We start from the raw sequence: 110545 nt of genomic DNA on the forward strand, positions 1-110545 counted from the left end.
GTGGTCTGGGGATCGAAGTCACCATGGAAGAGGGCATCGTCAAGGTGGTGTCGCCCATCGACGATACACCCGCCGCCAAGGCTGGCATCATGGCCAACGACCTCATTATCGAGATCGACGGCGTGCAGGTGCAGGGCCTGACCCTGGACGAAGCCGTGGCCAAGATGCGGGGACCGATCGGCAGCTCGATCAAGATCACCGTGTTCCGCGAAGGCGTAACCGACCCGCTCGAATTCGAGCTGACCCGCGCCGTCATCGCCATGCGCGCCGTGCGCTGGAGCATGGAAGGCGGCGAGACCGAAGGTGAGGGCGACGTGGCCGTGCTGCGGCTCAGCCGCTTCTCCGAGCAGGCCTTTGTCGGCATCGAAAAGGCCATCAAGGACATCTATGCCGAGCGTGACGGCGTGGCGCCCAAGGGCATCATCCTCGACCTGCGCAACAATCCGGGCGGACTGGTCGACCAGTCGGTCTATGTCGCCGACGCCTTCCTCAAGCAGGGTGCGGTGGTGCTGACGCGCGGCCGTATTCCCGAGGAAAGCGCCCGCTATGACGCCCAGCCCGATGCGCTCGACGCCATGATAGCCGACGTGCCGCTGGTGGTGCTGATCAACGGCGGCTCGGCTTCCGCTGCCGAGATCGTCGCCGGCGCCTTGCAGGACCACAAGCGCGCCACGCTGGTCGGCACGCGCAGCTTCGGCAAGGGCAGCGTGCAGTCGATCATCTCGCTGGGGCCGGATGGCGCCATGCGGCTGACCACGGCCCGCTACTACACGCCCAACAATCGCTCGATCCAGGCTCTGGGCATCACCCCCGACATCGAGATCAAGCAGGTCGTGCCCGAGGAATTCCAGGGCCGCGACGAGATCATCGGCGAAGCGGGGCTGGCCGGCCACATCACCATCGAAGGCCAGGAAGAAACCAGCGTCGGCTCTTCGGTCTACGTTCCGGCCGAAAAGGCCGAGGACACCCAGCTGCAATATGCCATCCGCCTGATCGATGGCGGCGAGACCGATCCGGCTTTCCCGGCGGTGGCCGAATAACGGCGGGCGGACCGCTGTGCTATGAACCCTGTGGGGGCGAGGCGGCTGATTCGCTGCCTCGCCCCCACTGCTTTTGCATCGTGGAACCCATGATCGATGGCCAATGACCTGACGACGCCGCTGACCGGGCGCAAGCGCAAGTCCGGGTCCCAACGTCCGCATCTGCCGGTCGCGCGCACGCTGTTCGCCGTGCTGGCGCTCATTGCCGTTGCCTTCGTGCTGCGCCTGGTGCTGACCGACGATCCCAATGGCGGCCGCCCCAGCCAGGAAGTGGCCATCGCCTCGACACGCAACAGCAATGAAGTGGCCAACCAGGTCAGCACAGGCCCGGTCACCATCACCGCCGACCCCCAGCAATTTCCCGCCGGCAGCTCGATCACCAGCGTGCCATCGGGCACGTCCGATGCCGGCTCCATTGCCAGCCTGCCCGACATTTTCGGCGCCCTGCCCGAGCTCAGCGAGGAAACCGGCGCCGGCCCCATTCCGCGCATATCGACGACGGGGCAGACCCCGTTTGCCGCCTATGCCCGCCCGGTCGATCCGGCAACGACCAGCGGCATGGCCATGATCGCTGTTGTGGTCACGGGCCTGGGCATCAATGAGCAGGGCTCGCTCGACGCCATCGACCAACTGCCCGACGCGGTGACTTTGGCCTTTGCCCCCTATGGCAAGACGCTGACCACGACCGTGGCGGCGGCCCGCTCGGCCGGCCATGAAGTGCTGCTCGAAATCCCGCTCGAGCCGTTCGATTTTCCCCAGAACGACCCCGGTCCGCAGACGCTGCTGACCGGCGAGCCGCTGCGGGCCAATCTCGAAAAGCTGTTCTGGCTGATGGCGCGCTTCGGCGGCTATGTCGGTGTCATCAACAATATGGGCGCCCGCTTCACCGCCTCGGCCGCCGATTTCTCGCCCGTCATGGAAGAACTGGGAGCCCGCGGGCTCGGCTATCTCGATGACGGCTCGTCCAACCGCTCGCTGGCCAATCAGCTGGCCGGTGGCAACAAGGTGCCCTTCTCGCGCGCCGACCTGGTGATCGACAGCAATCCGTCGCGCCAGGCCATTCTCGCAGCGCTTGCCAGCCTTGAGACCAGGGCGTTGGAGAACGGCCAGGCAGTCGGTATTGTCAGCGCGCTGCCCATATCGGTCGCGGCCGTCACCGAATGGTCGCGCGAACTTGAAAGCAAGGGCATCGTGCTGGTACCGGCCAGCGCCCTGATGAAATAGAGTTTTGCCATGCCTGCCCGCCCCGACCGTCAATCCCTGCCCTATCGCGACTGCGTGGGCATTGCCGTCTTCAACCAGCAGGGCGATGTGTTCATCGGCCGGCGCAAGGCCGAAGGCGACCCCGAGCAGAGCGCCGAACTGGGCGCCCCCTGGCAGATGCCGCAAGGCGGCATCGACAAGGGCGAGGATCCGCTGAAAGCCGCCTTGCGCGAACTGCACGAGGAAACCAGCATCAGCGCCGTGAGCCTGCTGGCCGAGGCGCCGGAATGGATCTACTACGACCTGCCCGATGATGCGCTCGGCATCGCGCTCAAGGGCAAGTATCGCGGCCAGCGCCAGCGCTGGTTCGCCTTCGCCTTTACCGGCAAGGACGACGATATCGATGTCCTCAATCCCGGCGGCGGCAAGCATCCCGCCGAATTCGACGCCTGGCGCTGGGAGAAGCTGGGCCGCCTGCCCAGCCTGATCGTCCCGTTCAAGCGCGACGCCTATGACAAGGTGGTCGAGGCTTTCGCCGACATTCCCCGGCGCTTCAACCTCGGATAGGCGGCATGAAAACCATCGGCCTGATCGGCGGCATGAGCTGGGAATCCACTGCCCATTACTACCGCGCCATCAACCAGGATGTCGCTGCGCGGCTGGGCGGGCTGCATTCGGCGCCGCTCATCATCCACTCGGTGGACTTCGCACCCATTGCCGACATGCAGGCGGCGGGCGACTGGGATGGCGCGGGGCAGCAACTGGCGGAGATTGCCCGCAGCCTCGAGGCTGGTGGCGCCGAAGTCATTGGCCTCGCCACCAACACCATGCATATCGTGGCCGACCAGATCACCGACGCCATTACCGTTCCCTTCGTGCATATCGCCGATCCTACCAGCGATGCGCTGCTCGGGGATAAGTTCGAGACCGTTGGCCTGCTGGGAACGCGCTTCACCATGGAAATGGGCTTTTACCGCGACCGGCTGGCCCAGCGCGGGCTGACCGCGCTGATTCCCGAGGTCGACCGCACCAACCTCAACGGCATCATTTACGAGGAATTGTGCCGGGGCATCGTGCGCGAGGAATCGCGGCGCATCTACGTCAACGCCATCGAACGGCTGGCGGCGCGCGGGGCCGAGGCGGTGATCCTGGGCTGCACTGAGATCACCATGCTGATCGACGATTCGGTGAGCCCGCTGCCGGTCTATGACACGACCGAGCTGCATGCCAGGGCGCTGGTCAGCGCCGCCCTGAGCTGAGTCACGCGACCCGGCGTTGCGTCGCCGATGGCGTCTCCCCTTCCGCGATCACGAAGACATCCACGATGCCGTCCAGCGCCTGGGCCTGCGCCTCGGTCTGTTCGATAGCGGCATTGGTTTCTTCCACCAGAGCCGCATTGTGCTGGGTCATCTCGTCCAGCGTGCGCACGGCCATCGAGACCTCGTCGATCGCCACGGCCTGATCGCCGCTGGCCTTGGCGATGGCCTCCACCAGCGCGTTGTTCTGTTGCACGACCTCGGCCATTTCGGCCAAGCGTGTCGCGGCGTCGGAAACCAGTTGCGAACCGCCCCTGACCTCATTGGCCGACTGTTCGACCAATGCCTTGACCTCGGCCGAAGCGCTGGCGGCCGACTGCGCCAGCCGGCGCACTTCGACGGCAACCACGGCAAAGCCCTTGCCGGCATCGCCCGCCCGCGCCGCTTCGACCGAGGCATTCAGCGCCAAGAGGTTGGTCTGGAAGGCAATGTCGTCGATCATGCCGATAATGTTGGAAATCTTGCCCGAGCTCGTCGTGATGCGCTCCATGGCTTCATTGGCCTGGTCCATCACGGCGCCGCTTTCGGCGGCCGAGCGCGACACCGCGCCCGCCTTGCCGGCAGCATCCTGCGCCATTTTCGCATTGACCGCGACCGTACCGGCCAAGGTCTCCATGGCGGCGGCGGTCTCTTCGATCGTGGCCGCCTGACGGGTGGTGCGCTCGGACAGGTCATTGGCACCGGACAAGATTTCCCCGGTCGCGGCCTTGATCGAGCGCGAGGCGCCGCGCAACTGGCCGACCACTTCGGCGAAGCGGGTCACCGTGCCGTTGAGGGCATGACGCAGATCCTCGAATTCCGCCTGGAACCTCGTATCGATCAGGCCGGTCAGATTGCCATCGGCAAGCTGCTTGAGCCCGGCCTCCACGGCGGCTACCGCCTGCTCGCGCGCCGTGACGTCGGTGGCGAACTGCACAACCTTGTAGGCGACGCCATCGAGCCCCAGGATCGGGCTGAACGTGCTCTGAATCCAGACTTCGCGGCCGTCGCGCGTGCGACGGCGATATTCACCCGCCTTGAACTGGCCCGCGGCCAGGTCGAGCCAGAACTGGCGATAGTCGGGCGCAGCCGGATCGGCATCGAACAGGAAGAGCGCATTGGGCTGGCCCTGCATTTCGGCAAGTTCATAGCCGAACAGCTTGCGGAAATTCTCGTTGGCGGTCAGCACCTCGCCGGTGACGCTGAACTCGGCCACCATCTGCGACATGGAAATGGCATTGAGCTGGCCGGTATGGTCCGCCGCGGCTACCAGATGCCGGTTGGTTTCCTCGCCCAGCTCGGCGACGCGCTCGGCATTGGCGCGGAACACCTCCACCGCGCGCGCCATGGCACCGATCTCGTTGCGCCGCTCGGTATAGGGCACTTCGATATCCAGGCCGCCTTCGGCCACCGCGCTCATCACGCCGGAAAGCCGGGGAATGGGCCGGGTCAGGAGCCGCGACAGCAACAGCGCCAGCAGGCCGATAATCAGCAGCGCCCCGCCGCCCACAGCGACCAGCATGGTGAGATTCTGCCCCACCACCGCCTCGATCGGCGCACGCGCCACCGCCACCAGCAGCGCGCCGATGACGGTACCGTCGGCCATAGCAATGGGCTGGTAGAGCGTGAAATAACCAACGCCCTCGACGATCTCTTCGTCGCGCACCGCTTCATTGGCCATCATGGCTTCGAACAGCGGCGTGCCGGCGATGATGGGCGTATCGAGCCGGCGTTCCCCATCGGCTTTGACGAGGCTCGACGTTCCCACGACGAAGTCCGGACCGACCTCGGCATCATAGACATAGATGGCGGCATTCTGGCCGGCGACCCGGGCGATGGTGTCGATGACGTCATGGCTGCGGAAGCGCGGCATGGAGCGCATGGTCAGCGCTGCGACATTGCCGGCCTCGTCGGAAGCGATTTCGAGACTGGGCAGGTTGACCTGGAGAATCTCCGCCGTGATGCGCGTGGCGCTGGCCACTTCCTGTTCCGCATCGTGGCTGGCCGTATTGGTCAGGCTGATGAAGAGGCCCAGCAGGACCGCGCCGATGGCAATGGTGATGGAACAGACCGCCATGGCCGCAATGGCGAAGGTGAGGCGGATATTGCCGAGCAACGAACCCATTCTGTGTCTCCAATAGCCCTTCTGGGCCGACCGAGAAGCTCTTTCCCCGGAACAGAGAATGCGGCTGTTTCCTTAAGCGAGTATTGATGACGTGCATTTCTGATAGCCAGATCAAAGGCTTGCTCAAAGTTTGTGCAATCGATTGCAGTGGACGCGCCAAAGCGCCGCCTGTGATGCGGTTGTCGATAGACGGCGCATGCCAGGACTGGCAGCGAGCGGATCCCGAGACGGCTTTCGCCTCTGAGGAATTAAAATATGAGACGGAAGCCGTCTCGGGATGCCGGGACTTGCTCGGACGGCGCGATCGCAGACCCTAGCAGTTAGCCGTAGCACCCCGCCCAAACGCCTCGTCCGCTCGACCCGGAGCGGAGCGCGACCCCCACTCCCCCGGCTGGCTTCCGGACGCCCGTCGCTGCAGCGCCGCCCGTATCCCGGAAGATGGGGAGGATGATATGCGCGGTTTTGGCGAGGGGGATAAGATGGGTAAGTGGACACCTTGTCCTTTCCACCCACGGTCGCTTCCCCCGGACTTGATCCGGGGGTCTCTCGCCGCCTGTGCAGTGTGGAGAGTGACCCGCGGATCAAGTCCGCGGGAGGCGCCGGTGGGTTGGCTAGATGCTGCCAACCGTGGCTTTCTTTCCATCCCCGAGGTGATGCGGTGGGAGCGCGATACACCTTGCGGCTGTGGCGCGATCTCGAGATGGGTCCCGGCTCAAGGCCGGGATGACATCGGGGTGGGGTGGAATGGTGCCCCAGCCTGAAAAATCAAAGACCCGGCCATGACAGCAGTCATGACCGGGCCTGAAATCTTGCCTTGGCGAAATGTCCTAGTGGACGTGGCCCTGGTTGAGCTGGCCGGCTTCGATGGCCAGGTTCAGCAGCGCGCTGACCACTTCCTGGGCGTAGGACTTGTCTTCCGGCGTCGCGGCGGCGGCCAGTTCGGCCTCGGCCGCCTTGATCTGCGCAGCGAGGTCGGCATGGTCGAATTCAGCAACCGGCACCGAACGCTCGGCCAGGATGGTCAGGCCATCAGGCGAGACATCGGCAAAGCCGCCCTTGACGAAGAAGATCGAGTCCTGCCCGTTCTGGTTGACCGTGATGAAGCCGGGGCGCAGCGTCGTCATGAACGGCGCATGGTCGTCCATCACGGTGAAATAGCCCTCGGTGCCCGGAACGGTGACCGAGGTCACGACTTCCGACAGCACCAGCCGCTCGGGCGACACGATCTCGATCTTGAGGCCTTCAGCCATACTTTTGGTCCTTTGGCACTGGAGCCCGGAACGATATCCAGGCTCCACTACGAGATAGCACCCGGGCCGTGGCCCGGGCTATTGCATTAAGCAGCCTGGGCGGCCAGCTTCTGGGCCTTCTTGACGGCGTCTTCGATGGTGCCGACCATGTAGAAGGCAGCTTCGGGCAGGTGATCGTATTCGCCGGCCACCAGGCCCTTGAAGCCCTTGATCGTGTCTTCGAGCTGCACGAACACGCCCGGCGAGCCGGTGAACACTTCGGCCACGTCGAAGGGCTGGCTCATGAAGCGCTCGACCTTGCGGGCGCGGGCCACGGTCAGCTTGTCCTCTTCGGAAAGCTCGTCCATGCCCAGGATGGCGATGATGTCCTGCAGCGCCTTGTACTTCTGCAGCACTTCCTGCACGCGGCGGGCGACTTCGTAATGCTCCTGACCAACGGTCAGCGGGTCGAGAATGCGCGAGTTGGACGCCAGCGGATCCACGGCCGGGTAGATGCCCTTTTCCGAGATGGCGCGGTTCAGCACGGTCACGGCGTCGAAGTGGGCGAACGAGGTCGCCGGCGCCGGGTCGGTCAAATCGTCGGCCGGCACATACACGGCCTGCACCGAGGTGATCGAGCCCTTGTTGGTCGTGGTGATGCGTTCCTGCATCGCGCCCATGTCGGTCGCCAGCGTCGGCTGGTAACCCACGGCGGAGGGGATGCGGCCCAGCAGAGCCGACATTTCGGCGCCGGCCTGGGTGAAGCGGAAAATGTTGTCCACGAAGAACAGCACGTCCTGGCCCTGGTCGCGGAAGTTCTCGGCAACGGTCAGGCCGGTCAGCGCCACGCGGGCACGGGCACCGGGGGGCTCGTTCATCTGGCCGAACACCAGGGCGCATTTCGAGCCGGCGGCCGAGCCACCGTTTTCATGCGGGTCCTTGTTCACGCCCGATTCGATCATTTCGTGGTAGAGGTCGTTGCCTTCGCGGGTGCGTTCACCCACGCCGGCAAACACCGAATAACCACCATGCGCCTTGGCGACGTTGTTGATCAGTTCCTGGATCAGCACGGTCTTGCCCACGCCGGCGCCGCCCATCAGGCCGATTTTGCCGCCGCGTGCATAGGGAGCGATCAGATCCACCACCTTGATGCCGGTGACCAGAACCTGGCTTTCCGGGTTCTGCTCGGCAAAGGCCGGTGCATCCTGGTGGATTTCGCGCTTGGCTTCGCCCGAGATCGGACCGGCTTCGTCGATCGGCTCGCCGATGACGTTCATGATGCGGCCCAAAGTGGCTTCGCCGACCGGCACCGAGATGGCGCCGCCCAGGTCGATCACTTCGGCGCCGCGCACCAGACCTTCGGTCGTGTCCATGGCAATGGTGCGCACGGCGTTTTCGCCGAGATGCTGCGCCACTTCCAGCACCAGGCGCTGGCCATTATTGGTGGTTTCGAGAGCGTTCAGGATCGCGGGCAGGTGGCCGTCGAACGTGACGTCCACGACAGCACCGATGACCTGCGATACGCGACCGGCCTTTTTCTCTGCCATTTGTTTGTCCTTCGCTTAGAGCGCTTCCGCGCCCGAAATGATTTCGATGAGTTCTTTGGTGATCTGGGCCTGGCGCTGGCGGTTGTAGCTCAACTGCAGCTGGCCGATCATTTCGCCGGCATTCCGGGTCGCATTGTCCATGGCGGACATCTGCGCGCCATAGAACGAGGCGGAGTTTTCCAGCAGCGCCTTGAGGATCTGCACCGCGATATTGCGCGGCAGCAGGTCTTCGACAATGGCTTCTTCGCTCGGCTCGTATTCGTAGGGCACCGCCGCAACATCCGCCGCCGCTTCGCCCTCGGCCTTTTCCAGCTTGGCCGGAATCAGCTGCTGGGCCGTCGGCACCTGGCTGATCACGCTGCCGAACTTGGCGAAATAGAGCGTCGCCACGTCGAATTCGCCGGCATTGAACATCTCCAGCACCTTGTCCGCGACCTGCTGGGCCTGGGTGAACCCGACCTGCTTGATCTCGCGGAAATTGAAGGTGTCGACGATATTGCTCGGATACTGGCGGCGCAGGATATCGTGGCCCTTGCGGCCCACGGTGAGAATCTTGACCGTCTTGCCCTGGCTCAGCAGCTTGGCGGCATGTTCGCGCGCCAGCCGGGCGATCGAGGAGTTGAAACCGCCGGCCAGGCCGCGCTCGCCGGTGGCAACCACCAGCAGATGCACCTGGTCCTTGCCCGTACCGCCGAGCAGCACGGGGGCATTTTCCTGACCGTCATAGACCGCGCCGAGCGCGGCCAGCACCTTGCCCATGCGTTCGGCATAGGGGCGCGCCGCTTCGGCCGCTTCCTGGGCGCGACGGAGCTTGGCCGCCGCGACCATCTGCATGGCCTTGGTGATCTTCTGGGTCGATTTGACCGAGTCGATCCGGTTCTTGAGGTCCTTTAGCGAAGCCATGGGCTTGTCGCCTCCATGATGGCCTTAAGCCGCGTAGGTCTTCTTGATGTCGTCGAGGGCGGCCTTGAGCTTGGCCCGCGAGTCGTCGCTGAGCGCCTTTTCGGTGGCGATGGTCTTGAGCAGGTCGGCATGCTTGCCGCGCATGGCCGAGAGCACCGTCTTCTCGAAATCGGCAACCTTGTTGACCGGCAGCGAGTCGAGATAGCCGTTGGCACCGGCAAAGATCACCGCAACCTGTTCTTCCGTCTTGAGCGGGGAGAACTGGGGCTGCTTCAGCAGCTCGGTGAGACGGGCACCACGGTTCAGCAGGCGCTGGGTGGCGGCGTCGAGGTCCGAACCGAACTGGGCGAAGGCGGCCATTTCACGATACTGGCTCAGCTCACCCTTGAGCGAGCCGGCAACCTGCTTCATCGCCTTGACCTGGGCCGAGGAGCCCACGCGCGACACGGACAGACCGACGTTCACGGCGGGGCGGATGCCCTGGAAGAAGAGGTTGGTCTCGAGGAAGATCTGGCCGTCGGTGATCGAGATCACGTTGGTCGGAATATAGGCCGACACGTCGTTGGCCTGGGTCTCGATGACGGGGAGAGCCGTGAGCGAACCGAGACCGTGGTCTTCGTTGAGCTTGGCGGCACGCTCGAGCAGACGGGAATGGAGGTAGAACACGTCGCCCGGATAGGCTTCACGCCCGGGCGGACGACGCAGCAGCAGCGACATCTGGCGGTAGGCAACGGCCTGCTTGGTCAGATCGTCATAGGCGATCACGGCATGCATGCCATTGTCGCGGAAGAATTCGCCGATGGCGCAGCCGGTGAAGGGCGCGATGTACTGCAGCGGCGCCGGATCGGATGCGGTGGCAGCGATCACGACCGAATACTGCAGCGCGCCGGCTTCTTCGAGCTGGCGCACGAACTGGGCCACGGTCGAGCGCTTCTGGCCGATGGCGACGTAGATGCAGTAGAGCTTGTCGGTTTCCGACGCATTGGCGTCATGGGCCGGCTTCTGGTTGAGGAACGTGTCGAGAATGATCGCCGACTTGCCGGTCTGGCGGTCACCGATGATCAGCTCGCGCTGGCCACGGCCAATCGGGATCAGCGCGTCGATCGACTTGAGGCCGGTCGACATCGGCTCATGCACCGACTTGCGCGGCAGGATGCCCGGCGCCTTGACGTCGACGCGGCGGCGTTCGGTATGCTCGATCGGGCCCTTGCCATCGATCGGGTTGCCCAGGCCATCGACCACGCGGCCCAGCAGGCCCTTGCCGACGGGGGTGTCCACGATGGAACCGGTGCGCTTGACGACATCGCCTTCCTTGATGGCGCGGTCATTGCCGAAGATCACGACACCGACATTGTCGGTTTCGAGATTGAGGGCCATGCCCTTGACGCCGCCCGGGAACTCGACGAGCTCGCCGGCCTGCACATTGTCGAGGCCGTAGACGCGGGCGATACCGTCACCGACGGACAGCACCTGGCCGACTTCGGAAACCTGGGCTTCCTGGCCGAAATTCTTGATCTGGTCCTTGAGGATCGCAGAGATTTCCGCGGCTTTGATGTCCATTTATCCGACCTCTTTCATGGCGATCTTCATCGCGGTCAATTTCGTCTTGAGGGAAGAGTCGATCATCTGCGATCCGACCTTCACCTGAAGGCCGCCGATCAACGACGGGTCGACAAACTGGTTGAGCGTCACGGTCTTGCCGATCTTGCTCTTGAGGGTGGCAGCCAGCGACTTGACCTGCGCAGCGCTGAGCGGGCTGGCCGAGGTCACATCGGCGGTCATTTCGCCACGCGCCTGGGCGGCCAGCTCGCGGAAGCCCACGATGATGGCATCGAGCGCGAACAGGCGGCCGTTGCGGGCGATGAGCTTGAGGAAATTGGCGACCAGCGGATTGGTCTTGGACTTGCCGAGCAACGCATCGAGCGCCTTGGCCTTGTCGTCGGCAGCAATCACCGGCGAACGCAGGAAGCGCGCGAAATCGGCGCTTTCCCCGATCAGGCGGGACACGTCCGAAAGCGACGTTTCCACCGATGCCAACTGGTTCTCGCTCTCAGCGAGATCGAACAGCGCCGACGCATATGGCCGGGCGATCTGGGTAAGCACTGAATTCTGCGCTGCCAATGCCGCTACACCCTCTTGGTTGCCTGCCCGCTCCTCCGCCCTGTTTTCTCTGGGAAACCCGGGCGGTTGCCGACGTATAGTCTTGTCTGGGAAAGAGGCCGTCCGGAGACCCCTTCAAAGTCGCGCTCGCTCTAGCACAAGCCCCGCGCGGCTTGCAAGACATGCGGGCGCGATTCAAATGCGGCGAAAGTGTCGCAGGGGAGAGGCGTGTCGAGGACGACGCCCGGTGGAGCGATTTGAGGCGAGAAGGCCAGGGGCTGCGCCCGAATGGCGTCTAGGCCGACTTCTTGCGCTTGAGGCTTTCGGCCAGCACGGCGTTGATGCGGGTCTGCCAGCCGGGGCCGTCCGCCTTAAAGCCGGCGACGACATCGGGATCGAGCCGCAGGCTGACCGAAATCTTCGGCGCCTCTGATTTGGGGCGGCCGGGCAGTGGCAAGCCACGCTCGGCAAAGAACTGCTTAGCCGGAATGGACCGGCGAATGGCCTCTTCGGTCAGCTCGGGATTTTCGTCGTCGGGTACGCCGTAGCGGCGTTTCTCAGGCTTGGGGTGGTCCATAGCGCCTTTCCTCCTTTCGGTTGAACTCGCGGACGCTGATTATGCGAATGATGGGGCCTCGGAAGGTGAACACAATCGAGTATCCCACACCGTCTTCGGCGTAGCCACGAGCCAGAAAGCGATCTTCGCCATAGTCGTGCCGGTTGTCCGGTTCGATTATGGCGCCGGCCCAGTTGAACATGTACGCTAGGTCAAACCCGACCCGGTGCTTGACCAGATTTGTCCGATTCTTGGTCTCGTCCCATTCGAATTCCATCGAGCCCCCTCAATGTAGTCCGTCATGCCGTCAGTGTCAATTTTTGTATATACAGAAATTACATGAAGCTCATCGGGTCGATATCCACCTGGACCTTGAGATTGCCGGTGACCTTTTCGGCCGAGCCGAGCCAGAAGCGGACATAGCCGGAGAGGTCGAAATCCTTGCCGGACTGCGCCAGCAGTCGCACGCGGTGGCGGCCGCGGACCATGGCGACCGGGGCGTCGGCGGGGCCGAACAGGCGCACGCTATCGGCCATGGGAGCGGCCGAGAGCAGCTTTTTGGCGAAACCCATCGCCACTTCATGCTCGTTGGCCGAGACGATGAGCGCCGCCAGCCGGCCGAAGGGCGGCAATCCGCCGGCTTCGCGGGCCAGCAGTTCATGGGCGTAGAAGGCCTCGCGGTCGCCGGTGACCATGGCGCGCATCACAGGGTGGTCAGGGTGATAGGTCTGCAGGAACGCCTTGCCGGTCTTGGACGCACGGCCGGCGCGGCCCGCCACCTGGGTCAGGATCTGGAAGGTCTTTTCGGCGGCGCGCGGATCACCATGCGCCAGGCCCAGATCGGCATCGAGCACGCCGACGACAGAGAGCTTTTCGAAATGGTGGCCCTTGGAGACCAACTGGGTGCCGATGATGAGGTCGAACTCGCCCCGCTCGATCTCGGCGAAGCGCTCGCGCAGCTGGGCATTGCTGCCCATGTCGGAGGAGAGGATGACCCGCCGCGCATCGGGGAAGCGGGCGGCCGCTTCCTCAGCAACACGCTCGATGCCGGGACCGACGGCGGTGAGGCTCTCGGTATCGCCGCACTGGCCGCAGACTTTGGGCGTGCGCACTTCGTGACCGCAATGGTGGCACATGAGCACGCCGCGGAAGCGGTGCTCCACCATCCAGGCGGAGCAGTCAGGGCATTGATATTGATGGCCGCAGGAGCGGCACAGCGTCAGCGGGGCATAGCCGCGCCGGTTGAGGAACAGCAAAGCCTGCTCGCCCCGGTCCAGCGCGGCGAAGACTTCGCGCGCCAGTTGCGGGGCGATCCACTGGCCTTTTTCCGGGCCATTCACCCGCATGTCAATGGCCGTGACATTGGGCATGGCGGCTTCGGCGAAGCGCGAGGTCAGCAGCACATGGGCGTAGCGCCCGGCATTGGCATTGTTGCGCGTTTCGACCGACGGCGTGGCCGAGGAGAGAATGACGCGGGCATTGCTGAGATGGGCGCGCACCACGGCCATGTCGCGGGCGTGGTAATTGACCCCGTCGGACTGCTTGTAGGCGCCGTCATGCTCTTCATCGAGCACCAGCATGCCCAGTTCGCGGAAGGGCAGGAACAGTGCCGAGCGGGCGCCGACCACCGCGCGCACCGAACCATCGAGCACACCGCGCCAGACCTTGGCCCGTTGCGCCGGGGTCATGTCGGAATGCCATTCGGCGGGCCTGGTGCCGAAGCGGCGGGTAAAGCGGGCGATGAACGTGTTGGTGAGGGCAATTTCGGGCAGCAGGATCAGCGCCTGTCGCCCGGCCCGCAATGTCTCGGCCACTGCCTCGAAGAACACTTCGGTCTTGCCGCCGCCGGTGACGCCATCGAGCAAAGCGACGCCGAATTGATGCGGATCGAGCGCGGTGATCTCGTCCAGCGCCTGTTGCTGGGCCGGCGACAGCGTGGCGATGGCCGCATCGGGATCGGGCGGCAGCACGACGGGTGGCGGCGGCATTTCGAGCCGTTGCACCGCCCCTGCCCGCTCCAGCCCGTCGATGACGGACGGCGAAACGCCGGTGGCGCCGATCAGCGCGGCCTTGGGCCAGGCCATGTCGTCCAGCAGCGTATCGAGCACGCGCAGCCGGGCCGGGGTGAGCTTTTCCGGCTCATGGCCGGTGCGGCGATAGGCGATGACCGGCCGGGGCGCATCGAGCGCTTCGGTCGAGCGCAGGACAGCGCGCAGCACCATGCCAGGGGTGGCGAGCGTGTAGCGGGACACCCAATCCACCAGCTTGAGCAATTCCTCGCTGAGCGGGGGAATGTCGTAGACCTGGGCGATATCGCGCAGCCGGTTATGCGCCACCATGTCCTTGGGCGCACCCCAGACCACGCCCAAAGTCAGCCGCGGGCCCAGCGGCACGGCCACGATCGAGCCGCGCGTCACCACCATGCCCGGTGGAACGCGATAGCTATAGGGGGTCTCTACCGCGACCCCCACCATGACGGCGACGATATCTGGACGCTCTTTCATTTGTGCCCGTTCTGTTCGCATCCGAACATAGGGAGCGCAAGTGATTCTGCCAGCCCCGCCTGTCGAAACGCGTTAGGCGACGACGAGCGTCGAGCCGGTCTTTACCGCGTCATGCAGGTGGATGATGTCCTGCTGCAGCAGGCGCACGCAGCCGCTCGACACCGCCTGCCCGATGGTGCGCTCGTCGGGATTGCCGTGAATGCGGTAGATCGTGTCGACATTGCCCTGGTGGATATAGAGCGTGCGCGCGCCCAGGGGGTTGTCGATACCCGGCGCCATGCCGTGACGATAGGGTTCCAGCTCGGGCTGGCGGTCGATCATCTCGGAGGGCGGCGTCCATTTCGGCCAGGCGCGCTTGTAGGCGATATGGGCACGCCCCGACCAGGCAAAGCCGTCGCGGCCGATGCCCACGCCATAGCGCGTCGCCATGCCATCACTGCCCACATGGTAGAGGAAGCGGCTGGCCGTATCGACGACGACAGTGCCGGGCTTCTCGCCGGTTGGGTCGATGACCTGCTGGCGCCAGTAGATCGGATCGACCAGCGACATATCGGCAGCGCGCAGCGGGAAAGGCTCGTCATAGACCGGGCCATACATCAGCTGCACATCGGCAGGAACCGCGTGGCGGACCGGGGCGGCTGGCACGGTGGCACGCGGGCTCGTGGTAGCGCAGCCCGCAAGGGCGAGGGCGGAAAGGCTGGCGGCGCCGGCCATGAACTGGCGGCGGCCAAGGGAAAGACTGGTCATGACAATACTCGGATAGGCGACCGTGTGGTCGCGGACAGGGAAAGTGGTGAAGGCCGAAAAGCTCAGGCCGCTCTTGGCGGCGGCAATTCGGTCTCTGGCTGCGGCGCCGCGAGTGGCAGGACCACGTCGCGCCAGGACCGCTGCCGGATCGAGGGGAAGACCAGCGACGCCTGGCTGACCATGACACCGAGATCGGGATGGCAGGGCAGCACGCGCTTGCCGCCCAGCGACTTGCAGGGCTTGATCGCCAAGAGGTTCCCCGATGACGCATGGACCTGGGTCGATGTCGGCGGATGCGCGCTCACGCCCACTGACAGGCTGGGCGCCGCAAGGGCGACCAGGGCCAGGATGAGGACAGCAATGCCGAGCAGACGCGTCATGGTCCGGCCTTAGCGCGCCCGCCCCATGCTTGAAAGCCAGCTCACGCCAGCGTGTAGCCCCGCCGCGCATTCGCGCCCCGGCATGGTGCAATTGCGCCACAGGGCAGGCGTCGGCGACTGCTGACAGGCCCTGTCAGGGACCGGGCGCATCATGCCTATCCAAGCACAGGAGAGTGTCATGACGCAGATGATCGATCGCCTGAACCACAGCGACGAACTGGTCGCCATTGCCGAAAAAGCCAGTCTCTATGCCCTGCTGCAGCAAGCTTTGCGCCGCCAGCGCATCCCGCAGCAAGTGCCGGCGCGGCTCTATGACGATCTGGGCATTCCGCCCAGCCAACGCCCCGATTTCACCCTGCATGTCCGCTAGGGCCCTTGTTTTGTCGCGTTTCCGAACCGCAAAACCGTGGCCACTTTTGCTGAAAACGCTCTAGAAGGAGCCCTTGATTCCCGCGGTGATCTCGGCGCTGCGCAGGCCGGCCGCCGCGGTAGCTACCGTATTGCTGATCAAGGTATCGGTATTGGCATCGTAGACCTTGGTGTCGCCGCGCTGCTCGAAGACATGGTCATAGCGGGCCGCCAGGGTTAGCTCGGCATTGCGGCCAAGGGCGAAACCGACATCGACACCAGCAGTGAAGGTGGGCGCGACCCAGAGCGAATCGACGAAACGCAGCGGCGGGATGCGCAGATAGTGATCGTCGGTGGCGACGCCGAGGAAGGTCAGCCCGCCCCGCAGCAGCCCGCCGACGCGGAAATTGCCGTAATGCTCCTCGCCATCGACGCCCAGGAACAGTTCGGGCAGTTGCTGGCGATAGGTGATGCCGGCCACCCCGTCGGGAATACTGCCGGCTATGTCGCGGAAGCCGCCACCGCTGGAATAGGTGTAGGTGCCGCCATAGGCGGTCCATTGCACGTCGGAATATTTGATGCCGCCATGTGCCCTTATGACCGCACTGCCGTCATTGACCAGCTCGTAGCCCAGGGCCGCCGCGCCAGTGAAATAATGGTCGAGCCTGGTATCGGGATGCTGGCTGCGATGGGACCAGTTGGCGAAGGTGTCATCACCCTTGAGCCAGTCATAATCTTCCATATAGCCGCTGCCGAAACCGGCCACGCTGCCCTCGAGACTGGCGCTGAGGCCGCCGCCGAAATCCACGGCAAGGCTGCCGCGCAGCACTGGTGTCAGGCTCTGCCAGATCAGGTGGCTGACGGTATAGTCGCCGCTGAGCACCTTCTCATTGCCTTCGAGATACATGAGGCCAAGGCTGGCATTGGCGCGCACCGTATCGTCCGGGGCGGAGTTCGCCGTGGCGCCGCCGCCCCAATAGGGATCCTGCTGCCACATATCGGGGGACTGGGCCATGGCCTGTGCCGACCCGAACAGCGCCAGCATGCCGAGGGCGGGAACGAATGAAATGCGCATCGGCTCGGTCTCCTTTGCAACGAGCATGGCCGGGTCGGGGTTAAGGTTGGGTTTACCATGCCGGACCAGACTGCAGCCATGGTCGATTCCGCCTTTGCCAGTGACGAATTCATCCGCGCCCAGCTTGCCGACTGGCAGCGCGAGCTCGGCTCGGCGCGTCGGCTGGCAGCCAATACGCTGGAGGCCTATAGCCGCGATGTCGGGCAATTCCTCAGCTTTCTCGCCGGCCATACCGGCGGGCCGGTGACGCTGGCCACGCTCAAAGAGCTGCGCGGCGCCGATATCCGCGCCTTCATGGCGCAAAGGCGCGAGGAAAGCCTGGGCTCGCGCTCGCTGGCGCGGGTGCTGTCGGCGCTCAAGAGTTTTTTCCGCTTTCTCGAGCGCGAAGGCGTGGTGGCCACCGAGGCGCTCAACGTGATCCGCACGCCCAAAATACCCAAGAGCCTGCCCAAGGCACTGACTGTCATCGAGGCGCGGCAGACCATTGCCGAGACGGAGAAAATGGAAGAAGAGCCCTGGGTGGCGGCGCGCGACATGGCGGTTTTGTCGCTGTGCTATGGCGCCGGCCTGCGCATTTCCGAGGCCCTGGCGCTGACCTCGGGCGATCTCGAAAGCCAGGTTTTGCGGGTCACCGGCAAGGGCGGCAAGGTGCGGCTGGTGCCGCTGATCGAAGCGGTGCGCAAGGCGATCGATCTCTATCTCGAGCTCTGCCCGTTCAAGTCCTGGCCGGAGGAGCCTTTGTTTCGCGGGGTCAAGGGCGGGGTGCTGTCGCCGCGGCTGATCCAGTTGCGGATGGTGCAGCTGCGCAGCGCACTGCAACTGCCGCCATCGGCCACGCCGCATGCGCTAAGGCATTCTTTTGCCACGCATTTATTGGGCCGGGGCGGCGATTTGCGGGCCATCCAGGAATTGCTGGGCCATGCCAGTCTCTCCACCACGCAGATCTATACCGCCGTCGATACGGACCGCTTGTTGGAGAGTTATCGCAAGGCGCATCCGCGGGGCTAATGTTAACGGACTGTTAGCATCGACGCGAAGAGGGTGCGAACGCATTTGGCGATATCGGCCTTGCCGAACCGTCGCGCCGGTCCTATCACATCCGTCATGCACGCCACCGCGATCCTCATTTCCGCGATCCTTCTTACCGGCCCCATCAGGGACCGGAACGAGCGCTGACGTCCAGCCCTTCGTCTCACCGGCCCGCCATCTGGCGCTCCGGTGACTGGCATGGCGGCTCCCTTCCAGGACCCTTCCATGACCTCGACCGCGCAAGCTGCCCAATCGCATAACGACCCCATCGGCTACGGCCTTGCCGTATGCGGGGCAATTCTGTTTTCCACCAAGGGCATCTTCATCAAGCTCGCCTATGGCGAAGGCGTCTCGACCGAAATGCTGCTCAGCCTGCGCATGCTGGTGGCGCTGCCGGTCTACCTGGTCATCCTGCTCACCATTTTGCGCCGCGGGGACAGACTGGTCGGCGCGTTGACGCCCCGGACGGTATTGGCCAGCATGGCCATCGGCATATTGGGCTATTACCTGTCGAGCTATCTCGATTTTCTCGGGCTCAATTTCCTGACCGCGCAATATGAGCGGCTGGTGCTGTTCACCTATCCCTTCTTCGTCGTGCTGTTCGGGGTCTGGTTCTTCGGCGACCGCATGGTCTGGGGCGTGGTGCCGGCCATGCTGGTGAGCTATGGGGGCCTCTTGGTGATTTTCGGCTGGAACCTGGCGGTCGACCCCGATGGCATCGTGATCGGCACGCTGCTGGTGCTGGGCTCGGCCATTACCTTTGCGCTCTACCAGCACCTGGCCAAAAGGCAGATGCTGGTGCTGGGTTCGGCGCTGTTCACCTGCATCGGCATGTCGACCGCCGCCATCTGCGCCATTGCGCAGAACCTGATCATATCGGGCCCCATGAGCTATCTGGCGCTGACGCCGGAGCTCTGGGCCTATGGCCTGGCTTTGGGCGTGCTGGGCACCGTATTACCCAGCTTCCTGATGAATGCCGGCATGGCGCGGATCGGCGCCCGGGCCACCTCGTCCACCGCCGCCTTCGGCCCGATCGTGACAATTGTCATTGCCGTCATCGTGCTTTCCGAACCTTTCACCCTGTTTCATGGCGTGGGCACGGCTCTGGTCCTGTTGGGATCGGTGCTGTTCACCCGGGCCGAGCGGCGCGCGCGCAGCGCAGCCGGCTAAATCTTTCGCTGACGGCTTTTGGCCGCCGCAAAGCCGCTGTAATGTCCAGCCACGACTTGCGGCAGACATCTGGGAAGGGACAACCGATGAACGCATTCCATAAGGTTCTGGGCGGAGCCATGCTCGCCTTGGTCCTGGCCGGTGGGCTTGCCGCGCCAGCCATGGCGCAGAAACTCGACAACAAGAAGAACCCGCCGCCAGCCACAACGACGACAGCGACCGGCGATATCGACTTCGGCGATGATTCGAGCACCTGGGCCAATGACGGCGAATGTGACGATCCGCGCTTCGCCGGCTCGGGCTCGGCCAGCGAACTGGTCGACAGCGACATTCTCAAGGACGCCACCGACTGCCGCGCCGCCTATGAAGCCGGCACCGTGACCCTGGTCGAGGGTGGGGCGGCCCCCGCCAGCACCGCCGATATCGACTTCGGCGACGATTCCGGCCAGTGGACCAATGACGGGGAATGCGACGACCCGCGCTTTGCCGGCACCGGATCGGCCAGCGAACTGGTCGATGACGATATTCTCAAGGACGCCACCGACTGCCGCGCCGCCTATGCGGCCGGCACGGTGCAGTTCGTGGGCGACGGCGCTGCGCCCACCGCCATCACCGAAGCCGATATCGACTTCGGCGATGATTCCAGCGAATGGGCCAATGACGGCGAATGCGATGACCCGCGTTTCCAGGGCTCAGGCTCGGCCGCCGAACTGGTCGATGCCGATATCCTCAAGGACGCCACCGACTGCCAGGCCGCCTTTAACATGGGCACCGTGACCCTGGTGGACGAAGGCGATGTGCCGGCCGCCACGGCCGCCGATATCGACTTCGGCGACAATTCCAGCGAGTGGGCCAATGATGGCGAATGCGACGATCCGCGTTTCCAGGGCACCGGCTCGGCCAGCGAGCTGGTCGATGCCGACATCCTCAAGGATGCCAATGACTGCCAGTCCGCCTATGACCTGGGCACGGTGACCTTTGTGGGCGACACCAGCGCTATCGACTATGGCGACAATACCAGCGAATGGGCCAATGACGGCGAATGCGACGACCCGCGCTTCTCAGGGTCGGGCGTTGCCAGCGAACTGCTCGACGCCGATATGGGCCACGATGCCGACGACTGCCGCGCCGCGGTGGAAGCAGGCACCGCCACCTTTGGCGGCGCATCCGCCACCTCCCTCGCCGCCACCGCCGCCTTCGACTATGGCAGCGACTGGAGCGAATGGGCCAATGACGGGGAATGCGACGACCTGCGCTTCCAGGGCCCCGGCACCGACAAGAAGCTGCTGACCGACGACATGTATGGCGACGCCACCGACTGCCGTACGCTGGAAGAAGCCGGCCAGGTCTCGATCCGCAAGGTCTATTCGCCCGACTATCCGGCCGGCGCGCCCTATGACAGCAGCCATATCGAATTCGGCGACAACAAGTCGAGCTATGCCGATGACGACCAATGCGACGACCCGCGCTTCGAAGGCCCGGACGCCGCCTCGGTGCTGCTGGACAGCGACGAATATCACGACGCCAATGACTGCAAGGCCGCCTACGAGGCCGGCACGGTCATCCTGAAAAGCGAAGCCGAGTAATTCGGCAGGGATGAAGTTTTACGGCGGCGGGGTGAAAGCCCCGCCGTTTTGTTTTGGGCGGGAGGCATTCTCGGCTCCTGATGGTGCCACAGCCACCGCTCCCCTTCTCCCCTCGTGGGAGAAGGTGGCCGAAGGGCGGATGAGGGGGCGGACTATCCGCTGAGATCAAAGCATGGGCGAGCGCAGCCCCTCACCCGGTTTTCCGCTGAACGCGGAAAACCACCCTCTCCCGCAAGGGGAGAGGGGTAGTCGGTGGGTGGGTGAGATCGAGTAAGAGACCTCAGCGCTCGGCATTGGCCTTGATGCGGCGCAGGCCGGCGAGCATGACCTGTTCGTCGCCGTCGGAAAGACCGTCGAGCAGCGAGCGGAACAGGCGCCAGCCCTGGTCGGTCATGTGGCGGAAGACCGGCACCACTTCGTGCCGCAGATAGACCCGGCGCACGCGGCTGTCGCCGGCATCGGACCGGCGTTCCACCCAGTTCTTGGCCTCGAGCCGCTCCAGCAGCTTGCCCGCTGCGGCCCTTCCCATATGGAAGATTTCAGCCAGCTCGGTCTGGGTGGCGCCTTCATGCTCATAAATATGCATCAGGCCCCACCACTGTGTGTGGGTGATGCCATGGGCGCCCAGGCCCCGGTCGGATAGGGTCGAGACCAGCCGCGACACTTCGTGGATGGCATAGAGCACATCCGAATGCTGCCGATAGGTGCTGTCGGTCATCGACCGGATTGCCTCGACAACCGGGCTGGGCGTTTGATCGGGTTGCCGGGCCATGGGAAATGCCTTCCGTGAGTCGCGAAGCGCACCTTATGCGCCGTGTCGCGGCACCGTTCAAACGCTCAAACATGCATGCATACATACAAACTTGCGTCGCCGCAGTCGTATGCTAGTATACAATTGACGAACCCCAACAAGAGCCGGCAAACGGCCTGGAGGAGGAAAAGTCATCAGCATGAATTGTTTAGGGAGCCGCGCACACAACGTGCCGGCTGGAGGAGAAGGCATGTCCAAAAAACCGGATGACGACGACGATAATGCGCTGAGCCGGCGCGAATTCTTCAAGCAGGGCGCCGCGGCCGGCGTGGGGGCCGTGGGCCTCACCGCCATCGGCGCCACGGGCGCGCAGGCCGCCAGTGCCAATGATACCGAATGGGACTACGAGGTCGACGTGGTCATTCTCGGTGGCGGTGGCGTGGGCCTGACCGCCGCGGTGCGGGCGCGCGACCTGGGCGCTTCGGTGCTGGTGGTCGAGCAGAATTACGACCTGGGCGGCAAGCTGGCCCATAGCGGGGGCTGGACCTCGCTGGGTGGCGGCGACGCCATCCAGGAGCGCGATCGGCTGGGACTGGACCCTGACGGGCTGGGCCTGACCGCCCCGCTGCACCCGTCCGAGGATTTCGAGGACGACCCCGAACGCCTCTTCACCGACATGACCGACTGGTCGGTGGTCAATGACGGGGCAGTGGCCGAATATCGCTACAACGATCGCGAACTGCACCGCGCCTGGGCCGACAATGCTCCTGCCGTGCGGCAATTCCTGATGGACAACCATATCCGCTTCACCCGCATTGCCGGCACCCATTACGGCGGCGGCATGAGCCGGGCGCGCGCGCCCTGGGCCATGATCAAGCTGGGCGACGTCACCGATATCGAAGCGGGCACCATTACCAGCGAGGATGCCGGCAGCACCGAGGAAGAACGCAGCTCGCCCTTCAACCACCAGTCCATGGGACCGGCGCCTTCGGCCACCGGCTTCGGCGCGCCGGGCTGGATCTATGGCGGCTTCGTCATCGCCCGCTCGCTGGAACACAGCGCGCGCAAGAAGGGCGTGCGCTTCATGGTCAACCGGCACCTGGACGAGGTGATCCGCGAGCAGCAGTTTTCGGGCCGCGTGCTCGGCGTCAAGGCGAGCTATACGCCGCGCTTCGACCCCGAAACCGGCGAGCGGCTGGAAAGCTACTGGAGCGACGGCAATATCGACGAGACCAAGGAGGTCATCAATATCAGGGCCCGCCGCGGCGTCATCATCGGCACCGGCGGCTATATGGGCAATATCCCGTTCCGCACCATGTTCGACCCGCGCATGAGCGAGCCGTCCATTCAATATGGCGACGGGCTGATGGGCGTGCGCCACGAGGATGCCAGCGGCATCGTCGCCAGCATGCGCGTTGGGGCAAACCTGGCCGGCATGCTGCAGCCCTATGGCTACAGCCTGGGCACGCCGCACCTGGTGGGCACGATCGGCACGCGCGCCGTCTATGACGCCGTCATGCCAGGGCACCCGGTCTTCAAGTTCATCCGCGCCTTCGGCATTACCGTGGGCGGGGGCGGCTGGGAACATGTCATCGCCGTCAACCAGGTGGGTCAGCGCTTCTATAACGAGAGCTCGATTTCGGCCAATGCCGATACCCATGCCGCCTACCCGCCCGGCTCGTCGGGGACGAACAACCCCTTCACCCCGCTCGACTGGCGCAACAGCAGTGTCGAGCATGTGCGCGATACCTATAACAAGGGCGCCGCGGCCGATGCGGCCCTGGCCATGAATGAAGGCTCGCGCGGGCCTGACTATTCCTCGGGACCGGTCTGGGCGATCTTCGACCAGAATGCGGTGGACGCCAATGGCTGGGACCTGCGGCATCCCTATATCGCCGAGCCCCCGGACGGGTTCTTCCACAAGGCGGACACGCTGGCCGAGCTGGCCCGCAAGGTCACCGAGAATCCCTACCAGCACATGCCGCTCAAATATCTCGAAGAGACGGTGGCCAAATATAACGCGGCCGCCGAGGCGGGTGTGGATGAGGAGTTCGAAAAGCCCGTCATGCACAAGATCGAGACCGGCCCCTTCTATGCCGCGATCATCCCGCTGGCGGTCAACGATTCCTATGGCGGGCTGCGCATCAACGGCAAGGCCCAGGTGATGGATATGAGTGGGCAGGCCATACCCGGCCTCTATGCCGGCGGCGAAGCCAGCGGCGGCGGCCGCCAGCACGGCATCGGCCGGGCCACGGTCACCGGCTATATGGCGGCGACCAACATCGTGCAGGAACCGCTGATCTGACCAGGCCTGTCCCGGCGGCAGGCCATGCCGCCGGGCACCACCAATGGAAGGTAGGACGATGACTTCAGTGAAAGGGGGCCGGAAATTCTGGCTCGCCGCCATGGCCGGGGCGACCCTGCTCGCCGCGACGGTTCCGGGTGCGCTGGCCCAGGATGCCGATGCCGACATGCTCAAGGAGGGCCGCCGCGTCTATGTCGAGGGCAGCTGCGCCAATTGCCACGGCCCCAAGGGCGCGGGCGGGGTGAGCGTCGATTTTCCCAAGGGCCCCAACCTGCGCACCAGCGCGCTGGACCGCCAGACCATGCTCGACATCATCAGCTGCGGCCTGCCCGGAACGCGCATGCCGGGCTGGCTCAAGGGGGCCTATACCGAAGTGTCCTGTTTCGGCGAAGAGCTGGGGCCAATTCCCTCGGGCGTCCAGGTCAATGGCGCCTTCACGCTCGAGGAGCTCGAGGCGCTGGTGACCTATATCGAAAAGGACTTCATGCGGCGCTAGCGCATCAAGGCAAGGCGGCTCAGGCTGCCTTGCGCTCCACCATCATCTTCTTGATTTCGGCAATGGCCTTGGCCGGGTTCAGGCCCTTGGGGCAGACCTTGGCGCAGTTCATGATCGTGTGGCAGCGATAGAGCTTGAAGGGGTCCTCGAGGTCGTCGAGGCGTTCCTGCGTGGTCTCGTCGCGCGAATCGATCAGCCAGCGATAGGCCTGCAGCAAAGCGGCCGGGCCGAGATATTTTTCACCATTCCACCAATAGCTCGGGCAGGAGGTGGAGCAGCAGGCGCAGAGAATGCACTCATAGAGCCCGTCGAGCTTGGCGCGCTGCGGCACCGACTGGGTCCACTCCTTTTCCGGGGTCGGCGAGGTGGTCTTGAGCCAGGGCTCGATGGCGCGGTGCTGGGCGTAGAAGGTGGAAAGGTCGGGCACCAGGTCCTTGACGACAGGCATATGCGGCAGCGGGTAGATCTTGATCGGGCCGGTCGAGTCATCCATGCCCTTGGTGCAGGCCAGGGTGTTGAGCCCGTTGATATTCATCGAGCAGGAGCCGCAAATGCCCTCGCGGCAGGAGCGGCGCAGCGTGAGGGTCGGATCGACCTTGTTCTTGATCCACAGCAGGCCATCGAGGATCATCGGGCCGCAATCGTCGAGATCGACGAAATAGGTGTCGATGCGCGGATTGGCGCCCTGGTCGGGATCGTAGCGATAGATGTGATACTCGCGCAGCCTGCTGGCATTGGCGGGCTTGGGCCAGGTCTTGCCCTTGGTGGGGCGATCGGCCTTGGGGAGCATCAGTTCGACCATGGGTCGGTCTTCCTTCTCAACACACGCCGCTCAACCGGCGCGAAATCCTAGTAGTTCGGCTTGCAGATCTGGTTCGATCTGGCGACGTAGCTATTGTAGGCATTGTAATCGCCCGCAGCCGGCGACGAAGTACCCTTCATCGAGGCGATGACCACGCCCATGAAGCGCTCGTCGATCAGCGTCATTGCCGCATCGGCCTTGCAGCCGCACAGCTTCGCATCCTGCGCAATGCCCATGCAGGCCGCGTAGAATTCATCCTTCTGCGCCGCAGTGGGCGCGGCGAGAGCAGGTGCGGTCAGCAGAGCCAGGGCGGCGAGGGCGAGGGCGGCGCGCATCAATATACCCGCGCCTTGGGCGCGATCTTCTTGAGGTCGATGCCGCCTTCGCTTTGCGGAGTCAGTGGATCGACATGCACCGGGCGGTAGCCGAGGCGGACGGCGCCGGTATCGGTGTCGATCCAGGAGAGAGTGTGTTTGCGCCAGTTCTCGTCGTCGCGGGAGGGATAGTCCTCGTGGGCGTGAGCGCCGCGCGACTCGTGGCGGGCTTCGGCGGAAACCACGGTCACCATGGCATTGGCCATGAGATTTTCCAGCTCAAGGGTTTCGACCAGATCGGTATTCCAGATCAGGCTGCGGTCGGTGACCTGCACGTCGCCAAGGCGGCCATAGATCTCGGTCATGCCCTTGACGCCGCTCTTGAGCGACTCGTCAGTGCGGAACACGGCGGCATCGGCCTGCATGGTGCGCTGCATCTCGTCGCGCAGCTTGGCGGTGGGCTGGGAGCCGGCCGCATTGCGCAGACGATCGAAGCGGGCGAGGATTTTTGCGTCCTGCGCCGCATTGATGCCCGGCACCGGCGCGGCCTTGTCGAGCACCTTGCCGGCGCGCAAGGCGGCGGCGCGGCCGAAGACCACGAGGTCGGTCAGCGAATTGGAGCCGAGGCGATTGGCGCCATGCACCGAGGCGCAGGCGGCTTCGCCCACCGCCATCAGGCCGGGCACGACGCGATCGGGATTATCAGGGGTCGGGTCGAGCACTTCGCCGTGATAGTTGGCGGGAATGCCACCCATATTATAGTGCACGGTCGGCAGCACCGGGATGGGCTCGCGGGTCAGGTCGACGCCGGCGAAAATCTTGGCCGATTCGGTGATGCCCGGCAGGCGCTCATGCAGCACTTTGGGGTCAAGATGATCGAGGTGCAGGTAGATATGGTCCTTCTTGGGACCGACACCCCTGCCCTCGCGGATTTCGAGCGTCATGCAGCGGCTGACCACGTCACGGCTGGCGAGGTCCTTGGCGTTCGGAGCATAGCGCTCCATGAAGCGCTCGCCTTCCGCATTGGTGAGATAGCCGCCCTCGCCGCGCGCGCCCTCGGTGATGAGCACGCCGGCGCCATAAATGCCGGTGGGGTGGAACTGCACGAATTCCATGTCCTGCAAGGGCAGCCCGGCACGGGCCACCATGCCATTGCCGTCGCCGGTGCAGGTATGGGCCGAGGTGGCCGAGAAATAGGAGCGCCCATAGCCGCCGGTGGCCAGCACCACCAGCTTGGCGCGGAAGCGGTGCAAAGTGCCGTCATCCAGCTTCCAGGCGATGACGCCCTGGCATTCGCCATTCTCGCCCATGATCAGGTCGAGGGCGAAATACTCGATATAGAATTGCGCATTGTTGCGCAGGCTCTGGCCATAGAGCGTGTGCAGGATGGCGTGGCCGGTGCGGTCGGCGGCGGCGCAGGTGCGCTGCACCGGCGGGCCTTCGCCGAATTCGGTCATGTGGCCGCCAAACGGGCGCTGGTAAATCTTGCCCTCATTGGTGCGGGAGAACGGCACGCCGTAATGCTCGAGCTCATAAATGGCGGCCGGCGCCTCGCGGGCCAGATATTCCATGGCGTCATTGTCGCCCAGCCAGTCCGACCCCTTGACGGTATCGTACATGTGCCACTGCCAGGAATCGGGCCCCATATTCTGCAGCGAGGCGGCAATGCCGCCCTGCGCCGCCACGGTGTGGCTGCGGGTGGGGAAGACCTTGGTGATGCAGGCGGTGTTGAAACCCTGCTCGGCCATGCCCAGAGTGGCGCGCAGGCCCGCGCCGCCGGCGCCAACCACCACCACGTCGAATTCGTGGTCGATGAGTTCATAAGTGGCCATAGGCGCTAACCCCAGAAGACGAGCTTGAGAAGCGCGGCGACCCCGGCCACCGCGACGAGAATGCAGAACAAGGTGTTGAGCAGCATCAGCAGGCGATAGAGACTGCCCGCAAAATAATCCTCCAGCACATCGCGCATGCCATTGCGCATATGCACGGTCACCACGACCAGCAAAGCTGCCAACGGCAGGCCGATCCAGGCATTGCCAAGCACCGAGACCATGTCCGGGCGATCCTGCCCGGCCAGCCGCACCACGACGAAGAGCAGGAAGATCAGGAAGGCGATATTGATCGCCCCGGTCACGCGCTGGGTGATGAAATGGCGGGTCGAGGCCCGCGCATTGCCGTATTTGGTCTTGGGATTGGCGACCATGTCGCGGGTGATAACGGTGTCGCGCATCAGGCCATCCAGACGAAAACGGTCCAGACCAAAAGGGTCAGGACGATGGAAGCGATCAGATTGGCCCAGGCCAGCGCCTCGCGCTGCCCCGGCTCCATGCCGATGATGAAATCCCAGATGAAATGGCGGATGCCGCCCAGCATGTGATGGATCAGCGACCAGGTGAAGCCGAACAGCACGAGCTGGCCGAACCAGGAGCCATAGATATCGTTGACCACATTGAGCGCTTCCTGCCCGCTGGCGGCGGCGCCGAGCCAGACCACCAGCAGCACCGTGCCGGCATAATTGGCGATGCCGGTGGCCCGATGGACGATCGACATGGCCATGGTGATGGTCCAGCGATAGATTTGCAGATGCGGAGAAAGAGGGCGGGATCGAACCGTCATGAAGCCTCGCTGGCACGCGGCTTTGCCGCCCACAGTTTGGAATGGTTCGAGACTTCTAGCGCCCAAAGGTTACAAAATCAAAGCGCCGGACTGCAACTTTTGGCGCACTCCGCACTTTGTTCGTGGAGCGCACCAGGTGTGCGGGGAACGGACGGAAGGCATGTAGGGAGAGGGCAGCGGTTGGGTTCTATGGTGGACCTGATGCGGATACCGGCTTGTCGGATGGAAACCTGCACGACCGCCGCGAGCTCGGGATGATTGGCCGCCTTATTGGGCAGAGGGCGCGTGCTCTTTGTCGGAATGCGAAAGCAAAGCCTGCTGCAGGCACGCCTGCAGGGCTTCGAACACCCGGTCGTCCATCTGCGCAACATTGAAGCGCATAAAGCCGCTCGCCGTCTGCCCGACGCTGAAGGCATTGCCGGGCGCGAGAACGAGCCCCGAAGCCAGGGCAATCCGCGCGACATCGGCGGAGTCGAGACCCGCGGGCAGCCGGCACCAGAGGAAGATGCCGGCCCGCGGCTCGATCCAGGGCGTGACGCCCATCTCGCGGAGCCGTTCACTCGCCTCGCGCCGCGCCCGTTCCAGCCTGACCCGCAAGGCGGCGGCATGCCGGCGAAAGCCGCTATCGCTCAGGGCGGCATGGGTCAGCTCCTCATTCAAACGCGCCCCGCCGAACATGGTCGCGATCTTGAGATCGATCAGCCCCTCGATCCATTCCGGCCGGGCCGCGACGAAACCGCAGCGCGCCGAGGCCGACAGGGTTTTCGAGAAGCTGCCGATCTGGATCACCCGGTTGAGCCCGTCGAATCCGGCAAGCCGCGGCGCCGGCGCATGTTCGAAATCGGCGAAGATATCGTCTTCGATAATGATCAGCCCATGCTGGTCGGCCAGCTTGAGAACGCGATGGGCGATGACCGGCGACAGGGTGGCGCCGGTCGGATTATGCACGGCGGAATTGGTGATGTAGAGGCGCGGCCGCCGCTCGGCGAGAATGCTGGCAAGGGCGTCGATATCGGGCCCTGCAGGCGTATAGGGCACGCTGACCATCCGGATGCGATGCGCCCGCAGCAAGGCCTGGAAATTGAAATAGCAGGGATCGTCTACCAGCACGGTATCGCCCGGTTCGAGCAGGTACCGGCAGAGCAGGTCGATCGCCTGGGTGCCGCTTTCGGTGAGCATGATCTGGTCGGGCGCGGCTTCGACGCCTCGCTCGCCCAGCCGCCTACTGATCAACTGGCGCAGCGGCGGCAACCCTAATGGCGAGCCATAATTCGCCAATGCTTCGGCACTGCCCCGGGATACGGTGCGGAGCGCCTTGCGGATGGTCTGTTGCGGCAACCACGATGCCGGCATCCAGCCGCATCCCGGTTTCAGCACGCTTTCGTCGCCCTCCAGCGATTGCCGCGATATCCAGAGCGGATCGATGGCGCGGTCCAGCTTCGGTTCCAGCGCCGATAATTCCAGCGGGGCAAGCTGGGAGGCGACATAGAAGCCCGATCCCGGACGGGAGAGGATCGCCCCTTCGGCGACGAGCCGGTTATAGGCCTCGACCACGGTTGACACCGAAACCTGCATGGATCGCGCCAGCACCCGTACCGATGGCAGCCTGGAGCCGGCCACCAGGCTTCGCGCAGCGATCCGCTGGCGGATGGTCGCCATCACCATGCCGATGCGGCCCACAGGCACTGTCTGTATTGCTTCGCTGACCATAACAGTTCGCTCAAACCGTACCGCACTGTAACTGGCCCTCCTGCCGGCGACAACCGATAAGGGCGGCGACAAGGAGCGGGCCATGGAACAGGCGAGAAGCGGCTGGATCAACGGATTGATCGGGGTCATCATCTTCAGCGGATCGCTGCCGGCCACCCGCGTGGCGGTGGCGGCTTTCGATCCGGTATTTCTCACCGTAGCCCGGGCCGCCATTGCCGGCATTCTGGGTCTGGCGCTGCTGCTGTTGGCCCGGGAACGCCGCCCGGCACGCGGCGACCTGGTATCGCTGGCCATCGTGGCCCTGGGTGTCGTCGTCGGCTTTCCCCTGCTGACCGCCCTCGCCCTGCAATACGTCACCTCGGCCCATTCCATCGTCTTTATCGGCCTGTTGCCGCTGGCGACGGCCATCTTCGGCGTCATCAGGGGCGGGGAGCGCCCGCGGGCCGCCTTCTGGGTCTTCTCGCTGCTCGGCAGCGCGCTTGTCGCCGGCTTCGCGCTGGTGCAGGGCCTGACGGCCTCGCCGGTCGGCGACGCCCTCATGCTCGGCGCCATCGTGGTCTGCGGGCTGGGCTATGCCGAGGGCGCCAGGCTGTCGCGCAGGCTCGGAGGCTGGCAGGTGATCTGCTGGGCCCTGGTGCTGTCACTGCCCCTGATGCTGCTGCTGACGCTGTTCTACTGGCCCGCCTCCTTTGCCGATGTGACGCTGCCGGCCTGGTTCAGCCTGGCCTATGTCTCGCTCTTCAGCATGCTGATCGGCTTCGTCTTCTGGTATCGCGGCCTGGCCCAGGGCGGCATCGCCTCGGTCGGTCAATTGCAACTGCTGCAGCCCTTCTTCGGCCTGGCGCTGGCGGCCACGCTCCTGCGCGAAGAAGTAACGCCCATCATGCTGCTGGTGACAGTGGCGGTCATCCTGTGCGTCGTCGGGGCGCGCAGATTCGCCAGATAGCGCAAGGTCGTTGCCGCCTCACGCACGGCCGGCGCCGAGGGTGGCGAGCAGTTCGTCGAGCTGCTCGAACTGTTCGGGCGCGCCGTCCATCCCGCCCAGGGATTCATCGAGCGCCTGCTTGCTGGGATAGACTTCGCTGAAGGTCAGCAGCGTCTTGCCGTCCTGTTCCACGAAGGTCACCGTGGAAATGGCGCCGTTCTCGCCTTCGTCATTGGTCCAGACGATCCGTGTCGGCGGCACCACGTCGATATATTTGCCGAAAAAGGCCCAGCTGTTTTCGGCGTCCTTGCCGAATTCGAGGCGATAGGTGCCCCCGGTGCGCACATCCATCTCGCAGGAGCGCAGCGGCACGCCCAGGGATTTGGGTACCCACCAGCGCGCGAACAGCTCGGGATCGGTCCAGGCCTCGAACACGATCCGGGCCGGAGCATCGAAGATGCGCGTCGCCGCGATCTCGCGCTCGGATATCCGCTTCACCACGGTGCGGCCGTTGACCGGCACATTCTCCTGCCTATCGCCCATCGCTCTTCTCCCTGTTTTTGAGTTCTTCGACAACCATGTCCAGCCGGTCGAACCGGGCATCCCAGAGCTGGCGGTATTGCTCGATCCATTCCGCCTCCTGCTCGAGGCGGCTGATGCCGAGGCGGCAGGTGCGCACGCGCCCGACCTTTTCCGACGTGACCAGCCCCGCCTTTTCGAGGACGCTGATATGCTTCTTCATGCCCGTCAGGGTCATGCGGAACGTCTCGGCGAGATCGGTGATCGAGGCGTCGGAGCGGCCGAGCTGTTCGAGCACGCCACGCCTCGTGGCATCCGAAAGCGCGGCAAATGATGTATCAAAGCGGGCTTGATGAAGCTGAACCATGTGGTTCACTATATGGAGATTGCCCGTTCCAGGCAAGGGGTGGCGAGGGTTTGCCGATCGCCAAAGAAAAGCCCGGCATTGCCGGGCTTTTTGCTGCATCGCGACCGGCCTATTGTGCCGGGGCGTCGAGGAAGGCGATGGCGGTTTCGCCGGGACGGGTATCGTTGAAGATATTGTAATGAGTGGCATTGGGGATGATGGCCAGGCGATTGGCATTCATGCCCGAGCCGTCCCACAACGCGTCCTGCAACCCGCCGCCCAGCAATTCGAAGAAGCTGGCGACATGGCTGGTGCGCACGGCGTCCCAGTCGGCGACCATGAGCAGCGTCGGCGCCGTGATTTCCCGGACCTCGGCGGCCCAATCGAAATCATGCATCATCATGGCCGTGACCTGCTCGATCAGGGTCGGGAAATTGTTCACGTCGGGTGCGACCGCCGCGTAGGATTCGTAGAGCGGCGTGCCCTTCATCCCCTCGGCCATGTCGGGCGTCATCGAGCGCATGCCCTGCTGGTTGTAGTCGTGCCAGCCCGCCCAGGCATAGGGGGCGGAGACGACGACCAGCCGGTCCACCAGGTCGGGATGCTGGATCGCCACGCGCAGGGCCGTACCGCCGCCCAGCGAATAGCCCATGATGTCGGCCTTCTCGAAGCCGAGATACTCGATGACGCCGGCCACATCGTCGGCCATGGCCTCGTAGGTCATCGGGCGATCGAAGGGCAAAGTGTGGCCATGGCCCTGCAGGTCGATGGCGATGACCTGACGGCCTTGCGCCAGCAGGGCGACATTGGGTCCGAACATGTCGATATTGGCCAGGCCCCCATGCAGCAGGACCAGCGGATCGCCCTCGCCATAGACGGCGTAATAGACTTCGACGCCGTTGACGGGGGCGTAGCCGGATTTCGACGGGGCGGGCAACATGGCGGCTCCTGGAGCGGGTTGGTCGGATTGCTGGGCGAATGCGGGCAGCGCCATGAGCGGGGCCAGCGCGGCGGTCAGGGACAGGAAGGTGCGTCTCAGCATGGGAAGTCTCCTCTTCTCTGCCTTGACGACGAGCAGCGGGAAGAGAAATCGACACGCCCGGTAAATTATCCGGCCAAACCCCTCACGCCTGTTCCAGCAAAGCCGCCAGTTCGTCCGGCATGAGCAGGGGCACGTCGTGACCGCAGGGCAGTTCATGCACCGTCCAGGCCGGATCGTCCCGCAAGGGCGATGCGACCTGCTGGAACCCCTCCCAGCCAGTGGCCAGAATGTAGGTCTTGCGCGCGACCTGGCGATAGGCCCCGCTATGCTTGAGGCGTTCGGTGAAGGTGCCGGTGGGCTGGGCCGTGACAAGCGCGGCGACGCGATCGCGCTCGGCCTCGGTGGGATATTCGTTGCCGCCGATCTCGGGGACCGACACGACAGGACCGGTGAGCTTCTCGCCGATAATGTCCGCGAAGGACTGGCCATCTTCGGGGATGAAGGCGTCGAGATAGACGATCGAGGCGATCCGGTCGGCGGCGCGCTCGACGACGCCGGTGGCGACAAAGCCGCCATAGGAATGGGCCACCAGCACGACATCATCGAGCTCGTGCCAGACCATCTCGTTGATGATGTCGTCGATATGGGTGGTCAGGTCGATCGGCAGATGGGCCAGGTGCGAGCGCTCGCCCAGGCCGCTCAGCGTCGGCACATGCACGCGGTGTCCGCTGGCCCGCAGCAATTCGGCCACCGGGTCCCAACCCCAACTGCCCGCCCACGCGCCGTGTACGATGACAAAGGTCGACATTGGCTCCTCCTTATGATTGCAAAATGCAAGTGATTGCTTTTCGCAAGCATTGCGCCTAGAGTCAAGCCATGACCGATCACACCTATCGCTCCGGCTGCCCCATCAATCTGGGCCTGGAAGTTTTCGGGGACAGATGGTCCCTGCTGATCATCCGCGACATGATGTTCGCCGGCAAACGCCATTACCGCGAATTCCTGGCCTCGGATGAAGGCATTTCCAGCAATATCCTGGCCAACCGGCTGTCCATGCTGGTGGCGGCGGGCATTCTCAGCAAGGCGGACGACCCGGCTCATCGCCTCAAGGCCATCTATTCGCTGACCGAGAAGGGGATCGACCTGCTGCCTGTTATCGCCCAGATCAGCCGCTGGAGCCGCAAATACATGCCGGTCGACCCGGCGCTGGCGGCCACGGGCGAAGCGCGCGACCGCGGCGGACCCGATGCGGTGGAGCGGCAGATGGTGGCATTGCGGGAAGTGCATCTGGGACAGGCATAGAACAAAACTGCCCCCGGATGTATCCGAGGGCAGCATGATGCGATGGGGGGCCTGGCTTAGCCGTTGTTGAGCGGCAAATCGGGCAGGTCGATACCGCCACCGCCGCCGCCATTGTCGAACGGCAGATCCGGCAGATCGATGCCACCGCCACCACCGCCATTGTCGAGCGGCAGGTCGGGCAGATCGATGCCGCCGCCCTTCTTGACCGGGCCGCCGGCGCCGCCGCCGACCGAATGGGCGGGCTGCATGCCGATGATGCGGTTGACCGCGACCTGGCCTTCAATGCCCGGCCACTGGCAATGGGCGCGGTTGAGCGTCACGAAACTGCAGACGATGACCGTGTCGGGCGTCTGGCAGGCCACCGAGGGGCTGGCGGCGGTCACCATGCCGCCCTGGGCGATACAGCGGTTGGCGAACAGCTCGGCATGGATATCGACCGCGCGGGTGGCGGCCTGGGCCGGGATGGCGGCAGCGAGGCCGGCAAACGAGGCGATGGCAAAGGCAATGGCGAAAGTCTTGTTGGACATGATTTATTCCCTTGAAGCGTGCGGCGCCGTTGTGGTCGCCGCTGATGGGGCGCCTTCTAGCGAGCCCCACTTCACTCCGGCGTGAACTGCGCGTTTAGCTGGCATTCAGGATTGCGGGCTGGTCGGGAGCGGCGCTTTGGGGCAGAAGACGGACCGATAAGGAGCCCGCATGACCGACCGCGTGACGATACTGAGCACCACCCCGCTGGCGCATGGCTGGGGCAAGCTGGACCGCTACGAGGTGGACCACGCCCGCCGCGACGGCACGCGGCAAACCGTGCAGCGCGAGGTCTATGACCATGGCAGCGCCGCCGCGGTGCTGCTCTATGCCCCGGCCACCCACACGCTGATCCTGACGCGCCAGTTCCGCCTGCCCGCCCATCTCAATGGCGATCCGGCCTGGCTGATCGAGGCCCCGGCGGGCCTGACCGATGGCGAGGATATCGAAATTGCCGCCCGGCGCGAGGCCGTGGAGGAAACCGGCTATGAGCCGGAATCCATGATCTTCCTGTTCGACGCCTATATGAGCCCCGGTTCGCTGACCGAGAAATGCGCCTGCTTCCTGGGCCGCTACACGCCAGGCCGGCAGGTGAGTGCCGGCGGGGGCCTGACCGAAGAGGGCGAGGATATCGAAGTGCTCGAACTGGGACTGGACGAAGCGCTGGCCATGGTGGGCAGCGGCATGATCAGCGATGCCAAGACGATAATGATGCTGCAGGCGCTGGCGCTCAGGCTGGCGGCGGGGGATGGGGTTTAGCCACCACCTCCCCTTCTCCCCTTGAGGGAGAAGGTGCCCGAAGGGCGGATGAGGGGGGCGCCGGGCTGCCCACTACATTGAAGCATGGGCAAGCGCAGACCCCTCACCCGGTTTTCTGCTGAACGCAGAAAACCACCCTCTCCCGCAAGGGGCGAGGGGTGGTCCGGTGGGCGGGCGAGCATCAAGCCCCTTTGCGAAACGGATAGGCTAGTAGTCCACCAGCTTGCGGTCGGGGTCGTAGGGCTGGTCCTTGGCGTTGCGGGTGACGGCCTGGCCGGCCTTCATTTTCTTGGACACGGCATCATAGGCATAGGTGGGGGAGCCATAGAGCTGCCAGCCTTCGCTCAGGGCCTTGGTGACCTTGTGGCAGAAGCTGGAATCATCCTCGCCGGTCAGGAAACGATAGATAAGCATGCAGGGCCCCAATATGCGCCGGGATGCGCAAACAGTTGATCTCGATCGAGCTTAGCGCTAATCGAAAAACCATGCACACCTTTCCCGAACACCTGCTTCAGGGTCACGCCAACTTCATGGCGGGCCGCTATATGCGCGAAAAGGACCGGATCCGGGACCTGGCCAGCGAAGGCCAGAACCCATCCACCATGATCATTGCCTGCTGCGACAGCCGCGCGGCGCCGGAGATGATCTTCGATTCCGGTCCCGGCGAACTCTTCGTGCTACGCAACGTGGCCAACCTGGTGCCGACCTACCAGCCCGATGGCGGCCAGCACGGCACCTCGGCCGGCATCGAATTCGCCGTCAAGGCGCTGGCCATCGAGAATATCGTGGTCATGGGCCATGGCCGCTGCGGTGGCATCAAGGCGGCCCTGGCCCCCAACCAGGCCCCGCTCGACGCCGGCGACTTCATCGGCAAGTGGATGGCCATGCTAGGCGAACTGCCCGGCCAGCTCGGCAAGAACGGCCTGATGACGCAGGCCGAGCGCCAGACCGCACTCGAGCGCATCTCGATTCGCAACTCGCTGCGCAACCTGCGCACCTTCCCCTATATCGCTGAGCTGGAAAAGGCGGGGAAGCTCCTGCTGCACGGCGCCTGGTTCGACATTTCGACCGGCGAGCTGTGGATCATGGACGCCAAGAGCGGCGATTTCCAGCGCCCCAATATCTGAGCGCCCCAGTCTTTCCGCCGATTTCAGCCGGCCTGACGCGGGCCATGGAGGGTTGATCACTTCGCCGTGATCAATCGCCTCTTTTTTGCCGGGAATCTGTACCGGCCCTGCCGTAATCGTGAACGGATACGGTAAATGATATGCACTCAAGCGGCGTGCAGGCCCGGCTTTTCTTCTTGAAAGGCCCGGAAACCGGGGGGTTCGCCCTGCCCGGAAAATGCCCCGACATCGATCCAGCCCGGCCAAGGAGCCGACCCGCGAGGGCCATGATGGACCAGCAATGTCTGTCCCACGGGCCGCAGGAGAGCGGCTCGTCGGAGACTGGCTAACCGGTCACCGTTTTTCTCCCCAACATTGGAGCTTTCCTCCCATGAAGAAGATCATCATTTCGTCCCTCGTCGTTCTTGGCCTTTCGACCGCTGCGTTCGCCCAGGCTGCTACCGATTTCGCTTCGGTCGATACCGATGCGAGCGGCGGTGTGTCGCTGGCCGAAGCCCAGGTTGCCTGGCCTGACCTGACCGAAGAGGCCTTCACGGCCGCTGACACCGACGCCAATGGCGATCTGTCGGCTGAAGAGTATGACGCGCTGGTCGCCGCTACGGCCGCCCCGGCGAACTAAGCCGCTAACGCCCAGTTCCTGGGCGCCCAATGAAGCCACCCCATGCCTCCCTGGGGTGGCTTCTTTATACCCGGCCGCTCCTGGCGGCCCTCCAGTGGAGTTATCCCATGCACAAACTTGTCCTGAGCCTGGCCGTTCTCGGTCTGGCCACCACGGCCGCCCTGGCCCAGACACCCACCAGCTTTGCCGACGTCGATACCGACGCCAATGGCGAACTGAGCTTTGCCGAGCTGCAGGTGATCTGGACCGACCTGACGCAGGAAGAGTTCGACAGCGCCGATGCCGATGCCAGCGGGGGCCTGACCCCCGACGAGCTCAATATGCTGCAGCCGGCCACCCTGCCGGCCACGCCGGAAATGCCGGAAGCGCCCATGGCGCCGGCCCAGTAGGAATGCACTCTCAGTCGAGCCGGACAACCGGCTCGGCTGCCCGCCCGCGCAATACCGTGACCACCAGCCCGGCAATGACCAGCACCGCCCCGCCGATCTCGATCCAGGTAATGGTCTCGCCCAGCACCAGATAGCCCGACAGCAGGCCGGTAATCGGCACCAGCAGGGTAAAGGGCGCCACGACCGAGGCCGGATGCCGGCCCAATAGCCAGCTCCAGATACCGCCGCCCAGCAGCGTTGCCGGATAGGCGAGGAAGGCGATCAGCCCGGCATCGCTCCAGCTGAAGCCGGCCAGCGCGTCGAGCACCGCCTGTTGCCCCTCGACCAGCAAGGACAGGCCGATCAGCGGCACCGGCGCCGCCAGCGAACCCCACACGGTAAAGGCCAGCGCATTGACGCGGCCGGCCTTCTTGGTCAGCACATTGGCCATGCCCCAGCTCAACGCCGCCAACAGCACCATGCCCAGCGGCAGGAGCGCGGTGGCGGCCAGCCGCTCGAGCGCGATGACGCCGATGCCGGCAAAGGCGATCAGCGCGCCGATGACCTGGAAGCGGCTCGGCCGTTCCCCCAGCAGCAGGAAGGCCAGGGCCATGGTGAAGAAGGCCTGCGTCTGCAGCACAAGCGAACTCAGCCCCGCCGACATGCCCCAGGCAATGGCGAGGTTGAGGAAGCCATAAAGCGCAAAGCCGAAGGCCAGCCCGAACCCAACCACATAATACCATTGCGTCCTGGGCGGCCGGATGAAGAACACCGCCGGCAGGGCCGCCGCCACGAAGCGCAGGCCGGCCGCCAGGATGGGCGGTAGCGCCTCGACGCTGAGCTTGATGATGACGAAGTTGAAGCCCCAGATGACGACGACGAGCAAAGCGAGCAGGACATGGCGCAGGGGCATCAGGCCACCCGCAGCCGGGCCAGCAGGCGCGGCCCGAACACGTTGAGCACAAGCCCGGCAAAGATCAGCAGGCTACCCGCCACTTCGAGCAGGCTCACCTGTTCGCCCAGGAAGACGAAGGCCGCGGCGAAGCCGACCACCGGCACCAGCAACGAGAAGGGCGCGATGACGCTGGCTCTGTGCCGGCCCAGCAAAACCGCCCAGGCACCGTAGCCGATCAGCGTCGAGCCATAGGCGATGAACAGCACCGAAAAGATGGCCTGCGGACTGATGCTGAGCAGCGCGGCGACGGACTGCGGCCCCTCGAACAGCAGCGACAGAGCCAGCATGGGCAGGGGTGGCACCAGGCTCCCCCAGACCACGAAACCCAGCATGTCGACCTTGCCGGCCTGCTTGGTGAGAATGTTGGAAATGGCCCAGAACCCGGCCGCGACCAGCGTCAGCAGCAGCGGCACCAGCACGGCCCCGCCAATATGCTCGGCCGCGATCGTGCCGAGCCCGACAAGGGCAATGGCGGCGCCACCCAGTTGCAGCGCCGTCGGCCGCTCGCCCAGCAGCAGCATGGCCAGCACCATGGTGAGAAACACCTGCATCTGCATGACCAGACTCGCCAGCCCGGCCGGCATGCCCAGCCCGATCGCGGTGAACAGGAAGCCGAATTGCAGCACCCCCACCGTCATGCCATAGGCGACGAGCAGGCCCCAGCCGACCTGCGGCTTGCGGATGAAGAAGATGGCCGGCAGGGCACAACCGAGATAGCGCAATGCGGTCAGCAGGAAGGGCGAAATCTCGTCGACGCCCCATTTGATGGCAACGAAATTGACACCCCAGATGAGGACGACGCCAAGGGCCAGGGCTATGTCGCGCAGGGGCATGGGAACTTTGCAGTTTGGAGTGCGATCGCGTCAAGCGCTCGATCTGGCTCCCTCCCCCTTGTGGGGAGGGCTGGGGTGGGGGTGTTCCCGAGCTCAATGCCAGGGAAGAACCCCCACCCTCAATCCCTCCCCACAAGGGGGAGGGAGGCAGTCTGGTGCGAAGCCTAAGCCGCCAGCCTTGCCTTCAGCCCGCGGGCGATGAGTTCTTCGGCGATCTGGATCGTGTTGAGCGCGGCGCCCTTGCGCAGATTGTCGGAGACAACCCAGATGGCGAGGCCGTTTTCGACCGTATTGTCCTCGCGGATGCGGGACACGAAGGTGTCGTATTCGCCCACCGACTCAACCGGGGTGGCATAGCCGCCCGGTTCGCGCTTGTCGACGACGGCAATGCCCGGCGCCTCGCGCAACACGTCGCGCGCCTCATCGGCCGAAATCGGGTTCTCGAACTCGATATTGACCGCTTCGGAATGACCCACGAAGACCGGCACCCGCACGGCGGTGCAGGTTACCTTGATCTTGGGATCGAGGATCTTCTTGGTTTCGGCCAGCACCTTCCACTCTTCCTTGGTGTAGCCGTCTTCCATGAACACATCGATATGCGGGATGACGTTGAAGGCGATCTGCTTGGGGAACTTCTGCGGCGTGGCGCTGTCGTTGACGAAAATGCCCTTGGTCTGGTTCCAGAGCTCGTCGACGCCTTCCTTGCCGGCGCCCGACACCGACTGATAGGTCGACACCACGATGCGCTTGATCGTTGCCGCATCATGCAGGGGCTTGAGCGCCACAACGAGCTGGGCCGTCGAACAATTGGGATTGGCGATGATATTGCCGCGCTTGGGATCGGCCAGCCAACGGTCGAGCACCTGCCCGTTCACTTCCGGCACGACCAGCGGCACATCGGAATGGTAGCGCCAATAGCTGGAATTATCGATGACGATGCAGCCCGACGCGGCGATGCGCGGCGCCCAGTCCTTGGAAATGGAGCCGCCGGCCGACATGATGGCGAAATCGACGCCCTTGAAGTCGAAATCGTCGAGATTCTTGGCCTTCAATATCTTGTCGCCATAGGAGATTTCCCGGCCGATCGACCGTGAGGACGCGAGGGCGATCACCTCGTCGGCGGGGAACTTGCGTTCGGCCAGAATATTGAGAACTTCCCGGCCCACATTGCCTGTGGCACCGACGACAGCGACGCGATAACCCATTTTGGAACTCCAGTCCCTTGCCATTTCCGCCCCCGCGCGATGACTTTGCATCGCGGTCAGTGCTTTGAGCCTCTCCCCGTCGGGAGACGACCCGGGGAAAAGCGTCAGGCGGTTTTGGTGGTTTTGGTCATCGACACAGCGACGCCACCGGCGAAAAGCCGGGTGGTTGCGAGGTCCGCATTATCGAAAAAGCTGCGCATCGGATGACTGCTTCGGTTGAAAAGCAGGACTTCTCATACGCCCAAATAGGAAAGAGTCAATGAAATTGCCACGGCGCCGGCATCGGTGATGCGCCATTGCAACAAGGACTATGTTAAGACGCCATTAAGGGTTTAGATTATTGCGCTGTGAAGGTCTTCGCGCGGCAAATGCGCGAGACGGGGGATTGGTCATGCGTGCTGGCGTGTGTGTGGGTATTTTGGCTTGTCTGCTGGCGCTGACCGGCGGCGCGGCGGCGCAAAGCAATGCCCTCTATTTCAGCCCCGACCTCACTGCCGAATTCACCGCGCCCAGCGCCTTTGACGGGCTTTATGCCGGCGTATTGCTGGGGCCGATCTCGGCGCGCAAGAACAATTTCAACATGCAGGGCGCGGAAATCCGGCCCGAAATCGGCGGCGTGGTGGGCTGGAACCAGCCTGTTGCGCCGGGCGTGGTGCTGGGCGCCGAAGTGCAGGCCACTGTGGCCACCGATTTTTCCAATTCGGCCTATCTGCGCGCCATGGCCCTGGCCCGGCTGGGCTTTGCCGCGGGCGACAATACGCTGTTCTACCTGCTGGGCGGCGCCGGCCGCATGGGCGAAGGCTGGGCCTTCGAAGCCGGCATGGGCGCCGAGGTGATGGTGACACCAAACATGGCAATGCGGCTGGAAGCGGCCGGCATCGGCCAGCTCGGCCCGGCGCCCAATGGCAATGACATTCCCGCTATCTCCGCGATGCGGGTGACATCGGGCGCGATCTGGCAGCTCGATGGCGGACCGGCCGCGACGACATTCAATACGGGTCCGATGACCGATTTTTCCGGGCTCTATGCCGGCATCAATATCGGCGGGCTGACCGATCCGCAGTTCAACTTCTACGACGATTACGGCCATGGCTGGCATCTGAGCCGCTTCGAAATGGGGGGCCTGGCCGGCTATAATCATGCGCTGGGCGACATGCTGCGGGCCGGCGCCGAAGTACAGCTCGGGGCCAATTTCGACACATCGGGCGATGCCGGGCTGGATGCGCTGGCTTTGGCCCGTATCGGCGTGGTGCCGACGCCGGGCGTGCTGGCCTATGCCGCTGCCGGCGTGGGAATGGTCGAGGCGACAGGCGCCTATGCCTTCGGTGGGGGCGTGGAATATGCGCTCTGGGGCAAGACCGCCCTGCGCGGCGAAGGCCTGCTGCTGGGCCGCATGGATGGCGCGCCGGGCCTGACCGGGGTTACGGGCTCGACCACATCCAAGGTGACCATTGGCACGGTGTGGCACTTCGACTAAGAGCGGGCATCAAGCCACCAACAGCCTCATGGTGAGCCTGTCGAACCACGAGGCGTGGCACGATCTCGCCACGACCTCGCCCTTCGACAAGCTCAGGATGAGGTCTACTCTTGGTCGCTCAATGAACAGGACCAGCCATGCCCCATTGTGATGTCGTGATCCTGGGTGCCGGTGCTGCCGGCATGATGGCAGCGATCGAGACAGGCCGGCGTGGGCGCTCGGTGCTGCTGGTGGATCACGCCAGATATGCCGGCGAGAAAATCCGCATCTCGGGCGGCGGGCGCTGCAACTTCACCAATATCAACGCCACCGTGGACAAGGGTCGCGACCGGTTCCTGAGCGCCAATCCGCGTTTCGCGCTCTCCGCCCTGAGCCGCTACACGCCCGACATGTTCATCGCGCTGGTGCGCGAGCACGGCATCGCCTTCCACGAAAAGACGCTGGGGCAATTGTTCTGCGACGGGCCGGCCACGCAGATCATCACCATGCTGCTGGGCGAAATGCGCAAGGCCGGGGTAACGCTGGTGCTGGAAACCAGCGTTGAATCCGTGAGCCGGGACGAGAGCGGCTTTGCGGTGCAGCTTTCGACATCGTCGGTGACGGCGGAAAGCCTGATCGTCGCGACCGGCGGCAAATCCATCCCCAAGATGGGGGCGAGCGGGCTGGGCTATCAGCTGGCGACGCAATTCGGCCTGCGGCTGACCGAGACGCGCCCGGCTCTGGTGCCGCTGACCTTCGAGGCCGGGGCGCTGGAAAAGCTCAAACCGCTGTCCGGCATCGCTGCCGATGCCATCGTCAGCCACGGCAAGACGGCATTCGAGGAGGCTTTGCTCTTCACCCATCGCGGGCTCAGTGGGCCGGCAATTCTGCAGATCTCGTCCTATTGGCGCGAAGGCGACGCCATTGCGGTGGACCTGCTGCCGCATCGCGATGCCGGCGACATGCTGCGGGCCGCGCGCAAGGCGACGCCCAAGCTGCAGGTGCAGACCGTGCTGGGCAATGTGCTGCCAAAAAAGCTGGCGCAATTGCTGGGCGAGGAGCTCGACTTGCCCGGCATGATCGGGGATTTTTCCGACAAGAAGCTGGCTGTGGTGGAGGCCATGCTGAAGGCCTGGACGCTGAAGCCGGTGGGTTCAGAAGGCTATCGCACGGCGGAGGTGACGCTGGGCGGGGTCGACACGCGCGATCTCGATGCGAAAACCATGGCGGCGCGGGATGTGCCGGGGCTCTATTTCATTGGCGAAGTGGTTGACGTGACCGGCTGGCTGGGCGGGTATAATTTCCAATGGGCCTGGGCGTCGGGCTGGGCTGCCGGACAGGTGGCTTAAACGAGGGATCGGAGTACCCCCTCCCTAACCTCCCCCTGATAGGGGGCGGAATCCGGCCGGTGGGTGAGGCAAGATCGTGCCAAATACCTCGATCTGTTCCTCCCCCTATCAGGGGGAGGTTAGGAGGGGGTATCCTCTAAAACCTGAAACCCAGCCGCATCCCGACATTGGTATTGGCCCTGGTCGGTCCGCACGCACCGAAATCGGGCAGGTGTTCCACCGTGCCGATCAGTGACGCGCCCAGCGGCAGGTTGACGCCGACGCTACCGGCCACGCGAACCCCGACGCCACAGCCGAAATTGCGGGCCGGATCGTTTTGCGGCGCATTGAACATCGAACTGCGCACCACCCCGCCGGCGCTGGCCTCGACAAAGACCGGCAGGATCGGTGCCTGGAAAGTCCAGCTCAACCCGGCATAGCCATAGCTGTCCTGCCCGCGGAAACTCATCGTCGCGCCCAGATGCGGCCGCAGCTCGCCGATGACGGTCCAGGCATTGAGGTCGGGCGCGGTGAACAGCAATTCGACATTGGCATCGCCGATGCGGTTGGGATCGAGCAGGTTGCCGCCGCCATCGACGCCGCGCGCCGAAATGCCGGCACGGACCTCGGGCAGGAAATTGAACTGGGCCTGAGCGGCCGGCGCGGCCGCGAGCAGCAGCGCCAGGACAAGGCTCAGTCGGGAAATCAGGCTGCGCATGGGGCTGGCTCCTTGCCGTCAATCTTCGATTGAACGGACAGGGCACCCAATCGGCAAGATTTGAGTCAAATTGTAATGAACCGGATGCTAACGCAGGCCTCTCGCTTTCATCGCATTTTGCCGATAGAAGAGCCCGATTGCCAAATAAGGATATGACCATGGCCGCACCCTTCGCCCTGTCGCTGCAGGACCTTGCCCCCATTGCCGAAGGCACCACGACGGCCCAGGCCATGGCCGAGACCATCTTGCTGGCGCAGGAAGCCGACCGGCTGGGCTATACGCGGCTGTGGTATGCCGAGCATCACGGCATGCCCTCCATCGCCTCATCGGTACCGGAAATCCTCATCGGCAGCGCCGCCGCGCACACCAAAGACCTCCGCGTCGGCGCCGGCGGCGTCATGCTGCTCAACCATGCCCCGCTCCGCATTGCCGAAGCCTATCGCACGCTCGAAGGGCTGTTTCCCGGTCGCATCGATCTCGGCATCGGCCGTGCGCCGGGCGGCGACGGCCATGCCATGCGCGCCTTGCGCAGCGGCGGTGGCGAGGAATTTTCCGCCTATCTGGCCGAGCTGATGGCCTTCGACGAGGATGGCTTTCCGCGGGACCACCCGTTTTCGCGCGTGCCGGTTTCGCCGGGTGGCATCAGGCTACCGCCCATGTGGCTGCTCGGCTCGTCGGGTGCCAGCGCCCAGGCGGCCGGGCAATTGGGCATGGGCTATGCCTTTGCCGCCCATTTCAGCCACACGCCCCCTGCCCCGGCCTTCGAAGCCTATCGCTATGGCTTCAAGGCAACCGAAGCCTTTCCCAAGCCGAAAACCATGCTCTGCCTCTCGGTGGTCTGTGCGCCTAGCGATGAGGAGGCCCAGTATCTCAGCCATTCACAGGCGGTGAGCTGGGCCCTGTTCACCACGGGCGAGCAGCGCAAGTTGATGAGCCCCGAGGAAGCCCATGCCCGCGTGCTGACGCCGCAGCAGCAAAGCGTCATCGACCATCAATCGACGCTGTGGATCGTCGGCTCGCCCGAAACGGTGCGCGACACCATCGCCGAAAAGGCCGAGAGCTGCGCGGCTGACGAGGTGATGATCACGACGACCATGCACAGCTACGAATTGCGGCGGCGCAGCTATGCGCTGATATCAGAGGCGTTCGGGGTGGCGGGGCGCTGAACCTTCAGTCGTCTCTTTCTTTGGGGTGGGGTGACTTTGGACTCCGTGGCTCCCGTCACCCCACCCTCAGTCCCCTCCCCATCAAGGGGAGGGAGGCGAAAGGACCACCTTCAAGGGTTCACTCCATGTCTCACATCCACCGGACAGACTTCCCTCCCCCTTGTGGGGAGGGATTGAGGGTGGGGGTGTCGGAGGTGCCGCGAGCATTTGAAGTTATGGAGGGCTCAACACTCCCTCCCTGCTCGATTCAAGGGGAGAGGGTAGGTCCGGTGGTTCGACCGCCCCCAATTTCGCCCCGTTAACCTCACGTTTCGCCCCTGTCGCTAGCATTGCGGTAGTTGACGTTTCGGGTTGGGCCATGAGCGCTGCTGCCTTCGTTCTGGCAATCAATCTCTTCATCGCCGGGGTCTTCGCCACCGCGTTCGGCGTGGTGGCGGCCTATGCGCGCTCATCAGTCGGCGCGCGCTGGCTGGCGCTGGCCTATGGCGTGGGCATGCTCAATCCGCTGCTCGAACTCATCCTGCTGCTGCAGCAAGAGCCCTGGCTGGTGCAGTACGGCATCTTCGCCGCCTACCTTTTTGCCGCCAACTTCATCGTCGTCGGGCTGGCGCGGCACTATCGCCTCGCCCCGCCCTGGTACGCGCTGGGCGCCCTTGTCGCCATCGCGCTGCTCGTCAACAGCCAGACCATCTCCATGCCGCGCGACTCCATCCTGCGTGGCCTGGCCTACCAGCGCCCTATGCCATCGCGTCCCTGATGTGCCTGGCGATGGTGCTGCGCTTCAAGCGCCGCAAGGTGCTCGATGTCTGGCTGGCGGTGCTGTTCGGCGTGTCCAGCCTGCAATTTCTGCTCAAGCCCTTTGCGGCCGTGCTGCTGGGCTCGGGCGACAGCGCCCAGGCCTATATCGGCACCACTTATGCCGCCCTGTCGCAGAGCTCGGGCGCCATGCTTCTGATCGCCAATGGCCTGCTCATGCTGCTGATCATCGTGCGCGATGCCATGGCCGAAATCACCGCACGTTCGGAAACCGATACGCTCAGTGGCCTGCTCAACCGGCGCGGTTTCGAGGATCGGGCCGACCGCTTGCTGGCCACCACGATGCGCGCCGGCCTGCCCGGTGCCATGGTCGTGGCCGATCTCGATCACTTCAAGGCCATCAATGACAGCCATGGCCACGAGGCCGGCGATCGGGTGATCCGCGCCTTTGCCGACATGCTGGGAGCGACCGCCGATGAGCGCGCCGTGATCGGAAGGCTGGGCGGGGAGGAATTTGCCGTGTTCATTCCGGGCACCAACCTGCCGACGGCACGGCTTTATGCCGAAGGCGTGCGGTCAGGCTTTTCCAGCATATCCATCGCCAATCTGGGACCGGACCGCCGGGTCAGCGCCAGCTTCGGTGTCGCCGCGCTCACGGAAGGGGACAGCCTGTCAGACCTGCTGCGCCGCACCGATGCGGCGCTTTACGAGGCCAAGAAAGGCGGGCGCGACCGGGTCTGCGTCTCGGACCCCGATGCGGAACTGCCGCCGGCAGTGGTGACCCATGGCGAGCGCCGGCAGGGCTCGCGCCAGCGCGACTGATCAGGAATTGGCCGCGCCGATGCGGGCGGTGACCTCGATCTCGATCTTCATGCCGGGCTCGATCATCTGCACGATCAGCATCGAGGCCGCCGGGCGGATGTCTTTGAACACCGGACCGACGGCCTTGACCACGGCATCCACGTCGTTGCGATCACCGACATAATAGACCACGCGCACCGTGTCCTGGATGGACGAGCCGGCCTCGCGCAGGGCCTTGTCGATGGTAGCCAGCGCATTGCTTGCCTGCTGGCCGATATCGTCGGGCATGGTCATGGAGGCATAGTCATACCCCGTCGTGCCCGAGACATAGACCGTATCCTCGTGCCTGACGGCACGGGAATAGCCGAAGGTCGCCTCGAAGGGCGAACCGGTGGAAACGCGCTGGACCATGGTTTGCCTCTTAGAGCCAGGGGCGATCGGCGGCCATCTTGCCCTCGAAGGAGGTGATGGACGGATCGGATTTCAGCGTGCCGGCGATATCGTCGAGGCCTTCGAGCAGGATCTGCTTGCGGCTGGGGTCGATATCGAAATGGATGGTGCCGCCATCCGGCCCCTTGATGGTCTGGCTTTCGAGATCGACGGTCAGCGTGGCATTGGAGCCGCGCTCGGCATCGTCGAGCAGCAGCTTGAGCTGCTCCGGCGTGACCACGACCGGCAGGATGCCGTTCTTGAAGCAGTTATTGTAGAAAATATCGGCAAAGCTGGTGGAGATGACGCAGCGCACGCCGAAATCGAGCAGGGCCCAGGGGGCATGCTCGCGGGAGGAACCGCAGCCGAAATTGTCGCCGGCCACGATGATGCTGGCCTGGCGATAGCTGGGCTTGTTCAGCACGAAATCGGGATTCTCCGTGCCGTCCTCATTGTAGCGCATCTCGGAAAACAGCGCCGTGCCCAGACCCGTCCGCTTGATGGTCTTGAGGTACTGCTTGGGGATGATCATGTCGGTGTCGATATTGATGATCGGCAGGGGCGCCGCGACACCGGTCAGACTGGTGAACTTGTCCATGGCTGGAAAACCTCGCTTTGGGGCGGTTCATCGCGCGAAAGCGGGGTTTCGGTCAAGTCGGGATAGGGCGAAAGCGTTCGGCGGGGTGCCGGTCCCTCTTCCCCTCTCCCCTTGAGGGAGAGGGACGACCTGACGCGTTCAGCGGAAGGTCAGGGTGAGGGGTGCTGCGCCATCCCATGCTTCACCGCTCGTGGGACCAACCCCTCATCCGCCCTTCGGACACCTTCTCCCTCAAGGGGAGAAGGGAAAAAGAACTAGGCCGCCAGGCTCTCTCGCGCGCTCACGCCCAGCATCAGGTTGAGATTCTGCACCGCGGCGCCGGAGGCGCCCTTGCCCAGATTGTCGTAGACCGCCACCAGCACGGCCTGGGCACGGGCATCATTGGCGAAGACATGCAGCGTCATCGTATTGGTGCCGTTATGCGCCTCGGGATCCAGTGCCGACGTCTTGGCGATCTCCTCATAGGGCGCGACAGTGACGAAGCTGTCCCTGATACCGGCGAAGTGATCGGCAATGGCGGCGTGCAGGTCGCGGCCCGTGGGCACCTTGGCCAGTTGCCCGAGTTGCAGCGGCACGAAAGTGGTCATGCCCTGGGCGAAATCGCCGACGGTGGGCACGAAAAGCGGCGCACCCGCGAGGCCGGTATATTTGGTCATTTCCGGCACGTGCTTGTGCTGGAAGGTCAGCGCATAGGGCATGAAATGACTGGCAGCGCTGCCGGCCGCCTCATATTCTGAAATCATCTGCTTCCCGCCGCCCGAATAGCCGGAAATGCCGTTATAGGTGACGGCAAAGTCGGCGGGCAGCAGCCCGACTTCTACCAGCGGCCGCACCGTGGCGATCAGCCCCTGCGGCCAGCAGCCGGGATTGGCGACGAAGCGCGCATTGGCGATTTTGTCGGACTGCCCCTTGTCCATTTCGGCAAAGCCATAGGCCCAGTCCGGATCGACGCGGAACGCAGTCGAAGCGTCGATGACGCGGGTGGTGCCGTTGTCGATCAGGCTGACGCTTTCCCTGGCCGCATCGTCGGGCAGGCACAGGATGGCGATATCGGCCGCATTGAGCAGGCGCTTGCGCTCGTCCTGATCCTTGCGCTTGTCAGCCGATATGGAGAGCACTTCGAGGTCGCGCCGGCCGGCCAGGCGTTCGCGGATCTGCAGACCCGTGGTTCCAGCTTCGCCATCGATGAAAATCTTCGCGACCATTGATCTATCTCCAGATGCGGCAGCGTAAATGGACCTCCGGCATGACCGGGTCAAGACCGGAGCGGCTAAAGCACCGAATCGAGGCCTTCGAGCATGGCTTGCCAGCCTTTTTCGGTCTGCGGGACATAGTCGACCCATTGCGCATCCATGGCGTGATAAAGCGTGGCCACGGCGCCCGGACCATCTGGTTCCGGCTCGATGATCAGCGTGACCTCGGAAGGGTCATCCTCCTCGCTCTCGTCGACAATCCAGGTAAAGGCGATCCTGGTCGGCCGCTCGAGATCGAGGAACATGCCCCAATGGCGCGCCTCGCCATCCTCGCGCTTGTCGGCGAAAAGGAAGGTGCCACCGACGATTGGGTTGAGTTCGCTTGCCGTGACATCGCCGCCCATGCCGCCATGGCGGAGCCACGCCGCCTGCCAGTCGCGCACCCTGTCGGGATCGAGAAACGTGTCATAGACCCGTTCGGGGCTGGCTGCGAAACGATGGGTGACCTTGGCTTCGACCGTGTCGGACATGGGAGGCCTCCTTGTATCTGGAAGGCAAACGAGGCGCGGCGCTTGCCGTTCCCGCGGACCTTGCTGTTCCCCGGACGTTGTCGTTCCCGCGGACGCTTGCCGTTCCGCCGGTGCGATGGCATTGATTTGACCAAGTGGACAAAAACGAGGAGCCGCCATGACCCCCCATAACCACGCTATCAAAGGCGACTATGCCGATGCCGTGCTGCTGCCGGGCGATCCGCTGCGCGCCAAGTGGATTGCCGAGACCTTCCTCGACGAGGCCAAGCTGGTCAATTCGGTGCGCAATTGCCTGGGCTATACCGGGACATGGAAGGGCAAGCGCGTCTCGGTGCAGGCCACGGGCATGGGCCAGCCCTCGCTGTCGATCTATGTGCATGAGCTGATCAATACCTATGGGCTCAAGACGCTGATCCGCGTCGGCACCTGCGGCGGGCTCAATGCCAGGGTGAAGGTGCGCGACCTGATCCTGGCGCAGGCCGCTTCCACCGACAGCGCCATCGTGCGCGACCGCTTCGGGCCGTACAACTTTGCCCCCATCGCCGATTTCGGCCTGCTGCGCGCGGCGGCGGAAAAGGCCGAAGCGGCGGGCATGCGCTATCACGCCGGCAATATGCTGAGCTCGGACATTTTCTATCATGCCGATGGCTTTGCCGGTTACGACAAGCTGCCCGACCACGGCGTGATCGGCGTCGAAATGGAGGCGGCGGCGCTCTATACGCTGGCAGCGCGGTTCGGGGTCAAGGCGCTGACCATCTGCACCATGACCGATTGCCTGATCACCCACGAGGAAATCGACGCCAATGAGCGCCAGACCTCGCTCAAGGAAATGGTGACGCTGGCGCTGGATGTGGCGGTGGAGGCATAGGTTCGCCACCCCTCGCTTCAGTAGACCTCATCCTGAGCTTGTCGAAGGACGAGGTCGTGGCAATATGAGGAGCCCGACCTCGTGGTTCGCCCTTCGACACGCTCAGGACGCTCACCATGAGGTCTCATTAGCGAGGCCAAGCCATGACCGTACTCGACCGACTCTCCGGTGCGCTGGACCGGCGCGATGAACAGCCCAATGTGGACCTGGCGGAAGATATCGTCGCCCGTGAAGACATGGCGGCGGTGGCCGAACTGGCCGCTGCCGTGCATTCGGGGCCGGCGCGGCAGGCCAATGATGCGCTCAAGGTGCTGTACGAGGTCGGCGCCCGCAATCCGGCTTTGGTGGGCGGGCAATGCCCCGTCTTTATCGAGGCGCTGAAAAGCTCCAACAACCGCAAGGTCTGGGGCGCCATGACGGCGCTGGATGCGGTGGCCGAGCAGCGCGCCGCGACTTTGGTGGCCGAATTGCCGGCCATTATCGAAGCGGCCGACCGCGGCTCGGTGATTGCCAAGGACCATTGCAATTCAATCCTGGTGAAGCTGGCGCGGGCCGGCTATGGCGACAAGGCGGTACCGATCCTGGTGGAGCGACTGAAACATGCCGCGCCCAACCAGTTTCCCACCTATGCCGAGCAGACGGCGACCGTCCTGACGCCGGAGCAGAAGCCTGGATTTTTGGCAGTGCTCAAGGAGCGGATCGGCAGGATTGGCCAGCAGAGCAAACGGGCGCGGGTGGAGAAGCTGCTGCGGAAGCTGAATGGGTAGGTGCCACGCCCTCTCCCTCCCCCTTGTGGGGAGGGTGGCCCCGAAGGGGTCGGGTGGGGGTATCTCTCCGCGAGTCCGGCGCTCGTGACTCACCCCCACCCTCGATCCCTCCCCACAAGGGGGGAGGGAAGGACGACTGCGCTCCCTTTACCATGGCTCACGCCACCGTCATTAACCCCGCGCTCTCTCCGCCTACATCTTGCCGCCATCGCTGTGTTAACCTCCTGATAACAGTCGGGGCCGGAACACATGCAGCTCAAGCCAAACGCCTACCGCCTCAACGAAACCGTCAAGAGCGTCGAGACGATGTCGCGCTTTGCCCTGGCCGTGCTGGCACTGGCTTCGGGCGTCTATACCTATCTCGGGGTGCGCGGGCTGCTCGATGGCTCGGCCAGCTTCGTCTTCTTCGCGGCGGTGATCTATTCGGCCGCCGTATCGGTGGCCATTTACGCCTTCTGGAGCTTCATGCTGCGCTTCGTGCCGCTGGTGACTTCGGGCGTGCAGCGCATCGGGTTGTTCCTCACCATGGCGGTGGGCTGTGCCATGATCATCGCCATGTCGAGCTGGCTCAATGCGGCGGCCCTGGCCGGTTCGGCCGCGCTGGAACAGCATATGGCGGTGACCCTGCAGGGCTATGCCGAGGATCTCGACCAGGCCCATGCCAATGCCTTGGCCAGCCAGAGCCTGCTGCCCGATGTGGAGCGCGCGGCCGAGCGCTTTGCCGGGCTGGCCGCCGATGAGCGCGAAAGCGGCGCGCTGACCGGCACGCAGGGCTCGGGCAGCGTGGTGCAATTGCTCACCCAGATGAGCGCGCAGATGAACCAGCTCGCATCAACCATTACCGGTAGCCGCGAGGAAGTGACGCTGCTGTTCGAACAGGGCTCGGCCCGGCTCGCCACGATGCGCGAACTGGTGTCGACGCCCGGCGCCATCGAGCCACGCTCCGACAGTTTCCAGGCCGAAGCGGTGCAGCTTTCCGCCGTCATCGCCGCCCTGCAGCAGACCGATGTGGCCGCTTCGGTGAAGCGTGCCTCGGCCGATCTCAGTGCCGGCTTCATCGCCCCGGTCGCCGATGGCCGCTCGGGCGATCTGGCCCTGCGGCAGGACCAGGTGATGGAAACCGTGCGGGCCTCGGTCGCCAGCCAGTCGGCGGCACTGACCACGGCAGCCGACGAAATCCTCGCCACGCCATCGGTGGAGCAGCGCCGCTTCGTGCCGCTGTCCAGCGCCGAGGCGGTGATCCGCTATTGGCAGGATTTCATCCCGAGCTGGGCCGGCGCCATTTCCATCGACCTGCTGCCCGTCGTGCTGGTCCTGGTGCTGATGATCGTGCATGACGCCATGCGCCGCGACTCCGCTTCGCTGGAAGAGGCCGAAAACATCACCGCCGCCGAAATGCTGCGCGCCATGGCGCTCTATCGCCAGATGGAGGCGGCCGGCATCGATGTGGCGACCGGACGACCCATGCCGGAGCCCGAACCCATGACGCCGGAACCGATCGAGGAAGTGGCCGAAGCGCCGACCGAAACCGGCAAGGTGACCCCCATCGATGCGGCGCAGCACAAGCGCACCGATACGACCCGCCCGGCATGAAGACCGAGGCCAATGCCCGCGCCGCCAGCGAAAGCGGCTCCTTCTACCAGCGGACGGTCAGCGCCATTGCCGGTATCGAGGATGGCGCCATCCTGCGAGTGGCATTTTTCGCCCTGCTCGCCGGCACCGCCTCGGTGCTCTATGTCGACTATCGCGAACTGACCGCCAATGAGGGCGCGGCCCTGGCCATGCCCACCCGGCCCATCCTGCCGCCCTTCGATCCGGCAGGGCCTGATGATGCCAATGCGCCAAATGTAACCACCAGCCCCGAAGTGCTTGAACAGCCGCTGGAAATCGCCCTGGTGCCCGGTGGAGAACTGCGCCTGACCGGCTCGATCGACCTCGGTTCGGCCGAGCGCTTTGCCGCCGAGATTGCGGCGCGGGGCGAATACGTAGAGACTGTGGTTCTCGATTCGCCCGGAGGATCGGTCGTGGATGCGCTCGCCATAGGCAGTCTGATCCATGAAAAGGGCCTTGCCACCAAGGTCGCTGCCGGCTCCCTTTGCGCCTCGTCCTGCCCCATCATCTTCGCCTCGGGCAAGGTTCGGATCGCCAGCGCAGAATCGGCCATCGGCGTGCACCAGATCTATGCCGCAGCCCTGTCGGGCGAGCCGCAGAATGCGCTGCGCGTCGCCGGCACGGCCATGAGCGACGCCCAGACCACCACTGCCGAGATCATCAGCCACCTGACGAAAACGGGCGTAGACCCGGCGCTCTGGCTGCATGCGCTCGAAACCCCGCCGGACCGGCTCTACTACTTCAACCAAGAGGAGATGACGCGTCTCAACCTTGTCACCGAACTGGACGACAATTGATCCCATAGCGGGGAACCGGTGGAGGACCGGGCCCGTTTTACGAGGTTAGTAACCATATCTGCAGGGGAGGCCACATGACCCAGATTCACACGCTTACGCGCCATCGCGACATCCAGAACTGGGTGACCGACCGGCACGGCATTCCGGCAATAGCCCGGGTGCGCAATCGCTTCGGCGAAGAGCGCGCCCAGCTCAAGCTGAGCTTCCAGCGGCGCCTGAAACCGCAGATGGAAAGCCAGGACGACGGCATGAGCCCCTGCTCATGGACGGCATGGCTGGCCGAACTGGACCGCCAGCAACTGGCACTCAAGGTCGATCTGGCGGCGGACGATTTTGAACTGGTGGATCGCAGCCAGGCGAATTGAGTTCGTAACGAAGCCCCCCTATTTGACCCACCCACAATCGCTTCCCCCGGACTTGATCCGGGGGTCATTCGCCGCTTGTACCGAGGGAAGAGTGACCCGCGGATCAAGTCCGCGGGAGGCGCCGGTGAATGTGGTGAGATCGTGGGTGCCCCGGGCACCCAACCCAAGCAGCATTGCCCAATTCCCCATCTTCTGACTCTATGCGGGTTAACAGGAACAACCCGCTCGCATGACCCGCTCCCAGATCGCCCTTGTCCTGCATGCACTGGTGCTGATCGCGGCGCTGGCCTTCATCGTGCCTGTTCTGACCGAAGCGTTGGGCGGACCGCGGGGCTTTCTGTTGTCCCTGCTGGTCTATTGGCTGGGCTTCTGCCTGCCGGTGATTTTCTTCCATGTGCGGGGGCGCCGAAGCCCGCAGCTCTTTTCGGAAAAGCTGGCCTGGCGCGACTGGTTCGTGCCGGGACTGTTGCTGCTGCAGGTCGGCGCCGTGGGCCTGGTGGCCTTCGTGCCCAATACGGCTTTGCTGACCACGCATGGCGCGATGCTGGCCGGGCTGGTGGCGCTGATCAATGGACCATTGGAGGAAGCGGCCTGGCGCGGCGGCTTCCTGACCCGCTTTGCCGAACGACCCCGACTGGGTTTCGTGCTGAGCCTGGTGCTGTTCACCGCCTGGCATGTGCCGCTGGCGCTGAGTCACGGCATCACCTTTGACGGTGGCTGGCTTTACCTGGTCGGCGGCGCGGCGGCCCTCGGCCTGATCTGGAGCTGGATCGCCTGGCGCACCGGCTCGATCTTCTGGACGGCGCTAGCGCATGTCCTGACCAATGCGCTGACCTTCTGGGTGCTGTTCGACACCAATGGCTTCTTGGCTGCCCTCAGCTACCAGCCGTAATCGAGCACGGTCAGCGAGCGGGTGCGGCCGTCATCGAGCCATTCGATGGATGAATTGCGGCGCATGCCGATCAGCGCGGCGCCGACCGGCCCCAGGATCGGCACGCTGCCCTTTTCGCCAAAGGCGCGGTTGGGATAGATCAGCCGCCCGATTCGCGTCAGCGGCTCCTCGTCGAGCCGGAACATGACGCGATGGCCCATAGAGACGCCGGCCGGGTCCCATGGCTGGCAAACCTCGGCGCGGTTCAGCTCGCGCTCCAGATAAGCCGAGACATAGGGCATGGTCATGCTGACCCGCTCGGCGAGCAGCATGACGCGATTATAGTCGTCAGAATTGACCAGGATTTCAGGCAGCGGCTGCGAGGGGAACACGTCTGGGCTCATAGGTTCGTCATATCACGACTTTGCTGATGGAAAAATGCACCGTCAATAGGCGAAAAGCATCAAATCTGAGCAACTTGTGTCAGCTTTATTGACCTAAGCGCGCCGCCGTGGCAGATCAGTGCCGCATATTTATGCGTTATGCACATTTTCCGCTCATAGGGGCTAACCATGACCGACGACACCCTGCTAGACCGCGCCTTGATCCGGCTCGAAGAGGCTGCAAGCCACCTCCAGATCGACCAGGATGTCATCGAGAAACTCAAATACCCGCGCGAGACCACCAAGACGCGCCTGCTGATCCGCATGGATGACGGCTCGCGCAAATCGTTCCTGGCCTGGCGCTGCCGCTATGACGATACGCGCGGCCCCACCAAGGGCGGCATCCGCTTCCATCCGGACAGCACCATCGAGGAAGTCGAAACGCTCGCCTTCTGGATGACCTTCAAATGCGCCGTGATGAACCTGCCCTATGGCGGCGGCAAGGGCGCCGTGCGGGTCGACCCGCATGCTCTGTCCAAGACCGAGCTGGAGCGCCTGTCGCGCGCCTATATGCAGGCCTTTGCCAGCACGGTCGGTCCCGACCGCGATATTCCGGCACCCGACGTCTATACCAATGCCATGATCATGGGCTGGATGGCCGACGAATATAACCAGATCACCGGTTCGGTTTCGCCCGCCGTCATCACCGGCAAGCCGATTGCGCTCGGCGGCTCACTGGGCCGCAACGACGCCACCGCGCGCGGCGGCTTCTATCTGGTGCGCCACCTGGCGCAGGAACTGGGCCTCTCCGGTTCGCGCACCGTCGCCATCCAGGGCTTCGGCAATGCCGGCCAATATTTCGCCCAGTTGGCCGATGAGGACGGCAACAAGATCGTTGCGGTGTCCGATTCCCACCGGCGCCATCCACAAGCCCGACGGGCTGGACGTGGCGCGGCTGATCGAAGGCAAGAATGCCGGCCGGCACGTTGCCGACATGGCTGCCGAACTGGGCGCCACGGTTATCCCCTCCGATGACCTGATCGCCGTCGAAGCCGACCTGCTGGTGCCCGCTGCGCTGGAAGAAATGATCACCGCTGACAATGCTGCCTCGATCAAGGCCAAGGTGGTGCTGGAACTGGCCAATGGCCCGGTAACCTCGGAAGCCGACAAGATCCTGACCGACAAGGGCATTGTCGTGCTGCCCGACATCCTGGCCAATGCCGGCGGCGTCACCGTCTCCTATTTCGAATGGGTGCAGAACCGCCAGGGCTTCTACTGGGACCTCGAAGAGATCCATGCCCGCCTCAAGAAGATGATGGAGCGCGAAGGCCGCGCCGTCTGGGCCATTGCCCAGGATCGCAGCGTCTCGGTGCGCTCGGCCGCCTATATCCACGCACTGGGGCGCCTGGCCACCGCCATCGAGGCGCACGGCACCCAGCCCTTCTTCGCTGGCTGAAGCGAAGCACAACGCTGAACGCGCAAAAGCCGGCCTTCGGGCCGGCTTTTTCGTGTCCGGCAGGACCGATCCAGCCCTGCACACCCTTGCACAGCGGGCCAAAATGCCTCTATGTGCGCGGCAAAGGCGTAACCACCAGTACGGCGAGGATTTTCATGGCCACCCATTCCCTATTCCTGCTGCCCGGCGACGGCATCGGCACCGAGATCATGCTCGAGGTGGAGAAGCTGATCAAATGGACCAATTCCGAACAGCTCACCGATTTCTCGACCGATGCGGGCCTGGCCGGCGGCTCGGCCTATGACAAGTATCAGGTGGCCATCACCGACGAGGACACCGAAAAGGCTAAGGCCGCCGATGCAGTGATCTTCGGCGCCGTGGGCGGGCCGAAATGGGACGATGTGCCCTATGAGCACCGCCCGGAAGCCGCTTTGCTGCGCCTGCGCAAGGAAATGGCCGTTTTCGCCAATCTGCGTCCCGCCATCTGCTACCCGGCACTGGCCGACGCCTCCTCGCTCAAGCGCGAACTGGTGGAAGGCCTCGATATCCTGATCGTGCGCGAGCTGACCGGCGGCGTCTATTTCGGCGAGCCCAAGACCATTACCGATCTCGAGAATGGCCAGAAGCGCGCCGTGGATACCCAGGTCTACGAGACCTATGAAATCGACCGCATCGCCCGCGTCGCCTTCGACCTGGCCCGCACCCGCAACAACAAGGTGCATTCGGCCGACAAGAAGAATGTCATGAAGTCCGGCGTGCTGTGGGACGAAGTGGTCAAGGGCGTCGGCAAGGACTATGCCGATGTCGAGCTGCACCACATCCTTGCCGATAACGCGGCCATGCAGCTGGTGCGCAACCCCAAGCAGTTCGACGTGATGGTGACCGACAACCTGTTCGGCGACATTCTTTCGGACGTCGCGGCCATGCTGACCGGTTCGCTCGGCATGCTGCCTTCGGCTTCGCTTGGTTCGCCCGATCCGGCCACCGGCAAGCGCAAGGCCTTCTACGAGCCCGTGCACGGCTCGGCGCCTGACATTGCCGGCAAGGGCATTGCCAATCCGATCGCCATGATCGCCTCGGTCGCCATGGCCCTGCGCTACAGCTTCGGCATGATCGAGCTGGCAACCAAGATCGAGAACGCCATTTCGGCCGTGCTGTCGGACGGTCTGCGCACCGGCGATATCGCCCAGGACAATCGCAAGACGGTCGGTACGGAAGAAATGGGCGCGGCGATTTTGGCTAAATTGAAAGCCTAAACCCCTCAGTCGACACCCTCCCCCTTGCGGGGAGGGATCAAGGGTGGGGGGCGGTTGGCCCCAATTCCATCGTGGCTCTCGACACCCCCTCCTAGCCTCCCCCGTCAAGGGGGAGGTACCGCGCAGTGGCTGTGACGACATCGCACTCAAAAACAAAAAAGCCCCGGCGCTCGCGCGCCGGGGCTTTCGTATTTTCGGCGCCGGACTTACTCGGCGGTGGTTTCCGCAGCAGCTTCCTCGGCGGCCGGGGTTTCCACGGGAGCTTCTTCGACCGGAGCTTCCTTGGGGGCGTTCTTGGCTTCTTCGATGGCGGCAGCCTTGGCGGCCTTGTCTTCGGCGCGCTGGGTGGCCTTCTCGCCCGGCTTGGCCTTGTTCGGGTTGTTGCGCGCATCGCGCTTGGCAACGCCGGCCACGTCGAGGAAGCGCAGCACGCGGTCGGTCGGCTGGGCGCCGACATCGAGCCAATGCTTGGCGCGCTCGGTGTTCAGCACGACGCGGTTTTCCGCATCCTTGGCCAGCAGCGGGTTGAACGTGCCGAGCTTCTCGATGAAGCGGCCGTCGCGGGGCGAACGGGCATCGGCAACGACGATGTGGTAGAACGGGCGCTTCTTGGTGCCACCACGGGCGAGACGGAGCTTGAGGGCCATTTTCTTGGTATCCTAGGTTTGGTTGAAACGACTATTTCTTCTTGCCCAGGCCGGGAAGGCCGGGGAAACGGGGAGCACCGCCAAGGCCGGGAAGACCCGTACCGGCGGATTTGAACAAGGCGCCAACGTCAGTTGGCAGCTTTTCGGCAAGTTGGGGCGTCTGCACCGAAGGCAGGCCCTTGAGCTGGTTGGGATCGATGCCGGCCTGGCGGGCCATCTGTTCGAGCTGGGCCGGGTCCATCTTGGAGAGGTCGGGCATGCCACCGAGCATATTGCCCATCTTGCCGCCGAACATGCCGCCCAGCGCACCCATCCCGCCCTTGCCGACCTTTTTCATCATGTCGGCCATCTGGCGGTGCTGCTTGCTCAGCTTGTTGATCTCGGAAACTTCGACACCCGCGCCGGCAGCGATACGCTTGCGCCTGCTGGCATTGAGCAGGTCGGGATTGGCGCGTTCCTTTTTCGTCATCGAATTGATGATGGCGATCTGGCGATCGAACACCTTCTCATCGACATTGGAATTGGCCATGGCCTTCTTGATCTGGCCGGCGCCGGGCAGCATGCCCATGAGCCCGCCCATGCCGCCCATCTTCTTCATCTGCAGCAACTGGGCGCGCAGGTCTTCGAGATCGAAAGAGCCCTTCTTGAGCTTTTTCGCCATTTTCTGGGCGTCTTCGGCCGAAACGTGCTCGGCGGCCTTTTCGACCAGCGAGACGATGTCGCCCATGCCCAGGATGCGGTCGGCGATACGGGAGGGGTGGAAATCCTCCAGCGCGTCCATCTTTTCGCCGACGCCGATCAGCTTGATCGGCTTGCCGGTCGCGGCGCGCATCGACAGTGCCGCGCCGCCACGGCCATCGCCGTCGACGCGGGTCATCACGATGCCGGTGACATCGAGACGTCCGTCAAAGCTGCGCGCGACGTTGATGGCATCCTGGCCGGTCAGCGCATCCACCACCAGCAGGATTTCATGCGGATTGGCGATATCCTTGATGGCGACGGTCTCGGCCATCAGCTCTTCGTCGATATGGGTGCGGCCGGCCGTATCGAGAATGAGCACGTCATAGCCACCCAGACGGCCTTCGCGCTCGGCGCGGCGGGCGATCTCGACGGGCGTCTCGGATGTGACGATGGGGAGCGTATCGACGCCGACCTGTTCGCCCAGCACGCGCAACTGCTCCATGGCGGCGGGGCGGCGCGTATCGAGCGAGGCGAGAAGGACCTTCTTCTTCTGCCGGTCGGTCAGGCGCTTGGCGATCTTGGCGGTGGTGGTGGTCTTGCCCGAGCCCTGCAGGCCGACCATCAGCAGCGTGACGGGCGCCTTGGCATTGAGGTCGATGCTGACGCTATCGGAACCCAGTACGGCGACCAGCTCGTCATGGACGATCTTGACCACCTGCTGGCCCGGCGTCACCGAGCGGGTGACTTCGGCGCCGACCGCGCGTTCCTTGACCTGTTCGACAAAGGCGCGGACCACTTCGAGCGAAACGTCGGCCTCGATCAGCGCCCGGCGGATTTCGCGCATGGCGGCATCGACATCGGCAGCGTTCAGCGCGCCGCGGCCACGGAGTCCGTCGAAGATTTTGCCAAGCCGGTCTGAAAGGCTCTCGAACATTTTTGGTCGTCCTTTTCGCTCACGGGCCGCATCGCTCAGCCACCGACGCGCTCAATCCGCGCTGGCGGCTTCGCTGGCCCTCCGCGGGGGCGGCGAACGGTCGCCGGGGTCCTCGCTTCGCTCGTCCAGTGAGCCATATGGTATCCATCAGTCCAAACGCCAAACCCACCCGCGGGCGCAACGCGCTGGCGGATGGTGGCCTCCGGGATCGGTTTATACCCTTGAGGGGTCCCGGTCGGCTGGTCAGGAGCAAAGCCTGATGAATGGGCCAGCGTTTAGGGGAAAGGCGGCGGAGAGTCAAGGAAAGGGGTCGCCTCGATGATCGGAGTTCCCCTTCTCCCCTTGAGGGAGAAGGTGCCCGAAGGGCGGATGAGGGGTGTCGGACTCTCCCTGCGCTCAGAAGCATGGGATAGCGCAGTACCCCTCACCCGGTTTTCCGCTGAACGCGGAAAACCACCCTCTCCCTCAAGGGGCGAGGGGTGGCTCCACTCCTGGCCTTTCCACGCCTAAACCCTATACGCCACCCGCAAGCCACCCCAGTGGCGGCCATTGACCGTGATGGGGGCCGAACAGTCCTTCATCAGCGCGAATTGCCCGCCGCCCATGTCGCGCCGATAGGTCTGCAACAGGAAAGGCCGGGTGGAGCGACCGGCCGACAGGCCGGTGCGATCGTTGAACATGCGCCGGTTGCGGCAATTGGCGGCGTTCCACACCGGATCGTCCCCCTGTGGCTGGGAATAGATGGCATTGTGGGTCGGCAGGTACCCGTTGCGATCCACCGCCGCGCAGAAGGCGATGCGCTTGTCAAAGCCCAATACCGGCTCCTGCACATCGGGCAGGACGCGGTCAGTAAAGGCGGTGAAGCGGGCCATCAACTGCCTGGGATCGCTGCCGGGAATTTCGCGATAGGCCTCGTCGAACAGGTCCGCCATGCTGATCTGCCCGCGCGCCACGGCCGTGCTGAACAGTTCGGAAATCTCGTCGGCCTTGGCCCGGGCCAGATCGATGAAACCAGCATCGGCGGTTTCAAAACCGCTCTCGACCAGGAACAGCATGAACTCTTCCGAGATCGACAGGATCGACTGTGTGCGCGTCTCGGCCTGGGCCAGGTGACCGCGGCCGGCCGCGACGCCATCGGCCAGGGCCGACAATTCGCCCTGCATGGTTTCGAACCCGGCCACCGATTGCTCGACCGGCCGGGCCATGGCGTCGATATCGCTGACGAGGCGATCGACCGAACCGACCAGCTCTGCCAGCGTCGCACTCGCCTCGGCGGCCGCGCCGGAATCCGCCATGGCCTGCTGCGCCGCTTCGGCATTGCCACCGGCCTGCACGCCCAATGCCCCCAGCGCCTGGCTCAATTGCGCGAGATTGTCGCTGGTCTGGCTGGAAAAGCCGTGGATCTGGTCGGCCAATCCCTTGACCGCATTGGCGATGATGGCAAAGCCACGCCCGGCCTCGCCGGCCCGCGCCGCCTCGACCGAAGCATTGAGCGCCAGGAGCTTGGTTTCCCGCGCGATCTGGGCAATGGCGGCGCTGGCCGCCTCGACGTTGCGAATGGTGCCCGAGACGCCATCGAGTGTGGTCTTGATGCTCATGGCGCCATCCGACAGGGTCGCCATCGTATCGGCGGTGCGCGTCACCGCCCCCGAAACCGCCGCGGTGCTCTGCTGGAGAATGGCCCGCATATCGGCCGCGGCCGCCCGCGTCGTGGTCATCGACTGGCCGAGCTGTCCTGCGGCCGCATTCATCTCCCCGGCGGCATTGCGCGCCGCTTCGGCCTGCAATTCCTGCTGCTGGCTGATAACCGACAGGTCCGCGATCAGCCCGGCGACATCGGCAATCTCCACGCCCAGCCGCCCGACCCGGTCGCCGATATCGCTTTGGCGCGCACCATCGGCATGATCCGGCGCAAGTCTTGATGCAGTATTGGCCGTCATGCTTCCCCCCGGCGCAGCATCGGGAAAGACTAGGGGCGAATGCGTAACGAAAGATTAACCCTGTTTTACTCGGTTCGGATAATGGTGACCTTGCCATGCGCCGGCAATAATGTGGCGGTGAAACCAGCCGCCGCCAGCCGGTCGAGGGATTTCGCGGCAAAGGCATGGCCCTTTCTGCTATCGGGCGGCGGATCGAAGGCAAGCACGATCCGGCCACCGGGCCGCAGCAGGTTTTTCAGCATGACAGGCCAGCGCGTACCCAGCCGCAGATTGAGGTCGACATTGACGGCGAAGATGGCGTCGAAGACCGCGCCGCCGAAATCGGCCTCTTCCAGCGCCACGGCCCGCGTCACCAGGCGGCCGGATGCCAGCGCGGCTTCATTGCCGGCCTCGACCGCATCGATCATCTTCTGCGAGCGATCGAGCGCCGTGATAGTGCCCGATGTGAGCCGCTCCAGCACCAGCCGCACAGCGACGCCGTGACCACAGCCGATTTCGAGCGCGGCTTCGCTGCCGGTCAGGGCCAGCGCGGAAACGGCGGCGCTATGTCTGTGGGCAATCGGCATATCGAATAACCGGGAGACCTCATGGTGAGCCTGTCGAACCATCAGGATGAGGTCTCAAGACGTTTGGTTCAAGTCCGGCCTAAAGCCCGCGGCCAGCCAGCTTCATGACAAGGCTGCGCAAGCCCTTGGGCATGTTGAACATGGCCTTCTTGAGCAGCGGCCGCATCGTCTTGTCCCAGCTCTGGAGCACCAGCATGCCGCGCGGCGTGACCGGCAGGGCATAATCGCGCACCGTGACCACTTCGGTAGCCCAGGTAAGCTTGTAGGGCATGACCGGCACCATCAGGTCGGCGCCGTCAAGGCCCCGTTCGGCACAGGCATGAATGACCTCGCCCAGATGCAGCTTGCCGGGGCTTTCGTCCGAATTGGAGAAATCCCGCGAGGCGACGAAGGCATAGTAGCGCTGCTTGTGGATGAAGCCCCATTGCTCGGCAATGGGCTCGTCCTTGTGGCGCAGCGACATGGCCATGACAGGCAGGTCCGCCCTGTCGGCCATGGACGCGCAGAAACCCCTGAAGGCGGTATCGCGAAAGGCCCGCGAGGTCAGGCCCTGGTCTTTGAGCCGGTTGGCGCGGCCGCTCAGGGTCCGCTCGATGACCTCAAGCCTTTCCTCGGCACCATCGGCGATGTGATGGGTCACCGCGCCGTCGCGCTCCAGCCGGTTGCGCGCATTGCGCATATTCTTGCGCGTCTTGGGCTTGATGGTCTGGAAATAGGCCACGTAATCGTCAAAGGCGCTGAGCGCGACATAGGGTGCGCCCTGTTCGGTGCCGGTGACCAGATGGTTTTCCGGCATGCCCTTGGCGAGCAGGCTGTCGCTGCGCACCTTGAGGAAGCTCACCGCATCGCAGGGCGCCGCCTTGATGGCAGTGCGCAACAGGCGCGCAATCACGTCGCGCGGCTCCAGCCCGGCCCCAACCAGGATATCGGAATATTGGCTGAAGGCATGGCCGAGCGGCGCCAGCACGGTGCGGGCGCGGGTGCGGATACGCTCGAGCGGCAGCACGGCGACGAGGCGTTGCCCGTCGCTAAGCGTCGCCACGACCGGATCGAAGGCGACATTGCCGCGCCTGGCCTCGAAATCGAAGATCGCCCTGGCCCAGCCGCTGCCCTGGAACAGCACGGCGCCATCGACCTGCCGTTCCAGCTCCTGCCATTGATGCGCCATGGCATCGAACGCCTCGCGCGTCCGCACCACATCGGTACGCAGCGCGCTAATCCCCACATCGACGCGATCGACCGCACGAAAGTGCCGCCGTTCATCGATGCGGTTAAGGGCCGAGAGAGCGGTCATTTGCTGAAAGAATAGCCCTCGATATCGCGCACACCTTCGGGCGCGCTGGGATCGACCTGGAAATCGACTGTGTAGACTTTCTTCTTCTGCGGATTGAGCGGGGTGAACTTGACCAGACCCGCCAGGCCCAGCTTGGCCAGGTAGGAGGCGCCGGTCACCTGCTGGCTGAGCTTGTTGAGCCCCAGCTTGGAGCGCAGGAAGCCATTGGCATAGTTGACCGCGTAATGCTTGCGCAGCTCGTCGGTCCAGTGCTCGGTGGTGAAGGAGACATTGAGCATGTTCTCGTTGACCACGCGATGCGGCCCGTTGAGCGGCCAATGCAGCATCTTGCCAGCCTCGAGCATGTGGACTTCGGCATAGTCGTCATACCAGCCCTCATAGGGCATGTCGGTTTCACGCAACTGGCCCAGGATCAGCTTTTCCAGCGCCGGCTGGGAAATGAAGGGGCGGCTGGCGGGATAGACATAGACCTTCTTGGTGCCGCGCACCTGCCACAGGCTCTGGCCAGGCACGTCGGAATGATACTTCACCGACACATTGGGCGAGGAGATGAGGATGGTCAGGTTCCGCTTGTAGCTGCGGAAACCCGGAACGCGTTCCTCGAATTCGGCATAGAGGCTGTCGAGCAGTTCGCCATAGGCCGGATCGACACTGGCCGGCGCGGTGAGATTGACCCAGATATTGCCGTTCTTGACCACATCGAGCACATCCTTGCCGGACAGGCCCTTGATCTCGCCTTCGCGGCGCTTGGGCGGGTTGCCCGGCGTCTTCTGCGAATAATTGACGTGGTAGGCCTCGCGTGGGCTCTTGTCGATCAACCGCGCCAGCGCATCATCGCTGAACAGCGGCGAAGCGGCCAGCCGGTGGCTCAGCGCCAGCGAATGATTGCCCCACAGGGACGGAAAGTGAGGCTGCCAGTCGGTGATGATCTGGTCGGTCTGCATGGTCATGTTCATGGCGCCGGGCTCCAAAGCGGTGGCGGAGAGGGTCGATCCTCATTCATCTGTCCGGAAGGTAACTCACAAGCTCAGCTTTAGCGCGGCCAGACTGGTATGCTGGTTAAAGCGCCATGAAGTGCGAAACCCTTACAAAATATGAATATTTTTAGGTTTTGACCCAAGGCGCCACTCACCACCACGTCGGGAACTGGAAGAGCACTGTTGCGCTGCCTGCACTGGCAATTTTCACTCATATCCGCCATATAGGGCGCGAAAAGTGTATGAATCCGCTTTTGACGAGGACAGACCATTGAGCGGCGTGCCGTTTCTCAAGATGAACGGGCTGGGCAACCAGATCATCGTGGCCGACATGCGCGGCCGCGCCGATCGGGTTACGCCCGCTGCTGCCATCGCCATCAACGCCACCGAGGGCACCAGGTTCGACCAGATCATGGCCGTGCATGATCCACGCACGCCGGGCACGGCGAACTATATCGAAATCATCAATTCGGACGGCTCCATCGCCCAGGCCTGCGGCAATGGCATGCGCTGCGTGGTGCAGGCGCTCACAGCCGAGCAGGGACGACAGCGTTTCACCTTCGAGACCGTGGCCGGCATCCTCTTCGGCGAGACCCGCGACGATGGCATGATCACCGTCGATATGGGCACGCCAAAATTCGCCTGGTACGACATTCCGCTGGCCGAAGAATTTGCCGATACCCGCAAGATCGAATTGCAGATCGGGCCGATCGACGCGCCGGTGCTGCATTCCCCTTCCGTCGCCTCGATGGGCAATCCGCAGGCCACCTTCTGGGTGCATGACGATGTGTGGAATTATGCACTCGACCGCTTTGGGCCGATGCTGGAAAACCACCCCATCTTCCCCGAACGCGCCAATATTTCCATTGCCCAGGTGGCGGCGCAGGACAAGATCATCCTGCGCACCTGGGAACGCGGCGCCGGCCTGACCGAGGCTTGCGGCACCGCCGCCTGTGCCGCCGTGGTCAATGGCGCCCGCACCCGCCGAACGGCACGAGCAGCGACCGTTACCCTGCCCGGCGGCGATCTGTTCGTCGAATGGCGCGACGATGACCACGTAGTGCTGACCGGCCCGGCGGAGCTGGAATGGACCGGCACGCTGGACCCCATTTCCGGCCTCTGGGCGCGCAACGAGGTGGCGGCCTGATGGCCGTGGAAACGGTCACATTCGGCTGCCGGCTCAACGCCTATGAGGCCGAGGTGATGAAGAGTGAGGCCCAGAAGGCCGGGCTCGACAATGCCATCATCATCAATACCTGCGCCGTCACCGCAGAGGCGGTGAAACAGGCCAAGCAGGCCGTGCGCAAGGCGCGCCGCGACAATCCGGCAGCCCGCATCATCGTCACCGGCTGCGCCGCCCAGACCGAAGCGCGCAGCTTCGGCGACATGGCGGAGGTCGACCTGGTCATCGGCAATGCCGACAAGATGAAGGCGCAGAGCTATGCGCCCATGGTGTTCGGTACCCCGCTCAACGACAAGGTGCAGGTCAACGACATCATGAGCGTGCGGGAAACCGCCGGCCACCTGATCGAGGGCATGGACGGCCGCGCCCGCGCCTTCGTCCAGGTGCAGAATGGCTGCGACCACCGCTGCACCTTCTGCATCATCCCCTATGGGCGCGGGCCGTCGCGCTCGGTGCCCATGGGCATGGTGGTGGAGCAGGTGAAAAAGCTCGTCGCCAATGGCTATCGCGAAGTGGTGCTCACGGGCGTCGACATCACCTCCTATGGCCCCGACCTGCCCGGCAGCCCCACTTTGGGCAAGCTGACCCAGGCCATATTGCGCCACGTCCCCGACCTGCCGCGCCTGCGCATTTCCTCCATCGATTCCATCGAAGCCGACGAAGCGCTCTATGATGCCGTGGCGTCAGACCGGCGCCTGATGCCGCACCTGCATCTGAGCCTGCAATCGGGCGATGACATGATCCTCAAGCGCATGAAGCGCCGGCACAGCCGCGACGACGCGCTGGCCATTGTCGGCAAGCTGCGTGCGCTGCGCCCCGACATGGTATTCGGCGCCGATATCATCGCCGGCTTCCCCACCGAAACCGATGCCATGTTCGCCAATACGCTTGCTATCGTCGGCGAGGCGGACCTGACCTATCTACATGTCTTCCCCTATTCGCCGCGCGAAGGCACGCCTGCTGCCCGCATGCCGCAGGTGAACAAAAAACTCGCCCGCGACCGCGCGACCTTGTTGCGCGCCGAAGGTGAGAGCCAGTTCCAAAAACTCTGCGCCAGCCGCGTCGGCGCGATCGAAAATGTGCTGGTCGAACGCAACGGGCTGGGCCGAACCGAACAATTCGTGCCCGTCGCCGTGCCGGGGTCGCAACCGGGTGAATTGCTGTCCGTTCGCATTACCGGCACCGCCGCCGACGGGCTGGTGGGCGAGGCGCTGAAGGAAGCGGCTTGATCTGGGCACGCCCTCGTGGTTCGACAGGCTCACCATGAGGACGACTTAAAGAACGAGCCAACCAATAGACCTCATCCTGAGCTTGTCGAAGGACGAGGTCGTGGCACGGACCAAAGGCACACGCATGACCGACAAGAAGCCGGGATTTTTCAAGCGCCTGTTCGGCGGTGGCGATACGCCCGCGCCGCCCGAAACGCGGCCGGAAACACCGGTCCCCGCGCCCGATCCCGTAAAGCCCACGCCGGAGCCGCCGCCTGATATCGTGCCGGAGCCCGAGCCGGTCCCCTTTCCCGGCCCGCCCGAAACCACGCCTGATTATGTCGAGGATATCGAGGACGCGGCGGCCGCGCAGCAGCCGGAGCCTGAGCCCGAGCCGGAAGTCGAGACCATTCCGGTGGCCGTCGATCCGCCCGCCGTGGTGGAAGTGCCGGTCGAAGCGCCGCGCCAGGGCTGGTTTGCCCGGCTGGCCACCGGCCTCAAGCGCTCGTCGGACCAGCTGACCGGCTCGATCACCTCGGTCTTCACCAAGCGCAAGCTCGATGCGGCAACGCTGGACGAACTGGAAGACGTGCTGATCCAGGCCGATCTCGGCATCGAGACGGCCATGGCCATCACCGAAACCCTGCGCCGCGACCGTTTCGACCGCGATGTGTCGGGCGAAGACGTGCGCGCGGTGCTGGCCACCGAGGTCGAGAAGGTGCTCGGCCCAGTGGCGCTTCCGCTGGAAATCGACCCGGCGCAAAAGCCCTTCATCATCCTGATGATCGGCGTCAACGGCTCGGGCAAGACCACGACGATCGGCAAGCTCGCCCAGAAATTCGCCGCCGAAGGCAAATCGGTCATGCTGGCGGCCGGCGACACCTTCCGCGCCGCCGCGATCGAGCAGCTCCAGATCTGGGGCCAGCGCACCAATGCCCCGGTGATCTCACGTCCGGCCGGGGCCGACGCTTCGGGGCTCGCCTTCGACGCGGTGACCCAGGCGAAAGCCGAAGGCCGCGACATTCTCATCATCGACACCGCGGGCCGCTTGCAGAACCGCGACGAGCTGATGAACGAGCTCGAAAAGATCATCCGCGTCATCAAGAAGGTCGACCCGTCAGCGCCGCATGCCACGCTTTTGACGCTGGATGCAACCACCGGGCAAAACGCACTCAAACAGGTGGAAATCTTCGAGAAAAGAGCGGGCGTGACCGGGCTGGTCATGACCAAGCTCGACGGCACGGCGCGCGGCGGAATTCTGGTCGCCATCGCCCGGAAATTCGGCCTGCCGGTGCATTTCATCGGCGTGGGCGAAAGCGTGGGCGATCTCGAACCATTTACTGCGAGTGACTTCGCCAGGGCGATCGCGGGAGGGGAATAGCCCCAATCTCACCACGCTTGCGGTCTATCCCGCCTTGCATCACCCGGCGCTTGCCCTCACATTGCAACGCGTCGAACTGAAAGCCTTGCCCATGGTCGAAAAAGCCACCGAGAAAGCCGAGCCCGAAATCAACTGGGACGAGTTGCGTCCGCAGCTCACCAAGATGGCGCTCGAACTGGGCCCGCTGGTGGTGTTCTTCATCGCCAATGCGCGCGCCGACATCTTCGTCGCCACCGCCTGGTTCATGGGCGCCATGGTGATCTCGCTGGTCCTGACCTGGATCATCCTCAAGAAGATCGCCGTCATGCCGCTGGTGACCGGCGTGGTCGTGCTGATTTTCGGCGGGCTGACACTCTGGCTGCAGGACGATACGTTCATCAAGATCAAGCCAACCATCACCAATTCGCTTTTCGCGGCGGTGCTGCTTGGCGGCCTGCTGTTCGGACAGTCGCTGCTGAAATATGTGTTCGGCGACGTCTACAAGCTCCGCCCCGAAGGCTGGAGCAAGCTGACGCTGAACTGGGGCCTGTTCTTCGTGGTGCTGGCGGTGATCAACGAAGTGCTGTGGCGCAATTTCTCGACCGATATCTGGGTGGCCTTCAAGGTCTGGGGCGTGATGCCGCTGACCGTGATCTTCTCCATCACCCAGGTCGGCCTGCTGAACAAATATGCCCCGCCGGCCGAACCCAAACATGTGCCGCCCATCGTGGTGGAGAGCTGAGGCGCCAGCGCCTCAGCCAAACACCCCGACAATCGCCCCGTCGATCAGCAACACCGCCAGCAGATAGCCGCTATCGATCAGCGTGAGCGACCAGCGCGCGCCCTGGTAGCGATGGTTGAGCACCATCGATGTGACCACAAAGCCCAGCCACATATGCGCGCCGACGATCAGGCCATTGCCGACGCTGAGCGAACCGGTCAGCAGCGGGGTCAGCAGGGCGATGAAATAGGCCATGACCAGCAGGCACAGCACCGACCACAGATAGGGCGTGTAATCGGCCTTGTTGATCTCTTCCGGCTTCTTGCCGATGGCGGCGGTCCATTGCCGGGCCAGCAGCATGTACCAGCCGGCCCCGAAACCCCAGCTCACGACGGTGGCCAGGATCACGGCCAGCCAGTTGACGGCGAAATGCGACATGATTGATCTCCCCCGAAGCGCTGTTTGCGGTGGGGAAGAATAGCGCCGAGAGCGCCGACAGCCTAGAGTCTCTCCACGTCGTTCCGTGGCTCCCGTCACCCCACCCTCAATCCCTCCCCATCAAGGGGAGGGAGGCGCATGGGAGAGGTCTGTGGTCCAATGCTACCTCATCACCAGGCAGGCTTCCCTCCCCCCTTGTGGGGAGGGAATGAGGGTGGGGGTAAAGCCGCGGACACCAGCCCTAGGGCTACAGCCCACCCATCTTGCAGATCAGCTTCCACTCGTCCTCGCCGACCCGTGACACCGAGAGGCGCGAGAGCCTGACCAGTTCGAGATTGGCCAGTTCCGGCGTCGCCTTGACCGTGGCCAGGGTCACCGGCTTGGGCAGGGGTTTGACCGCTTCGACATCGACGCATTGCCAGACGATCTTGCCCTTGTCGTTCGGCTCGGCGGTACTATCAGGGTGAGCCAGGGCGATCACCTTGATGATACCAACGATCTCCTTGCCGATATTGGAATGATAGAAAAAGGCCAGGTCGCCCAGCTTCATCTCCATCATGTTGTTGCGCGCCGTGTAGTTGCGCACGCCATGCCATTGCTCGGGTTCGCCGCGCTTGGTCTTGGCCATCATGTCGTCGAAGGAGAAGACATCAGGCTCCGATTTCATCAGCCAATAGGCCATGGCTAGAACTCCCGTCCGCTATGATTGAAGGCGATGCGCCAGGGCTTGACCTCGACCGAGCCGAAAATGCCCTCGGACACGAAGGGATCGGCCAGCAGCACCGCCTTGGCCGCTTCGAGATTATCAGCTTCGAGCACCAGCAGCGAACCCTCCGGATTGCCATCCTCTCCCATCAGCGCGCCGGCGAAGACGAGCTTGTCGCCCATGGCGGCAAGATGATCCATATGCACCGGCCGCATGGCGGTACGCTTGTCGCCGGTGCCCGGTCTGTCCCTGGCGATCATGACGAAGAGCGGCATGGGATCAATCCTCCCGTTTGAGTGGGCGGGACATCAGCCCCGCAACGACTGTGGCAATATCGGCGCTGCCGCTGAGCACGGCATGCACCGCCTGGATCAGTGGCGCCTCGACAGCGAGGCTTCTGGCCAGCGCATCGGCAACCGGCGTGGTGGCGACGCCCTCGGCCAGCTTGGCCCCGCCGGCCATGATCGCCTCGACCGACTGGCCGCGGCCCAGAGCCATGCCGAACTGGTAATTGCGCGACTGCGCCGAGGTGCAGGTCAGCGTCAGGTCGCCCAGTCCGGCAAGACCCGTCAGCGTCGTGGCCGAGCCGCCCATTGCGGAGACCATGCGCGCCATTTCGGCATAGGCCCGGGCAATCAGCGCCGAACGGGCGGACGCGCCGAGCCCCGCGCCTTCGACGGCGCCACAGGCCAGCGCATAGACATTCTTGAGCGCCCCGGCGATTTCGACGCCGATCCGGTCGTCGGCCGCATAGGGGCGGAAACTGGGACCGGCCAGCGCGGCCGCCAGCGCCGAGGTCTCATTGGCATCGTCGCCGGCCAGCGTCACCGCGGTCGGTCGACCCGCCGCCACATCAGCGGCAAAGCTGGGGCCGGACAGGACAAAGGGAATGGAATCGGGCGCCATATCGAGCAGGATTTCGCTCTGCCGCTCCAGCGTGCCGGTTTCGAGCCCCTTGGCCGAGAGCACAACCGGCTTGCCGGCCAGCAGAGCCGGATCGAGTGCGCCCAGCGCCACGCGGCTCGATTGTGCCGGCACCGCGAGGATGACGATATCGGCGGGGCTCGCGGCGATCGCGGCGGTGATGGCGGGGTGCAATTGCTGTGCCCCGAGATAGCGGACATTGGTGCGGCTGGTATTGATCTCGTCGACCTGCGCCGCATCGCGCGCCATCAGCGACACTGTGCGGCCCGCCATGGCGGCAGCCTGCGCCAAAGCGGTGCCCCAGGCACCGCCACCAATGACCGATACCGTTTCAAGCCGCATCGGGCGCAACCTTCATGTCGTCGAGATCGAGCGGCCAGCGCGGCCGCGCGGTGAATTCGAGCCCGTCATGCACGCCAAGAGCGAAACGTTCGGCCCCGGCCCAAGCGACCATGGCGCCATTATCGGTGCAGAGCGCGATGGGCGGCACGATGAGCGTGGCGCCAGCTTCGGCGCAGACAGCGCGCAGGGCCGAACCGATGGCCTGGTTGGCAGCTACGCCGCCGGCCACCACCAGTTGCGGCGTGGCGTCGGGCAGTTCGGCCCTGAACTTCGCCAAAGCCTGGCCGGCCCGCACGGCGACAATTTCGGCTACCGATGCCTGGAAGCTGGCGGCGATATCGGCCACGTCCTGGTCGCTGAGCGGCGCCAGCGCCTCGGCCTGCAGCCGCACCGCGGTCTTGAGACCGGAGAAGGAAAAATCGAGCCGCGCCTCACGCAACAGCGGGCGGGGGAACTTGAAGCGCTTAGGATCGCCGGATTTGGCGATGGCTTCGACAGCCGGCCCGCCGGGATGGCCGAGGCTCAACAGTTTGGCCACCTTGTCGAAGGCCTCGCCCAGCGCGTCGTCGATCGTCGTACCCCAGCGCTCGTAATCGCCGACGCCGCGCACCAGCACGAACTGGCTGTGCCCGCCGCTCACCAGCAGCATCAGATAGGGAAACTGCACCCCATCGGTCAACCGCGCCGTCAGCGCATGGGCTTCGAGATGATTGACCGCGATCAGCGGCTTGCCGAGCGCCGCGGCCAGCGCCTTGGCGGTGGTGAGGCCCACCAGCACGCCGCCGATCAGACCCGGCCCGGCCGTGGCCGCAATGGCGTCGACCTCATCCAGCTTTATGCCTGCCTCGCGGCAGGCCTGGGCGATGATGTGGTCGAGATAGGTGACATGGGCGCGTGCCGCGAGTTCGGGCACCACGCCGCCGAATGCCGCATGTTCATCGAGCTGGCTGCGCACCACATTGGAACGAATCGTGCCCCTTCCGGATTCGTCGCGCAGGACCACTGCCGCCGCGGTTTCATCGCAACTGGTCTCTATGCCGAGGATAATGGCTGGCGCTTGCCCGGTCACGACGAACTGGTTACTCCCTCTGGGGATGGTTCTGCCTACTATAGGACGCAAAGACATTGCAATCGCCCACCCCCTTCGCCCGCATCGGAACACGTGGCAGCCCGCTGGCTCTGGCCCAGGCGCGGCTGGTACGGCGCCTGCTGTCGGAAGCCCATGGCGTCAGCGAGGATGATATCGCCATCGAGGTGATTTCCACCGGCGGCGACCGCAGCCAGGCCAGCAATGCCAGCCTGATCGAAATCGGCGGCAAGGGCCTGTTCACCAAGGAAATCGACGAGGCCATGCTGAGCGGGCGCGTCGATATCGGCGTGCATTCTTCCAAGGACGTGGCGACGCGCCTGCCCGATGGCATAGACCTCGTCGCCTTTCTCGAACGCGAGGACGTGCGCGATGCCTTCCTGTCGGTCAAGGCGCGGGATATCGACTACCTGCCCGAGCGGGGCAAATTCGGCACCTCGTCCATCCGCCGCGCCGCGCAGGTTTTGCGGGTGCGGCCGGACCTGACCATCGTGCCTTTCCGCGGCAATGTCGGCACGCGGCTACAGAAGCTGCTCGATGGCGTGGCCGATGGCACCATGCTGGCCATGGCCGGGCTCAACCGGCTGGGTGAGGGCCATCGCGCCACCGCCTTGCTCGACCCCGAAATCTTCATGCCCGCCCCGGCGCAGGGCGCTATCGGCCTGGCCGTACGCAGCGATGATGCGCGCATGGCCGAACTCGTCGCGGCGCTCGACCATGAGCCGACCCACCGTTCTATCGCGGCCGAACGCGCCATGCTGGCTGTGCTCGACGGCTCCTGCCGCACGCCGGTAGGCGCGCTGACCCGGCTCGATGGCGCAACCCTCACCCTCAAGGGGCAAATCCTCAGCCTGGACGGCCGCACCGAATTCAACAGCGCCGCCACCGGCAGCGACCCCGACGCGCTTGGCCGGCAGGTGGGCGACGACCTGATCGCCCAGGCCGGCACCGATTGGCTGGCACAATGGGCGCAACGCTCATGAAGATGCTGGTGACACGGCCCGAGCCCGACGCACAGGCGACGCTGGCGCGGCTCGATGCGCTCGGCATCGCCGGTGTTGCCGTGCCGCTTATGGTACGGCAGACGCTCGAGGCCAGCCTGCCGCCGCCCGATGGCTTTACCGCCATGGTGCTGACATCAGCCAATGCCGTCCGTGCCCTCGCCGACCGGGACATGCTGGCGCCATATCGGCACCTGCCGGTTTTCGCCGTGGGCGACCATACGGCGCGCGAGGCCAGCGAAGCCGGCTTTATCAGGGTCAGCAGCGCGGCGGGAGCCTTTCAGGACCTGGTCAACGCCATGACCATTGCCCGCATGAAAGGGCCGATCTTCTATCCCGCCGGCAAGCATCAAAGCGCCGATCTGGCCAAGGCATTGGCCCCGCTGGGCGTGATGGTGGCGACAGCAAAAGTCTACGAAATGGTGGCGGCCGATGCCCTGCCCGACGCTGTTCTGGCCGAGCTGGGCGAGGAAATCGGCGCGGTGCTGGCCTATTCGCGGCGCTCGGCCGAGATATTTGCGCGATTGGCCGACGCCCTGCCGCGGGATCGGCGCAGCCGGCTGGCCATGCTGTGCATGTCCGAAGCGGTGGCCGAACCGCTGCTCGAAGCCCGCTTCAGCCGCATCAGCCTGGCCGACCGGCCCGACGAAGACGCCATGATGTCGCTCGCTTTGGCTTTTGCCCGCGAGCAAACTGGGCCATGATCGGCCCCGAGAAGAGGACAATCAGCCATGGCGGATAGCAAGGATAGTGATTCCAAGCCGACCGGGAGCAAGACCGGCCCGGTCAAGCCGCCGGTGCTGGACCTCAAGCCGCGCGAGACCGGTGCCGACAAGCCGGAGGCCAAGCCTGCCCAGGCAAAGAGCGAGCAAGCAGCAGGCAAACCGGCGGCAAGCCCGCAGCAGGCCGGCGGCTTTGCCTTCGGTGCCGCAGTCCTTGGCGGCGTGCTCGGCCTCGCCGCGGCCTATGGCCTGGCCTGGTTCGGCCTGTGGCCAACCGCACCGGCTCCGGCTCCCGTCGCCGACCCGCGCCTGGCGCAATTCGCCGCCGCCATTCCCGAACTCGAAACGGTGACCCAGACCACGCAGAGCGAATTGGCGGCGTTGAACCAGCGCATCGGCGCACTGGAATCCGCCGAGCCGGCCGCACCCGCCGCGGCCAGCGCCGCTCCTGTCGATCTCGGCAGCATCGAGGGCGACATCGCCGCCTTGACGGCGCGGATCGATACGCTGGGCACAGCGCCCGCCCCTGCCACCGACAATGACGCAGTCGAAACCCTGCGCAGCGATCTCATGGCGCTGACCACCCGGCTCGATGAAGTCGCGGCGCGCCTCGGGACAGCCGAAGCCGGTTTGCGTGACCTCGACACCACTGTCAGTCAGACCACTGCTGTTCTGGCCGAGCAGCCCGGCGATATCGGCGCGGTGCTGCAATTGCCGCTGATCCTGTCGGGCCTCGAAACCGCCTTCGATACCGGCCGGCCCTATGCCAGCGAACTCGGTGCCCTGCGCGCCGCCCTGCCGTCTGCAAGCGTGCCCGCTGCCATCACCAACAGCGCCGAAACCGGTCTTACCCGGCCCGATATCATAGCCAGCCGGTTCGCCACGGTATTGCCCGCCATGCTGGCCGGGCGCCCGGCCGATCCCGATGCGCAATGGCAGGATGGCGCGCTCGACTGGTTCCGCTCGGCCATCGCGCTGCGGCCCACCGGCGAAATCGCGGGCGACACGCCCGAAGCGGTCATGTCGCGCCTCGAAGGCGCCATTGCCCGCCGCGACTTCATTGCCGCCGAAACCCTGCTCGCCGCCCTGCCCGCCCCGATGCTGGCGGCTGGCGAGGACGTGCCGGCTCTGGTGGCCAGCCAGGCCGAAGCCACCCGCTTCCTCGACACCCTGCGCGCCAGCGCCCTGTCCGGCGAGGCCGGCCAATGATCCGCCTCGCTTCATGGATCGTTGGCAGCCTCGTCGTCACCGCCTTGGCGGCCTGGCTCATTTCGCTGCCCGGCACGCTGACGCTGGAAGCGGCCGGCTATCGCATGCAGCCCCGGCTGGGCGCCGCCATCGTCATCTTCATCCTGGTTGCCATCGTGGTCATCGGGCTCTGGGCCATTCTCCGCCGCATCCTGTCGGCGCCGCGCAACATGGCCCGCCGCCGCAGCGAGCGCCGGCGCGAACAGGGTGTCGAAGCCCTGTCCGACGCCATTGTGGCCCTGCAGGCTGGCGACCCGGCCCGCGCCCGCATGCTGGCAAGGGACGCACAGGCACGCCTGCCCACCAATGCCGCCGCACGCCTGCTCGAGGCCCGCGCCGACCTGGCTTTGGGTGACATGCCGGCCGCCCGCGAGCACTACCGCGCCCTTATCGCCAGCGAAAAGACCGCCGTGGCGGCGCTGACCGGTCTCTATGATCAGGCGCGCGCCCAGCATCGGCCCGAAGCAGCGCTGACCTTTGCCCGCAAGGCTTTGGCGCTGGCGCCGCAAAGCGGCTGGGCCGCCGATGCCGTGTTCGATGACCTGGCGCGGCGCGGCCAATGGGCCGCGGCAGTGGCCATGGTCAATGTGGAGCAGGCGCAGAGCCGCGAGGACCGCGCCCGCAAGCGGCGGCGCCAGGCGGTGATCGAAACCGCCCGCGCCCGCGAGGCCGAGACCAGCGATCCGCTGGCCGCACTCGATCACGCCCTGACGGCGCTGAAACTACTGCCCGATTTCGTGCCCGCCGCGCTGATCGCCGCGCGCATCCACATCAACAGGGGCGATACACGCAAGGCGATGAGCCTGCTGCGCCGCATCTGGCGCGCCACCGGCCATCCGGATGTGGCGGCGCTCTATGCCCATGCCCAGCCCGGCGCTTCGGCGGTGGAACGCCTCAAGCGGCTGGGCGAGATCATCGAGACCCCGCCGCCCCATCGCGCCGCCGGCATGGCCCTGGCCCGAACCGCCATCGATGCCTATGACTGGCCTCTGGCCCGCAAGGCGCTGGCGCCCTTTATCGGCGCCGATGCCACCCAGGGCGTGGCCAGCCTCATGGCCGAAATCGAGGAGGGCCAGAGCGGCGACCAGGGCAAGGCCCGCGAATGGCTGGCCCGCGCCGTACGCGCCCCGCGCGACCCGGCCTGGACCGCCGATGGCCTGGTCAGCGACGAATGGGAGCCTATGTCCCCGGTGTCCGGCAAGCTCGACGCCTTCGAGTGGAAAATCCCCATGACCGTCACCGCGCGCCCGGCCGCCGACCCCGTCCCACCGCAATTGCCCGCGGAAGCCCCCTTGCCTCTTGCACCGGCCGCAAACCCAACGTAAAAGGCCAGCCGTTGCCGCTTTAGCTCAGTTGGTAGAGCACATCATTCGTAATGATGGGGTCGCGTGTTCGAGTCACGCAAGCGGCACCACTTCCCTTCAGCTCCCAATATGCAGCGCACCCGCTGCCTCCTCATTTGCATTCTGACTCAGTAGGTCCCATTGAGCGGGTTGGATAAGCCGCCCAGGGGGCAGAACGATCCAGCCGTCAATATCGTCGCCCACGGCAACGAAATCCCCCACCGCAACGCACAGCGCCGTCAACGCACAGACGAACGCCGCACGGTCGTCATGGTTGACGATATCGTTTGGATCGGTCGAAAGTTGCCTGCCTGGAAGGCAGTACTCTATCAGAGATTCTAGGCAGCCAATTGCTGCAAGATGCCGGAAGAATGTATCTGACCGATCGCCTCTGCGCGCGGCAAGGGCCACGGGATCGCCTATCATTAAGCCAAGAAAAGAACTCGGGAAAGCCTCGACCAGAGCCTTAGAGTCGATCGCAACACTGTGCTGTGCGTCCTGTACGTTGCCATGGGTAACGACATGGCGAACGCACTCGTTGGAATGATGGTTTAGCGACTTGCCAATCGGCGCACTGGATTGTCCCGGTTTGCCGATCAACGGCCGCAAGCGTCGGGTTAGCATCCGCTCGGCGGTTCGATAGCGACCTATGATATCAAAGCCCCGCCGCAATGGGCCATCGAAGGCTGCAACTGTGATCTGGTGACCGCTGACACTTTTAAAAATAGCCTGCTCGCGTTCCGGTTCAGAGGCTCGGAACCGATTGATCTCCCATGAAACGAGCGAGGCAGTCCAATTGAGTCTACAGATCGCGCTTGAGCGGCGTGTCGGTGAACAACCGACATCGATACCGATAACTGCGCCATCCGTTGCAACCATTCTCTTCTCTCGCCGTGGTCGTTCGAGCACTAGCACAGGTTATGTTATAGGCATCGTCTAGAGGCCCATACTGGTATTCTGTAGCTTTCGAGTAGTGTCGTGGGGTCAAGAGGGTAACAACCGAGTCACGCAAGCGGCACCACTTCCCTTCAGCTCCAGGCCTCTTCGGTTGCGCCCACCAGGCGCAGGCGGTGTGCCTGCCGTGCCGTGGGCGCAATGGCTTGGATCGCGCGGGGTTCGGCGCCGAACAGGATTTCCCGCTCTTCCGGCGTCGACATGAAAAAGGGGTAGCGCTCGATGATGCGGGGCAGCGTCACCGGCAGATAGGTCGCATAGAGGCAGACGGGAAAGGCCAGCTCGCCCCAATGGCCCTCGCCGGCCAGCTGGGTCGAGCCGAACACCCTTTTGTAGAAAGGGGCATGTTCGGGGCGAACCGAAGATAGACAGTAAGTCGCGCCGAAATACTCGCTGGCCATGACGCCCAGGCGCAGCGTCAGATAGGGCAGAGCGGGGAAGGCAAGGGTAGCATCGCGGTCAGCCGTAAAGCGGCTCGGATCGAGATAGGTCTCGCCATTGTCCAGAATGCCGCCCAGCACGTCGGGCCAGATGCCCAGGCTGGGCGAGGTCCGCTGCTCTTGCGTGGCAAAATGCAGGCGGATCGAACTCACCAGCTTGTCGTCGATATAGACGCCGAAAGCATAGCAATTGGGCGCTTCGTCATAGGCGTCACGGGTGATCTGCTGGGCGTTGATGGGGATGAAATCTTCCCGCCGATACGCCTCGTAGCGCAGCCGGTAGATCGGATCGAGCTGGTCTTCCACCGACACACGCCGATACTTAACCCGATCGAGCAGATCGATCAAGGTCAGGGCGAAACGGGAAGGCGCACTGCTTTGCTGGGATGCCGAACTCATAACCAAGTCCCCTAGTCTGCGGGGATATTAATCTTTTGTTAGGCATGTCGGCATTGGAAAAAATGACGATCCGACCGGCATGGAGACCTGCCGGGCAAGAATTAATACTCGTTTACAAAGTGTTAATGCAGATTAACCATGCCGAAGGTTTGCCTGTGGCGTGGCCTGGCCAGCATTGAGGCGCCCAATCAGCTCGCCGATATCTCGCTCGGGCAGTGGTCGGCTGAAGAAATAACCCTGCACCTGCTGGATTTCGGTATGCGCCAGCATGGTGTTGAGCTGCTCTTCGGTCTCGACGCCTTCAGCGATGACAGTGAGGTCGAGATCGCGGCCCAGCCGGGCCACATTGGCCAGGAGCCGCAGCGACCGTGGATTGCTGGCAATGTCAGCCACGAAGGAGCGGTCGATCTTGAGCTTGGTGAAGGGCAAGGCATTGAGATAGCTCAATGACGAATAGCCGGTGCCGAAATCGTCGAGCGCAATAGCAATGCCCTTGGCCGCCAGGTCGCTGAGCACGCGATGGGCGATCTCGCGCTCCTCGATGACGGCAGTCTCGGTCACTTCGATCTCGAGCCGCGCCGGATCGAGGCCGGAGCGAGCCAGGGCCTCTTCTACCAGGCTCCCCAGGTCGCTGCCGCGGAAATCGCGCGCCGAGATGTTGACGGCCACGCCCACATCGCCCGGCCAATGGCTGCATTGTTCCGTCGCATGCCCGACCACCCAGGAGGTGATGGTGGAGATCAGGCCCATCTCCTCGGCGAGAGGAATGAAGGTCGAGGGCGGAATCGGCCCCAGCTCGGGATGGTTCCAGCGCGCCAGCGCCTCGCAGGTCACCACCTTGCGGGTGGCAATGTCCAGCAGCGGCTGGAAGGACAGCGACAGCGCGCCATCCCGCACGGCATCGCGCAGGTCGGCCTTGAGCCGCTGGCGATAATGATAGTCGATATCCATCTGGGCATGGAACAGCTGGCTGCGCGCCTTGCCGTCGCCCTTGGCCGAATAGAGCGCCAAGTCGGCCTTGGTCATCAGGTCGTCAAGCGCTTCGGTGGCAATGGCGCTGGTGGTCAACCCGACGCTGACCGTGACCGACAGCGTCAGCCCCTCGAGCCGGAAGGGCTCGGAAAAGGCGCTGAGAATGGCGGCAGCATCGGCCTGGGCCTGCGCCGCATCGCCCACGGCGCCGCGATAGATGACGAATTCGTCGCCGCCCAGGCGCGCCAGCACGGCTTCGGCCGGCACCGTCTGGCGCAGGCGGTTGGCCACCTGCATCAGCAGCTCGTCGCCTACGATATGGCCGAACGTGTCGTTGACATGCTTGAAGTCGTCGATGTCGATGATCATCAGCGAAACCAGCCGCGGCCGGGCCCCGGCAAAACGGCGGGCCTCCATGTCCTCGGTGGCCAATTCGCCGAAATAGGTGCGGTTGGGCAAGGCGGTCAGCGTATCGTGGCGCGCCATGAAATTGATGCGCTCTTCGGAGGCAATGCGCTCGCTGATATCCTCGAACAGCAGCACGCTGCGCTCGAGGCGCGAGCTAACCGAGACTTCGTAATAGCGACCCGCCGGCAGGCAGAGCAGCACCTTGCCCGATGTATGCTTGCCGATGACATCGAGCAGGCGATCGACCGCCGTGCGCGGCAGCACGCCGCTATCGCCGAGCGTACCGAGCACGGCGCTGACGGGCTGGCCCAGCAGGTCGGACTGGCCCATGAGGTTGAACAGGCGCACCGCCCGCTCATTGGCGACCGAAATGACACCGCGTTCGTCAAGCATGCATAGGCCATGCTCGAGCGTGGTCATCGCCATGTCGAGTTCTGCCGCCAGGCGCGAGGCCTCGACGCGGCCATGCACGGCGCTGAGCAGGATGGATCGGGTATCGGCGGCCAGCTTGCGGAAACTGGCCAGCATGATGCCGAGCAGCAGGGCCAGCACGATATGGTAGATATCGCCATGCATCGCATAGCCGATCGACAGCGGCAGGATGACCAGCACCATCTGTATGGTGACCAGGCGATCCAGCCCGAAATTGCGCGCCACCAGGCCCACCATGGCGGCAGTGGTCAGCGTGGCGCTGGTCAGCGCGGCGAAGGGATCGCGGACCACGACCATGGAGATGAAACACCAGGAGCCATAGACGATGCCCGTCAGTGCGCCGGAAACCACGGCGCGGTTTTCCCAATGTTCGGCGGCTTCGGCATCGTCGCTGCCGATATCGGCCCGCTGGAAGGCGCGCGAATCGGCGTAGCGCAGCACGCCCATGATGATGAAGGCCAGGGCAATGGCGAAAAGCGGCAGCGACTGGGATTTATAGGCGCTCAAAGCCGCAGCCAGCGCCGTTCCCCACGCAGCGGCCAACATCGCATACCGGTCCCTGTAGACCGAGCGGATGATCGACACATAGTCGAGGGCCGGCATTGTCTTTCGCGCTGAGGTAAACACGTGGTTCCCCTGGTTAGCAGCTATAGAAGCCACCTAAGCCCTTAAGAACGCCTTGCTTTGAGCAAAACGCCCATGGGGTCCCGGAAATTCCCGATGGCAGGGTGAACAACAGCTTAACGCCGCTGCTTCGGCGGCAGGCAGGCGCTAGAACGCCGTTTGTGCAGCCTTGAGCGCAGCAATCGCCGCTTCCGGCGTCATGGCCGGATCATTCCAATAGGCATTGGCGACATCCCACACCGCCGCAACCCAGGCTGGCGGTGCCGTCAGGTGCGGCGTGGGCCTGGCGAAATCGGGCTGGTCCAGTGCCGCCAGCACCTTTTGCGAGCAGGCATCCACCGCGCCGCGCGCATCGAACCGGACCGGAGTGGAACCCTTGGCCCGGGCGAAGCGGGCCTGTACCTCGGCATCGACCACCACATCGGCAAAGGTCCGCTCGGCCGCCTCGACCTCGGGCGAGACCGCGCCCAGCAGACCCCAACTGTCCACGGTGACCGGTAGATGCGCCGCACCGGGCACGAAAAGACAGCCATAGTCATCGGCCTCTGTCTTGCCGGCCGCGGTCCACTCGCCCTTCATCCAGTCACCCTGCACCTGCAGCAAGGCCCGGCCATGGATCACCATATTGGTGGCCATGTTCCAGTCGCGCTGCGAGGCGCCGGCATCGGCCTCCTGCTGGAAGCGCCGCAGCCAGGCAAACACGTCGCGCAGGCTGGCATCGTAGAGTACCGCCGGATCGGTGACGGCGCCGTAAAGCCCGGCATAGACACCGGGCCCGCCCAGGCTCGCCACCAGCGCATGGGTCAGATAGCCGACCTGCCAGGGCTGGGCGCCGAGGGCGATGGGCTGGAAGCCGGCCGCCCGCACGGCGTCGAAATCGGCCCACATATCCGCGAGCGAAGTCCAGCTCTCGGGGTCGATGCCCGCCGCTTCGGCCACGGCACGGCTGTAATAGATCATCGCATCGGCATGGATGGAGACCGGCGTCTTGACGATGACGCCATCGACCGTAATGGCATCGCGCACCACCGACGGAAATTGCGCCAGCACACCGCTTTGGGCGAACTGGGTATCGAGATGCAGCACTTTTCCCTCGGCATCGAGGCTGCGATAGATATCGGGCTGCAATTGCAGGAAGACATTGGGCGTCGCGCCCGCCTGGATCAGCTGCACCACGTCGATATCGCCATTGGCATCATGTGGAATGGCCAATGGCAACCAGCTGTGCCCACGCGCTTCGAGCGCCTGGCGCAATACGTTGAGCGCCGTCAGCTCGGCCGGCGAGGCCCAGTTGTGATAGACCACCAGTTCGGCTGCATCGGCAGGAATGGCGAGCATGCAGGCCAGGCCGAGAGCCCCAAATCGTCTGGTCCAAACCACGCGTCGCCCCCTCGCTCGCGGATCTGAATTGACCCGGCCGATTGCCGGCCATCAGGTTGACGGCCACGCTGCGGCCAAACTGCTTGCCACCGCGTTAACACCCGCCACGGAAGCGTCGCTTTGCCCGTCTAGCAATGCGATGCAGCAGGTGTGGAACAGGTGAAACGGCATGGTTGAAAAGCTGAGCGACACGGAACGGGAAGCCGGCCTGCGCGGCCTCAAGGGCTGGATTTATGACGAGGCGGCCGGCGCCATCGATCGTGTTTTCAAGTTCAAGGACTTTTCCGAGGCCTTCGCCTTCATGAGCCGGGTCGCCCTGGCGGCCGAAAAGGCCGGCCACCACCCCGACTGGTCCAACAGCTATAACAGCGTCTCCATCCGCCTCTCCACCCACGATGCCGGCGGCCTCAGCGCCCGAGACATCGCCCTGGCCAGGGCAATCGACAAGATCCTGATCTAGCGAGCATCGCGCGGAAAAGTGGCGCCGGTTTTCCGCAAAGGCGATGTGACAAAGGGCTAGTGGAAATTGCGGCCACCCGGCAGCGCGGCATAGGCCCGGCGCCGGGCCATTTCCTCTTCGCGCAGGCTGTTGCGATCGTGCCCCTTGCGGGGCGGAGCGATTTCTTCGATATCCCGGCCATTGCTGATATCGAGCAATTGCGGGGTGAGATCGACCATGTCCTCGGCAATGAGGTGGATCACCAGACCCTCCTTCTGCAATTTGCCCTGCACGGCCAGCAGGCGGCTCGCCAGCAGCGTCCGGCGCATTTCGTCCTTCTCGAAGAGTTTGGGCCAGATGACGATATTGGCGATGCCCGTCTCGTCCTCCAGCGTGGCGAAGATCACCCCGCTCGCCGTGCCCGGCCTTTGCCGCACCAGCACCAAGCCGGCCACCTCGATCCGCCGGCCCGGCACCACCTTGCCCAGGTCAGCCGCCCGGACCGTGCCCCGCCTGTCGAGCATGGGCCGCAGGAACTGCACCGGATGCCCCTTGAGCGACAGCGACAGCGTCGCATAATCGTGGATCACTTCTTCACCCAACTGCATCAGCGGCAGCCTGGTCGGTTCTTCCGTGGGCACGGGCAGAGCCGGTTGCGTGGCGGCAAAGAGCGGCAGCAACTCGGCTCCATGCGTGCCCATCAACCCCTTGACCGCCCAGAGCGCTTCGCGCCGGTTAAGACCAAGCTCGGCAAAGGCATCGGCCCGGGCGAGCTTTTCAAGGCTGGCAATGGGGACACCAGTCCGCAGCCACAGATCGCGGATCGAGGTATAGCGCGCTCCGCGCAGGTCCACGATCCGCTCGATATCCTTCTTGGCCAGGCCCTCGACTTCCCGCAGACCCAGCCGCAAAGCTCTTTTCGACCAAATGACCTCGCGCATGGGCGCATGACGATCCCAGACATGATCACTGGCGCGCCAGTCCGTCGCCTCGAGCGAACTGTCATGGCCTGACAGGTTGATATCGGGCGGCCGCACTTCGACGCCATGCTCGACCGCATCGCGCACCAGCTGGCTGGCGGCATAGAATCCCATGGGTTGGGAATTGAGCAGCGCGCAGGCAAAGACATCGGGGTAATGGCACTTGAGCCAACACGAGGCATAGACCAGCAGCGCAAAGGACGCCGCATGGCTTTCGGGGAAGCCATATTCGGCAAAGCCCTTGATCTGGTCGAAGGCGCTTCTGGCAAATTCAGGCTTGTAGCCATTCTTCGCCATGCCGGCGAGAAAATCGGCCTCGAATTGCTCGATCTGGCCCGTGCGTTTCCACGCGGCCATGGCACGACGCAATTGATCGGCCCGGCCGGCAGAAAAGCCGGCGCCCACAATGGCGATCTGCATGGCCTGTTCCTGGAACAATGGCACGCCCAGCGTGCGATGGAGCACGGCCTCCAATTCCTTGCTGGGATAAGAGACCTTTTCGATGCCTTGCCGGCGTTTTAGATAGGGATGCACCATGCCGCCCTGGATCGGGCCCGGCCGGACGATGGCCACCTCGATCACGAGATCGTAGAACACCTTGGGTTGCAGTCGCGGCAGCATCGACATCTGCGCCCGGCTCTCGATCTGGAACACGCCGATCGTGTCCGCCCGGTGGGTCATTTCATAGACCGGCTTTGCCCTTTCCGGATGCGCGTATTCCTCATTCTGCAACTCGGCCAGCTTCACCTCTTGCCCATAATGCTGTCGCATCAGGCCAAAGGCCCGCTGCAGGCAGGTGAGCATCCCCAAAGCCAGCACATCGACCTTGAGGATGGCCAAAGCATCGATATCGTCCTTGTTCCACTCGATGATATTGCGGTTGTCCATGGCCGACTTGCCGATGGGCACCAGGCTTTCCAGCGAATCCCGGGTGATGACGAAGCCGCCGACATGTTGGCTCAGGTGGCGCGGAAAACCCTTGAGCACCTTGATGACCTCGAACATCTGCGCCAGCACCGGATCGTCAGGATCGAGCCCGATCGAACGGACCTTACCCAGCTCGACGCTCGACCCCCAACCCCAGTTCAACTGGTTGAAGGCGTTGATCACATCGTCGGAAATGCCGAAGGCCTTGGCGGTCTCGCGCATGGCGCTTTTGGAGCGGTAGGAGATGACATTGGCGGTCAGTCCGGTGCGTTTGCCGCCATACTTTTGGTAGACATATTGCATCACCTCCTCGCGTCGCTCATGCTCGAAATCGACATCGATATCGGGCGGCTCGTCCCGCTCGGTGGAGATGAAGCGGCCGAAAACCAGATTGGCCTTGCGCGGATTGACCTCGGTGATTTCCAGGCAATAGCAGACCGTGGAATTGGCCGCCGATCCGCGTCCCTGACACAGGATGTCCCGCTCGTAGCGGGCAAAACGGACAATGTCGCGCACCGTCAGGAAATAGGCGGCATAGAGCTTTTCGTCGATCAGCTTAAGTTCGGTGCGAATCGTAGCGGCAATATCGTCCGGCACCCCCTCGGGAAAGCGTTTTGCCGCCCCTTCCCAGGTCAGCCGCTCCAGCGTCTGCTGGGCGGTTTCGCCGTTGCCGATGGTTTCCTCGGGATAATTGTATTTGAGCTGGTCGAGCGAAAAACCGATCCGGGCGATGAAGCGCCCGGTTTCGGCCAGGGCCTCGGGATGATCGCTGAACAGGCGGGCCATTTCACCCGGCGGCTTGAGGTGCCGTTCGGCATTGGCGGCGAGGCGCCAGCCGGCGCTTTCCAGCGTCAGATGCTCGCGGATACAGGTCACCACATCCTGCACCATGCGGCGGTCGGGCGCGTGATAGAGCACGTCATTGCTGGCGATCATCTTGACGCGATGCACCCGCGCCAGCTCGGCGACCCGGTTGAGCCGGGCCCGATCCTGCCCGTCGAAGCGCGGCGTGCCGGCCAGCCAGACTCGATCAGGCGCCTGGCGCGCCAATGTGTCGAGCGTCTTGGCCGTCAGGCCCCAATTGCTCTCGTCGGGCATGAGGATGAAGAGCTGGCCCTGCGCATAATTTTCCGGCGGTCCCTGTTCTTGGGCCAGGCTGCCCGCCCCGAAGAGGTCCGGAAAATACAGCAGCGGCTTGCCCTTTTCGCCGCGCTGATTGCCCACGGTCAGCAACTTGCACAGCCGTCCATAGGCCACCCGGTCGGTAGGATAGGCTATGATGTCGGGCGTGCCATCGGCAAAGCAGAGCCGCACGCCGACCAGATAGCGGAAATCAGGGAATTGCTCTTTGAGCTCGCGCGCCGTCACATAGCCGCGCACCACGCCAGCAAAACTGTTGCGGTCGGTCACGCCGAAGGCGGCAAGCCCCAGATGCATGGCGGCAGCCACCATTTCCTGCGGATGCGAACCGCTGCGCAGGAAGGAGAAATTGGTGGTCGATACCAGTTCGGCATAGCCGGCAACAGGCTGGTCCGGCCGGTGCCGGGAACCTGTCCTTGGCTCAAAGGCGACGACCTGGCTCATGCGAAAAATCCATGCAGATACCAGACCGCCGGCTCGCCGGCCCGATGGAAACCCTGCCGGAAAATCCAGAAGCGGCGGCCGGTTGCGTCCTCAACCACGAAATAGTCGCGCGTGCCGGCCTCGGGGTCGAATTGCGGCAGGTTGGGAATATAGGGCGGCGTCTCGCCCTTTTTCGGCTTTTCGGGCGGCACCAGTTGCAGCCGTTGGCCGCTGCGCCACCATTCCGCACCCAGCCGTTCGGGCCCGGAGGCCTTTTCGATTTTGTAGCTATCGCGCCGCCAGATCATCGAGGCGGGCAGCCCGTCAGGCACTTCGGCATTGATGGCTACCCGTTCCGGCATGGGCAGCAGCCGCAGCGGCCGGGGCGGCACGGGCCAACCGGAATCGCGCGACCCGTCATTGGCCGCCAGCGCCGGCACCAGCCGCGCTGCCTGTTCGGGAATGTGGCTGGCCACCAATTGCGTTTTCAGCACCGCCATCGTGCCGAGCCGGCTGCTCATCCTGTCATTGAGCTGGTCGAGATCCTCGGCCACGCCCTGATGCGAGAAGGCGCCGAGCTGCACCGCATCGAGTTCGGACACCGAACTGACCGCCAGCCGGATCATGTCGATGCCGAAGCCGGCATCATAGTCACCCTCCAGCCGCTCGGAACGGTTGGCGAAGAGCTTGGTGATATGGGTGGGGTCGCGCGTCAGCCGCGCCGAATTGACCGACAGGGCCATCACCTTGTGATCGACGCGATAGAGGAAGAGGTGGAAGGCCTGCCCGCCCTGCCCTTCGGCTTCGAGGCGAATGGCAAGCTGGATGGCCAGGTCATGGCAGGTCATCAGCACGTCATCCATCAACCCGATCGGATCGGCGAAGCGCCGCTCGGCATAAAGCTCGGCCGGCGGCAGGCGTGGCACCATCCGCTCCTCGATCATGCCATAGGCCTGGTCGAGCCGGGCCAGCAGCGACGCCCCGAACCGCGCCTGCAATGGCTTGCGCGGCCGTGGGCGGAGCTGGCCCACATGCTTGAGCCCCATTTGCGTCAGGCCGCCGATCTGGGGTGGAGTCAGCCGCAGCGCGTGGATGGGCAGCGCATCGAGGACGCTTTCGAGATCGGCGGCTTCCACCACCTGGCTGCGCGCGAAATGGCTGATGCCCCAGGCTGCCCCGATGGTGGGGGCAATGGCGCCGGCGACGGTATAGCCGAGATCGCGCAGCCGAGTCAGCAACAGGCGCAGCATGGGCCGCTCGCCGCCGAACAGATGCGCCACCCCGGTAATATCGAGCACCAGGTCGCCGAAAGCACTAACCGCGTCCATGACCGCCACCAGCGGGCTGGCATTGGAATGCCAGTCAGCAAAATCGGCAAAGGCCGCTTCGAGCAGCGGGCGATCCATTTCGCGCACCGTCAGCCCGGGCACCATGGCGCGGGCATCGGCCAGGTTCTGCCCGGCGCTGAGGCCCAGTCGCATGGCTTCGGCATCGACTTCAGCCAGACGCAGCCCGCCCTTGACGGGTTCATAGAGCACCAGCGGCGCCTTGAGCTGGCTATCACGCCGTTTGAGATAATCCGTCGGCCAATGCGGCAGGAACAGCACGAGGAAGCGCCGCGCGCCCGGCATGCCGGTTTGCATGGCGGCGCTGAGCAGGGAGTGTTGTGAATCCATTTTCCGTCCAACCCAGCACGAATTCGGTCTGGTTCCTGATAAGGGCGCCCTTTTCCAGCTCCGCCCGCCAGCGCAGCGGGCCCGGCGCTTTGGCGTCATAGCGCGACCGGGCACTGTGGATGGGCATGAGGCGCCAGCGCAGATGCGCCGCACTTGCCTCGCGCTCCTGCCCGTAGCGCAGCATGAAGATCGAGCCGCCCGTGGCGGCAGCGCGCAGGCTGAGCCGCCGGCTGGCGGTGAAATCGAGCAGCTTGGAATGGCTGCCGATATCGGCCACGACAGCCGCGACCGCGCGGCAGGCAATGGCCTCCTCGATCGCCCAGAGCAGCTCGCCCATATTGCCCGCCCGCACCAGCACCAGCGCAGCGGGATCGAGCCCGAAACTCAGCAGCCCCGGCCCATAGGGCAGGCCCAGCTTCTGCGCCTCATCGGCCAGTTGCAGGTAGATGACGGCCCGCCTTTGCGCGGTGAAGAGCCCCTTGGCCTGCGCCAGGGCAAAGCCGAGCAGAGCCCCGGCATTGCGCCGCTCGTCGGTGAAGATTTCCTGCAGCATGCCGCCGGCCAGCACCGGAAAGGCATGGCCCTGCTGCTCGACCAGCATCCGCGCTTCGGCCAGCGCCGGCTTGCGCTCGATATCGGCAATGGTTTCCCGCAGCGCGGCAAGGCGCTGTTGCTGGTCGGGCGCGGGCATCGCACCAATCCTCAAGTGAACAAAACGGGAACATTTAGACTCCGAATCTCCGCGGAGTCGAGTCCTTTTCGCGTGAACGTGTGTGGCCCTTGCGCATCAAGCCCGGTCAAGAGCGCGTGACCCGGGCCCTCACCCATTCACGCCGGGGAGCCGGACTGCTAATTCTGCCGCCTGCCTGCCTCCCGGCGTGCAACCCTTTCGCCACTCCTGCCGCTCCCCGAAGGAGGCTTGCGCCATGTTCGAGGCTATTACCCGCCTGTTCAACAAGCCCGAAACCATGCTGTCCAACCACGACCCCAAGCTGGCCGTGGCGGCCTTGCTGGTGCATCTGGCCGCCGTGGACGGGCAGATGAAGGACGAGGAGCGCAACGCCATCAAGGGCGCGCTGGCCGACCATTATGACATGGACGAAGCCGCCGTGGATAAACTGGTCCGCGAGGCCGCCATGCGTGATGCCGAGGCGGTGGATTTCTACAAATTCACCTCGGGCCTGACCCAGCTCGACATGGAAGACCGCATCGAAATCGTGCGCATGATGTGGATGGTGGTGTTTGCCGACAAGCAGAACCACGAGCTGGAAGACAATATGGTCTGGCGCATTGCCGAACTGATCGGCGTGTCCAGCCGCGACCGCACCATATTGCGCCATCAGGTCGGTCGCGCCGAGAAGGCTTGAGAGCGTTCCAATGGCGGGTGATTAATAGGCCTCGAACGTGCCGATGACCTCGACCTCGTCATTGGCGCAATCGAAATCTCCCGATTTATCGGCCGCCTCGCGCGCCAGTTCGTTGGCATTTTCATTGGCCACCGCGTCGATATAGGCGATGTGGCACATATTGCCCTCGACCAGCTGCGTCACCACCAGCACCTGCCCCTTGTCCACCCCGGTTTCCGGATCGGCGGTGTGATAGCGCACGATAGTGGCGATCGGCATCCAGCGGCCCAGGTCATTGCTGAGCCGCCATTCGAGCTTTTCACCCAGCCGGTTGAAGGGCGGCAATGTCTGCCAGCGATCGGACGGATCGATATTGAAACCATAGGCCAGTGAAAAGCGCAGGTCGCCTTCGCTGACCATCAGCGGATAGCCCTTGTAGCCGGGACAGGCCCAGCTGGCGCCGAAATCATCGGCGTCGAGCACCAGGCATTCGTCCAGGTCGAGATCGGTATAGGCGCTGTTGAATGCGGCCTGCGCCGGCGTGGCGAGGGCGGCAATTGCGAGCATGGCGGCCAGAATCTGTTTCATCACATTCCTCGCTGGGCAGGACGGGACAGGCAGGGTTGCGCCAAACTGGCTTGCCTTTGCGGCCTCGGTTGGGCACAACGCAGCCACTTTGTCGCCTCCCCCGATGAATGAGACCTGAACCATGAATATCGACGCCATCCCCACCGGCAAGAACCCGCCCGACGACCTCAATGTCATCATCGAAGTGCCCATGGGCGGCGAGCCGATCAAGTACGAAATCGACAAGGCCAGTGGCGCGCTGTTCGTCGACCGCTTCCTCTATACGCCGATGCGTTATCCGGGCAATTACGGCTTCGTGCCCCACACTTTGTGCGGCGATGGCGATCCGCTCGACGTCATCATGATGAATTCGCGGCCTCTGGTGCCCGGCGCGGTCGTCCGCTGCCGCCCGATCGGCGTGCTGTTCATGGAAGATGATGGCGGCCAGGACGAGAAAATCCTTGCCCTTCCGGTGCCGAAGCTGACCCGCATGTATGACGAGATCAAGGATATCGCCGACATGCAGGCTATCCAGGTCGAGCGCGTGAAGCACTTCTTCACCCACTACAAGGATCTCGAGCCCGGCAAATGGGCCAAGATCAGCCATGTCGGCGGCTATGAGGACGCCAAGAAGGTGATCCTCAATTCCATCGCCATGGCCCAGGCCGCCAAGTAGGCCGGCCTCATCCCTGCCGCATGGATTGTGCATGCCGGTAAGCGGTTCATGCACAATCCGGAGGCTCCGATGCAACGCGCCCTCGCCACACTGGCTATCGCCGCCCTGATCGCCATGCCGCTGCCGGCCCAGGCGGCAGACATGCCATCCGACGCCGAGATCGCGCAAATCCTGGCCGACCGCATCGACCGCGACCAGGCCAACGTGGCCATATCGGTGGCGGTGATCGAGGGTGGCGTGCCGCGCTTCGTGTCGCATGGCACGCTGTCCAGGGACGATCCGACGCCGGTCGACGAGCATACTGTGTTCGAGGCCGGCTCGATCACCAAACTCATGACCAACCTGCTGCTGGCGCAGCTGGTGGTCGATGGGCAGATCGATCTCGACGCACCGCTGACCGACTATCTGCCCGCGGGCACCGTACTGCCCGAACGCGACGGCAAAGCGATCACCGCCTTCGACCTCGCCACCCATACCGCGGGCTTTTCCAGCCTGCCGGAAGAGTTGATCGCCAGGGGCGCGGCCAATCCCTATTCGGGCTATGGTGCCGATGCGCTGATGGCGTGGATCGCCGCATATGAGCTGCCGCGCGATATCGGCGAAACATTCGAATATTCCAATGTCGGTGTCACCCTGCTGGCCCAGGCCATCGAACATGTAAGCGGCAAGCCCTATGCCGAGCTGCTGCAGGAGCAGATTCTCGATCCCCTCGACATGAGCGAGACCAGCCTTGCCACGACGCCCGGCCCCATTGCCGACATGGCGACCGGCCACGACGCGGCGGGCGAACCGGTGCCCAATTGGGATTTCGACGCCTTTGCCCCTGTCGGCGCGCTGGTCAGCACCACCGCCGACCTCGCCAAATTCATCGCTGCCGCCAGCGGCGCGGTGGAAAGCCCGCTGGCGCCGGCTTTCGCCATCATGCTGGAGCGCACGCGGCCCACCGGCGGAGCGGGCGAGGTGATCGGGCTGGGCTGGTTCAACCTGACCGAAGGCGGCCTCGATATTGCCTGGCACAATGGCATAACCGGCGGCTATCGCAGCTTTGCCGGCTATGATCGCACCACCGGCAATGGCGTCGTGGTGCTGTCCAGTATGGTGACCGAGGCCGGCATCGAGGATATCGGCCTGCATCTGCTTGATCCCTCCCTGCCGCTGCGACCCCAGCCGACGCCGCGGGAAGTCGCCGAAATCGACAAGGCTATTCTGCCCGCCTATGCCGGCGAATATCTGCTGGCGCCGGGCGTCACCATCACCGTGACGGCAGAGGGCGAGCAGCTCTTTGCCCAGTTGACCGGGCAGGCGCGTTTTGAAATCTTCCCGGAAAGCGAAAAGCGCTTCTTCTTCCGGGTGGTCGATGCCCAGATCACCTTTGCCGATCCGGTGGAGGGCGCTGCACCAAGCCTGATGCTGCACCAGAACGGACAGAATATGACAGCGATCCGCGTGCCATGACCGGTCGTATCGTCATCCTCAACGGCGCCCCGCGCTCCGGCAAATCCTCCATTGCCAAGGCCATGCAGGCGCAATTGCCGGGCCACTGGATCAATCTGGGCGTCGATGCCCAGAATGCCAGTCTACCGCCAGCACTGCTGCCGGGGATAGGTTTGCGGCCGGGCGGGGAAATGCCCGAACTGGAGCCTGACGTGGTGCGGCTCTTTTCTGCGCTCTACGACGCCATCGCCGCCCATGCGCGGCAGGGTTTCGACGTGGTGGCCGACCTTGGCCATCACGACTTCTATTCGGCCCCGCTCGGCATCCTGCCGGCCTGCGCCCGGCGCATGGTCGGACTCGATGTGCTGTTCGTGGGGGTGCTCTGCCCCATCGAAACCATCATGCGCCGCCGCAATGCCGATCCGCAGGGCGGCTTTTATGCGGCGGGCGAGGGCGTACCCGACCCGGTGCGCCGCTGGCAGGAAGCGGTGCATGTACCGGGCATTTACGACCTTGTGGTCGATACCGGCACGACGCCCCCGGAGGCCTGCGCGCAGGCCATTGCTGCGGCTTTGGCCAATCCCCCAGAGCAGCGCGCCTTCGAAAAGCTCGCCGCTATGAGCCCAGCCCCATCCGCGCCAGCAGGCGACCGCGCCTGACGAACTGGTGCCACAAAGCCGCTCCGATATGGCCGATCAGCAGCACGATCAGCGCCCGTGCCAGCAGACCATGCACGGTGAAGGGCGGCGCCAGGGTGAAATCGGGCAGTGGCAGCGGCGCGGCGCCGGCCAGTTGCGCCCCGCCGCCGCTGAGGATGAGCGTGGCAATGCCGCTCGAAACCATGACGAGAATGACGGCATAGAGCCCGTAATGGACGACGTGGGAGGCCAGAACCTGCCCACGCGACAGGCCGGTTGCATCGGCCGGTCGGCGGTCGAGGAACAGCCACCACACAATGCGCAACAGCGTCAGCACCCCGATCAGTGCGCCCGTGATAGCGTGGCCGCGCAACAGGGTGAGCTTGACCGCCTCGTCCTCTGTATTGGCGGCGGTGAGGCCGCTGGCCAGCATGCCGAGAATGGCCAGGGCGGTGATCCAGTGGATGGCGATGGCGACACTGCCATAGCGGGTCGGACTGCTGGTGAGCGGCATGACAGGCTCCTTGCGGGGCATTGGCTGAGGCGTTATAGATAGCACACTATGTATTTAGATAGCAAGCTATGTAAATGGTCCTGACCCGCGAAACCTCCGCCGGTTACATGGCCAACTGGGCCGCGCGCCTGTTCAGCCGCGAACTGGAGCGGCAGCTCGCCCCGACAGGCATCGCCCCGGCCTATATGCCGGTGCTGTTTGCCCTGGCCGATGGCAGCACGCTGACGCAGAAGGAGCTGGCCCGCCGCGCCGCGGTGGAACAGCCCACCATGGCAGCCACGCTCAAGCGTATGGAACGCGACGGTATGATACACCGGCGGCAGGACCCCGGGGATAAACGCAGCGCCCTGGTGGCGCTGACGCCGCTGGCGCTGGGCAAGGTGGAAACAGTGGAGCGCGTGGTGAGTGCCATCAATGCACTGGCGCTGGAACAGCTCGATGCCGGGGAGCGGCAGCAATTCCTGGGCCTGCTCGGCCGCGTCATCGCCGTGCTGGAAGCGCAGGATGCCGACCTCGGATCATGAGTTACCCACACCGCGCAAGATCTCCCTTCTCCCCTTGCGGGAGAAGGTGCCCGAAGGGCGGATGAGGGGTTGCTTCCACAGTCATCGAAGCATGGGATGACGCAGAACCCCTCACCCTGACATTTCTGCTGAACGCAGAAATGTCGTCCCTCTCCCACAAGGGGAGAGGGGAAGGGCGATGTGTTAATCCGCCCGCTTGCCATAGGTCAGCACGGCATTGCCCTTGCTGGTGATCTGGCTGTTGATGAGCTCCAGCCGCGTGGTGGGCGTGCCGTCTTCGAACAGGCGCTTGCCCTTGCCGGCAATGACCGGGTGGACGATGAGGGTCAATTCATCCAGCAGCCCGGCCAGCGTGAGCTGGCTGACCAGCGACAGACCGCCCATCGCAGCGATCGTGCCGCCCTGCTGCTGCTTGAGATCGCGCACGAACGCTTCGAGATCGCCCTCGATCAGGGTGGAATTCTGCCAGGCGAGATCGGCCTGTTTCAGCGTGCGCGAGGCGACGAATTTGGCAACATTGTTGATATAGGCGCCGAAATCCATGTCCTCGCCGGCATTGGGCCAGTAGCCCGCCCATTCCTGATAGCCCTTGCGGCCCAGCAGCACCGTATCGACATCACCCATGACGCTGCCGAGCAGCGCGCCCAATTCGTCGTCAAAACTATCGAACTGGAACTGGTCCGGGGCCTCGGCCACGCCATCGATGGAATAGAACAGGCCTGCAGTCAGTTTACGCATTGGTATTCTCCCGTGTGTCTGGCAACCCTCCCGGCCGCCATCTGACAGGGCGACGAGCGGGGCAACAGGACTTCGACATTTTGCCGCGAAGTTTTTTGCAACGCGTTCGCCTGGATGGCCATCCGGCCTCCGGTGTCGCGTATGGATGACAACGAGCGAACCCCGAGACGGCCTTCGCCCCTGAGGTATTTTTAATATGAGACGGAAGCCGTCTCGGGGTGCCGGTTTTTGGAACAGTACGGGGGTCGCGCACACGCTTCCGCCCGGACTCGGACCTGCGCAGCGGCGAGCCGCGCCCAGCCCCCTCCACCACTGTTCGCCTGCAGGCCGCCCATGCGGAGGGATGGGAGGAGGATACGCTCAGTTTTGGGGAGGGGGATAAGATGGATAAGTTCACTGCCGTTTCCCCAACCACCGTCATCCCGGCCTTGAGCCGGGATCCATCCTGAGATGGTGGGGCTTGCCCAGTGGTCGGGCGATCCACCTTGCGGCTGTAGCGCGATCTCGAGATGGGTCCCGGCTCAAGGCCGGGATGACATCGGGGGTGGGGCGAAATGGTGCGACTTCTTCAAAGCAAAGGCCCGGGATTGCTCCCGGGCCTTCTTCATTCCAGTCCGACCGCCCTCGTGGTTCGACAGGCTCACCATGAGGGCTGTATCGGCGCTTAGGCCCCCAGATGCGCCAGCACCGCCAGCAGCAACAAGGCCACGATGTTGGTGATCTTGATCATCGGGTTGACGGCCGGGCCGGCCGTGTCCTTGTAGGGGTCGCCGACGGTGTCGCCGGTGACCGAGGCCTTGTGGGCGTCGCCGCCCTTGAGGTGCTTGACGCCGTGGCTGTCGGTGAAGCCGTCTTCAAAGCTCTTCTTGGCATTGTCCCAGGCGCCGCCGCCGGCGGTCATGGAGATAGCCACGAAAAGACCGGTGACGATGACGCCCATCAGCATGGCGCCCAAAGCCGAGAAGCCGGCACCGGGGCCCGCGATCCAGAAGATCACGAAGAACACCACGATCGGCGACAGCACAGGCAGCAGGCTCGGCACGATCATTTCCTTGATCGCCGCCTTAGTCAGCATGTCGACGGCCCGACCGTAGTCGGGCTTGTCGGTGCCGGCCATGATGCCCGGCTTTTCCTTGAACTGGCGGCGCACTTCCACCACGACCGACTGGGCGGCGCGGCCCACCGCGGTCATGCTCATGCCGCCGAACAGGAACGGCAGCAGGCCACCGAACAGCAGGCCAACGACCACATAGGGATCGGCCAGCGAGAAGCTGAGCGAACCCAGCCCGAAGAAGATCGAGCCTTCCACCGCATTGGCCGAGAAGTAGATCAGGTCCTGCGTATAGGCGGCAAACAGCACCAGCGCACCGAGGCCGGCCGAACCGATGGCATAGCCCTTGGTGACGGCCTTGGTGGTGTTGCCGACAGCGTCGAGCGCGTCGGTATTGTGACGCACTTCCTTGTCGAGGCCGGCCATTTCGGCAATGCCACCGGCATTGTCGGTGACCGGACCGAAGGCGTCGAGCGCCACCACGATACCGGCCAGAGCCAGCATGGTCGCGACGGCGAAGGCGATGCCGAACAGGCCCGCCAGGTTATAGGTGACGATGATGCCGGCAATGATGACGATGGCCGGCAGGGCCGTCGATTCCAGCGACACGGCGAGGCCCTGGATGACGTTGGTACCATGGCCGGTAACCGAGGCTTCGGCAATGGAATTCACTGGGCGGCGGTTGGTGCCGGTATAGTATTCGGTGATGACGATGATCAGGCCGGTAATGACCAGGCCCGCCACGCCGCACCAGAACAGGCTCCACGGGGTGAAGGTCTTGTCGCTGGCTTCGACGACCGTGTTCATGTCGCCGAAGATCAGCCACAGCACCGGCAGCAGCGCGACCAGCGACAGCACGCCGGTGGCGATGATGCCCTTGTAGAGGGCGCCCATGATGTTGTTGTCGGCGCCGAGCTTGACGAAATAGGTGCCGATGATCGAGGTCACGACGCAGGCGCCGCCAATGGCCAGCGGCAGTACCATGCCGATGAGCTTGAACGCATCGGGCAGGATGATGGCCGCGAGAACCATGGTGGCGACGATGGTCACCACATAGGTCTCGAACAGGTCGGCGGCCATGCCGGCGCAGTCACCGACATTGTCGCCCACATTATCGGCAATGGTGGCCGGGTTGCGCGGATCGTCTTCGGGAATGCCCGCTTCCACCTTGCCCACCATGTCGCCGCCCACATCGGCACCCTTGGTGAAGATGCCGCCGCCGAGACGGGCGAAGATGGAAATCAGCGAGGCGCCGAAGCTGAGGGCGACCAGCGCATCGATGACGGTGCGGCTGGTGGGATCGAAGCCCAGCATCTGGGTCAGCACGATGAAATAGAGCGTGACGCCGAGCAGGCCGAGGCCCGCCACCAGCATGCCGGTAACCGCGCCCGACTTGAAGGCCAGGTCCAGCCCCTTGCCGAGCGAGGAGACGGCGGCCTGGGCCACGCGCACATTGGCGCGCACCGACACATTCATGCCGATAAAGCCGGCAGCGCCACTCAGCACCGCGCCGAGCAGGAAGCCGATGGCGGCATAGATGCCGAGCAGGAAGAAGGCGGCGATCAGGATGACCACGCCGACAATGCCGATCGTGGTATATTGCCGCTTTAGATAGGCCGAGGCGCCCTCGCGGACGGCAGCCGAGATTTCCTGCATGCGGGCCGAACCGCTATCGGCGGCGAGCAATTGCTGGGTCGTATAAACGCCATAGACGATGGACAGAGCGCCGCACAGGACGATCAGCCAGAGTGCCAAAGTCATTCGAAGTCCCTCTAGATTTTCCTCCGGGGACTCAACGCAATACCGGTACCGGTCCTCCAACCGGTGCGGCCTGCCCTACCAGAGCCCCTTCCGAAGCGGAGCTTAGCGGGATTGTTTGGTTAAGCAATCGATATTGCGATGCTTTGCCGCAGTCTGGCCTAGCGTGTGATCGCGAGGCCACCGGGCTTGGGGCCGACCGATGGCTTGCCGCCACCCGGCGTCCGGCCCGGATCGACCATGACGCTGTCGACATTGACATGCGGCAGGCGGGCGCCGCCCACCCTGGTCCAGACTTCGCATTCGCTTTGCGGCGTCGGGCAGACGATGGTCGAGCCATCGACGACGATGACGATCACGTCGCCACCGCTATTGTCATAGATCACCTTACAGCCGGGCCGCGCTTCGCAGCTCCGTGCGGCATCGATCCCTTTCATGGCAAAGGCGGGCAAGGGAGAAAACATGGTCATGGCCGCGACTGCGGCGCACAGCAAACGACGTTCCATTCTGCAATCCTCCGGTTCGGGACCAGCAAGTCCCGTAGTGAGGATTGGCCTTGCGAACTGAACGGCGGCTGAATGCGCTCAGCCGAGCGCATCGACAGCAGCGGCCAGCACGGATGCGTCGCCGCTGATCGCCAGCGTCTTGAACCGGCTGGTCTCGCCCGCCGTGACCACTATGGCCGTTTTCGGCACGCCCAGCGCCTTGCCCAGCAGCGCCACGACCGCCGCATTGGCCTTGCCCTTGTCGGGCACGGCCTTGACGCGCAGGCGCAGCACACAGCTGCCGTCATCGCGGATTTCGACGCCCTCGATGGCATCGCGCCCGGCATTGGGGGTGACGCGGACAAACAGGCTCAGCCCCGCAGGGCCGAGCCGATAGGGCTGTCCCGCCACCGCCGATCAGCTCAGCAGCATGCGCGGCAGGTCGTTGGCGATGAAGGATTGCAGGAAGAAGATGATGACGAAGACGATGATCGGCGACAGGTCGAGCCCGTTGATCGGCGGAATCACCCGACGGATCGGCCGCAGGATCGGATCGGTGATGGAATTGACCACCCGCCACAGCCCGGCCACGAACTGATTGCGCGTATTGATCACGTTGAAGCTGATCAGCCAGCTCATGATGATCATGATGAGGAAGACCCACCAGACCAGGGTCAGGATCATCGACAGGGTTTGCAGCAGGGCGATCATGGCGCTCTCGGGTGGTTGGCACTGCCCGCCTATGTAAGGCCAAGCCGGGCGGCTCACAAGTGGCGGGCCAAAAAGCATGAGGGTCCCGCTCCGGTCGCACGGAACGAGACCCCAATGACTGACATCCGGTACGCAATACAAAGTCTGCCGGACGGCTGGTGCAATGCACGAAGCGTGCCAGACCGGACGGGCCCGGAATGCGGGGCTGCAGGCGTTAAAGTGTTGTGAACATTCCCATCCTGCGGCAGGACGGCGTGGCAAAATGCGAGGCGCGTTGCATTTTGCGAGACGGATCAGGGTGTCGGCGTGGTCGGTTTCTTGGCCGGCTTCCAGGTGATGACGCGGAAGAGATAGAGCAGCACCACGCCGGCCAGCACGATATAGCTCAGCGGATCAAGCACGACCTCGACCAGCTCGTAATGCTCATGCAGGACATAGCCGGCCAGGGTCAGGATCGTGTTCCAGATCAGCGCCCCTGTGGTCGAGGCGAGCAGGAAGACCGGCAACGGCATGCGGGCAAGCCCGGCCGGAATGGAAATCAGCGTGCGGACGATCGGCATCAGCCGGCCGAACAGCACGATGATGGGCCCGAAGCGACGGAAGAAGCCGACAGCCACATCGATCTCGTCGGCATTCATGGTCAAAAGCCGCCCATAGCGATCGGCCAGCCAGCGCACCCGGTCGAGCCCGAACAGCCGCCCGGCGAAATACCACGGCAGCATGCCCACCACAGCGCCGACGGTGGCCGCGGCCAGCACGCCGAAGAAATCGAGCTGCCCATTGGCGGCGGCAAAGCCGGCAAAGGGGATGATCAGTTCGGACGGAATGGGCGGAAAGATCGATTCCGCCAGCATGACGAGGAAGATGCCGAGATAGCCCAGATCGGAAATGGTCTGGATGATCCAGTCGGTCATGCTTTTCTCCGGATACCCCCACCTAGCCTCCCCCTGATAGGGGAGGAATTCGGCCGGTGCGTCAGACTAGATCGCGCCACATCCCCGATCTGTTCCTCCCCCTATCAGGGGGAGGTTAGGAGGGGGTATCCGCTAACTAAGCCGACTTGGCGGCGCGGCTCATGCGCTTGCGGTCATTGGGGTCAAGCCACATCTTGCGCAGGCGGATCGACTTGGGGGTGACCTCGACATATTCGTCATCGGCGATATAGCCGATCGACTGTTCCAGGGTCAGCTTCTTGGGCGTGGTCAGGCGCACCGCTTCGTCCTTGGACGTGGTGCGGATATTGGTGAGCTGCTTGCCCTTGAGCGCATTCACTTCCAGGTCGTTCTCGCGGCTATGCTCGCCGATGATCATGCCTTCGTAGATATCGACGCCGGCATCGATCATGATCGGGCCGCGATCTTCCAGGTTCCACAGCGCGAAGGCCACCGACTGGCCGGTGCCATTGGAAATCAGCACGCCGGTGCGGCGGCTGGCCAGCTCGCCCTTGAACGGGGCGAATTCATGGAACAGGCGGTTGAAGATGGCGGTGCCGCGCGTATCGCTGAGCAGTTCGGCCTGATAGCCGATCAGCGAACGGGTGGGCACCAGCAGGCGAATACGGGTGCGGCCGACGCCCGAGGGACGCATGTCGGTCAGTTCACCCTTGCGCTCAGTCAGCTTCTGCACCACGGCGCCGGTATGCTCGTCATCGACGTCGATGATGACTTCCTCGATCGGCTCCAGCTTGACGCCGTTTTCTTCCTTGTACAGCACCTTGGGGCGGCCGATGGTCAGCTCGAACCCCTCGCGGCGCATGTTTTCGATCAGCACGGCCAGCTGCAATTCGCCACGGCCGGCCACGTCGAAACTGTCATTGTCGGTGCCCGGCGTCACCTTGATGGCGACATTGCCTTCGGCTTCGCGCATCAGGCGCTCGCGGATGACGCGCGACTGCACCTTGTCGCCTTCGCGACCGGCCAGCGGGCCATCATTGATGCGGAAGGTCACCGACAGGGTCGGCGGATCGATGGGCTTGGAGGCCAGCGGTACGGTAACCGAGGGCACGGCGATCGTATCGGCCACGGTCGTGGTTTCGAGACCGGCAATGGCGACGATGTCGCCGGCTTCGCCGACATCGATCGGATTGCGCTCGAGGCCGCGGAAGGCCAGGACCTTGGAGACGCGGCCCTTTTCGACAATCTTGCCGTCACGGTTGAGCGTGTGGATGGCTTCGCCCGCCTTGACCGAGCCGGAGAAGATGCGGCCGGTCAGGATGCGGCCGAGGAAGGGGTTGCGCTCGATGGTGGTGACCAGCATGCGGAACGGGCCTTCTTCCACCTTGGGCGCCGGCACATGTTCGATGACCTTGTCGAGCAGCGGCGCCAGGCTTTCGCGAGCGCCATCGGGCTCGTTGGCCATCCAGCCCAGCTTGGCCGCGCCGTAGAGCACGGGGAAATCGAGCTGTTCGGGGGTCGCATCCAGCGCGATGAACAGGTCGAAGATTTCTTCGAGCACTTCGAGATGCCGCTCGTCGGACTTGTCGATCTTGTTGATGGCCACGATGGGGCGCAGGCCCTGGGCCAGCGCCTTGCCGAGCACGAACTTGGTCTGCGGCATCGGGCCTTCGGCCGCATCGACCAGCAAAACCACGCCATCGACCATGGAGAGGATGCGCTCGACTTCACCGCCAAAGTCGGCGTGGCCGGGCGTATCGACGATATTGATGCGGGTGTCCTTCCACAGCAGGGAGGTAACCTTGGCCAGGATGGTGATGCCGCGCTCGCGCTCGATATCATTGCTGTCCATGGCGCGCTCTTCGACGCGTTCATTCTCGCGGAAGGAACCGGACTGCTTGAGCAGGACGTCGATCAGCGTGGTCTTGCCGTGGTCGACGTGGGCGATGATGGCGATATTGCGCAAGGACATATGGGGTCGGCCTCTGGGTGGCATGATCCCAGAACCGGGTCCGCGTCTTGTAGGGGCGGACTGCAACGGACGAACCATGCGGGATGAACGCACACCAGCTCCCGCGAAACGCAGGACCGGCGCATTTGGCGCTGCCATACAGGAACAATGGGTTTTCCACAAGCGCAGCACACGCAGAGGTGGGTTGCGGGGCGGCTGTACCGCCCCGTATGGTTATTTCAGCGAGCGCGGAAACTCCTCCGCCTGCCAGAGCCCGAGGCCAAAGCCATCCGGGTCCAGAAAGTCGGCGCTCCAGCCGCCCGGCGCCTCCGAAACCGGGGTGACGATGGTGACGCCCTGCGCGACCAGGGCCGCGACGACATCGTCAATGCCGCCGCCCTCGACGGTAAAGACCAGAGCCGGCGTATTGCCGCGCTCGCCGTCCATTTCGAAGAAGACGAGGTCGAGTCCGCCCTCCAGCGTGCCGGAAAGCCAGAACGGCTCGGCGCCCTCCATGCGGACGAGATCGAGACCCATTGTCTCGTTGTAGAATTTTTCGGTGCGGGCGATGTCGCTGACATAGAAGACGATGCTGGCGCTTTTGGGTTTGAAGCTCATGACGAGCCCTCCATTGTGGTTTGCACTGCCTGTTGCCGCGCGGCCGGCTTTTGTGAGCGGGCGATGATGAAAAGATGGCCATCGGGGTCATGGCTGGCAAACAGTCCGCCATGCCGCAGCAGGCCCGGCAGCAGCGCATCGCGGATACGGCCATAGGCAAGGTCGAGGCTCAGCCCCGGCAGGTCGGCCGGCGCGGCCAGCCCCGCCTGCACCACGCGACGACGAAGCGCACTGATGCGCTGGCGCAGGGTGGTATCGGAGAGATCGAGCAGAAAGGCGATCTCCCGCCGGTTATGGCCCGAAAGGGTAAGCGCGGCGACCGCCCGGAGCGCTGGCGGCAGCGCCACGAGCAGGGCCTTGATATCGGAGGATTCTCCGGCCACGGGCGGCGGCACGGCCTGGGCCTGCCATTGGGTTTCCCGTCGCCGTCGGCGGGCAGCGCCCCGCGCCGCCATGCGCGCCCGATTGCGCACCGTGCCGCTGAGCCAGCGCGCCGTATCACCGGCCTCGAAATCGGTGCGGCCGGCCAGAACCGCAGCCAGCAGCGCCTCCTGCACCAAATCCTCGACCGCCCCGGCGTCGCGGGTTTCGCGGCGGGCTATGGCACGGAGCTGGGCATAAAGGCCTGGGCGCATGGCCGGACTCTGGCAAAGGCCCCGGCCAAAGGCAATCGCCGCGCCACAGGAGGGCGCGGCGATCACACAGGCAAGCCTGATGGCGTCTCGCAGGCTAGGCGAGGAACGGGCCAGCGGCGGCCAGCACCTCTTCCTTGGTCATCGGCTCGTCAAAGGCGCCATCCCACGGCTTCTTGCCGCCGATCTTGCGGACGATGGCAGCATGGCGCGCCTCGACTGAATGAATCTGCAGCGCGGCAGTGAGAATGTCGTCATTGGCGGCCACAACGCCTGCCTGACCCTTATAGGCGGCCACACCCAGGTCTTCGAACGTCTGGCTCAGGGTGAGGTAGGTGTCGAAATTGCTGAGCGCATCAGCATATTTGCCGCCGGCCGTCAGGTCGAGCGCCGGGCGTTCGATGGCGGCACTGCCCAGGGCAGTGCTGAGGAAAGCCACATGGGCCGCCTCATGCTTGCCGATCTGGTTGAAAATACCGACATATTCGTCCGGGATCAGCCCATCGGTCTCAAGGCCCGAGCGATAGAAGGCATCCTCGATATGCTCGAGCGTCAGTGCGAAAACCAGCACGTCGACGACCTCCTGCGGCAGTTCCTGGCCGAAGGCATTCTGTGCCGTCGCCGCCAGCAGCACCGGGGCCGAAGCCATGGCGCCCAGCTTGAGGGCCGAGTTTTTGAAGAATTCGCGGCGGTTGGAGACGAGGATATCCTTGATATCAGGGTCGAGGCCGGCGATCAGATGGTTGGTTTGATTGGTCATGATGCTTCTCCTCAAACCAGCGTGTTGGCTGTGACGTCGGTCGTGATGAACGGGTCGGCCGCGGCCAGCACGGTCGCCGGATCGTTCACCACGTCGAGACCGTTTTCATCGACGACATCGTCGCCGGCAAAGGCCACGCTGTCGGGCTGCAACAGTTCGCGGATAGCCGCGGCATGGCGCGCCTCGACCGAGACGATGCGGCCAGCTTCGGCGAGATAGTCGACATTCTCGATCAGCTTGCCGGCGCCGTTATAGGCGGAGACACCCAGATCCTCGAACACCTTGGCCGCGCCCAGCACGCTGTCGCGGCTGGTGAAGTCGACGGAAGAGAAATCGACCTCGAGATCGGGAATGGCACCATCGGCCAGCGCCCCCTTGAGAAAGTCGCGATGCTCGACTTCGTGGTCGCGAATATCGGTCAGCAGCGCGGTTTCGTCGTCGGTGATGCCCTCATAGGGCGTGTCGGTCACCTGCGTATAGAAAGCGGCTTCGAGCTGTTCGAGGGCATAGGCGTAGTTGAGGATCCCCACATCGCCTTCACCCAGATCGGCGGCGAGGGCGGCAGAGATGCCGAAATTGGGCAACCAGGTGCCCGAAACGGCAACGGTTGCGGCGGCTGCGCCACTCCACTTGAGGAGGCGGCGCCTGGACGTGTCGTGCTTGATTTCCATTTTGGAACTCCGATCCGCAGATTTTCTGCTGTTTGCACTTTGACGCTTGCTGTCAGCTACGGAGTCGGAACGGGGAGAGTTTCAGGCTTTGCGCTCACGATTGCCGAATAGGCGGCCACGACGCCGCGCCGCGCCCGCGCGAATGCGGCGGACCCGGTTTGGTTGCCTGACAATTTGAGCGTGGCGCTCTCAGGACGCCTTCTTGCTTTTGACCTGGGTGCTGACCGCTTCGGAATGCAGCAGGTTGGCCAAGGCAGCCGGGGCCAGCGGCGGGGAGAACAGGAAGCCCTGCACCTCGGATGCGCCCTGGGCGCGGACCATTTCGAGCTGTTCCTCGGTCTCGACGCCCTCGGCGGTGGTCGACATGCCCAGCGATTGCCCGAGCCCGATCACAGCCTTGATGATGGCCTGGCTGTCGCCGCGGCTGGTCAGGTCGCGCATGAAGCTGCGGTCGATCTTGATCTTGTCGAAGGGGAAGCTGCGCAGATAGCTCAGCGAGGAATAGCCGGTACCGAAATCGTCCATCGAGATGCGCACGCCCATGGCGCGCAAATCGTGCAGCACCTTGAGATTGGTGTCGTTCTCGGCCAGCAGCAGGCTTTCGGTGATTTCCAGCTCCAGCCGCGTGGCCGGAATGCGCGCCTCCGATAGCGCCGACTTGACCAGGCCCAGCAGGTCCCGGCTCTTGAACTGCACCGGCGACAGGTTGACCGCGACGCGGATTTCGCCCGGCCAGGTCGCCGCCGTCTTGCAAGCCTCGCGCAGCACCCATTCGCCGATGGCGACGATGAGCCCGGTTTCCTCGGCAATGGGAATGAATTCGACCGGCGAAATGGTGCGGCCTTCATGGTCCCAGCGCAGCAGCGCTTCGACGCAGGTCACGCGGTTTTCCTTGAGGCCCAGCAGCGGCTGAAACATCAGCCGCAACTCTTCGCGCTGCAAAGCCAGCCGCAATCCGGCCTCGATGGAGCGGCGCTGCTGCAGGTCGGCATCCATGCCGGTTTCGAAGAAGTGGTAGGTCGAGCGGCCCTCGCTTTTGGCGCGATAAAGCGCCAGGTCGGCATTCTTGACCAGCGAGTCCGTCTTGACCCCGTCGCCCGGGCCAATGGCGATGCCCACGCTGGCACCGATCTCGACCTGCTGGCCGCCGATCGACATGGGTGCGCCAATGGACTTGATGATGCGATCGGCCACCTTGGCGGCGTCGGCCGCGCTGTCGATGGGCCGCATCAGCAGCGCGAATTCATCGCCCCCCAGTCGTGCCAGCACGTCGGTTTCCCGCGTCGTGCCCCAGAGCCTTGCCGAAGCCTGCTTGATGACCTCGTCGCCCACGGCATGGCCCAGCGTGTCGTTGACCGCCTTGAAGTGGTCGAGGTCGATATAGAGCACCGCCGCCATTTCACCGCGGCTGAGGCCGGCCTCGGTCTTGGCCATCTGTTCGAGGAATTCGATGCGGTTGGGCAGGTCGGTCAGCGCATCATGCCGGGCCAGGTGCCGGATGCGCGCCTCGTTCTGCCGCTGTTCGGTAATGTCCTCATGGGTCGAGACCCAACCGCCATCCTTCATCGGATGGTGCTGCATCATGATGGTGCGGTTGTTGAGCTCGTGGACATTCTTGCCATATTCGCGCCGGTTGATGACGTCGCGACGCCAGGCAACATATTCCTCGCGCGTGCCGCCGGCGCTCATCCCCATGTCGAACAGGTGACTGAGAATGTCTTCCAGTTGGGTGCCGGGCCGCAGCAGGCTGGAGGGCAGGTTGTAGATGCGCGCATAAGGCTCGTTGCAGATGACCAGCCGCCCCTTGGCATCCATCATGCACAGGCCCTGGCTGATATTGTTCACCGCCGCATCGAGCCGGATATTCTGCCGCTCGAGTTCCAGCTTGCGCTTCTGCGCTATTTCGGTGCGGGCAATCTCGTCGGTAATATCCTCATGCGTCACCACCCAGCCCAGGGCTTCCGAATAGATATGAGCCGTTTCGATGGTGCGCCCGCCATGCAGGGCTTCCTGGCGCTTGGCGCGCGCGCCGCTGCGATTGCCCAGCAATTCGCCGGTATAGGCCTCGTAGAATTCTTCCGGATTCTGCCCGGTATGGTTGCCGAGCCGGTTGGCCAGCTGCACCACTTCTTCCAGCGTCATGCCGCGATAGATGGCATCGGTGGAGAAGCCGTAGAGGTCGCGATAATGCTTGTTCCACATCACCAGCCGGAACTGGGGGGACCAGACGCAGAAGCCATAGGGGATGTTCTCGAGCGCAGCGTCGAGCAGCAAAGCTTCAGCCATCTCGCTCAAGCTGCCAGCGTCTTCTGCTCGCACCCGCCGCTTCTCCCGTCCCAATGCTTTCTGCAATGACGCCGCAGGAAAGCTAGATCGTTCTCGTTAACGACCAATTAAGTTCGGATAGCGAAGACCGGCCCGGATCATTCAGCAATGATCCGGGCCGCTTGCAGGTGGATAGTCAGCCGCGCGCCTTCTTGTTGCGCGCCGCCCAGGTCTTGAGCCGCAGCCCGTTGAGGCGGATGAAACCCTCGGCATCCTTGTGGTCATAGGCCACTGCGCCTTCTTCGAAGGTCACGAGATCTTCCGAATAGAGGCTATAGGGCGAAGTGCGCGCCACCACATTGGCACTGCCCTTGTAGAGCTTGACCGAGACTTCGCCGGTGACGAATTCCTGGCTCTTGTCGATCAGCGCCTGCAGCATTTCGCGCTCAGGCGAATACCAGAAGCCGTTATAGATCAGCTCGGCATATTTCGGCATGATCTCATCCTTGAGATGGGCCGCGCCGCGATCCAGCGTGATCGACTCGATGCCGCGATGGGCATGCCAGAGCACGGTGCCGCCGGGCGTCTCGTAGACGCCGCGCGACTTCATGCCGACGAAGCGGTTTTCCACCAGGTCCAGCCGCCCCACACCATGCTTGCCGCCCAGCTCGTTGAGCTTGGTCAGCAATTCGGCTGGCGACAGGCGCATGCCATTGACCGAAACCGCGTCGCCCTTCTCGAAGCCGACCTTGATCACTTCCGGGGTATTGGGCGCCTGCTCGGGATCGACGGTGCGCTGATAGACATAATCAGGCGCTTCCACGCCCGGATCTTCCAGCACGCGGCCTTCCGAGGACGTATGCAGCAGGTTGGCATCGACCGAGAACGGCGCCTCGCCGCGCTTGTCCTTGGCGATCGGGATCTGGTTCTGCTCGGCATATTCGAGCAGCTTGGTGCGACTGCGCAGGTCCCATTCGCGCCAGGGCGCGATGACCTTGATCGACGGGTCGAGCGCATTGGCGGTCAGCTCGAACCGCACCTGATCATTGCCCTTGCCGGTGGCGCCATGGGAAATGGCGTCGGCGCCGGTTTCCTGGGCGATCTCGACCAGGCGCTTGGCAATCAGCGGACGGGCAATCGAGGTGCCGAGCAGGTAGAGCCCTTCATACATGGCATTGGCGCGGAACATCGGAAACACGAAGTCGCGCACGAATTCCTCGCGCAGGTCCTCGATGCGGATATCCTTGATGCCGAACATCTCGGCCTTCTTGCGCGCCGGCTCCAGCTCTTCGCCCTGGCCCAGATCGGCGGTGAAGGTCACCACTTCGCAGTCATAGGTTTCCTGCAGCCATTTGAGGATGATGGAGGTGTCGAGGCCTCCCGAATAGGCCAGCACGACCTTCTTGATATTGTCAGCCATGAAATCCGCTCCCGGTTTATGCTGACACGATAGGCCAATCACCGCGCAATAATCTTGCGATTATCGCAAATTTGGCGCATCTGGCGGCATATCCTGCCAATCCAATTCACAGAAGCGCGCAAAAATGCCAGAAACGCTCGACGCCATCGATCGCCGTATCCTGCGGGCCCTGCAGCGCAATGGCCGCATGTCCAACGTGGAATTGGCCAATGAAGTGGGCCTCTCGCCATCCCCCTGCCTGCGCCGCGTGAAATTGCTGGAGGACCGGGGCGTCATCGACCAGTATGTCGCCGTGCTCAACGGCCCGGCCATCGGGCTGGGCCTGACGGTTTTCGCGCGCATCTGGTTCAAGACGCAGGATGCCGAGACAACCCATCAGTTCGCCGAGACGGTGCGCAAGTTTCCCGAAGTGGCCGAATGCTATCTCACGACGGGGGAATGCGACGCCATCATGCGCGTGGTCACCACGGACCTGCATGCCTACTGGCGCTTCCAGTCCGACTACCTCATGCGCATTCCGAGCGTGCAGAGCGTCAAGACCGACGTGCCGATGGAAACCATCAAGCGCAGCCACGAACTGCCGCTGGGCTGATCGCATTGACGCAGTGGTCAGTGGGAATGACGCGGTGATAGAAGAGTGCACCGCACCTCTTTCGGCAGCAACCCGATGCCCACCTTCATCCCCGATCTGTCCGTCATCCTCGCCTTCGCGCTGGCCGGCTTCGTGCTGGCGGTAACGCCCGGCCCCGACATGGCGCTGTTCGTCTCCCGCACCATGAACTGGGGCCGCTCGCACGGCTTCGCCACCGTGCTGGGCGCCATGACGGGCATTGCCGCGCATACCACGCTGGTGGCTTTCGGCATTTCCGTGCTGATCGTCACCGCGCCGGCCGCCTTCTGGGCGCTCAAGATTGTCGGCGCGCTCTATCTCGTCTGGCTGGCCATCCAGGCGGTGCGCTCGGGTGGCGGCATTCTCGTGGTGCGGACGGCCGGCAAGCAGCCGAGCTGGTGGCAGAGCTACATGACCGGGCTGGGGATCAACCTTACCAACCCCAAGGTCGCCCTGTTCTTCGTGACCTTCCTGCCGCAATTCGTCTCGGCCGACGACCCCGCCGCCGTGGGCAAGCTGCTTTTCCTCGGCGTCGAATTCGTCGTGGTCTCGCTGCCTGTGGTCATCGCCATCGTGCTGTTTGCCGAATGGCTGACCCGCACGCTCAAGGAAAATGCCTGGGTCGGCAAGGCGTTGAACTGGAGCTTTGCCGCCGTCTTCATGGCCTTCGCCGCCACGATCCTTTTGGCGGAAGGCCGAAAATGATCTTGATGGTCACGCTCGCAAACCGAAAAAGTCTGCAACTTTTTCTGCTCACGCTCCCATGAACTATCGCCACGCCTTCCATGCCGGCAATTTCGCCGACGTGGTCAAGCACCTGATCCTCACCCGCATCGTCGAATACCTCAAGCGCAAGCCCGCCGCCTTCCGCGTGCTCGATACCCATGCGGGTGTCGGTCTCTACGATCTGGCGGGTGACGAAGCCGGCCGCACCGGCGAATGGGCGGACGGTATCGGCCGGCTGATCGACCGCGGGCTGTCCGGCCCGGCCGCCGAACTGGCCGCACCCTACCTCGATGCGGTCAGGGCGCAGAATCCCGAAGGCGATCTCCGCTTCTATCCCGGCTCGCCCTTCATCGTCAGGCATCTGCTGCGCGAGCAGGACCGGCTCTTCGCCCTCGAACTGCATCCCGATGACGCCGAAAAACTGCGCGAAAATTTCGCCGGCGATATCCAGACCCGCGCCACCCACCTCGACGGCTGGGCGGCCTTGGGCACTCACCTGCCGCCCAAGGAAAAGCGCGGCCTCGTGCTGATCGACCCGCCTTTCGAGGAAAAGGGCGAGTTTGCCCGCATGGTGGCCGGGCTGGTGAAAGCCCACCAGCGCTGGCCCGGCGGCATCTATGCCTTCTGGTACCCGATCAAGGAGCCGGCCGAGGTCGAGCAATTCGCCCGCGATCTCAAGGCCACGGGCATTGCGAAAATCCTGCGGATCGAACTGACCATAAGCGCATCCAGCACCCCGCCGCGCCTGCATGGCACGGGCATGGTGGTGGTCAATCCGCCCTATACGCTGGAAGACGAGATGTGCCTGGCTCTCCCGGACCTGGCGAAATTGCTGGCCGACGAAGGCCGCGGCAAGTGGCGGCTGGACTGGATCGCCGGGGAATAAGCTCCGGCATTGGCGGGGCTATGGTAAATGTGCCGGTAACCTGTCCTTCATTTGAAGGATGTGCCTTCCCGCGCCCTGCCGCACCATGTCGCCACCGATGTGGGAGAGCGCCATGGTCAATGTCTTCGGCAAGAAGCTGCATGTGGAAATGGACAGGTGGCTCGGCCACAACTTTTCCGAAACCTCGGGCAATCGCTATGAGCTCGAGCTCTACGTGGATTTCGGCGGAAAACAGGCTTTCAGCTTCGAGCGGCGGAGCACGCATCAGCATCTGGTGCCGACCGGTTTTGTCGAGAACAGCTATTACAACCCCGTCATCTATCCGGTCGTGACCGCGAACAAGTTCAAGGTTCGGCTGCGCGCCATCGAGCGCGACTCGCCCGATGCCGACGACCGGGCATCCGGCACGATCGAAATCGACCTCGACAAGGAGCCGCCGCATAGCAGTTGGTCGATCATTGCCGCAGCCGACGGCACCGATCTCAAGATGCAGGTCTGGTTCAACATCCT

General features: G+C 64.2%; 112 protein-coding genes, 1 tRNA gene and 2 pseudogenes (2 of these 115 cut by a window edge). 48 read left to right on the forward strand and 67 right to left on the reverse strand.

Going from position 1 to position 110545, the window contains the following annotated elements:
• The 4 genes from FPZ08_RS15525 to FPZ08_RS15540 all read left to right on the forward strand — a co-directional run.
• Positions 1–1040, forward strand: partial view of a S41 family peptidase gene (locus tag FPZ08_RS15525; protein WP_146290841.1) — the 3' portion only. The gene continues 385 nt to the left of window position 1, outside the view; the window shows 1040 of its 1425 coding nt (coding positions 386–1425); its start codon lies beyond the left edge, outside the window; its stop codon occupies positions 1038–1040.
• A 96-nt stretch (positions 1041–1136) separates the two neighbouring features.
• Entirely contained in the window at positions 1137–2264 is a 1128-nt protein-coding gene (locus FPZ08_RS15530; protein WP_146290842.1) for a divergent polysaccharide deacetylase family protein, read from the forward strand.
• Between the two features lie 9 nt (positions 2265–2273).
• Entirely contained in the window at positions 2274–2810 is a 537-nt protein-coding gene (locus tag FPZ08_RS15535) for an RNA pyrophosphohydrolase (protein ID WP_146290843.1), read from the forward strand.
• 5 nt (positions 2811–2815) lie between these two features.
• Positions 2816–3502 (forward strand): aspartate/glutamate racemase family protein, encoded by a 687-nt coding sequence (locus FPZ08_RS15540; RefSeq protein WP_146290844.1) that lies wholly within the window; start codon positions 2816–2818, stop codon positions 3500–3502.
• A gap of 1 nt (position 3503) precedes the next feature.
• Here the strand turns inward: FPZ08_RS15540 and FPZ08_RS15545 are convergent, their stop codons facing one another.
• From FPZ08_RS15545 to FPZ08_RS15595, 11 genes are all read right to left on the reverse strand, one after another.
• Positions 3504–5663 (reverse strand): methyl-accepting chemotaxis protein, encoded by a 2160-nt coding sequence (locus FPZ08_RS15545; protein ID WP_146290845.1) that lies wholly within the window; start codon positions 5661–5663, stop codon positions 3504–3506.
• Between the two features lie 827 nt (positions 5664–6490).
• A complete protein-coding gene (locus FPZ08_RS15550; RefSeq protein WP_146290846.1) occupies positions 6491–6913 on the reverse strand; it encodes a F0F1 ATP synthase subunit epsilon in 423 nt (140 codons plus the stop codon).
• 86 nt (positions 6914–6999) lie between these two features.
• Positions 7000–8439, reverse strand: a complete 1440-nt coding sequence (atpD, locus tag FPZ08_RS15555) for a F0F1 ATP synthase subunit beta (protein ID WP_056233290.1) — start codon at positions 8437–8439, stop codon at positions 7000–7002.
• Positions 8440–8454: 15 nt separating this feature from the next.
• The gene (locus tag FPZ08_RS15560; RefSeq protein WP_146290847.1) at positions 8455–9342 is read right to left on the reverse strand and encodes a F0F1 ATP synthase subunit gamma; all 888 of its coding nucleotides are present in this window, start codon (positions 9340–9342) and stop codon (positions 8455–8457) included.
• A gap of 24 nt (positions 9343–9366) precedes the next feature.
• Positions 9367–10902, reverse strand: a complete 1536-nt coding sequence (gene atpA, locus FPZ08_RS15565; RefSeq protein ID WP_056256416.1) for a F0F1 ATP synthase subunit alpha — start codon at positions 10900–10902, stop codon at positions 9367–9369.
• On the reverse strand, positions 10903–11445 hold the full coding sequence (locus FPZ08_RS15570) for a F0F1 ATP synthase subunit delta (protein WP_246132680.1): 543 nt from the start codon (positions 11443–11445) through the stop codon (positions 10903–10905).
• Positions 11446–11737: 292 nt separating this feature from the next.
• Complete coding sequence (locus FPZ08_RS15575; RefSeq protein ID WP_146290849.1) at positions 11738–12019, reverse strand: BrnA antitoxin family protein; 282 nt, start codon at positions 12017–12019, stop codon at positions 11738–11740.
• Positions 12000–12275 carry a BrnT family toxin gene (locus FPZ08_RS15580; protein WP_146290850.1) on the reverse strand — a complete coding sequence of 92 codons (276 nt, stop codon included), beginning with the start codon at positions 12273–12275 and terminating at the stop codon, positions 12000–12002. The genes FPZ08_RS15575 and FPZ08_RS15580 overlap by 20 nt, the downstream gene beginning before the upstream one ends.
• A gap of 58 nt (positions 12276–12333) precedes the next feature.
• Positions 12334–14502: a primosomal protein N' gene (locus FPZ08_RS15585; RefSeq protein WP_146290851.1), complete on the reverse strand. Its 2169-nt coding sequence runs from the start codon at positions 14500–14502 to the stop codon at positions 12334–12336.
• A 72-nt stretch (positions 14503–14574) separates the two neighbouring features.
• A complete protein-coding gene (locus FPZ08_RS15590; protein WP_146290852.1) occupies positions 14575–15249 on the reverse strand; it encodes a L,D-transpeptidase in 675 nt (224 codons plus the stop codon).
• 62 nt (positions 15250–15311) lie between these two features.
• Positions 15312–15629: a hypothetical protein gene (locus FPZ08_RS15595; protein WP_146290853.1), complete on the reverse strand. Its 318-nt coding sequence runs from the start codon at positions 15627–15629 to the stop codon at positions 15312–15314.
• Positions 15630–15807: 178 nt separating this feature from the next.
• On the opposite strand from FPZ08_RS15595, the gene FPZ08_RS15600 reads away from it, so the two are divergent.
• A complete protein-coding gene (locus FPZ08_RS15600) occupies positions 15808–15999 on the forward strand; it encodes a hypothetical protein (RefSeq protein WP_146290854.1) in 192 nt (63 codons plus the stop codon).
• 60 nt (positions 16000–16059) lie between these two features.
• On the opposite strand, the gene FPZ08_RS15605 is transcribed toward FPZ08_RS15600, so the two are convergent.
• A complete protein-coding gene (locus FPZ08_RS15605) occupies positions 16060–17052 on the reverse strand; it encodes an omptin family outer membrane protease (RefSeq protein WP_186767035.1) in 993 nt (330 codons plus the stop codon).
• Positions 17053–17109: 57 nt separating this feature from the next.
• Here FPZ08_RS15605 and FPZ08_RS15610 point away from each other — a divergent pair, with 57 nt between their 5' ends.
• From FPZ08_RS15610 to FPZ08_RS22030, 3 genes are all read left to right on the forward strand, one after another.
• Positions 17110–18060 (forward strand): tyrosine recombinase XerC, encoded by a 951-nt coding sequence (locus FPZ08_RS15610; protein WP_246132681.1) that lies wholly within the window; start codon positions 17110–17112, stop codon positions 18058–18060.
• A 246-nt stretch (positions 18061–18306) separates the two neighbouring features.
• Complete coding sequence (locus tag FPZ08_RS15615) at positions 18307–19251, forward strand: DMT family transporter (protein WP_186767036.1); 945 nt, start codon at positions 18307–18309, stop codon at positions 19249–19251.
• An 86-nt stretch (positions 19252–19337) separates the two neighbouring features.
• On the forward strand, positions 19338–20837 hold the full coding sequence (locus tag FPZ08_RS22030) for a hypothetical protein (RefSeq protein ID WP_186767037.1): 1500 nt from the start codon (positions 19338–19340) through the stop codon (positions 20835–20837).
• 280 nt (positions 20838–21117) lie between these two features.
• On the opposite strand, the gene FPZ08_RS15625 is transcribed toward FPZ08_RS22030, so the two are convergent.
• A complete protein-coding gene (locus FPZ08_RS15625; protein WP_186767038.1) occupies positions 21118–21555 on the reverse strand; it encodes a MarR family winged helix-turn-helix transcriptional regulator in 438 nt (145 codons plus the stop codon).
• Between the two features lie 283 nt (positions 21556–21838).
• On the opposite strand from FPZ08_RS15625, the gene FPZ08_RS15630 reads away from it, so the two are divergent.
• Together FPZ08_RS15630 and FPZ08_RS15635 are read left to right on the forward strand one after the other, a co-directional pair.
• Entirely contained in the window at positions 21839–23893 is a 2055-nt protein-coding gene (locus FPZ08_RS15630) for an FAD-dependent oxidoreductase (RefSeq protein WP_186767039.1), read from the forward strand.
• Between the two features lie 58 nt (positions 23894–23951).
• Positions 23952–24389: a c-type cytochrome gene (locus FPZ08_RS15635; RefSeq protein ID WP_186767040.1), complete on the forward strand. Its 438-nt coding sequence runs from the start codon at positions 23952–23954 to the stop codon at positions 24387–24389.
• Positions 24390–24408: 19 nt separating this feature from the next.
• On the opposite strand, the gene FPZ08_RS15640 is transcribed toward FPZ08_RS15635, so the two are convergent.
• From FPZ08_RS15640 to FPZ08_RS15665, 6 genes are all read right to left on the reverse strand, one after another.
• The gene (locus FPZ08_RS15640; protein ID WP_146290860.1) at positions 24409–25191 is read right to left on the reverse strand and encodes a succinate dehydrogenase iron-sulfur subunit; all 783 of its coding nucleotides are present in this window, start codon (positions 25189–25191) and stop codon (positions 24409–24411) included.
• 47 nt (positions 25192–25238) lie between these two features.
• Positions 25239–25526 carry a hypothetical protein gene (locus tag FPZ08_RS15645; RefSeq protein ID WP_146290861.1) on the reverse strand — a complete coding sequence of 96 codons (288 nt, stop codon included), beginning with the start codon at positions 25524–25526 and terminating at the stop codon, positions 25239–25241.
• A complete protein-coding gene (gene sdhA, locus FPZ08_RS15650; RefSeq protein ID WP_146290862.1) occupies positions 25526–27337 on the reverse strand; it encodes a succinate dehydrogenase flavoprotein subunit in 1812 nt (603 codons plus the stop codon). The genes FPZ08_RS15645 and sdhA overlap by 1 nt, the downstream gene beginning before the upstream one ends.
• 5 nt (positions 27338–27342) lie before the next feature.
• A complete protein-coding gene (gene sdhD / locus FPZ08_RS15655; protein ID WP_146290863.1) occupies positions 27343–27735 on the reverse strand; it encodes a succinate dehydrogenase, hydrophobic membrane anchor protein in 393 nt (130 codons plus the stop codon).
• Positions 27735–28121 (reverse strand): succinate dehydrogenase, cytochrome b556 subunit, encoded by a 387-nt coding sequence (gene sdhC, locus FPZ08_RS15660; protein ID WP_146290864.1) that lies wholly within the window; start codon positions 28119–28121, stop codon positions 27735–27737. Before sdhC ends, sdhD begins: the two co-directional genes overlap by 1 nt.
• A gap of 267 nt (positions 28122–28388) precedes the next feature.
• Positions 28389–29831, reverse strand: a complete 1443-nt coding sequence (locus FPZ08_RS15665; RefSeq protein ID WP_146290865.1) for an aminotransferase-like domain-containing protein — start codon at positions 29829–29831, stop codon at positions 28389–28391.
• An 82-nt stretch (positions 29832–29913) separates the two neighbouring features.
• On the opposite strand from FPZ08_RS15665, the gene FPZ08_RS15670 reads away from it, so the two are divergent.
• Positions 29914–30777 carry a DMT family transporter gene (locus FPZ08_RS15670; RefSeq protein ID WP_146290866.1) on the forward strand — a complete coding sequence of 288 codons (864 nt, stop codon included), beginning with the start codon at positions 29914–29916 and terminating at the stop codon, positions 30775–30777.
• An 18-nt stretch (positions 30778–30795) separates the two neighbouring features.
• Here FPZ08_RS15670 and FPZ08_RS15675 read toward each other — a convergent pair whose 3' ends face one another.
• The 4 genes from FPZ08_RS15675 to FPZ08_RS15690 all read right to left on the reverse strand — a co-directional run bounded on the left by FPZ08_RS15675 (position 30796) and on the right by FPZ08_RS15690 (position 33411).
• Positions 30796–31299 carry an SRPBCC family protein gene (locus tag FPZ08_RS15675; protein ID WP_146290867.1) on the reverse strand — a complete coding sequence of 168 codons (504 nt, stop codon included), beginning with the start codon at positions 31297–31299 and terminating at the stop codon, positions 30796–30798.
• Complete coding sequence (locus tag FPZ08_RS15680) at positions 31289–31642, reverse strand: ArsR/SmtB family transcription factor (protein WP_146293232.1); 354 nt, start codon at positions 31640–31642, stop codon at positions 31289–31291. The genes FPZ08_RS15675 and FPZ08_RS15680 overlap by 11 nt, the downstream gene beginning before the upstream one ends.
• A 109-nt stretch (positions 31643–31751) precedes the next feature.
• Positions 31752–32663 (reverse strand): alpha/beta fold hydrolase, encoded by a 912-nt coding sequence (locus FPZ08_RS15685; RefSeq protein WP_210246821.1) that lies wholly within the window; start codon positions 32661–32663, stop codon positions 31752–31754.
• Positions 32664–32745: 82 nt separating this feature from the next.
• A complete protein-coding gene (locus FPZ08_RS15690) occupies positions 32746–33411 on the reverse strand; it encodes an alpha/beta fold hydrolase (protein ID WP_146290869.1) in 666 nt (221 codons plus the stop codon).
• 68 nt (positions 33412–33479) lie between these two features.
• Between FPZ08_RS15690 and FPZ08_RS15695 the strand changes: the two are divergent.
• Positions 33480–33896 (forward strand): annotated as a pseudogene (locus FPZ08_RS15695) (winged helix-turn-helix transcriptional regulator); the annotation flags it as partial.
• A 65-nt stretch (positions 33897–33961) separates the two neighbouring features.
• On the opposite strand, the gene FPZ08_RS15700 reads toward FPZ08_RS15695, so the two are convergent.
• On the reverse strand, positions 33962–34432 hold the full coding sequence (locus FPZ08_RS15700; RefSeq protein ID WP_146290871.1) for a hypothetical protein: 471 nt from the start codon (positions 34430–34432) through the stop codon (positions 33962–33964).
• Positions 34433–34601: 169 nt separating this feature from the next.
• Here FPZ08_RS15700 and FPZ08_RS15705 point away from each other — a divergent pair, with 169 nt between their 5' ends.
• Positions 34602–35189 carry an NUDIX domain-containing protein gene (locus tag FPZ08_RS15705; protein WP_146290872.1) on the forward strand — a complete coding sequence of 196 codons (588 nt, stop codon included), beginning with the start codon at positions 34602–34604 and terminating at the stop codon, positions 35187–35189.
• 207 nt (positions 35190–35396) lie between these two features.
• Here the strand turns inward: FPZ08_RS15705 and FPZ08_RS15710 are convergent, their stop codons facing one another.
• On the reverse strand, positions 35397–35603 hold the full coding sequence (locus FPZ08_RS15710; protein ID WP_146290873.1) for a DUF1737 domain-containing protein: 207 nt from the start codon (positions 35601–35603) through the stop codon (positions 35397–35399).
• Positions 35604–35674: 71 nt separating this feature from the next.
• Between FPZ08_RS15710 and FPZ08_RS15715 the strand changes: the two genes are divergently transcribed.
• From FPZ08_RS15715 to FPZ08_RS15725, 3 genes are all read left to right on the forward strand, one after another.
• Positions 35675–36316 (forward strand): carbonic anhydrase, encoded by a 642-nt coding sequence (locus tag FPZ08_RS15715; RefSeq protein WP_146290874.1) that lies wholly within the window; start codon positions 35675–35677, stop codon positions 36314–36316.
• Between the two features lie 370 nt (positions 36317–36686).
• Entirely contained in the window at positions 36687–36935 is a 249-nt protein-coding gene (locus FPZ08_RS15720) for an EF-hand domain-containing protein (RefSeq protein ID WP_146290875.1), read from the forward strand.
• A 107-nt stretch (positions 36936–37042) separates the two neighbouring features.
• Positions 37043–37324, forward strand: a complete 282-nt coding sequence (locus tag FPZ08_RS15725; protein ID WP_146290876.1) for an EF-hand domain-containing protein — start codon at positions 37043–37045, stop codon at positions 37322–37324.
• Positions 37325–37334: 10 nt separating this feature from the next.
• On the opposite strand, the gene FPZ08_RS15730 is transcribed toward FPZ08_RS15725, so the two are convergent.
• The 3 genes from FPZ08_RS15730 to FPZ08_RS15740 form a co-directional block, all read right to left on the reverse strand.
• Complete coding sequence (locus FPZ08_RS15730) at positions 37335–38216, reverse strand: EamA family transporter (RefSeq protein ID WP_146290877.1); 882 nt, start codon at positions 38214–38216, stop codon at positions 37335–37337.
• Entirely contained in the window at positions 38216–39091 is an 876-nt protein-coding gene (locus tag FPZ08_RS15735; protein WP_146290878.1) for an EamA family transporter, read from the reverse strand. Before FPZ08_RS15735 ends, FPZ08_RS15730 begins: the two co-directional genes overlap by 1 nt.
• A 164-nt stretch (positions 39092–39255) precedes the next feature.
• On the reverse strand, positions 39256–40296 hold the full coding sequence (locus FPZ08_RS15740; protein WP_146290879.1) for an aspartate-semialdehyde dehydrogenase: 1041 nt from the start codon (positions 40294–40296) through the stop codon (positions 39256–39258).
• 391 nt (positions 40297–40687) lie between these two features.
• Between FPZ08_RS15740 and FPZ08_RS15745 the strand changes: the two genes are divergently transcribed.
• Positions 40688–41773, forward strand: coding sequence for an outer membrane protein (locus tag FPZ08_RS15745; RefSeq protein WP_146290880.1), 1086 nt, complete (start codon positions 40688–40690; stop codon positions 41771–41773).
• A 137-nt stretch (positions 41774–41910) separates the two neighbouring features.
• Positions 41911–43101, forward strand: a complete 1191-nt coding sequence (locus FPZ08_RS15750; protein WP_146290881.1) for a BaiN/RdsA family NAD(P)/FAD-dependent oxidoreductase — start codon at positions 41911–41913, stop codon at positions 43099–43101.
• A gap of 136 nt (positions 43102–43237) precedes the next feature.
• On the opposite strand, the gene FPZ08_RS15755 is transcribed toward FPZ08_RS15750, so the two are convergent.
• Complete coding sequence (locus FPZ08_RS15755) at positions 43238–43798, reverse strand: hypothetical protein (RefSeq protein ID WP_146290882.1); 561 nt, start codon at positions 43796–43798, stop codon at positions 43238–43240.
• Between the two features lie 158 nt (positions 43799–43956).
• Between FPZ08_RS15755 and FPZ08_RS15760 the strand changes: the two genes are divergently transcribed.
• The 3 genes from FPZ08_RS15760 to FPZ08_RS15770 all read left to right on the forward strand — a co-directional run bounded on the left by FPZ08_RS15760 (position 43957) and on the right by FPZ08_RS15770 (position 46542).
• Positions 43957–44964: an LLM class flavin-dependent oxidoreductase gene (locus FPZ08_RS15760; RefSeq protein WP_146290883.1), complete on the forward strand. Its 1008-nt coding sequence runs from the start codon at positions 43957–43959 to the stop codon at positions 44962–44964.
• Between the two features lie 358 nt (positions 44965–45322).
• Positions 45323–45721, forward strand: a complete 399-nt coding sequence (locus FPZ08_RS15765; RefSeq protein WP_146290884.1) for a hypothetical protein — start codon at positions 45323–45325, stop codon at positions 45719–45721.
• Positions 45721–46542, forward strand: a complete 822-nt coding sequence (locus tag FPZ08_RS15770) for a GGDEF domain-containing protein (RefSeq protein ID WP_146290885.1) — start codon at positions 45721–45723, stop codon at positions 46540–46542. Before FPZ08_RS15765 ends, FPZ08_RS15770 begins: the two co-directional genes overlap by 1 nt.
• Here the strand turns inward: FPZ08_RS15770 and FPZ08_RS15775 are convergent, their stop codons facing one another.
• The 4 genes from FPZ08_RS15775 to FPZ08_RS15790 all read right to left on the reverse strand — a co-directional run bounded on the left by FPZ08_RS15775 (position 46543) and on the right by FPZ08_RS15790 (position 49271).
• A complete protein-coding gene (locus FPZ08_RS15775) occupies positions 46543–46932 on the reverse strand; it encodes a RidA family protein (protein ID WP_146290886.1) in 390 nt (129 codons plus the stop codon).
• 10 nt (positions 46933–46942) lie between these two features.
• Positions 46943–47548 (reverse strand): 3-isopropylmalate dehydratase small subunit, encoded by a 606-nt coding sequence (gene leuD / locus FPZ08_RS15780; RefSeq protein ID WP_146290887.1) that lies wholly within the window; start codon positions 47546–47548, stop codon positions 46943–46945.
• A 254-nt stretch (positions 47549–47802) separates the two neighbouring features.
• The gene (argC, locus tag FPZ08_RS15785; RefSeq protein WP_146290888.1) at positions 47803–48753 is read right to left on the reverse strand and encodes an N-acetyl-gamma-glutamyl-phosphate reductase; all 951 of its coding nucleotides are present in this window, start codon (positions 48751–48753) and stop codon (positions 47803–47805) included.
• A 65-nt stretch (positions 48754–48818) separates the two neighbouring features.
• Complete coding sequence (locus FPZ08_RS15790; protein WP_146290889.1) at positions 48819–49271, reverse strand: SRPBCC family protein; 453 nt, start codon at positions 49269–49271, stop codon at positions 48819–48821.
• 157 nt (positions 49272–49428) lie between these two features.
• Between FPZ08_RS15790 and deoD the strand changes: the two genes are divergently transcribed.
• The 6 genes from deoD to FPZ08_RS15820 all read left to right on the forward strand — a co-directional run bounded on the left by deoD (position 49429) and on the right by FPZ08_RS15820 (position 54571).
• A complete protein-coding gene (deoD, locus tag FPZ08_RS15795) occupies positions 49429–50139 on the forward strand; it encodes a purine-nucleoside phosphorylase (protein WP_146290890.1) in 711 nt (236 codons plus the stop codon).
• 143 nt (positions 50140–50282) lie between these two features.
• The gene (locus FPZ08_RS15800) at positions 50283–50906 is read left to right on the forward strand and encodes a hypothetical protein (protein ID WP_146290891.1); all 624 of its coding nucleotides are present in this window, start codon (positions 50283–50285) and stop codon (positions 50904–50906) included.
• Positions 50907–51155: 249 nt separating this feature from the next.
• Positions 51156–52499, forward strand: a complete 1344-nt coding sequence (locus FPZ08_RS15805; RefSeq protein ID WP_146290892.1) for a hypothetical protein — start codon at positions 51156–51158, stop codon at positions 52497–52499.
• The gene (locus tag FPZ08_RS15810; RefSeq protein WP_246132682.1) at positions 52496–53314 is read left to right on the forward strand and encodes a COG3904 family protein; all 819 of its coding nucleotides are present in this window, start codon (positions 52496–52498) and stop codon (positions 53312–53314) included. The genes FPZ08_RS15805 and FPZ08_RS15810 overlap by 4 nt, the downstream gene beginning before the upstream one ends.
• 74 nt (positions 53315–53388) lie before the next feature.
• Positions 53389–53679, forward strand: a complete 291-nt coding sequence (locus FPZ08_RS15815) for a hypothetical protein (RefSeq protein ID WP_146290893.1) — start codon at positions 53389–53391, stop codon at positions 53677–53679.
• Positions 53680–53908: 229 nt separating this feature from the next.
• Positions 53909–54571 (forward strand): CPBP family intramembrane glutamic endopeptidase, encoded by a 663-nt coding sequence (locus tag FPZ08_RS15820; RefSeq protein ID WP_146290894.1) that lies wholly within the window; start codon positions 53909–53911, stop codon positions 54569–54571.
• Here FPZ08_RS15820 and FPZ08_RS15825 read toward each other — a convergent pair.
• On the reverse strand, positions 54559–54954 hold the full coding sequence (locus tag FPZ08_RS15825; RefSeq protein ID WP_146290895.1) for a GreA/GreB family elongation factor: 396 nt from the start codon (positions 54952–54954) through the stop codon (positions 54559–54561). The two genes, FPZ08_RS15820 and FPZ08_RS15825, sit on opposite strands and share 13 nt — an antisense overlap.
• A 168-nt stretch (positions 54955–55122) precedes the next feature.
• Between FPZ08_RS15825 and FPZ08_RS15830 the strand changes: the two are divergent.
• A pseudogene (locus FPZ08_RS15830) lies at positions 55123–56389 on the forward strand (Glu/Leu/Phe/Val family dehydrogenase).
• Between the two features lie 155 nt (positions 56390–56544).
• The gene (gene leuB, locus FPZ08_RS15835; RefSeq protein WP_146290896.1) at positions 56545–57645 is read left to right on the forward strand and encodes a 3-isopropylmalate dehydrogenase; all 1101 of its coding nucleotides are present in this window, start codon (positions 56545–56547) and stop codon (positions 57643–57645) included.
• 206 nt (positions 57646–57851) lie between these two features.
• Here leuB and rpsP read toward each other — a convergent pair whose 3' ends face one another.
• From rpsP to FPZ08_RS15865, 6 genes are all read right to left on the reverse strand, one after another.
• Complete coding sequence (rpsP, locus tag FPZ08_RS15840) at positions 57852–58292, reverse strand: 30S ribosomal protein S16 (RefSeq protein ID WP_146290897.1); 441 nt, start codon at positions 58290–58292, stop codon at positions 57852–57854.
• A gap of 31 nt (positions 58293–58323) precedes the next feature.
• Complete coding sequence (gene ffh, locus FPZ08_RS15845) at positions 58324–59907, reverse strand: signal recognition particle protein (protein ID WP_146290898.1); 1584 nt, start codon at positions 59905–59907, stop codon at positions 58324–58326.
• Positions 59908–60413: 506 nt separating this feature from the next.
• On the reverse strand, positions 60414–61847 hold the full coding sequence (locus FPZ08_RS15850; protein WP_146290899.1) for a methyl-accepting chemotaxis protein: 1434 nt from the start codon (positions 61845–61847) through the stop codon (positions 60414–60416).
• 65 nt (positions 61848–61912) lie between these two features.
• The gene (locus FPZ08_RS15855) at positions 61913–62413 is read right to left on the reverse strand and encodes a class I SAM-dependent methyltransferase (protein WP_186767041.1); all 501 of its coding nucleotides are present in this window, start codon (positions 62411–62413) and stop codon (positions 61913–61915) included.
• 79 nt (positions 62414–62492) lie between these two features.
• Positions 62493–63707 (reverse strand): GNAT family N-acetyltransferase, encoded by a 1215-nt coding sequence (locus FPZ08_RS15860; RefSeq protein WP_146290901.1) that lies wholly within the window; start codon positions 63705–63707, stop codon positions 62493–62495.
• Complete coding sequence (locus FPZ08_RS15865; RefSeq protein ID WP_146290902.1) at positions 63704–64663, reverse strand: hypothetical protein; 960 nt, start codon at positions 64661–64663, stop codon at positions 63704–63706. Before FPZ08_RS15865 ends, FPZ08_RS15860 begins: the two co-directional genes overlap by 4 nt.
• Positions 64664–64979: 316 nt before the next feature.
• Between FPZ08_RS15865 and dapF the strand changes: the two genes are divergently transcribed.
• The 4 genes from dapF to FPZ08_RS15885 all read left to right on the forward strand — a co-directional run bounded on the left by dapF (position 64980) and on the right by FPZ08_RS15885 (position 69177).
• A complete protein-coding gene (gene dapF, locus FPZ08_RS15870) occupies positions 64980–65831 on the forward strand; it encodes a diaminopimelate epimerase (RefSeq protein WP_146293236.1) in 852 nt (283 codons plus the stop codon).
• Positions 65831–67096 (forward strand): tRNA (N(6)-L-threonylcarbamoyladenosine(37)-C(2))-methylthiotransferase MtaB, encoded by a 1266-nt coding sequence (gene mtaB / locus FPZ08_RS15875; RefSeq protein ID WP_146290903.1) that lies wholly within the window; start codon positions 65831–65833, stop codon positions 67094–67096. Before dapF ends, mtaB begins: the two co-directional genes overlap by 1 nt.
• Before the next feature lie 124 nt (positions 67097–67220).
• Entirely contained in the window at positions 67221–68456 is a 1236-nt protein-coding gene (gene ftsY, locus FPZ08_RS15880; protein WP_146290904.1) for a signal recognition particle-docking protein FtsY, read from the forward strand.
• A gap of 61 nt (positions 68457–68517) precedes the next feature.
• Complete coding sequence (locus FPZ08_RS15885) at positions 68518–69177, forward strand: septation protein A (protein WP_425457550.1); 660 nt, start codon at positions 68518–68520, stop codon at positions 69175–69177.
• 12 nt (positions 69178–69189) lie between these two features.
• On the opposite strand, the gene FPZ08_RS15890 is transcribed toward FPZ08_RS15885, so the two are convergent.
• The 5 genes from FPZ08_RS15890 to tsaD all read right to left on the reverse strand — a co-directional run bounded on the left by FPZ08_RS15890 (position 69190) and on the right by tsaD (position 72614).
• Positions 69190–69594 (reverse strand): DUF1761 domain-containing protein, encoded by a 405-nt coding sequence (locus tag FPZ08_RS15890; protein WP_146290906.1) that lies wholly within the window; start codon positions 69592–69594, stop codon positions 69190–69192.
• A 247-nt stretch (positions 69595–69841) separates the two neighbouring features.
• Complete coding sequence (locus FPZ08_RS15895) at positions 69842–70276, reverse strand: EVE domain-containing protein (protein ID WP_146290907.1); 435 nt, start codon at positions 70274–70276, stop codon at positions 69842–69844.
• A 2-nt stretch (positions 70277–70278) separates the two neighbouring features.
• Entirely contained in the window at positions 70279–70575 is a 297-nt protein-coding gene (locus tag FPZ08_RS15900; protein WP_146290908.1) for a YciI family protein, read from the reverse strand.
• Positions 70576–70579: 4 nt separating this feature from the next.
• A complete protein-coding gene (locus FPZ08_RS15905) occupies positions 70580–71566 on the reverse strand; it encodes an NAD(P)H-dependent glycerol-3-phosphate dehydrogenase (protein WP_146290909.1) in 987 nt (328 codons plus the stop codon).
• Complete coding sequence (gene tsaD, locus FPZ08_RS15910) at positions 71556–72614, reverse strand: tRNA (adenosine(37)-N6)-threonylcarbamoyltransferase complex transferase subunit TsaD (RefSeq protein ID WP_246132922.1); 1059 nt, start codon at positions 72612–72614, stop codon at positions 71556–71558. Before tsaD ends, FPZ08_RS15905 begins: the two co-directional genes overlap by 11 nt.
• Before the next feature lie 77 nt (positions 72615–72691).
• Here tsaD and hemC point away from each other — a divergent pair, with 77 nt between their 5' ends.
• The 5 genes from hemC to FPZ08_RS15930 all read left to right on the forward strand — a co-directional run bounded on the left by hemC (position 72692) and on the right by FPZ08_RS15930 (position 77038).
• The gene (gene hemC / locus FPZ08_RS15915; protein ID WP_146290911.1) at positions 72692–73636 is read left to right on the forward strand and encodes a hydroxymethylbilane synthase; all 945 of its coding nucleotides are present in this window, start codon (positions 72692–72694) and stop codon (positions 73634–73636) included.
• Positions 73618–74358: a uroporphyrinogen-III synthase gene (locus FPZ08_RS15920; RefSeq protein ID WP_146290912.1), complete on the forward strand. Its 741-nt coding sequence runs from the start codon at positions 73618–73620 to the stop codon at positions 74356–74358. The genes hemC and FPZ08_RS15920 overlap by 19 nt, the downstream gene beginning before the upstream one ends.
• Positions 74359–74385: 27 nt before the next feature.
• Positions 74386–75585 carry a COG4223 family protein gene (locus tag FPZ08_RS22035; RefSeq protein ID WP_186767042.1) on the forward strand — a complete coding sequence of 400 codons (1200 nt, stop codon included), beginning with the start codon at positions 74386–74388 and terminating at the stop codon, positions 75583–75585.
• Complete coding sequence (locus FPZ08_RS15925; RefSeq protein WP_186767043.1) at positions 75582–76949, forward strand: heme biosynthesis protein HemY; 1368 nt, start codon at positions 75582–75584, stop codon at positions 76947–76949. The genes FPZ08_RS22035 and FPZ08_RS15925 overlap by 4 nt, the downstream gene beginning before the upstream one ends.
• 13 nt (positions 76950–76962) lie before the next feature.
• A tRNA-Thr gene (locus FPZ08_RS15930) sits at positions 76963–77038 on the forward strand.
• A gap of 7 nt (positions 77039–77045) precedes the next feature.
• Here the strand turns inward: FPZ08_RS15930 and FPZ08_RS15935 are convergent.
• From FPZ08_RS15935 to FPZ08_RS15950, 4 genes are all read right to left on the reverse strand, one after another.
• Entirely contained in the window at positions 77046–77846 is an 801-nt protein-coding gene (locus FPZ08_RS15935; protein ID WP_146290914.1) for a hypothetical protein, read from the reverse strand.
• Between the two features lie 149 nt (positions 77847–77995).
• On the reverse strand, positions 77996–78760 hold the full coding sequence (locus FPZ08_RS15940; protein WP_146290915.1) for an N-acyl amino acid synthase FeeM domain-containing protein: 765 nt from the start codon (positions 78758–78760) through the stop codon (positions 77996–77998).
• A 132-nt stretch (positions 78761–78892) separates the two neighbouring features.
• Positions 78893–81175 carry a putative bifunctional diguanylate cyclase/phosphodiesterase gene (locus FPZ08_RS15945; protein ID WP_146290916.1) on the reverse strand — a complete coding sequence of 761 codons (2283 nt, stop codon included), beginning with the start codon at positions 81173–81175 and terminating at the stop codon, positions 78893–78895.
• 168 nt (positions 81176–81343) lie between these two features.
• Entirely contained in the window at positions 81344–82576 is a 1233-nt protein-coding gene (locus tag FPZ08_RS15950; RefSeq protein ID WP_146290917.1) for an ABC transporter substrate-binding protein, read from the reverse strand.
• 169 nt (positions 82577–82745) lie between these two features.
• Between FPZ08_RS15950 and FPZ08_RS15955 the strand changes: the two genes are divergently transcribed.
• A complete protein-coding gene (locus tag FPZ08_RS15955) occupies positions 82746–83036 on the forward strand; it encodes a 4a-hydroxytetrahydrobiopterin dehydratase (RefSeq protein WP_146290918.1) in 291 nt (96 codons plus the stop codon).
• A 56-nt stretch (positions 83037–83092) separates the two neighbouring features.
• Here FPZ08_RS15955 and FPZ08_RS15960 read toward each other — a convergent pair whose 3' ends face one another.
• From FPZ08_RS15960 to FPZ08_RS15970, 3 genes are read right to left on the reverse strand one after another with little or no spacing between them, the layout of a single operon-like run.
• Positions 83093–86506 carry an error-prone DNA polymerase gene (locus FPZ08_RS15960; RefSeq protein ID WP_146290919.1) on the reverse strand — a complete coding sequence of 1138 codons (3414 nt, stop codon included), beginning with the start codon at positions 86504–86506 and terminating at the stop codon, positions 83093–83095.
• On the reverse strand, positions 86503–88161 hold the full coding sequence (locus FPZ08_RS22425) for a Y-family DNA polymerase (protein ID WP_246132683.1): 1659 nt from the start codon (positions 88159–88161) through the stop codon (positions 86503–86505). Before FPZ08_RS22425 ends, FPZ08_RS15960 begins: the two co-directional genes overlap by 4 nt.
• Positions 88046–88852 carry a hypothetical protein gene (locus FPZ08_RS15970; protein ID WP_146290920.1) on the reverse strand — a complete coding sequence of 269 codons (807 nt, stop codon included), beginning with the start codon at positions 88850–88852 and terminating at the stop codon, positions 88046–88048. The genes FPZ08_RS22425 and FPZ08_RS15970 overlap by 116 nt, the downstream gene beginning before the upstream one ends.
• A 235-nt stretch (positions 88853–89087) precedes the next feature.
• Here FPZ08_RS15970 and FPZ08_RS15975 point away from each other — a divergent pair, with 235 nt between their 5' ends.
• Positions 89088–89528, forward strand: a complete 441-nt coding sequence (locus tag FPZ08_RS15975) for a tellurite resistance TerB family protein (protein WP_146290921.1) — start codon at positions 89088–89090, stop codon at positions 89526–89528.
• A 21-nt stretch (positions 89529–89549) separates the two neighbouring features.
• Here the strand turns inward: FPZ08_RS15975 and FPZ08_RS15980 are convergent, their stop codons facing one another.
• The gene (locus FPZ08_RS15980; protein WP_146290922.1) at positions 89550–90095 is read right to left on the reverse strand and encodes a hypothetical protein; all 546 of its coding nucleotides are present in this window, start codon (positions 90093–90095) and stop codon (positions 89550–89552) included.
• 121 nt (positions 90096–90216) lie between these two features.
• Here FPZ08_RS15980 and ppa point away from each other — a divergent pair, with 121 nt between their 5' ends.
• From ppa to FPZ08_RS15995, 3 genes are all read left to right on the forward strand, one after another.
• On the forward strand, positions 90217–90750 hold the full coding sequence (gene ppa / locus FPZ08_RS15985; protein ID WP_146290923.1) for an inorganic diphosphatase: 534 nt from the start codon (positions 90217–90219) through the stop codon (positions 90748–90750).
• Positions 90751–90819: 69 nt separating this feature from the next.
• The gene (locus FPZ08_RS15990) at positions 90820–92205 is read left to right on the forward strand and encodes a serine hydrolase (RefSeq protein ID WP_186767044.1); all 1386 of its coding nucleotides are present in this window, start codon (positions 90820–90822) and stop codon (positions 92203–92205) included.
• Positions 92202–92843, forward strand: a complete 642-nt coding sequence (locus tag FPZ08_RS15995; RefSeq protein ID WP_146290925.1) for a chloramphenicol phosphotransferase CPT family protein — start codon at positions 92202–92204, stop codon at positions 92841–92843. The genes FPZ08_RS15990 and FPZ08_RS15995 overlap by 4 nt, the downstream gene beginning before the upstream one ends.
• Here FPZ08_RS15995 and FPZ08_RS16000 read toward each other — a convergent pair.
• Positions 92800–93336, reverse strand: coding sequence for a cytochrome b (locus FPZ08_RS16000; protein ID WP_186767045.1), 537 nt, complete (start codon positions 93334–93336; stop codon positions 92800–92802). The two genes, FPZ08_RS15995 and FPZ08_RS16000, sit on opposite strands and share 44 nt — an antisense overlap.
• 74 nt (positions 93337–93410) lie before the next feature.
• On the opposite strand from FPZ08_RS16000, the gene FPZ08_RS16005 reads away from it, so the two are divergent.
• Positions 93411–93860, forward strand: coding sequence for a MarR family winged helix-turn-helix transcriptional regulator (locus FPZ08_RS16005; RefSeq protein ID WP_146290927.1), 450 nt, complete (start codon positions 93411–93413; stop codon positions 93858–93860).
• A gap of 183 nt (positions 93861–94043) precedes the next feature.
• Here the strand turns inward: FPZ08_RS16005 and FPZ08_RS16010 are convergent, their stop codons facing one another.
• From FPZ08_RS16010 to FPZ08_RS16070, 13 genes are all read right to left on the reverse strand, one after another.
• On the reverse strand, positions 94044–94598 hold the full coding sequence (locus tag FPZ08_RS16010) for a dihydrofolate reductase family protein (RefSeq protein ID WP_146290928.1): 555 nt from the start codon (positions 94596–94598) through the stop codon (positions 94044–94046).
• Between the two features lie 664 nt (positions 94599–95262).
• Positions 95263–97410, reverse strand: coding sequence for a sodium-translocating pyrophosphatase (locus tag FPZ08_RS16015; RefSeq protein WP_146290929.1), 2148 nt, complete (start codon positions 97408–97410; stop codon positions 95263–95265).
• A 158-nt stretch (positions 97411–97568) separates the two neighbouring features.
• Positions 97569–97913 carry a hypothetical protein gene (locus FPZ08_RS16020; protein ID WP_146290930.1) on the reverse strand — a complete coding sequence of 115 codons (345 nt, stop codon included), beginning with the start codon at positions 97911–97913 and terminating at the stop codon, positions 97569–97571.
• Between the two features lie 78 nt (positions 97914–97991).
• Entirely contained in the window at positions 97992–98303 is a 312-nt protein-coding gene (locus FPZ08_RS16025; protein ID WP_146290931.1) for a DUF167 family protein, read from the reverse strand.
• A 6-nt stretch (positions 98304–98309) separates the two neighbouring features.
• Positions 98310–98603 (reverse strand): YggT family protein, encoded by a 294-nt coding sequence (locus tag FPZ08_RS16030; protein ID WP_146290932.1) that lies wholly within the window; start codon positions 98601–98603, stop codon positions 98310–98312.
• 293 nt (positions 98604–98896) lie between these two features.
• Positions 98897–99517, reverse strand: coding sequence for a DedA family protein (locus tag FPZ08_RS16035; protein WP_146290933.1), 621 nt, complete (start codon positions 99515–99517; stop codon positions 98897–98899).
• Between the two features lie 136 nt (positions 99518–99653).
• Positions 99654–101468, reverse strand: a complete 1815-nt coding sequence (gene typA / locus FPZ08_RS16040) for a translational GTPase TypA (RefSeq protein WP_146290934.1) — start codon at positions 101466–101468, stop codon at positions 99654–99656.
• Between the two features lie 213 nt (positions 101469–101681).
• Positions 101682–102065, reverse strand: coding sequence for a VOC family protein (locus FPZ08_RS16045; protein WP_146290935.1), 384 nt, complete (start codon positions 102063–102065; stop codon positions 101682–101684).
• On the reverse strand, positions 102062–102700 hold the full coding sequence (locus FPZ08_RS16050) for an RNA polymerase sigma factor (RefSeq protein WP_146290936.1): 639 nt from the start codon (positions 102698–102700) through the stop codon (positions 102062–102064). The genes FPZ08_RS16045 and FPZ08_RS16050 overlap by 4 nt, the downstream gene beginning before the upstream one ends.
• Before the next feature lie 94 nt (positions 102701–102794).
• Positions 102795–103457, reverse strand: coding sequence for a ferritin-like domain-containing protein (locus tag FPZ08_RS16055; protein WP_146290937.1), 663 nt, complete (start codon positions 103455–103457; stop codon positions 102795–102797).
• Positions 103458–103468: 11 nt separating this feature from the next.
• On the reverse strand, positions 103469–104128 hold the full coding sequence (locus FPZ08_RS16060; RefSeq protein ID WP_146290938.1) for a ferritin-like domain-containing protein: 660 nt from the start codon (positions 104126–104128) through the stop codon (positions 103469–103471).
• A gap of 189 nt (positions 104129–104317) precedes the next feature.
• Positions 104318–106414, reverse strand: coding sequence for a putative bifunctional diguanylate cyclase/phosphodiesterase (locus FPZ08_RS16065; protein ID WP_246132923.1), 2097 nt, complete (start codon positions 106412–106414; stop codon positions 104318–104320).
• 175 nt (positions 106415–106589) lie between these two features.
• Positions 106590–107813 carry an argininosuccinate synthase gene (locus tag FPZ08_RS16070; RefSeq protein WP_146290940.1) on the reverse strand — a complete coding sequence of 408 codons (1224 nt, stop codon included), beginning with the start codon at positions 107811–107813 and terminating at the stop codon, positions 106590–106592.
• 124 nt (positions 107814–107937) lie between these two features.
• Between FPZ08_RS16070 and FPZ08_RS16075 the strand changes: the two genes are divergently transcribed.
• From FPZ08_RS16075 to FPZ08_RS16090, 4 genes are all read left to right on the forward strand, one after another.
• The gene (locus FPZ08_RS16075; protein WP_146290941.1) at positions 107938–108405 is read left to right on the forward strand and encodes an Lrp/AsnC family transcriptional regulator; all 468 of its coding nucleotides are present in this window, start codon (positions 107938–107940) and stop codon (positions 108403–108405) included.
• A gap of 75 nt (positions 108406–108480) precedes the next feature.
• Positions 108481–109128 (forward strand): LysE family translocator, encoded by a 648-nt coding sequence (locus FPZ08_RS16080; RefSeq protein WP_146290942.1) that lies wholly within the window; start codon positions 108481–108483, stop codon positions 109126–109128.
• Between the two features lie 58 nt (positions 109129–109186).
• Positions 109187–110035, forward strand: a complete 849-nt coding sequence (locus FPZ08_RS16085) for a 23S rRNA (adenine(2030)-N(6))-methyltransferase RlmJ (RefSeq protein ID WP_146290943.1) — start codon at positions 109187–109189, stop codon at positions 110033–110035.
• 112 nt (positions 110036–110147) lie between these two features.
• On the forward strand, positions 110148–110545 hold the 5' end (the start) of the coding sequence (locus tag FPZ08_RS16090) for a hypothetical protein (protein WP_146290944.1). 463 nt of this gene lie beyond the right edge of the window; only the first 398 of its 861 coding nucleotides appear in the window; its start codon is at positions 110148–110150; the stop codon falls past the right edge of the window.

Source organism: Devosia ginsengisoli (assembly GCF_007859655.1).
Taxonomy (GTDB): Bacteria; Pseudomonadota; Alphaproteobacteria; order Rhizobiales; family Devosiaceae; genus Devosia; species Devosia ginsengisoli.

Excerpts from the sequence above, each read along its gene's own strand:
- FPZ08_RS15730 (WP_146290877.1), bottom strand. The coding sequence starts at position 38,216 with ATGCCCCTGCGCCATGTCCTGCTCGCTTTGCTCGTCGTCGTCATCTGG.
- FPZ08_RS15615 (WP_186767036.1), top strand. The coding sequence starts at position 18,307 with ATGACCTCGACCGCGCAAGCTGCCCAATCGCATAACGACCCCATCGGC.
- FPZ08_RS15945 (WP_146290916.1), bottom strand. The coding sequence starts at position 81,175 with ATGCCGGCCCTCGACTATGTGTCGATCATCCGCTCGGTCTACAGGGAC.
- FPZ08_RS15595 (WP_146290853.1), bottom strand. The coding sequence starts at position 15,629 with ATGACGCGTCTGCTCGGCATTGCTGTCCTCATCCTGGCCCTGGTCGCC.
- FPZ08_RS15750 (WP_146290881.1), top strand. The coding sequence starts at position 41,911 with ATGCCCCATTGTGATGTCGTGATCCTGGGTGCCGGTGCTGCCGGCATG.
- FPZ08_RS15585 (WP_146290851.1), bottom strand. The coding sequence starts at position 14,502 with ATGAAAGAGCGTCCAGATATCGTCGCCGTCATGGTGGGGGTCGCGGTA.
- FPZ08_RS15740 (WP_146290879.1), bottom strand. The coding sequence starts at position 40,296 with ATGGGTTATCGCGTCGCTGTCGTCGGTGCCACAGGCAATGTGGGCCGG.
- FPZ08_RS16005 (WP_146290927.1), top strand. The coding sequence starts at position 93,411 with ATGGTCCTGACCCGCGAAACCTCCGCCGGTTACATGGCCAACTGGGCC.
- FPZ08_RS16035 (WP_146290933.1), bottom strand. The coding sequence starts at position 99,517 with ATGACCGACTGGATCATCCAGACCATTTCCGATCTGGGCTATCTCGGC.
- FPZ08_RS15805 (WP_146290892.1), top strand. The coding sequence starts at position 51,156 with ATGCAGCTCAAGCCAAACGCCTACCGCCTCAACGAAACCGTCAAGAGC.
- FPZ08_RS15625 (WP_186767038.1), bottom strand. The coding sequence starts at position 21,555 with ATGACCGACAGCACCTATCGGCAGCATTCGGATGTGCTCTATGCCATC.
- FPZ08_RS15865 (WP_146290902.1), bottom strand. The coding sequence starts at position 64,663 with ATGAACATGACCATGCAGACCGACCAGATCATCACCGACTGGCAGCCT.
- leuB (WP_146290896.1), top strand. The coding sequence starts at position 56,545 with ATGGCCACCCATTCCCTATTCCTGCTGCCCGGCGACGGCATCGGCACC.
- atpD (WP_056233290.1), bottom strand. The coding sequence starts at position 8,439 with ATGGCAGAGAAAAAGGCCGGTCGCGTATCGCAGGTCATCGGTGCTGTC.
- sdhA (WP_146290862.1), bottom strand. The coding sequence starts at position 27,337 with ATGGCCACTTATGAACTCATCGACCACGAATTCGACGTGGTGGTGGTT.
- FPZ08_RS15920 (WP_146290912.1), top strand. The coding sequence starts at position 73,618 with ATGGGCGCAACGCTCATGAAGATGCTGGTGACACGGCCCGAGCCCGAC.
- FPZ08_RS16080 (WP_146290942.1), top strand. The coding sequence starts at position 108,481 with ATGCCCACCTTCATCCCCGATCTGTCCGTCATCCTCGCCTTCGCGCTG.
- FPZ08_RS16075 (WP_146290941.1), top strand. The coding sequence starts at position 107,938 with ATGCCAGAAACGCTCGACGCCATCGATCGCCGTATCCTGCGGGCCCTG.
- FPZ08_RS15590 (WP_146290852.1), bottom strand. The coding sequence starts at position 15,249 with ATGACCAGTCTTTCCCTTGGCCGCCGCCAGTTCATGGCCGGCGCCGCC.
- FPZ08_RS15550 (WP_146290846.1), bottom strand. The coding sequence starts at position 6,913 with ATGGCTGAAGGCCTCAAGATCGAGATCGTGTCGCCCGAGCGGCTGGTG.
- FPZ08_RS15860 (WP_146290901.1), bottom strand. The coding sequence starts at position 63,707 with ATGACCGCTCTCTCGGCCCTTAACCGCATCGATGAACGGCGGCACTTT.
- FPZ08_RS16055 (WP_146290937.1), bottom strand. The coding sequence starts at position 103,457 with ATGACCAATCAAACCAACCATCTGATCGCCGGCCTCGACCCTGATATC.
- FPZ08_RS16050 (WP_146290936.1), bottom strand. The coding sequence starts at position 102,700 with ATGCGCCCAGGCCTTTATGCCCAGCTCCGTGCCATAGCCCGCCGCGAA.
- deoD (WP_146290890.1), top strand. The coding sequence starts at position 49,429 with ATGACCCCCCATAACCACGCTATCAAAGGCGACTATGCCGATGCCGTG.
- sdhD (WP_146290863.1), bottom strand. The coding sequence starts at position 27,735 with ATGCGCGACACCGTTATCACCCGCGACATGGTCGCCAATCCCAAGACC.
- FPZ08_RS15990 (WP_186767044.1), top strand. The coding sequence starts at position 90,820 with ATGCAACGCGCCCTCGCCACACTGGCTATCGCCGCCCTGATCGCCATG.
- FPZ08_RS15725 (WP_146290876.1), top strand. The coding sequence starts at position 37,043 with ATGCACAAACTTGTCCTGAGCCTGGCCGTTCTCGGTCTGGCCACCACG.
- FPZ08_RS15745 (WP_146290880.1), top strand. The coding sequence starts at position 40,688 with ATGCGTGCTGGCGTGTGTGTGGGTATTTTGGCTTGTCTGCTGGCGCTG.
- FPZ08_RS16065 (WP_246132923.1), bottom strand. The coding sequence starts at position 106,414 with ATGGCTGAAGCTTTGCTGCTCGACGCTGCGCTCGAGAACATCCCCTAT.
- typA (WP_146290934.1), bottom strand. The coding sequence starts at position 101,468 with ATGTCCTTGCGCAATATCGCCATCATCGCCCACGTCGACCACGGCAAG.
- FPZ08_RS16010 (WP_146290928.1), bottom strand. The coding sequence starts at position 94,598 with ATGCGTAAACTGACTGCAGGCCTGTTCTATTCCATCGATGGCGTGGCC.
- FPZ08_RS15545 (WP_146290845.1), bottom strand. The coding sequence starts at position 5,663 with ATGGGTTCGTTGCTCGGCAATATCCGCCTCACCTTCGCCATTGCGGCC.
- FPZ08_RS16085 (WP_146290943.1), top strand. The coding sequence starts at position 109,187 with ATGAACTATCGCCACGCCTTCCATGCCGGCAATTTCGCCGACGTGGTC.
- FPZ08_RS16015 (WP_146290929.1), bottom strand. The coding sequence starts at position 97,410 with ATGACTTTGGCACTCTGGCTGATCGTCCTGTGCGGCGCTCTGTCCATC.
- FPZ08_RS15640 (WP_146290860.1), bottom strand. The coding sequence starts at position 25,191 with ATGGTCGAACTGATGCTCCCCAAGGCCGATCGCCCCACCAAGGGCAAG.
- ftsY (WP_146290904.1), top strand. The coding sequence starts at position 67,221 with ATGACCGACAAGAAGCCGGGATTTTTCAAGCGCCTGTTCGGCGGTGGC.
- FPZ08_RS15575 (WP_146290849.1), bottom strand. The coding sequence starts at position 12,019 with ATGGACCACCCCAAGCCTGAGAAACGCCGCTACGGCGTACCCGACGAC.
- FPZ08_RS15600 (WP_146290854.1), top strand. The coding sequence starts at position 15,808 with ATGACGCAGATGATCGATCGCCTGAACCACAGCGACGAACTGGTCGCC.
- FPZ08_RS15710 (WP_146290873.1), bottom strand. The coding sequence starts at position 35,603 with ATGCTTATCTATCGTTTCCTGACCGGCGAGGATGATTCCAGCTTCTGC.
- FPZ08_RS15775 (WP_146290886.1), bottom strand. The coding sequence starts at position 46,932 with ATGGTCCAGCGCGTTTCCACCGGTTCGCCCTTCGAGGCGACCTTCGGC.
- FPZ08_RS15670 (WP_146290866.1), top strand. The coding sequence starts at position 29,914 with ATGGAACAGGCGAGAAGCGGCTGGATCAACGGATTGATCGGGGTCATC.
- mtaB (WP_146290903.1), top strand. The coding sequence starts at position 65,831 with ATGGCCGTGGAAACGGTCACATTCGGCTGCCGGCTCAACGCCTATGAG.
- FPZ08_RS15905 (WP_146290909.1), bottom strand. The coding sequence starts at position 71,566 with ATGCGGCTTGAAACGGTATCGGTCATTGGTGGCGGTGCCTGGGGCACC.
- FPZ08_RS15825 (WP_146290895.1), bottom strand. The coding sequence starts at position 54,954 with ATGAGCCCAGACGTGTTCCCCTCGCAGCCGCTGCCTGAAATCCTGGTC.
- FPZ08_RS15675 (WP_146290867.1), bottom strand. The coding sequence starts at position 31,299 with ATGGGCGATAGGCAGGAGAATGTGCCGGTCAACGGCCGCACCGTGGTG.
- FPZ08_RS15635 (WP_186767040.1), top strand. The coding sequence starts at position 23,952 with ATGACTTCAGTGAAAGGGGGCCGGAAATTCTGGCTCGCCGCCATGGCC.
- FPZ08_RS15940 (WP_146290915.1), bottom strand. The coding sequence starts at position 78,760 with ATGAGTTCGGCATCCCAGCAAAGCAGTGCGCCTTCCCGTTTCGCCCTG.
- FPZ08_RS15700 (WP_146290871.1), bottom strand. The coding sequence starts at position 34,432 with ATGTCCAACAAGACTTTCGCCATTGCCTTTGCCATCGCCTCGTTTGCC.
- FPZ08_RS15540 (WP_146290844.1), top strand. The coding sequence starts at position 2,816 with ATGAAAACCATCGGCCTGATCGGCGGCATGAGCTGGGAATCCACTGCC.
- FPZ08_RS15690 (WP_146290869.1), bottom strand. The coding sequence starts at position 33,411 with ATGTCGACCTTTGTCATCGTACACGGCGCGTGGGCGGGCAGTTGGGGT.
- FPZ08_RS16020 (WP_146290930.1), bottom strand. The coding sequence starts at position 97,913 with ATGGAACGTCGTTTGCTGTGCGCCGCAGTCGCGGCCATGACCATGTTT.
- atpA (WP_056256416.1), bottom strand. The coding sequence starts at position 10,902 with ATGGACATCAAAGCCGCGGAAATCTCTGCGATCCTCAAGGACCAGATC.
- sdhC (WP_146290864.1), bottom strand. The coding sequence starts at position 28,121 with ATGACGGTTCGATCCCGCCCTCTTTCTCCGCATCTGCAAATCTATCGC.
- FPZ08_RS15890 (WP_146290906.1), bottom strand. The coding sequence starts at position 69,594 with ATGTCGCATTTCGCCGTCAACTGGCTGGCCGTGATCCTGGCCACCGTC.
- FPZ08_RS15790 (WP_146290889.1), bottom strand. The coding sequence starts at position 49,271 with ATGTCCGACACGGTCGAAGCCAAGGTCACCCATCGTTTCGCAGCCAGC.
- FPZ08_RS15560 (WP_146290847.1), bottom strand. The coding sequence starts at position 9,342 with ATGGCTTCGCTAAAGGACCTCAAGAACCGGATCGACTCGGTCAAATCG.
- ppa (WP_146290923.1), top strand. The coding sequence starts at position 90,217 with ATGAATATCGACGCCATCCCCACCGGCAAGAACCCGCCCGACGACCTC.
- FPZ08_RS15955 (WP_146290918.1), top strand. The coding sequence starts at position 82,746 with ATGGTTGAAAAGCTGAGCGACACGGAACGGGAAGCCGGCCTGCGCGGC.
- FPZ08_RS16045 (WP_146290935.1), bottom strand. The coding sequence starts at position 102,065 with ATGAGCTTCAAACCCAAAAGCGCCAGCATCGTCTTCTATGTCAGCGAC.
- FPZ08_RS15685 (WP_210246821.1), bottom strand. The coding sequence starts at position 32,663 with ATGCTGAGACGCACCTTCCTGTCCCTGACCGCCGCGCTGGCCCCGCTC.
- FPZ08_RS15900 (WP_146290908.1), bottom strand. The coding sequence starts at position 70,575 with ATGCCGCTCTTCGTCATGATCGCCAGGGACAGACCGGGCACCGGCGAC.
- FPZ08_RS15960 (WP_146290919.1), bottom strand. The coding sequence starts at position 86,506 with ATGAGCCAGGTCGTCGCCTTTGAGCCAAGGACAGGTTCCCGGCACCGG.
- FPZ08_RS15970 (WP_146290920.1), bottom strand. The coding sequence starts at position 88,852 with ATGCCCGCGCCCGACCAGCAACAGCGCCTTGCCGCGCTGCGGGAAACC.
- FPZ08_RS15820 (WP_146290894.1), top strand. The coding sequence starts at position 53,909 with ATGACCCGCTCCCAGATCGCCCTTGTCCTGCATGCACTGGTGCTGATC.
- FPZ08_RS15680 (WP_146293232.1), bottom strand. The coding sequence starts at position 31,642 with ATGGTTCAGCTTCATCAAGCCCGCTTTGATACATCATTTGCCGCGCTT.
- FPZ08_RS15530 (WP_146290842.1), top strand. The coding sequence starts at position 1,137 with ATGGCCAATGACCTGACGACGCCGCTGACCGGGCGCAAGCGCAAGTCC.
- FPZ08_RS16070 (WP_146290940.1), bottom strand. The coding sequence starts at position 107,813 with ATGGCTGACAATATCAAGAAGGTCGTGCTGGCCTATTCGGGAGGCCTC.
- FPZ08_RS15935 (WP_146290914.1), bottom strand. The coding sequence starts at position 77,846 with ATGGTTGCAACGGATGGCGCAGTTATCGGTATCGATGTCGGTTGTTCA.
- leuD (WP_146290887.1), bottom strand. The coding sequence starts at position 47,548 with ATGGACAAGTTCACCAGTCTGACCGGTGTCGCGGCGCCCCTGCCGATC.
- FPZ08_RS22030 (WP_186767037.1), top strand. The coding sequence starts at position 19,338 with ATGAACGCATTCCATAAGGTTCTGGGCGGAGCCATGCTCGCCTTGGTC.
- FPZ08_RS15850 (WP_146290899.1), bottom strand. The coding sequence starts at position 61,847 with ATGACGGCCAATACTGCATCAAGACTTGCGCCGGATCATGCCGATGGT.
- FPZ08_RS15765 (WP_146290884.1), top strand. The coding sequence starts at position 45,323 with ATGAGCGCTGCTGCCTTCGTTCTGGCAATCAATCTCTTCATCGCCGGG.
- dapF (WP_146293236.1), top strand. The coding sequence starts at position 64,980 with ATGAACGGGCTGGGCAACCAGATCATCGTGGCCGACATGCGCGGCCGC.
- FPZ08_RS15735 (WP_146290878.1), bottom strand. The coding sequence starts at position 39,091 with ATGCCCCTGCGCGACATAGCCCTGGCCCTTGGCGTCGTCCTCATCTGG.
- FPZ08_RS15665 (WP_146290865.1), bottom strand. The coding sequence starts at position 29,831 with ATGGTCAGCGAAGCAATACAGACAGTGCCTGTGGGCCGCATCGGCATG.
- rpsP (WP_146290897.1), bottom strand. The coding sequence starts at position 58,292 with ATGGCCCTCAAGCTCCGTCTCGCCCGTGGTGGCACCAAGAAGCGCCCG.
- FPZ08_RS16000 (WP_186767045.1), bottom strand. The coding sequence starts at position 93,336 with ATGCCGCTCACCAGCAGTCCGACCCGCTATGGCAGTGTCGCCATCGCC.
- FPZ08_RS15810 (WP_246132682.1), top strand. The coding sequence starts at position 52,496 with ATGAAGACCGAGGCCAATGCCCGCGCCGCCAGCGAAAGCGGCTCCTTC.
- FPZ08_RS15855 (WP_186767041.1), bottom strand. The coding sequence starts at position 62,413 with ATGCCGATTGCCCACAGACATAGCGCCGCCGTTTCCGCGCTGGCCCTG.
- FPZ08_RS22425 (WP_246132683.1), bottom strand. The coding sequence starts at position 88,161 with ATGGATTCACAACACTCCCTGCTCAGCGCCGCCATGCAAACCGGCATG.
- FPZ08_RS16030 (WP_146290932.1), bottom strand. The coding sequence starts at position 98,603 with ATGATCGCCCTGCTGCAAACCCTGTCGATGATCCTGACCCTGGTCTGG.
- FPZ08_RS15755 (WP_146290882.1), bottom strand. The coding sequence starts at position 43,798 with ATGCGCAGCCTGATTTCCCGACTGAGCCTTGTCCTGGCGCTGCTGCTC.
- FPZ08_RS15720 (WP_146290875.1), top strand. The coding sequence starts at position 36,687 with ATGAAGAAGATCATCATTTCGTCCCTCGTCGTTCTTGGCCTTTCGACC.
- FPZ08_RS15760 (WP_146290883.1), top strand. The coding sequence starts at position 43,957 with ATGGCCGCACCCTTCGCCCTGTCGCTGCAGGACCTTGCCCCCATTGCC.
- FPZ08_RS15815 (WP_146290893.1), top strand. The coding sequence starts at position 53,389 with ATGACCCAGATTCACACGCTTACGCGCCATCGCGACATCCAGAACTGG.
- FPZ08_RS15995 (WP_146290925.1), top strand. The coding sequence starts at position 92,202 with ATGACCGGTCGTATCGTCATCCTCAACGGCGCCCCGCGCTCCGGCAAA.
- FPZ08_RS22035 (WP_186767042.1), top strand. The coding sequence starts at position 74,386 with ATGGCGGATAGCAAGGATAGTGATTCCAAGCCGACCGGGAGCAAGACC.
- ffh (WP_146290898.1), bottom strand. The coding sequence starts at position 59,907 with ATGTTCGAGAGCCTTTCAGACCGGCTTGGCAAAATCTTCGACGGACTC.
- FPZ08_RS15645 (WP_146290861.1), bottom strand. The coding sequence starts at position 25,526 with ATGCGCGCCGCCCTCGCCCTCGCCGCCCTGGCTCTGCTGACCGCACCT.
- FPZ08_RS15800 (WP_146290891.1), top strand. The coding sequence starts at position 50,283 with ATGACCGTACTCGACCGACTCTCCGGTGCGCTGGACCGGCGCGATGAA.
- FPZ08_RS15705 (WP_146290872.1), top strand. The coding sequence starts at position 34,602 with ATGACCGACCGCGTGACGATACTGAGCACCACCCCGCTGGCGCATGGC.
- FPZ08_RS15605 (WP_186767035.1), bottom strand. The coding sequence starts at position 17,052 with ATGCGCATTTCATTCGTTCCCGCCCTCGGCATGCTGGCGCTGTTCGGG.
- argC (WP_146290888.1), bottom strand. The coding sequence starts at position 48,753 with ATGGTCGCGAAGATTTTCATCGATGGCGAAGCTGGAACCACGGGTCTG.
- FPZ08_RS15925 (WP_186767043.1), top strand. The coding sequence starts at position 75,582 with ATGATCCGCCTCGCTTCATGGATCGTTGGCAGCCTCGTCGTCACCGCC.
- FPZ08_RS15580 (WP_146290850.1), bottom strand. The coding sequence starts at position 12,275 with ATGGAATTCGAATGGGACGAGACCAAGAATCGGACAAATCTGGTCAAG.
- FPZ08_RS16060 (WP_146290938.1), bottom strand. The coding sequence starts at position 104,128 with ATGGAAATCAAGCACGACACGTCCAGGCGCCGCCTCCTCAAGTGGAGT.
- FPZ08_RS15975 (WP_146290921.1), top strand. The coding sequence starts at position 89,088 with ATGTTCGAGGCTATTACCCGCCTGTTCAACAAGCCCGAAACCATGCTG.
- FPZ08_RS15610 (WP_246132681.1), top strand. The coding sequence starts at position 17,110 with ATGCCGGACCAGACTGCAGCCATGGTCGATTCCGCCTTTGCCAGTGAC.
- FPZ08_RS15895 (WP_146290907.1), bottom strand. The coding sequence starts at position 70,276 with ATGGCCTATTGGCTGATGAAATCGGAGCCTGATGTCTTCTCCTTCGAC.
- FPZ08_RS15535 (WP_146290843.1), top strand. The coding sequence starts at position 2,274 with ATGCCTGCCCGCCCCGACCGTCAATCCCTGCCCTATCGCGACTGCGTG.
- FPZ08_RS15770 (WP_146290885.1), top strand. The coding sequence starts at position 45,721 with ATGTGCCTGGCGATGGTGCTGCGCTTCAAGCGCCGCAAGGTGCTCGAT.
- FPZ08_RS15980 (WP_146290922.1), bottom strand. The coding sequence starts at position 90,095 with ATGAAACAGATTCTGGCCGCCATGCTCGCAATTGCCGCCCTCGCCACG.
- FPZ08_RS15715 (WP_146290874.1), top strand. The coding sequence starts at position 35,675 with ATGCACACCTTTCCCGAACACCTGCTTCAGGGTCACGCCAACTTCATG.
- FPZ08_RS15630 (WP_186767039.1), top strand. The coding sequence starts at position 21,839 with ATGTCCAAAAAACCGGATGACGACGACGATAATGCGCTGAGCCGGCGC.